Below are 115,343 nucleotides of genomic sequence, written 5' to 3'. Positions count from 1 at the left end.
CACGGCCGATGCGATGCTTGTGAAGCTTGACGCATATTACGAAGCGAATCTGGAAGCTGTGCAAAACGAGTTTTTTGCGGAGAACGTTCAAACGAAGCTTCAGGATGTCAAATATCCGATAACCGCGCAAAGCGTTGCGGACGTGAAGGACGAAGCGGTGCGCAAGCTGCTGGAGAAGGCGCTGGCCGGCAATTATAAGATCGAATCGCAGGAAGGTTCGTTGTATCCGATCGTCGATTATGAAGCGTTGAAAGCTTATGCTCCCTATTTGTCCGATGTGATGAAGGCGTACGTTGACCTGATGGCCATTGAATCGAACGACAAGACGGCAAGCGACGGCGGGCTGACGCTTTCTTGGGACGAAATGGCCGCTCGCGCGCTGGGTGCCGAACATACGCTGCGCGAGTATCCGCAATCGCCTAAAGTCGATGCCGTCAAAGCGAAATACAAGCAATATGTGCAATTCTACTTATTCGGCCTGAACAATACGCCGATCTATGATAGGAATAGCTTTAAGCTTCTGGCAGAGGTTAAAACGAGTTATGCCAAAACCGTGAAGGAACATCCGGACACGATCTTGGGGCATCTGACCAAGCAATTCCTCGACGTGCTCGGCAAAACGAAGGAAAAAGTATTCGTCAAGAAAGACGGCCAGCAAACCGATCTTCCGGAAGTCAAAGCATTCCGCGAAAGCATCGATTCGCAGATCGACTCCTTGTTGAAATAAGATCTAAGCCGCAGCCTGGAATTTTGGAAGTTCCGGACTGCGGCTTTTTCTGTCTCGCGACGGACGGTCGCTTTGTATGCTTAGAACTAAAACGATCTGTAAAGTATGCAATAATTTAACAGTCAGTTGGATTCGCCTTGTCGTAAGCACTCCTTTTGTCGATATCCCCTTCGCTCATGATGACTGAATGAGTGCCAGCATGCATACCTGCTTGCCTAGACTACCGGCCTGCTTACTTCGATCACCTACATGAACTGCCATGCATTGCCAATCGTTCATTCCTGAACGAAGGGGATTCCGGCAAAGGGGCATGTGTTGCACCTGCTAAACCTTACGCCATCCGATAGCCCGCATTGTCAATCGTTCCGTTCCTGAACGAATGGGATTCCGGCAAAGGGGCATGTGTTGCACCTGCTCAACCCAATGCCACCCCGATGCCCTGCATAGCCAGTTCCGTTCCTGAACGAAGGGGATTTCGGTAAAAGGGACGTACTACACCTGCTAATCCAGCGCCATTCGATGCCATGCATTGCCAATCGTTCGCCCCTGAACGAACGGAATTCCGGCAAAGGGGCACGAGTTGCACCTGCTCAACCCAGCGCCATCCCAAAGCCCTCATGCCAAACACTCCGTTCCTGAACGAACGGGATTCCGGCAAAGAGGCACGTGTTGCAACCTGCAAAACCCTGGTGCCATCCGATGTCCCGCATGCCAAACATTCCGATCCTGAGTGAAGGGGATTCCCGCAAGGGGGCACGTGTTGCATCGCTCAACTTAGCGCTACCCTGACGCTCTGTATTACATCGTTACGTTCCTAAACGAAACGGATTCTGGGAGGCGTGCGGAATAACGTATTTTCACGCATCGGCTCATTCAACTCGAGGTCGGCAAGACCAAGTGCACGGCTATAACCTCTTCGAAACGGATATAAATCTTTTTCTTTTTCCAGGAATTCCTTAATATAAAAGGAGTGAATGGAGATGGATCGCGTAAATCAACAGAAGCGATAGAGTGCCATCGGATCAGGTTAGCCAAAAAAAGAGCAGGGGAGTCAGCATGTATATTTCGAATTGGTACACTCATGTGAAATGGTTTTCGGAACACGAGCAGGAAACGATGAAAGGATTAACGGACGTCATTGGCAATACATCGTTTTTGTTCTGGTTTGGCGTTACGATCGTCGGGCTGCTTCTGTCGGCGATGTTCAACGAGAAGCTTCAGCACATTCCGATGATCGAGCGGATCCACCGCATGCTGGATCGCGCTAAGCCGTATTTGACGCATATTTTGCGCACCGGACTAGGACTTGGCATCTTGATGCAGCTCGTTTCCTCCACTTACATCGCTCCCGAATGGCATACGGATCAAATCTGGATTGTCGTTGTGCAATGTATTGTATTAGCCGGATTGATGACGCGGCATACGCTATGGATCAGCGGCGCGGCTTTGGCCATCCTATACGGATCGACAGTCGCCAAGTTCGGGCTGATGCACGCTTTGGATTATTCGTTTTATGTCGGCATCATTTATTTTCTTTTCGTTTCGGGGACCCGGTGGAAAACGACAGCAACGCCCGTGCTTTATTTGTTCACCGGGTTTTCGCTGGCTTGGGTGGCATTGGAAAAGTTTACTTTGCCGGGGCTTGCATACGGAATTATCGAGCTATATCATAAAACCTGCGTGAAACAAGGAGGAAGTTACGATGATTACGGTGTTTGTCTACGGTACCTTATTAACGGGCGAAAGCAATCATGCCATTATTGCGCCGTACGTACTGGCCGCTGCGCCGGGACATGTCCGCGGATGGCTGTATGACGTCGGCGAATACCCGGCGCTGGTGCTGGATGTTGACGGCGAGGAAATCGAGGGTGAATGGATGGAGTTGTCCGACGAAGCGCTTGTCCCGATGGATGAGCTGGAAGGTTATGACGGAGTCGATGCGGACAATGACTACGAGCGAGTGCTCGTCTCGGACAGCCGAAATGCCGGACAGTCGGGATGGATTTACGTATGGCGCGATTCCAGAGGCTGCAGGCGGATTGAAGGGGGTTCGTGGCGAAGACATCACGGACGCAGCCGCTTATAAGCGTGAGCTGTATCGAAAAGATAAGCATGGCAAACCGACGGTATTAGGTTAATCACCGGTTTTTCCTGTTTTTTGTCGAAACGTTTCACGAAAACTAAAAACAATACGAATTTTTTTTCCGATGCAAGGCTTTTCATTTCCACAAACGTGTGCTATTATTTCCTTGTGAAACGTTTCTATAATTTTAAAAGCGGGACTTTAGAACAATCTAACATATTCGTTTATGTATCAAATGTAAGCGTTTAACTTAGGTTGTTTTTGTTTCAAATTCAGTGAAACGATTCACTAAATGCAGCATTGATCCGTAATTCGAAAGTTGGAGATGAACGATGGCTACGATTAAGGATGTCGCAAAATTGGCAGGGGTTGCCGTCTCGACCGTATCTTACGCGCTCAATAACGACGCGAAGATCAGCGAGGAAACGAAGAAGAAAATTTTGAAAGCTGCCGAAGAGCTTAATTATTACCCGAGCGGAGCCGCCCGCAATTTGAAAAAGCAAAAAAGCGAAACGATCGGTTTGTTCCTGAACGACTTGAGCGGTCCGTTCTACAGCCAGGTCGTCGAGGGCATCCAAGAGGTGGTCGCCTCCCATGGCTACAACCTGATCGCCTGCAGTACATACGGCGGCGAGAACAGCTCGGCGCATCGCTTCCTGCGAGAGAAATTCGTGGACGGCGCGATCATCATGGGCTCCTCCATTCCGGACAGCTTAATATTGTCCATTGCCGGCGAGACGTTCCCCATCGTAGTGCTCGATCGTGAGCTAAATGCGGATTACGTGCACAGCGTGTTGATCGACAACCTGCAGGGCGCATACGATGCCGTAACCCATCTGATTCAGCTGGGGCGCCGGAAAATCGGTTATTTGAGCGGTCCGTCCAACAACTATGACAATATCCGAAGGTTCGAAGGATATAAAAAAGCGCTTGAGGACAACGGCGTCGCGTTCCAGCCGAGAATGGTCATGCAGGGCAAATATACCGAAGCCGGCGGCTATCAGGCGATGAAGGTGCTGCTTGCCAGCAACCAACTGCCTGACGCGATATTCGCCGCGAACGACGAAATGGCGATCGGCGCCATACGGGCGATGCAAGAAGAGAATATGAAGGTACCGAATGATATCGCCATCGTGGGATTCGACGATATTATGCTGGCTGCTTACGTGCAGCCGCCGCTGACGACGGTCCGCCACTCCAAATACGAACTTGGGGCGATCGCGACGCAGCGGGTGTTTTATCCGCAGAAGGAAGAAAATATGATCGTGTTGCCGACCGAGCTGGTCATTCGCAAATCATGCGGCTTCCACCCGTGAAACGAAGAGCGGCTCCGTTGACATAACAATCTGGCTAAAGGAGGGCCAAAAAAAGAAAGCGCTTAAATACGAGTTGACGACGTTATTCCATTATATTCATGAGTAGGGGGAAAAACTCCAATGAAAAAATCGTTGAATGTTTTGCTGGTCATGATCGTGGCTTTAACAATCGTATTAACGGGTTGCGGAGCAAAAGAAGAATCCAAAGGCACGGATACGGAACAACCGCCGGCACAAGAGACAAAGACCGATACGACGGATAAAACGCCGGCGACCGAAACGACAACCGACACCGAGAAAAAAGACGATACGGCAACGAACGCCCCGGCCGAAATCGTCAAAATCAAATACGCGACCTGGGGCGACGCGGAGATGGAGAAAAAGCGGATCAAAGCGTTCGAAGCGGCTCATCCGAACATCAAGGTCGAGATCGACCCGGCCGTAACGTGGCCGTGGGACGAGAAGATGGCGGCGGCAGCGGCGGCCGGCAAGCTTCCGGACGTCGTCTGGCTGTTCGGCGTCCCGAACAGCGTGGCCAGCGGCTGGCTGGAAGATTTGACGCCGTACCTGTCGGCGGACCCGGATTACAATCCAAGCAACATCTACGGCAACCTGAGCGACACCGGCAAATATAACGGCAAGCAATTCGCGCTGCCGCACGGCTTGTTCGCGCAAGGCGTTTTCCTCAATCTCGACCTGCTAGCGAAGGAGAACATTCCGGTGCCGACGCGAGACTGGACCGTAACCGATATGGAAGACATCGCGAAGAAGCTGACCAAGTTCAACGACCATCAGTTCGGCTTCGAAGGCGCATTGGGCATGGAAGCCGTCATGGTGCCGCAATTCGATCCGTCGCTCGGCTGGGGAACATGGGACGGCACGAAATATAACTATACGAAGCCTGCCTATGCCGACGCGGTGAACTGGGTGAACAAATTCGCCCTGAAGGACAAAGTCGCGACCGACGCATACCCAAAGGAAGAGAAGGACAAATGGTACGGCAAGGACAAAAGCGGCTGGAATCTCGGCAAAGTCGGCATGAGATTCGGCGCGACATGGGATTTGGCTTGGCAGAAGAAGGAACTGAAATTCAAATGGGACATTTTGCCGCTGCCTAAAGTGAATGGCCAAAGAACGCCGCTTGTTACGGACTACGCCGGCATTTCGAAGAGCTCGCAGCATAAAAAAGAAGCTTTCGAATTCCTGAAATGGATGACGTATTCGAAGGATGGCTGGCTGAACCGGATTAAAGACGAAGCGCCGATCGCCTCGATGCCGCTCGTCAACGACCGCGATGTATGGGACGCTTACTTGTCGAGCGAGCATATATCGCCGGGGATGAAAGAAATCGTCAAAACGATTCCGGACGGCTTCATTGACGGCTATAAATGGCTGCCGGGCTACTCCGACGTACTCGCCAAAGTCGTGGATCCGTATAACGAGAAATTCCGCAAAGGCCAAGCAAGACCGGAGGATGTCGCCGCCGAGTTCGAGCAGAAGGCCAACGAGCTGTACCAGAATACGATCCAAAAAATCAACGACGCAACCAAATAACGAGAGCGAATGCAGTGCTTCCTCCCTGAGGCGAAAACTTCGGGGAGGAGCGCCGTTCCTTGGGAGTGTGAGTCATGAAGCATAAATCGTTATTCGTTGTTCTGACGCTCGTCTCGCTTGTGGCTTCGACGATAGCGGTTCCGCAAAGGAATGCGGCGATTGCGCTAGCGGAAGTCAAGCATGTTGCTGCGGAAGGCAGTGACAACAGCGATATTCTCGACAGCCTGTTCGGCGGCGGGGACAAAGGCTCCAAGTCCGACGACACCGCAAAGACGAACGAGGATGAGAACGGAAGCGAATCGGATTCTCCGATCAAAAAAGTGGTCGAGGCGGGTTACTCCGAAGAGTTGAAGAAATGGCGGGAGCAAGGCATTAAAGATACGCAAAATATCGAGATCGTCATCCCGCCGGCGGCGTTCGCCCAAGGATCGGGACGACCGGGGTCGATGACGGATGCGGAGGGCTATGAGGGGCAAGTTTTCCAATGGGACGAAGACCTGCAGCAGGTTGCCGTAGACGTTCAAGTGCCGCAGGATGGGCTTTATGAAATTGTTTTTGATTACGCTTCCATCTCGGACAAAATATCGCCGATCGAACGCGGCATTCAAATTAACGGGGAATATCCTTTCTATGAAGCGCGCCGCGTCGTGTTTCCGAAACTATGGGCCGATCAGGCAGCGAACTTCGAGCAAGACGAACTGGGCAACGAAATCACGCCTCGCCAGCAACAGCTGAAGCGGTGGCAATCGGCTTCTTTATGGGATGCCAGCTATTTGACGGACGAACCTTTGAGATTTCATTTGAAGCAAGGCAGTAACAAAATCACGCTCGTGCAAATCCGCGAGCCTTTGCTGCTCGGCAAAGCATACATTCGTTCCGCGGAGCCGCTGCCGGATTACAAGCAATATCGGGCAAGCGAAGCGTTGCCGGAGGCGGGAGAGACGCTGCTGGCTGTCGAGGCGGAGCATCCCGTGGCCAAATCGGAGCCTTCGATTCAGTCGACGGCAAGCGCGGAGCCGAACGTACAGCCGGAACGGCATGGCGTCGTGACGCTCAACACGCTCGGCGGCAAATCGTGGACGCTTGGCGGACAAAGCGCAACCTGGAAAGTGAAAGTAGATAAGACGGGCGCATACCGCATGGCATTCAAATACATCCAATCCACCAAAACGAGCATGCCTGTTTTTCAAACTTTAAAAATAGATGGAAAAGTACCGTTCCAGCAAGTAAACCGTTATCCGTTCCCGTATACGTCAGGCTGGAAGAACGAGGTGCTGGCGGATGAAGGCGGCGAACCGTTCCTGTTCAATCTGGAGCAGGGCGAGCATGAAATCACGCTTGTCTCCAATCCCGCGCCGTACGGTCCGGTCGTGGAGGCCGTCCGCGACGTCATGTGGGAAATCAACGCGCTGTCGCTGCAAATCAAGATGGCGACTGGCGACACGAAGGATACGAACCGCGACTGGAACATTACGGAGCAAATTCCCGACATCGCCGAACGGATGAATTCGTTCGCCAAACGGCTTCGGGAGCAGTACGCCTACTTGGAAACGATCGCGGGCGAACGGCCAGACGAAGCCCGGAATATGGTCATGACGGCGGAGAAGCTGGAGACGCTGGCCGCCGAACCGGAGAAAATCCCATACCGGTTCAATCGGCTGTCGGAAGGCTCCGGATCGGTCATGCAAATGCTTGGCGAAATGAACACGAAGCTGCCTACGCAGCAGTTCCAGCTCGACCGCTTCTACGTCTATTCCGACTCGGATTTGCCGGCTGCGCAAGCAAGCTTCTTCAGCAAGCTGCTGACGGGCATTCAATCGTTTTTCCTCTCATTTACGAAGGATTATTCGAAGATCGCGTCCGATGATGAGGACGCGCTGCAAATTTGGGTGAACCGGCCTAGGCAATACGTGATGCTGCTGCAGCAAATGGCCAATCAGGATTTTACGCGCAAGACGGGGATCAAGGTGTCGCTGTCGCTGATGCCGGACGAGCAAAAGCTCATTCTCGCGAATGCCGGGGGCAATTCTCCGGATGCCGCGCTTGGCGTGAGCAACTATATTCCGTTTAACCTGGCACTTCGAGGTGCCCTTGCTCCATTAAGCAAATTCGACGGCTACGACAAAACGGCGAGCAGATTTTCGCCGGGTGCGCTTGTTCCGTACCAGTTCGACGGTGACCTCTACGCGCTGCCGGAGACGCAAAACTTTTGGGTGCTGTTTTACCGCAAAGACATTATGGATGCGCTGAACATTCCGATTCCGGACACGATGGATGACGTCAAGGCGATTTTGCCGGAGCTGCAGCGGTTCGGCATGAATTTCTATATTCCGCTTTCCGCGACCGGCGGCTTCAAGCCTTTTACGTATACGGCTCCGTTCATTTATCAGAGCGGAGGCTACCTGTACAACAAGGACGGCATGACGACGGCGATCGATAAGGAAGAGGCGCTTGCCGGCTTCAAGCAAATGAGCGATTTGTTCACCGTATACAGCATTCCGCTGCAGGTGCCGAGCTTCTATAACCAGTTCCGCGACGGCAGCTTGCCGATCGGCATCGCCGACTACGGAACTTACGTCCAGCTAACCTCGGCGGCACCGGAGCTGGCCGGCTGGTGGAAAATCGCGCCTTATCCCGGCGTCAAGAACAAAAGCGGCGAAGTCGTCCGCTGGGCGCCAGGGACCGGGGCCTCGACGATTATTTTCAGCAATAGCAAGAAGCAGGAGCAAGCATGGAAGTTTATCGAGTGGTGGACGTCGACCGACGTGCAGGTCCGGTACGGCAATGAGCTGGAGACGGTGTACGGGCCGACCTACAAATGGAATTCGTCCAACGCGGAGGCGTTCGTCCAGTTGCCATGGCCGAAGGAGGACATCGAGGTCATCCAGAACCAGTGGAAATGGCTGTGGGACGTGCCGCGATATTTGGGAGACTACATGCTGGAGCGGGAAATGAGCGACGCATGGAACAAAATCGTGTTCGACGGCTTTAACGCCCGCCGGGCGATCGAGGATGCGGTCATCAATTCCAACCGCGAGATTAACAAAAAGCTGGAGGAATTCGGTTACGTCCGAAACGGCAAGCCGGTCAAACAGCTGCGGGTTCCGGAGCAGCCCAATATGACGGAGCGAGGTGAGCGGCATTGAAGCCGGCAACGTTAAAGACCATCAAAAACGAGCTTAGTGCTTATGCGTTCATCAGTCCGTTTCTCATCGTATTTGCGTTGTTCGTCGTCGTGCCCGTCGCAAGCGCCATCGGCTTGTCGTTTACGTACTTCAATACGATTCAGGCGCCGAAATTCATCGGCCTGCAAAATTACGTCAACCTGATCACGCAGGACAACTCGTTTATGATGTACGTCCTGCCGAACACGTTCAAATTTGCCTTGCTGGTCGGGCCGGGCGGCTACATGCTGGCGTTTTGGCTCGCATGGCTGCTGGCGCAAATTCCGCGCCGCTCGCGGACGCTGCTGACGCTGGCGATTTATTCGCCGTCGCTCACGGCTGCGGTGGCGATGGCCGTCGTATGGCTCGTTATTTTCAGCGGCAACGGATCGGGCTACTTGAACAGCTTCCTGATCGGCCTCGGGGTCATCAACGACCCGATCCAATGGACGCAATCGCCGGATTATTTGATGCCGATCATGATTATCGTGACGCTGTGGAACAGCATGGGCGTCGGTTTTCTGGCGATGCTCGCCGGCATCCTGAACATCAACTCCGAGCTGTACGAGGCCGGGTATATCGACGGCATCAAAAACCGGCTGCAGGAGGTATGGTACATTACGATCCCGTCGATGAAGCCGCAAATGCTGTTCGGCGCGGTCATGGCGATCGTCGGCACGTTCCAGGCCGGCGCGATCGGCGTGCAGTTGTCGGGCGCAAACCCAACGCCGCAAAACGCCGGGCAGCTGATGATCAACCATATCGAGGATTACGGATTTTTGCGGTATGACATGGGTTATGCCTCGGCGATCTCCGTTGTGCTGCTGATCGTTGTATACGGATTTTCCAAACTTTGCTGGCGATTATTCGGGGAGAAGGACTAAGAGGATCGCCGCATACGGAGAAGGAGATTTCAGCATGGCTTCTTTTCACGGCAATAAAATCAACCCAAGCCGATTCAGCTTCGGCCAGATCAAGTTTTACGTCTTTTTGACGGTGCTTTCGTTTTTTATGGTTTTGCCGATATTTTTCATCTTTTCGCAGGCGCTCAAGCCGATTGACGAGCTGTTCCTGTACCCGCCGAAGTTTTTCGTGCATCGCCCGACGTTCGATAATTTCGCTGAGCTGTTCCGGGTAACGGATATCACCGTCATTCCGAAGACGAAATACTTGTTCAACAGTTTAGTCGTGACGGTTGCTGTCGTGTTTCTATCGATCGCGATCAGCGCGATGACAGGCTTTGCGTTATCGAAGAAGAAATTCAAGCTGAAGAAGGTTATTTTCGAAATCAACATTATCGCCCTCATGTTCGTTCCGGCCGCCGTCAGCATTCCGCGTTATTTGGTTGTCGAGAAGCTGGGGCTCACCGACAATTTGCTGGGGCATATCCTGCCGATGCTGGCGCTGCCGGTCAGCGTGTTCCTCGTGAAGCAGTTCGTCGACCAAATCCCGGACGCCTTGCTGGAAGCGGGTGCGCTCGACGGGGCGAACGACTTCTATATGTTTCGCCATATCGTCGTTCCGATGATTATGCCCGCGCTGTCGACGGTGGCTATCCTGTCGTTCCAGATGGCGTGGAACAATACGGAAACGTCCGCTTTGTATATGAGCAAGGAGACGCTCAAGACGTTCGCCTTCTACATGAGTACGCTCACGACGGCTTCCACGATGGAGAACAACGTCGCCGGCCAAGGGATGGCGGCTGCTGCTGCGCTGCTCATGTTCATTCCGAACCTGCTGATCTTCATTTTCATGCAGAGCAAGGTGATGGACACGATGGCGCATTCCGGGCTGAAGTAGGAGGGGATGGTGACGATGCTTAAGCTCAAACGAATCATAGGTCTCACATTCGCTTTGCTTCTGCTGGGCGGAACCGCGGCATTCGCCGACGTGCCTTACCGGACGTTTTCGTTCGACGAACGAGGCAAAATATTTATGATGCAGGACGCTTATTTGCCGATCGGGACGATTGACGGCAATACGCTGTTCGGCGATCCGGACGTCGGCGGGAACGAGCGGGAAACGGCGTTCAGCAATCCGGAGGATCTGTTCGTCGGTGGCGATGATACCATCTATGTCGCGGATACGGGGAACGGACGGGTTGTCGTATCCGATTCGTGGGGCAACTACGTACGGACGGTCGGCGAAGGCACGCTGTCGCGCCCATCGGGTTTATTCGTTACGGACAACAAAGACTTGTATGTCGCCGATTACGGCAAGCAAAGCATATTCATCTTCGACCAGGGCGGCAAGCTGAAGACGACGATCGGCAAGCCGAAGTCGCTGCTGTTCGGCAAAAACACGCCGTTCAAGCCGAAGAAGGTCATCGTCGACAAACGCGGCAGCATCTATATGATCGGCGAAGGCTTGGTGCAAGGGCTTGTCCGCTTAAGCCCGGAAGGCGAGTTTCTCGGTTATTTCGGCGGTAACCGCGCGGGCTTCGATCTGACGCGTTCGCTGCAGCGGATATTTTATACCGATGCCCAGATGAGCAAGCTGACCCGCAAGCTGCCGTTATCGCCGACCAATCTGGCGGTTGACGCCGAGGGACTGGTCTATACGACGACGGTCGGCGTCAATGACGAAGCGATCAAGAAGCTGAACGTGGCCGGCAAAAACCTGCTCGACAGCGGCGCCTTCATGAGCAATCAGATCGCGGACGTGACCGTGGACCGAATGGGCAATATTTTTACGATGGACGGAGTGCGGGGCTGGATTTTCGAATACAACAAGGACGGCAATCTGCTGTTTATTTTCGGCGGAACGGATGAAGGCAATCAGCGGTTAGGGCTGCTCCGTACGCCCACAGGCATCGCGACAAGCTCCGACGGCAGATTGTTCGTGCTGGACGGGGAGCGGGGCAACATCCAGGTGTTCAAGCCCACCGAATTCGCGGGGCTTGTCCACAAGGCGATTTCGCTTTACCTGGACGGCAAATACGTGCAAAGCCGCCAGCCTTGGGCCGAGGTGCTGAAGCTGAACAGCCTGTTCTCGCTTGCGCATACCGGCATCGGCCTCGCGTATTACAAGGAAGGCCAATATGACGAGGCGTTCACGGAATTCGAATTTTCGGGCAACAAGAAGGAATATTCGAACGCCTATTGGGAAATTCGGCGCCAATGGATCATGAAGCACGCGCCGGATATCGTCGTCATCGCCGTTGCCGCCATTGTCCTGCTGGTCGCGCTGCGATGGGCGTACCGCCGATTCGGCTTCGGCCGGCAGGCCGTGGAGACGTGGAAGCGGTTCGTCAAGCTGAGGCTTGTCGCTCAGCTGCTGCACGTATTCCGTATGCTGCGCCATCCGATCGACGGTTATTACGAGCTGGAGCAAGGAGGCAAAGCGTCCGTCTTATCGGCGACGATTCTGCTTGTTCTGCTGTTCGGCGTCCGATTGTTCGAGTTGTACGCGACGAGCTTCTTGTTCTCCGGCGTCGATCCGAAGAAGATCAGTATCTGGACCGAGCTGCTGAAAGTGCTTATTCCGATGTTCGCATGGATCGTGTCCAACTACCTGGTGAGCGTCATCAACGACGGCGAAGGGCGATTCAAGGACATTTACAAAGGAACGGTTTACGCGTTGTCGCCATATATTCTGTTTGGCGTTCCGCTGGCGTTGCTGTCCCGGACGTTGACTTTGATGGAGTCGGTCGTTTACGACTATGCGTACAACTTCATCCTGATCTGGTGCGCCTTGCTGCTGTTCCTGATGGTGAAAGAGCTGCACGGCTATGAGATGAAAGAAACGTTCAAAAATATTATGCTCACGATCGTCGGAATGCTGGTCATGGCGCTGATCGCTTTCATATTGTTCGGACTGTCCAACCAAGTTTGGGAGTTCGTGTACTCCTTATTCCAAGAGGTGAAGCTGCGTGCCCGCTAAATCGAAACCGGTCGTTCTGATCGCATTAACCGCCGCGCTTGGCGTCAGCCTGTTCCAATTCGCATACGGGGACAACGAACAGGTACAACCGGCCGAGCCGCCGGAAACCGTCGTCCTGGACGAACGGGAGGGCACGTTCCCTTACCGTTCGAATAACTACACGATGCCTGAGCAGCAAACTGCCGGGTCGCTTCCTTTGCGACCGATCGCGGCAGGAGAGCGTCCGCTCGCCGAATCGGACCGGCTGGCCGTGTATGTCTCGAAATCTACGCTTGCGCTAAAGATCGTCGACAAAAGGTCCGGTTATGTTTGGGCTTCGACGCCAAGCGAGAAGGACGTGGCCGAGGGCGAGCTGAACGAGGAGTGGAAGACGGCGGTTGTCTCGCCGCTGCTGCTTCAATATTACGACGAGAACTCGATGCTCGTGAACGGCAACTATTCCACGCTGGGCGGCAAGGTGGAAGCAGTGGAGCCGATACCGGACGGGGCGCGTTTCAAGCTGGCGTTCGACCAGCTGCAGGCGGGCCTCGCGGTGGAAGTGAAGCTGGACGGCGACTCGCTCGTCGTGACGATTCCGCAGCAGTCGATTTGGGAGAAAGGGGCCGCCAAGCTGGCGACGCTGTCGCCGTTTCCTTTCCTTGGATCGGCGCATAAGGCGGATATCCCGGGTTATTTGTTCATTCCGGACCGAAGCGGCGCGCTCATTCGGTTCAGCAAAACCCATTCCCGGTTCGATGAGCCCTACGTCGGCAAAATATACGGCTTCGACTACGCGACCGACAATATGGAGCGTTACGTCGGCGAAACGATGGTTCCGGTGTTCGGCGTCGTTCACGGCGTCAAACGGAACGGGATGATGGGCATCGTGGAGGACGGCAGGTTCAACGCCGAAATTACCGCGTATCCGAGCGGACTGAACACGAACTTTTATTGGATCGCCTCCAAATTTTATGTGCGATACGGCTACTTCCAGCCGACGAGCAAAAACTTGGGCGGGTTCAACACGTTCCAACAGGAGCGGATCGCCGAAGACCGCCAGGTGCGTTACACGTTCCTGTCCGGAGAAGACGCCGATTATGTCGGCATGGCCAAAGCGTACCGGGGATACGTTGCGCGGAATGCGGGATTTGACCGCAAGGCGAAGCCTTTGCCGGAAATGCCGCTGCAGGTCGAGATGTACGGCGCGGAAACGGAGCCGGGGATGCTTGGCCGCGGCACGGTCGCGATGACGTCGTTCGATCAAGCGAAGGACATCGTCGACCGGTTGGCGAAGCAAGGCGTCAAGCAGCTTGAGGTCGTTTATCGCGGCTGGAACAAAGGCGGTCTGCACGCCACGAAGCCGGCAGACTTCCCGGTGGAATCGAAGCTGGGCGGGCAGAGGAAGCTGGAGCAGCTGAACGAATATTTGGCCGGCCGAGGCGTTCCGCTGTACCTGTATGACGATTTCACCCACGCGTTCGAAAATACGGATCTGATTTCGCTGCGTACCGAAGCGGTTCGCGCCATCAATAACGAGGTCGTCAAATGGGGCTTCTTCGGCTGGGCGGCGGATGAATATTTCTACGATACGCTGACGTATTTCATCAACCCCGGCAAAGCCCGGGATATTGCCGAAGACCACGCGGAGCGTTTTCGCGACATCGGCATCGGCCGGATGGCGCTGGACATGACGGGGCGGACGTTGTTCTCCGACTACAACGACGACCATCCGTACACGCGGGAGCAATCCGCGGCCGAATACGGCAAACTGGCCGAAGGGGTCAAGAAGCAGCTCGGCGGTTTGGCGTTATACTCGCCGAACGATTATATGTGGCGGTACGCCGATACGATTTTCCACATCCCGATGGGTTCGTCGCAGTACATGTACGCCACGGATACGGTACCGTTCCTGCACATCGTACTGCATGGCGCCGTACCGTATTACGCCCCGATGTCGAATGCGAACTCGAGCCCGCGGGAGGATATGCTGCGGATGATCGAATTCGGCGCCTATCCTTCGTTCGCTTTGACCGCGGAGCCCTATTGGAAGCTGAAGGATACGCCGTCGACCGATTTGCTGAACACGCAATACGACGAGCTGGAGCAATCGGTGACGAAGCGTTACGCCTTGATGAACGGAGCGCTGAGGCAAGTGCAGGATGCGACGATCGAAGGGCGAACCGCACTTGACTACGGCGTCGTGAGCGTGAAATATTCGAACGGCGTCGAAATTGTGGTCAACTATACGTCGCGCGGCTACGACTATAACGGCGTACAAGTGAAGGCCAAGGATTTTGCCGTGATCGGGGGTGCCTCTTCATGAAGCTGAAGCTGTCGAAACGGAAAAGAGAGGCGCTGACCGGTTACGTGCTGGTGCTGCCTTGGATACTCGGATTTTTGTTGTTCATGGCGTATCCGATTTATTTCTCCCTATTCATGAGCTTTAATCGGGTGACGATTTCGGCGGAAGGGATCAAGACGCAATATATGGGGACGGACAATTACAAATACGCGTTCCTGTCCGATCCCGAGTTTATCGAAAAGCTGCTTTTGTTCATCAAGTCGGTCGTGCTGATGATCCCGATCATTATCATCTTCTCGCTGATCGTCGCGCTGCTGATCAATCAGCCGATCCGGATGAAAGGGTTGTTCCGGGCGATCTTCTTCCTGCCGGTCGTCATTACGAGCGGAGAAGTCGTAAACGAGCTGTTCAGCCAAGGGGCGGCGAAGATCCCGCTCGTCGAACGGTATGGGGTGATCGACATCATCCGCAATAGCTTAAACCCGGGTTTGGCGGCGCCGCTCATTTCGCTGATCGAGCAGCTGATTCTGATCCTATGGTTTTCCGGGGTACAGATTTTGATCTTCCTCGCCGGTTTGCAGAAGGTGAACAAGCAGGTGTACGAAGCCGCTGCGATCGACGGCGCATCGCCTTGGGTTATTTTCTGGAAAATTACGCTGCCCGCCATAAAACCGTTTATTGCGGTGAACTTGCTGTACACCGTCGTCGATTTGTTCACGAACTCGTTCAGCAGCGTCATCGAGCTGATCAAGGAAAACATGTTCCGGCTCGATACGGGCTTCGGGTATGCGACGGCGCTTGCTTGGATTTATTTTGGCGTCATCTTCGCGCTGCTGCTTATCGTGCTGTTCCTGTTCCGCAAAAACGAGGAGACGATTCCGAGAAGGCGGGAGAAACGGCGAGGCGCAAAACAAGTGCTTGCGAAGTAGGCGGGCGTGGGCTTGCTTACGAAACAGCTTTCCTGCGGAAAGCCTGAGTGAATGCTTACGAAGTGGCTTTTCTTCGAAAAGCCTGGAGGTGAACCTTTTTGATGAAACCAGATCTTGCGCTTCACAAGTTAGCGTCTCATAAGGCGACGGCGCTGCGGCTGTACGGCCGTGGCAGGCGCATCTTGTTCGGGAGGCAGGGCAACGACGGACTCGTGTTCAAGCTGTTCGTATACGCGCTGCTGATCAGCGTCGGATTCGTGTATTTGTACCCGATTCTGTACCTCGTGTCGCAAAGCTTCAAAAGCTTGAAAGACTTGCTTGATCCAACCGTCATGTGGCTGCCGGGCTCATTCTACTTCGACAACTTCGTTCAGGCGTGGAACGTGCTCGATTTCATGAAATCGTTCGGCACTTCGGTCATGAATTCGGTGCTGCCGGCGCTTGCGCAGACGGTATCTTGCGCGATTATCGGTTACGGTTTCGCCAAATTCCGTTTTCCCGGCAAAACGGTCCTGATGGGACTCATGATGATCACATTCATCATTCCAGCACAGGTCGTCATGATCCCGCTGTTCCTGCTGTTCCAGGAATACGGCATGCTCGGCACGCCGCTGCCGTTTATCGTTCCGGCCTTGCTCGGGCAAGGGATTAAGGGCGTATTGTTCGTTCTGATCTACACCCAGTTTTTCCGCACGATCCCGACATCGCTCGAAGAAGCGTCGCAAATGGACGGTGCCGGATTTATCCGCACGTTTTTCCGCGTCATTCTGCCGATTTCGGTGCCGGCGATCGTCGTCGTGTTTCTTTTTTCGCTCGTGTGGCATTGGAACGAAACGTATTTGACCTCGCTTTACCTGGGGGACAGTCTGACAACGCTGCCGCTCAAGCTGAAAACCTTCAACGATTCGTTCACGAAGCTCTATTCATCTGTCACGGGCGCCGGCAAAGAGCACAACATCAACGAATCGATCCGGATGGCCGGCACGCTGCTCATCGTATTGCCGCTGCTCGTACTGTACATGTTCGCGCAGAAGCGCTTCGTCGAAGTCGTCGATAAGACGGGGATCACGGGCGAGTAAAAAATGGGCTCTAGAAACAACGATATTGTATCGCTCGAAATGTAAACCGTTCCAGGCGGGCAGTATGGTGTTACATGTTGTGGTCGAGCTCGGGGCAAGTTCAGTGCCAGTTCGAAAAAGCATGCAATGCTAGTTTGATGCAATCTAGATGCCGGTTGGAAGCATGATGCGATGCGAGTTTGATGCGAGTTCGATGCAAGTTCGGGGCAAGTTCGATGCGAGTTTGATGCGATGTGAGTTTAATGCAAGCTCTTACGATGGAGGATTAATACCATCACGAAGTATTAGGATGGGAGCTTGATGTTAGCTCGAAGCAGTACGAAGTAGTACGAAGCAAGCCAGATGCCAAGCAGGCTGCCTTCTCACCCTAATAACTGTAAAACATGTAGTTAATTTTGCTGATCTCATCCGTTTTTGTCCAATTAAATGGAAAACATGTATCTAATTCGGCTGAAAACTGAACCTTTAGGTAAAAGAGCATTTTTTAAATACATCTTTTCCAGTTATTTTTCCCGCAACCTGCTCCGTCAAAAAATTAGATGCATCTTTTCCCGTTATTTCACCTAAGGTGAAGTCCGAGGAAATACGAGGGAATGGAGTCCGAGGGTGAAGTCCAAGGGTGAAGTCCGAGGAGAAGTCCAAGGGTGAAGTCCGAGGAGAAGTCTAAGGGTGAGTTCCGAAGGTGAAGTCCGAAGCTGAAGTCCAAGGGATGATTGGCAAATCTACAAATACAACATAGAAAAACTCATTTATCCGCCGGACGGAGTTGGAACAAACAAAATGAAAGGAAGATGAACATGAGCAAAAAGTTAAAAGTAGGCGTCGTTGGCGCGGGAGGCATTTTTCAATGGGGGCATTCGAGCACGCTGACCAGCCATCCGGAGCTGGAGCTGTATGCGATATGCGACATCGTGCAATCGAAGGCGGAGGCTGCGGCCAAGCAGCACGGCATTCCTAACGTATATACGGATTACCGCGAGTTGCTGGCCAATGCCGAAATCGACATCGTCGATATTTGCACGCCGAATTTGTACCATTCGGAAATCGCGATCGCGGCGCTAGAGGCCGGCAAGCACGTATTCTGCGAAAAGCCCGACGCGGTGAACCCGGCGGAAGCGCTCAGAATGAAGGAAGCCGCCGAACAAAGCGGCAAAGTGATGATGGTTATGCGGAACAACCGGTTCCGCCCTGCTTCGCAATATATCAAATCATACATCGAAAAAGGCAACATGGGCGAAGTTTACACCGGGCGCACCGGCTGGATTCGGCGCCGCGGCATACCCGGCAAGGGCGGCTGGTTTACGACAAAGGAGCTGTCCGGCGGCGGGCCGCTGATCGACCTCGGCGTACACTTCATCGACTTGTCGATGTGGTTTATGGGCAACCCGCGCCCGGTATCGGTCGTCGGCTGCACCTACACGAAGTTCGCCGACAATGACGTCGCGGATTCGGTGCACAGCATTTTCGGCGAAAAAGCGGCCGACGAAGGCACGTTCGACGTCGAGGACCTCGCGATCGGCTTCATCCGCTTCGACAACGGCGCATCGCTGCAAATCGAGTTCAGCTGGGCGTCCAACATCGAGGAGGAAGCCAACTTCGTGGAGCTGCGCGGCACGAAATCCGGCTTGACGTTCCGTAACGGCGAGCTGAAGCTGTTCGGCGAATCGGACGGCATGCTGACCGATACGAAGCCGCACATCGGCGCAGACACCGGCGGACACGGCGAAAACCTAAAGCATTTCGTCGATGTCGTGCAGGGCCGTACGGAGCCGATTTTTACGATGGAGCAAGGCGTCAACATGATCAACATTTTGTCGGCCATTTACGAATCGGCCCGTACGGGCAAGGAAGTGCGGTTGTAGCGCTTGCGCCGCAACGTTATCGCGGTCGGCACGGCTTTGCTGCTGCTGGCCGTCATCGCGGGAGGGATAGGGTTGAAAACGTACAGTTCGAATAAATCGGTTCACGTAGCGGAAAATCCGCTGCTCGAGCAGGAAAGCCGAAGCAGCTTCGATTTTTTTTGGAAGGAAGCGAACACCGATCCGGCAAGCCCCGGCTACGGCTTGATCGCCGACCGGGCGCCAGGCAATCCCGGTATAAGCAGCGTCGCTTCGGTTGGCTTCGGCCTAACCGCGATCGCGATTGCCGCGGAGCGGGAATGGATCGGCAAGGACGAGGCCGAGACGAGGGTGCTCGGCACGCTGAACACGCTGCTCAACAACGCGGCGCAAGAGCACGGCTTGTTTTATCATTTCTTGCATATGGACAGCGGCGAACGCGCCGGATCGTGCGAAGTATCGGTCATCGATACGGCGATCGCGGTGAACGGCGCCATCGTTGCCGGGGAATATTTTGGCGGCGAAATCAAACGCAAGGCCGAGGAGCTTTACCTGCGGGTCGATTGGAACTGGTACCGCGATCCGGAGCGGAACATGTTCTACATGAGCTATTCGCCGGAAAACGGCTTTCAGGGCCATTGGGATTTTTATGCCGAGCAGCTGATGCTCTACTTCCTGGGAGCGGCGTCGCCGACCCATCCGGTTCCCGCAGATACATTCTATAGCTTCACTAGGCACGTTGCCGTGTATGGAGATGGCGAGCCGTTTATCCACTCGTGGTTCGGCTCGATCTTTACTTACCAGTTCAGCCATGCTTGGTTCGATTTGCGCGGCGTGAAAGATAAGGAAGGCGTGGACTGGTGGCAAAATTCCGTGGCGGCTACCTTGTCGGACCGCCGATATTCGATGGATCAGGCGTCGATCTACCGCACCTTGGGGCCGAACGCATGGGGCCTCACGGCGTCCGACGGGCCGAACGGGTACGAGGGCAGGCACGGCGCGAGCCCTTCGGGCTATGCGAACGACATGCATTTTACGGACGGCACGCTGCCGCCTGCAGGAGCGCTCGGGTCGATGCCATTTACGCCGGAGCTGTCGATAGCCGCATTGCAGCATTACTACAGCGTGCCGGATCTTGTCGGCGATTATGGCCTGAAGGACGCGTACAACTTGGATGTCGATTGGGTCGGCCCGGATGTGATCGGCATCGACAAAGGCATTACGCTGCTCATGATCGAGAATTACCGGACGGGATTCGTCTGGGAATGGTTCATGAAAAACAAATACGTCCGTAAAGGGATGGAGTTGTGCGGACTGTCTTCCGCGAAATAGGGGAGGAGCCACAGAAAAACCACGGAAACCAGGGAAACCGTGGAAACCGTGGAAACCGTGGAAACCGTGGAAACCGTGGAAACCGTGGAAACCGTGGAAACCGTGGAAACCGTGGAAACCGTGGAAACCGTGGAAACCGTGGAAACCACAGAAACCACGGAAACCGTGGAAACCACAGAATACGGGGTGCGGGCAAGGCAGTCGAAAAGCACATGAAGAAGGCCAGAAGATATCGGAGGTGTCATTCATGTTTATTCAGCTTTCCGAGCAAGAGAAAACGGCCCGGCAATTGGACGCCGAGACGTTGGAAGTCGCTTGCGAGCAAGTGCGGGTCAACGGTTATGTCGTATTCGAAAACGCCGTTGACCGGAGCTTGATCGAAGAAATTCGGGGTGCGTTCGACCCGCTGTTCGACGAATACATCGGGCGCAAAGGGTACAATACCGGAACGAACCGGGCGCAAATGTTCCTGCCGTTCGAAAAGCCTTTCAATCACGAAGAAATCATCAATAACCCCTACGCGATCGCCGTCATCGACCGCCTTCTCGGCACCGATTGCCGGTGCGTTTATTTTGCTTCCGATACGCCGATGCCGGGCTCGGATTACCAGAATGTCCATTGCGATATTATGCCGCTCTTCCCGGAGCTTAGCGTACCGCTGCCTGCGTTCAGTCTTGTCGTCAACATTCCGCTCGTCGACGTGACGGAGGAAAACGGCCCGCTGGAAATATGGCCCGGCGGCACGCATCTGAACCCGGATCGCGCCAACCACGATACGCTGGACGGCAGCGTGAATCCCCATCTGCACATCGTGCGCGCCGCGGCTCATATGCATTCCGAGCGCGTCTTGATGCCGGCGGGGTCCGTCGTCGTCCGCGACATCCGCATGTGGCATCGCGGGACGCCGAACCGATCCGATTATCGCCGCACGAACCTGGCGATGATCTATAACCGGAGCTGGTATGGCGCCGGATCGTACATTCAAATTCCCCAGGAGACGTACGACGGCCTGTCGCCGAAGTCGCGCGAGCTGTTCCGGACAGAGAAGATCGGGTATCCGCCACGTTTGCCTTGGGAATAAAAACGGACGGGAGGGTCATCGTACCCATGATTGAAATCAAGAACAAACAAATCATCATCGACGGCAAGCCGGTACTCATCCTATGCGGGGAAATCCATTATTACCGGCTCCGGCGCGAGGATTGGCTCGATCGCATCCAGAAGCTGAAAGCGTCCGGCTGCAACGCCGTCGCATCGTACGTACCGTGGCTTTGCCACGAGCCGGCCGAAGGCCGGGTCGATCTTGACGGTAGAACGAGGCCGGAGCTTGACCTCGGCGCTTTTATCGATCTGTGCCGCGACAACGACCTAATCTTCTTCGTTCGGCCGGGACCTTTTATTATGGCGGAGATGAAAAACGAAGGCATCCCGTATTGGGTGTACGACAAGCATCCCGATATCGTGCCGGTTGGGTGGGACGGCAAGCCGATTACGACGCGGACGATCGATTACCTCGCTCCCGGATTTCTGCAAGAAACGCGCAAATGGTATGAAGCGGTTATGGCGGTAATCGAGCCTCGCCTATACACGAAAGGCGGCAACATCATCGCGGTGCAGCTCGACAACGAAATCGGCATGTTGTCCTGGGTGACGAACAGCCCCGATCTGACCGACGCGCTCATCGCCGATTTCGTAAGCTGGCTGCAAAGGCGTTATGATGCCGGAACGCTCGCGGCGCGTTATCCGTTCGTACCCGACGGCACTTCCGCCGCGACGAGGGAAGCGATCCGCTCGCCGCAGGAAGCATACGCGGGACGGCTGCTGCACGACCTCGGCGTATACATGCGCAGAAGGTTCGCCCGTTACGTGGCCGAACTGCGGTCTTACGCCGAAGCGTGCGGCGTGAAGGACGTGCCGTTTGTCATCAACATCCACGGCACGGGCGGAGGGAGAGGTTTTACGTATCCGATCGGCATCAGCCAGCTGTACGAAGCGTATACGCAGGCGCCGGGGTACATATCCGGATCGGATATTTATTTCGGCAATTTGACGATGGATAACTTTCAAGATCTGTATTTGTGCAATGCGTTCATGGACGCTGTACATTTGCCGGACCAGCCGCTTACGTCGGTCGAATTCGAATGCGGCGACGGCAACTACGGCAGCACGTTCGGCGGCCGCTACGATCCGTCGGCAGCCGATTTCAAGACGCGGATGTGCATTGCGCAAGGCAACCGGCTGCTCAATTATTATTTGTTCGCGGGCGGCGTCAATTACCGGCTCGACCCGGAGCCGGACGACGGCAACGGCCGCGTGGCATTCACCGGCGAACGTCACGGCTTCGCTGCTCCCGTCAGCCCCGAGGGAGAGCTGAATTATACGTTCCCGCGGATGGCCCGCGCGATTCATGCGATGAAGGCATTGGCCGACAAGCTGGCCGTAGCCGAAGAAGAAAGGGACAACGTAGCCTTCGCCTTCATTCCGGACTACTATATGACGGAATATTGCTATAAAGGCAGCGAGGTCATGACCGAGATCGTTCGCAACATCGAGGCGAACCGGTCGTACGGGGCATGGGAAATCGTCGCCCGGGCGATGCTGCTGGGGGGTTATCGCTTCGGCGCGACAGACATTCAGAACAAGCGGCTGGACCCAGCGACAACGCCGGTGCTCGTGCTGCCGTCGGCGCGATATATGGCCGGCGCCGTGCAGCGCAAACTTGCCGATTACTTGGCTGCGGGCGGCGGCATGCTGCTGTACGGAGAAGTGCCGCGATTCGATATGGAAGGCAATCCATGCAGCGTGCTGGCTCAAGCGTTAGGCGTCGAACCGAAAGGATCGAGGCAAGCCTCCGAGAAGTATCATTTATCGTTATGCGCCGAAGGCTGGGCTGCTCCGCGCCCCGAGGTAAGGGCGCACTTCGCCCAAACATTCGATATCGCAGACGGAGTCGAGCCGATTATGCGGATATACGGCACGGGCGAGGTCAGCGGCTTTGAAACGAACGTCGGCCAAGGCAAAGCGATCGTGATCGCTTCGGCGTACGAATGCGACGTCGCTTTGTTCCGCACGGCGCTTGAGCGGCTCGGGAGCCGGGCGAAGCTTACCCACGACAACGCGCAATACGGCATTTTCATGACATCCAGCGCGACGAAGACGGGCGATCGGTTCATTCATTTGCTCAACTTGGACGGCTTCGACAAGAAACTGCATGTATACGAGGAAGGCAAACGCCTCTTCGGAGGGCGTGAATTGGAGCTGCAAGCCAAGGACGGCGTCATGCTTCCGGTGAACGTAACGATCGGCGACGTGCGGATCGTTTATTCGACGGCGGAAGTCGGCGAGATTGCCGACGGCTCGATCACGTTCCGCCTCACGCAGAGCAGGGACATCATCGCCCTGCAATCGGGAAGAACCGTCGCGCCAAGCGATGAATACGATTTTGACACGTTTGGCGGCACAACTTATATTTACTCGCGCAAGCACGCGAAGGTCGACGACAAGTTGACCGTTCGTTTTAATACGCTATAAAGTTCAAAACACCGCAGATCAGCTCCGAACGGAGCGGAGAATTGCGGTGTTTTTTGATATGAGGGACAAGACCTGATAAAACGAGGGGCGCTCAATGCACGTATTCGCCGATAAACTGAGATACTTCGCGGTCATACCCCGACGGATCGGTTTGAATGGCCAATCCGTGCCCTGCCCCGGGTACAACGAACAATTTTTTCGGTGTCGGGCACGTTTCGAAAAGCTTATATACCATATCCGTAGGGACAAACGAATCTTCACTGCCATGAATAAACAAAATCGGTATTTTTGATTTTTTGACCTGTTCGAGCGCCGAAGCTTCACCGAAAAAATACCCCGCACGCAGCTTGGTTACGAGACTGGTCGTCTGAATAAAAGGAAACGAAGGGAGGCGGTACATTCGCTTCAATTGGTAAGTCAACTCATCTTTAACGGAGGTGTAACCGCAATCTTCAACGATCGCTTTGACGTTCGGCGGCAATTGCTCGCCGCTGGTCATGAGTACCGTGGCCCCTCCCATAGAAACGCCATGGAGCACGATTTGTGCGCTGTCGCCGGTCTCCTCGATGATTTTGCCGATCCATCGCAAAATATCTTTACGTTCCGGCCAGCCGAAGCCGATGTAGTTTCCTTCGCTTTTTCCATGGCCGCGCGCATCCGGCAGAAGTACGTTAAAGCCCAGCTCTTCGACATATACTTGGGCGAAAATGCCCATCTGGTCACCGCTTCCGGAGTAACCGTGCGCCAGAATGGCCGTACGTTCCGTCGGTTGCTTGGCAGGCAAATAATAGGCATGAAGCTTTAACCCGTCATGGGACGTAATGGTCCATTCCGATATATTTTGCCGATGCCACCATGTATTCATATTTTCAAACGTGTTTATCGCGGTTTCGTCAATATCCAAATCCGGATTGCCTTTTAGGAAGTTTTTTTCGTCGCGTGCGATCGCAAGGTGGTAAAAATAAAAGCTGGCGGCCGTAATAACGATCAACAGAAGCAGTGCGAGGAATGTGATAAACGACACAGACATGCTGCAGCCCCCTTACTCATAAGATGAAAAAATCCATGGGAAGATCGGTTGTTGCGCATCAATCGTTTTTTTAGCATTTCTCATGAAAGCATCTTTATCCATCTTTCCAAAATGAAACCGTTGGAAGATGAAATAACCTATTTTATGCATAAACGGCGTCATCCATGATTTTTGTGCGATCGATTGATTGGCCGATACAAATAAAAGGCGCCTTCATCGAAGGCGCCCGCTCTAATATTAAAAATCAAAATTGTCCGGATCCGGACCAACGCGAAGGTTTTCGTTCAAGCTGTCGATCCGGGCGACATCGTCCGGAGTTAACGCAAAATCGAAGATGGACGCATTTTCAACGATCCGGTTCTCATGAACGGACTTCGGAATCGTTACGACCCCATGCTGTAAATCCCAACGTAAAATGATTTGGGCGACCGATTTTCCGTATTTAGCCGCAATTTCCGTCAAGACCGGATGATCCAGCAGCTGGCCTTGCATAAGCGGAGACCAAGCTTCCAGCTGAATTCCTTGTTCCTTGCAAAATTGACGCAGTTCTTGCTGCGTTAAGCGTGGATGGAATTCAACCTGGTTCACCATCGGTTTGATGCTGCCGCTGCGGATGATGTCTTGAAGATGATGGATTTGAAAATTGCTGACCCCGATCGCTCTGACCCGTCCCTCGCGATATAACGTTTCGAGCGCTCTCCACGCTTCTTCATACTTGCCCTTCACCGGCCAATGGATCAAATACAAATCAAGATAGTCCAATCCCAGTTTCTTCAAGCTTGTTTCGTAGGCGGCTATCGTCGATTCGTAACCTAAATCGGCATTCCATACTTTCGACGTAATGAACAGATCTTCCCTGGATATATTGTGCAGAGCGATAGCTTCGCGAATACCTTGGCCGACGCTTCGTTCATTTTCGTAAATCGCCGCCGTATCGATACTGCGGTAACCGTGCTTGACGGCCAATTGAACGGCCTGCACCAATTGGTCTCCTTCCTCGACCTTAAAAACGCCGAGCCCAAAACCGGGCATTTTGACTCCATTGTTGAGCGTTACCGTATCTTGTACATGTTGAATCATTGTGATGTACCTCCTGTTATGATGAGTATTTTCTGTTATTTGCAAGCTTTTATCCGTTCTGCAAGCTAGCATTTCTCGGGCATGCTTCATTCATCCGACGCGTAGATGACTTTCGTTCCAAAGCGACTGCCCAGCCTGTTAATAAGACGGCTCCACCGACCATCAAAGCGCCAACCCAGGTCGTATGAATCAAACCAACGGATTCGGTTACCCTTCCGCCCAGATAAGCTCCGATTGCGATGCCTGCGTTGAATGCGGCAATGTTGACGGCGGACGCAACGTCCTTGGCATTCGGGGCGAAACGTTCCGCCAGCATGACGACATACACCTGCAATCCCGGCACGTTCATAAACGCGAACAAGCCCATGAAGAAAACGGTGATTAAGCCTGCAGTTTTATATGGCAATGTGAACATCAGCAATAGGAGCACGACGGCCTGCACCGCGAACATATAGAACAGTGCTGTAATCGGCCGGCGGTTGGAGGCTTTTCCTCCGATCATATTGCCGATGGCGATGGCAATTCCATAAAGAAGCAGGATAACGGCAATCGTATTGTCGCCAAATCCGGTTATATCGTGCAGCAGCGGGGATAAATAGGTAAAGACGACAAACGTTCCGCCATATCCCAAGGCCGTAATCGAAAAAGCAAGCAGCAAGCGTCCGTTCGTGATCAGCTTCACTTGCTCGCGAATCGGGGTTTTCGTTCCTTGACGCAAATTCGAGGAAACGAGTATCCCGTTGGCGATCAACGCTACGATGCCGACGGCGACGATAGCGGCAAAAGCGATCCGCCAGCCGAACTGTTGCCCAAGGAATGTTCCCAAGGGCACTCCGGTTACCGTAGCGATCGTAAGTCCGGAGAACATGATCGATATGGCGCTTGCCCTTCGATGCTCCGGCACGAGATCGGCGGCGATCGTGGAGCCGATCGACATGAAGATGCCGTGCGCCAGCGCGGATATTACGCGTGCGACAAGCAGAATGGCAATGCCGCCTGCCGTCATGGCCATCAAATTGCCGGCGATAAATACCAGCATGATCCATAGCAGCAATGTTTTGCGCGAGACGCTTGATGTAATTGAAGTCAATACAGGGGCTCCGAAGGTTACCCCCAGTGCATATAAAGTAACGGTCAATCCCGAAGTCGTGACCGATATGTTGAAGTCTCGGGCGATCAAAGGAAGCAGCCCGACACTAATGAATTCGGTAGTTCCTATCGCAAAGGCGCTGATCGCCAATGCCAGAAGAGCCAAGTTGCTCTTTCGTGTCTCTGTTGTTCCCATCATTTCACCCCTGCAATGTTGTCATGTCCGGCCGGTAAATGCTATTATCAAGTATTCGACCCGTATTGAAAAGTACGCACTTTGAAGTAATATAGGCACTTAAAAGTGACTAATAGCGAGGGGAGAGCGATCCCGGTGAAGAAGAAATATAACATTTCAGTCGAAGCGACACTCGAGGTAATCGGCGGGAAGTGGAAATGCGTTATTCTCTGCCATTTAACATACGGAAAAAAAAGAACCAGCGATTTTAAACGCCTCATGCCGAACATCACGCAAAAAATGCTCACCCAGCAGCTGAGAGAGCTGGAGCAGGACGGTATCGTAAACCGGATCAGCTACAATCAAGTGCCTCCGAAGGTGGAATACGAGCTGAGCGAATACGGATGGAGCTTGAAGTCGATTTTGGATTCCTTGTGCGCTTGGGGAGAGCGTCACATCATCAAAGAATACGGAGATAAATTCGCCGTTTTGGAGGATAATGTGTTGAATCATAAGGTAGAGGAAGCGGAACCCGCCGGCAAGAACGGTTAAAGGGTAAAAAATTTTAGGTCGAAGAAGCGGAGTTAGTGTATAGCAAATTTTTGCCGAAGGAAGCGTAGGGCGATCCGATTAAAGTGAAGCAGAGAAAGTGGAAGTTAGGGGAGACGGTGACGGCGGTCGCTGCGGCGGGATTGTTCGTGGAATTGCTGCGCGAGGACCGAATCAGTCATCGGAACAGTATGACCGGGGAATTCCGAAGTCGTTTACGATTTTGGCGAGGAAACATTAAGCTCGTCTTGGGTACAATAGAACGCCGCAGCGAACAGCGAATGGACTCTTGCTGTTGCTGCGGCGTTCTTTGCCTGCTAATCGTTATTGCCGGCCCGGCATCCGAGGTCCGGGCCGGGAAGCGCGCTTGCATCGATCGCTTCCTCGGCTTCGGTTTGAGCGTAAGCGATCAGCGTTACGCCATAGCCGAGCTGCTGCGAAAATTTGTCCTCGAGCTGCCGAATTTCTTCAACTAACGATTTGTGTTCGTTCAGTTCGGCGATTTTATACTTTTGCGCTGTCGTCATTGATATGCCACTCCGCTTCCGAAAGACCGGCCGGTTTCGCCGAAGCGGATCCGATGCCGGTTTTCATCCCAATGTTCAGCTTTCCCGAAATGGAAAGACGTTGTCTATTGTGCCCCGAATAAGAAGCGGGCATACGGGCCGGCGCGAAGCGACGACAGTTCGCTGTTATGAAACAGCTCGTGAACGGCAGCTTCCTAAAGCTGCGCTCTCATCTCGTGCGCACAGCATACCATCGCTTTGAGCGAAGCGATCGTTTCGTCGATGCCGCGGGTTTTCAGGCCGCAATCCGGGTTGATCCAGAACCGCTCCGCAGGCAGGACGCGCAGCGCGCGCTTCACCATCGAGGACATCTCGTCCTGATGCGGCACACGCGGGCTATGAATATCGTACACGCCGAGTCCGATGCCTTTGTCGTACGTGTTCGACTCGAACGATTCGATCAGCTCGCCGTGGCTGCGCGAAGTTTCGATCGAGATCACGTCGGCGTCCAAGGCGCTGATGGCGTCGATAATGTCGTGGAATTCGCAATAGCACATATGCGTATGGATTTGTGTTGTGTCTTGTACCGTGGAAGTGCTGATCCGGAATGCCTTCACCGACCAGTCCAGATAAGCGTCCCAATCGCGGCGCTTGAGCGGCAGCCCTTCACGCAGCGCCGGTTCGTCGACCTGAATCATCTCGATGCCTGCACGCTCCAGCGCTTCGACCTCTTCACGCAGCGCAAGGGCGATTTGGTACGCAACCTCCTTGCGAGAGATGTCGTCGCGAACGAACGACCAGTTCAATACGGTAATCGGACCGGTCAGCATCCCTTTAACCGGCTTCTTCGTGAGCGATTGGGCGTATACTGTCTCATCGACCGTCATCGGTTCCAGGAACGAAACGTCGCCGTAAATGACCGGCGGTTTCACGCAGCGGGAGCCGTACGATTGCACCCAGCCGTTCTGGGTGAAGGCAAAGCCGCCGAGCTTCTCGCCGAAAAATTCAACCATGTCCGTCCGCTCGAATTCGCCGTGGACGAGTACGTCCAGTCCGATTTCCTCCTGAATGTCGATCCACTTGCGGATTTGCTCCTTGATGAACGCTTCGTACGTGTGCTTGTCAAGCTCGCCTTTGCGCCACTTCAGCCGCGCCTGGCGCACCTCCGCCGTTTGCGGGAAGCTGCCGATCGTCGTCGTCGGCAGCGCCGGCAGCCGCCACTTCGCCTGCTGCAGCGCTTGCCGCTCCGCAAACGCCGTCTTGCGCACGCTGGCCGCTTCCGCCGCCGCCGCATCGGTGCCGCTGCCGCTGCGCGCCGGCGATGCCGCCAGCTTCGCTACGGCGTCAGCGCTGCGCCGTACCGCCGCCGCGACGACGGCATCCCCGCCATGCAGCGCCTCGCCGAGCACCGCGATCTCGTCCAGCTTCTCTTCGGCGAAGGCGAGCGCGCCCAGCAGCACCGGGTCCAGCTTCGATTCGCCGCGTACGCTGACCGGCGAATGCAGCAGGCTGCAGGACGGCTGCACGACGACGCGGTCGACGCCGACGAGAGCCGTCAGCTCGCGGGCGAGCTTCAGCTTCGCGGACAAGTCGGAGCGCCAAATGTTGCGGCCGTCGACGATGCCCGCGAACAGCAGCTTGCCGGCCGGCAGGCCGTGCGTGCGCAGCGCTTCCAGGTTGCCTTCGAGGCCATGCACGAAGTCCAGACCGATTGCATCAACCGGCAAATTCGATACTTCGCTATAGTATTCGACGGAATCGAAGTACGTCTGCAGCAGGATGCGCAGCTGCGGCGCGGCTTGTTTCAGTCGCGCATAAACGGCGCTAATCAGCTCGATGTCCGATGTTGTCACGGTGGACGTAACGAGCGAAGGCTCGTCGATTTGTACCCACTTCACGCCTTCTTGCTGAAGCTCGGTCAACAGTTGAACGTATGCCGGAACGATGCGATCCAGCAGCGCGGTGAACGAAGCCGGCGAATATCCTTTGGACAGCTTCAGGAACGTATACGGTCCGACGATCACCGGCTTGCCTTCGATGCCAAGCTCGCGCTTCGCTTCGCGGTACGCTTCGAGCGGACGGTTGTGCGTCAGCGCGAATACGGCGTCGTCCGCGATTTCCGGCACGATGTAGTGGTAGTTCGTATTGAACCATTTCGTCATTTCGCAGGCGGTCGCTTCGGCATTGCCGCGCGCCATCGCGAAATATACGCTCAGCGGAACGGCTCCGCCGCTATGCTTGAAACGGCTCGGCACAAGGCCGAACATGGCCGAGTGATCGAGGATGTGGTCGTAATAGCTGAAGTCGCCGACCGGGATAAGTCCGATCCCGTGTTTTTGCTGCACGCGCAAGTTGCTCAAGCGCAGCTGCTGCATTTGCTGCTCGAAAGCGTGAGCCTCGACCTTGCCTGCCCAGAACGCCTCCAGCAGCTTTTTCCATTCCCGGTTTTCGCCGATTCTCGGATATCCCGAATTGCTGTTCAAAATAGTTGCCATCGTAAAATTCCTCCCCATGAATGTTCGTCTTCAGCATCGCAAATTCGCAATAATTCGCAGTTAATTCATACGTCAAACGCAAAAAAGAGCATCTTCAACTGTTCCTTCGTTCCAACACGAAAAATAGGAATAGCTAAAAATGCCCCAGATGTCGTCCACAAAAAACGTTCCGAGCGCTTCCGCCACACCTCCCTATACTCCGTAGGTTCGCAGTGTTAGATATTCAGGCAGGTCTCCTGGCTATGGGATCGACGCCGGGCAGCAACCTTCCCAGCCGCGTTAGCGGCCAGTGGCATGGATAAATGCTGCCGACTACTCCAATACAGTGGCGGGACCGCGCCGGATTCTCACCGGGCTTCCCTTTTAAGCCTAAAGAGCGGGCGATAAAGCTCGCTTCGGTAGGCACCTGAATTCCGCAATATGCAATTGAACTTGATTTGATAATCATACACAAGGGTGAATAGTTATGCAAGACATTTTTAAGAGGGAAGAATAGTCGGAATTGATTGCCAAAAAAATCGTGCCGTTCGTTCAAATTGTAGTTGAAAAATATAACCGTTTTAAATAATATAAAGTTAAAGCCCTTTAACTTTTATGATAATTATCAGGACATCAGGGCGATTCGCACACAATTTTGTGTGTAGTTTGTGTAGGTAGTAGTTTGTGTGTAGTTTGTGTAGAATGATGGTGGATGACGTTTTAATGATTATGAAAAGGAGGTGGTCGTCCACTAAAGTTAAAGCGATTAAACTTTTGTTTTGGGTTATTAAGTGATCCGGAAGAGGGGAATGGTGGAATGAAGAAACGGAAAGGCCGGCGGGAAGGGTTAATCTTTTATGCCTTCATTATGCCTTGGCTGATCGGATTTATCGTATTTGCGCTGTACCCGGTCATGGCTTCATTGTTCTACAGCTTTACCGATTACGATATCATTCACGCGCCTAAATTTATCGGGTTGGACAATTACACCGAGCTGTTCCGCGACGAATTGTTCTGGAAATCCGTTTCCGCGACGCTCAAGTATACGCTGATCGGCGTGCCTGTCCAATTGATCCTGTCGCTCCTGTTCGCTTTGCTGCTCAATCAGAAGGTGCCGCTGCGCGGATTTTTCCGGACGGCGATGTATTTTCCGAGCATGGTGTCGGGCGTGGCGATGTCGCTCTTATGGTTCTGGGTGTTCAATCCGCAGATCGGCTTGTTTAATTACATCATCTCGCTGTTCGGCGGCAAAGGGCCGTTATGGCTGCTTGATGAAAATTACGCCATCTGGGCCTTGATCATGATGTCGTTATGGACGGTTGGCGGCGGCATGATCATTTTCCTGGCGGGTCTGCAGGGCGTGCCGGCAAGTTTGGTAGAAGCGGCAAAACTGGACGGCGCGGGAAGATGGAAGACCTTCTTAAACGTCACGATCCCGATGATCTCGCCGGTGCTGCTGTTTCAGCTCATCATGGGCGTCATCGATTCGTTTCAAGTGTTCACCCAGGCCTATGTCATGACGCAAGGCGGGCCGAACTATTCGACTTGGTTTTACGTATACAACCTATATGTCAGCGCGTTCCGCGACTACCGGATGGGTTATTCGTCGGCGATGGCCTGGATTTTGCTTGTCGTCGTCATGCTGATCACTTATTTCATCATGAAATTGTCGAATCGCTACGTGCACTACGAAGGAGGGCGTACGGGATGAGTTCAGCCGCAGTTCAAGCCGTCCCGAAGCGAAGGGCGAAGCCCGACGCCATGGGGATTGTCAGCACCGTCTCGCTAGTCGTCTTAACCGTTCTGATGCTGCTGCCCGTATTTTTTATGGTCACGACGGCTCTGAAATCGCAGAGGGAGATGCTGCAATTTCCGCCTACGCTCCTTCCTGAATCTTGGCAATGGCATAACTTCGCCGAAATTTTCGATGCGATTTCGTTCGGAACGCTGTATAAGAACAGTTTGATCATCGCCGTATTGTCCGTCCTCGGCACGGTGCTGTCTTCCTCCATTGCGGCGTTCGGGTTCGCGCGTTACCGGGCCAAAGGGAAAGACTTCCTCTTCCTGCTCATGCTGAGCACGATGATGCTTCCTTATCCGGCGATCATGATTCCGCAGTTTATCATCTTCTCCGAGATCGGCTGGATGGATTCGTATTTGCCGATTGTCGTGCCGGCCTTTTTCGGCTCGGCGTACAACATTTTTTTGCTGAAGCAATTTTTCGCGACACTGCCCGACGAACTGTTCGACGCAGGCCGAATCGACGGCTGCAACGAATTCCGGATGTACTGGAACATCGCGCTGCCGTTGTCCGGCGCGGCGCTTGCGACGGTGGCGATCTTCGCCTTCATCTACAGCTGGAACGACCTGCTTACGCCGGTGCTGTATTTAAGCTCGGACGACATGTTTACGCTGCCGGTCGGCATGGCAACGCTTACGTCCTCCAAGTTCCGGATTACGCCTTGGAATTGGCTGATGGCGGCTTCTTGTCTGGCGGTGCTGCCGATCGTCGCGCTGTTCGCGGTGGCCCAGAAGCGTTTTGTCGAAGGCATTGTTCTGACAGGGATCAAATAAGATCATTACCTTTTTGGGAGGGTTTTTGTTCATGAAACAGGGGAAAACGTTATTCGGTATGTTGTTATCGGTTTTACTCGTATTCACCTTGGTGCTGTCAGCTTGCGGAAAAAGCGGAGAAAGCGGAAGCGACGAAAAGGTGACGATCACGCACTATACGATCGATTCGCCGGACAGAACTTACGTCGAGAAGCTGATTCCCGATTTTGAAAAAGCGCATCCGAACATTAAAGTCAAAGTGGAAAAAGTCCCTTACGAGCAGTTCGACTCCAAGCTGCAAACGCTGATCGCCGGCAACAAATCGCCTGACGTAACGAGCCACTGGGGCTATGGCGGATTTATGGAATACTACAACAAAGGCATGCTGAGCGATTTGACCGAAATCATGAATGCGGACGGCTTCAAAGCGTCGGATTACAATATTCCGGACAACGTGATGGACATCTATAAGGTGGACGGCAAGACGTACGGCATTCCGATGAACAGCTACGTCACGCTGATGTTGTTCAACAAGGACATGTTCGACAAAGCAGGTGTCGCATACCCGCCGACCGATTATGAAGATACGAGCTGGACGTTCGACAAGATGGTGGAGGATGCCAAGAAGCTGACGGTTCATTCCGACAATTTGGCGGAAGCGCAATACGGGCTTGATTGGGGCTGGTCCGAGCGCGACATGAGGCCGATTTATTTCGGCGCCAAAGTGTATTCCGACGACACTTGGACGAACGGCGGCGTTCCTTCCGAAACGTACTTCAATACGCCGGAAGTAATCGCGGCCTACAAGACGCTTAACGATCTCGTGTGGGATTCCAAGGTTTCCCCGCCGCCGGCTTTTTCCAAGAGCATCTCCGGCCAATCGGGCGATCCGTTCGTCGCGGGCAAAATCGGGATGTCTGTCGGTGGCTCCTGGATTCTTGCCGGGGCGAACAACTTTAATTTCAAAATCGGCATCGCCGCCGTACCGCAAGGCGCAAACCCGAAAGTCCGCAGCACGCTGTACGTCGACCCGCTGTTCGTTCTGAAAGATTCGAAGCATCCGAAGGAAGCGCTGCAGTGGATCAAATATTTGCTGACGACGGAAGTGCAGGAGAAGTCGATCGAGCTAAGCGGAGGAACGCCGCCGGTCAACCAGAAGGCCGCCGAGAAATATTACAGCTTCTTCGAAGGCATCGATCCGAAAGACGTCAAAGCGGTGTACGAAGGCGCGATCAAATACGGAACGGAGTCGTACAACCATTTGATCGTCAACTATTCGCAAATCAACGACATGTTCATCAATGAATTCCAAGGCATGGAGAACGGAGACAAGAAGCCGGAACAGGTGGCAGCCGTCGTTCAGGAGAAAATCCAAAAAATTATCCAGCGGGCCAAAAAATAACCGGCGTCGTCTTGGAAGGAGGGCCTGAAAAACTCGGCTCTACCGAAGCTTTTGTGTATAATGGGTGCAGAGGATAAGCAGATATGCAGATCAGATGATGTGGGTGAATCGGATGAAGGTCAGTATTTTTGATGTAGCCAATAAATGCGGGTTATCCGTCGTAACGGTTTCGCGCGTGCTTAACAATTCCACGACGGTTCGTGAGAAAAATCGGCAGAAGGTGCTGGATGCGATCAAGGAGTTGGACTATCGCCCGAATTCGGCGGCGCGCAGTCTTGCCCGCGGCAAAACCGGCGTCATCGGTCTTTTGATCATGACGCTTCACGACTCCTTTCTCGACGCCATCGTCCAAGAGATCAACGAAGCGCTGGCCTTGCACGGATATTATTTGGCGCTTTCCGTATCCGATCAATACAATTCGGAAAACGGTCATTATTTATTCCAGGAGGATCGGGTCGACGGGCTCATTCTGTTGTCTCCGGTACACGAAAACGAATACGTTCTTGAATTGAAGAAACAAAAAATTCCGTTTGTGCTGATCGACAATCAGCTGCAGCAGCCTTCCGTATCATCGATTGTCGTAGACAATTTCAAGGGCGGCTACGAGGCGGCAAGGCATCTGCTCGGTCTCGGGCACAAGCGAATCGCCCACTTATGCGGCAACGAATACTTCCTGAGCACAAGAGAACGGCGCCGGGGATTCATGCAGGCGATGGACGAAGCGAAACTTACGCCGATGCATGTCATTCAAGGGGAGTATGATATGTCGTTCGGCTACCGGACGGCAAAACGGTGGATTCAAGAAGGCGCGCTGCCGACGGCCGTTTTCGCGGGCGATGATTATATCGCCATCGGCGTGCTCAATGCCTTGCTGGAGGAAGGCATTCGCGTGCCGCAAGACGTTTCGGTCATCGGCTACGACGATCAGGTGATCGCTTCCCAGTTCCATCCGCACTTAACGACGATTCGTCAGCCTGCCGTCAAAATCGGGCAAACGGCGGTCGACGTCCTGCTGAAGCAAATCGACGGCAAGTCGAAGCGAAGCGCCACCGTTCAGCTGGAGCCGGAGCTGATCGTGCGGGAGTCCACCGCGGCACCTATATCTACAATCGAATAAGAGCGGTTTGACACAAGGAGTGGTAGCAGTGAAGTATTATTTGGGCGTTGACGGCGGCGGCAGCAAAACGTTTGCGCTTGTCGTAAGCGAGCAGGGCGTTATCCTTGGCAAAGGAAGCTCCGGCAACGGCAACCATCAAGTCCATTACGACGAAGCAAAAGCGAGCATTCGCGACGCGGCGGAAGAAGCGCTAACCGCAGCCGGAATTACGAAGGAACAGCTGGAATTTGCGAATTTCGGGCTTGCCGGGGCGGATCGGGAGGCGGACTTTCAAATCCTAAGGCCGATGATCGCCTCGCTAGGTTATGACAAATTCGAAGTCGTTTGCGATACGATGATCGGCTTGCGGGCGGGAACGACGAAACCGTACGGCGTATCCGTCATTTGCGGCACCGGCACGAATTGCGCAGGGCGGAACAAGCACGGACAATTTTACCAATGCGGCGGCTTTAGCTATATGTATGGCGACTTCGGCGGCGGCGGTTCGCTGTGCGTTGAAGTATTCCGCTCCGTCATCCGGGCTTGGGACGGACGAGAGGAGCATACGCTGCTCACGGGCTTGCTGCTCCGGGAATTGGGTTATTCGTCCGTCGAGGCGATGTTTGGCGACTATCTCGATCAGGAGAAGGAAGTGCCGCTGCACGTGACGAAGCTGCTGTTCACGGCAGCTGCGCAAGGCGATGCGGTTGCGCACCGCATCTTGCGGAAGCAAGGCGAGGAGCTCGGCAAATCGGCCGTTGCCGTGATTCGCCGCCTTGGCATGGAACAGGACCGTTTCGACGTTGTCCTTGCCGGGAGCATCGTGACGCGAGGCGAAGGGGAAATCGTCAACAAATATATCGAAGAAGCGGTGCTGCAGGTTGCTCCGCATGCAACGGTATCGAAACTTGCGATGGAGCCGGTTATCGGCTCGGTATGGCTTGCCATGGAAGCAAACGGACTTACGGTCAGCACCGCCATCACGGCGGCGATGAGCGGAATGGCGGATTTCAGCGCCATTAAAGTTAAAGCGATTTAATTTTGATCAAGAGAACGCAGAAGGATGGGATGGGCATGAGCAAAGGATTAAAAATTGCCGTTATCGGCGGAGGCTCCTCGTATACGCCGGAAATTGTCGAAGGTTTTATTGTCCATTATGCCGAGCTGCCGATTCGCGAGTTATGGCTTGTCGATATCGACGCAGGGCTGCATAAGCTGAATATCGTCGGCGAACTGGCGAAACGGATGGTAGAGAAATCGGGACTGCCGATTCGCGTCGAGCTGACGACGGATCGCCGCCGCGCCATCGAAGGCGCCGATTTCGTGACGACGCAAATGCGCGTCGGGCTGCTGGATGCGCGGATTTGGGATGAGCGGATCCCGCCGAAGCACAATGTGATCGGGCAGGAAACGACCGGTCCGGGCGGCATGATGAAGGCGCTGCGCACCATTCCGGTGCTGCTCGACATTTGCCGGGATATCGAGGAGCTTGCGCCGAACGCTTGGCTGCTGAACTTCACGAATCCGGCCGGCATGGTGACGGAGGCGATTCTCAAGTATTCCAAGGTGCGAAGCATCGGGTTGTGCAATGCGCCGATCGGTTTGCACAAGTGGCTTATGGCCAAGTATAACGTGCCTATGGAACGCATTTACGCGGAGTTCGTCGGACTTAACCATTTGCATTGGATTACGCGCATCGATATTCACGGCGAGGACGTCCTAACCGATCTGCTGACGAATCAAGAGGAGTATTCGGCCAAAAATGTCCCGCAGCAAGGCTGGGACCCGGATTTCCTTCGTTCGCTGCAAGCCCTGCCATCCTATTATCTCAAATATTACTATATGACCGAAGAGATGCTGCAGGGGCAGCTCGAATCGCTCGCCAAGGGCGAAACGCGGGCCGAGGTGGTGAAGAAGGTCGAGGATGAACTGTTTCAGTTGTACCGCGACCCGAATCTGAAGGAAAAGCCGAAGCAGCTTGAGAAACGCGGCGGAGCCTATTATTCGGAAGCGGCGGTCAATCTGATGAAGTCGCTGCATAACGATACGCGCGATATTCAGACGCTGAACGTCGCCAATCGCGGGATCATCGACTTCCTGCCGGATGACGCCAGCATCGAAGTGAATTGCGTCGTGACGAAGACGGGCCCGATTCCGCTGCCTCTGACGAAGGTACCGCAGCATGTCAAAGGATTGATCCATGCGGTCAAAACGTACGAGTCGCTGGCGATCGAGGCTGCCGTGCACGGGGATCGGGACTTGGCGCTGCAAGCGATCGTCCATCACCCGCTTGTACCATCCGTCACGGTGGGCAAAGCGCTGCTAAGCGAGCTGCTGGAGCAGAACAAGCCGTATTTGCCGCGATTTTTCAAATCGTAGTTTCATGGCGAAAGATTCGAGAAGAAAGGAAATCCAAATTCCGTCACGTTACGCTGCGTGACGGGATCTTTTTTTTTCGAATCGCCGCAATGAACAGCAGCAAGAGAGGCAGAAGCAATCCGTGCGCGATCGTGTAGGGGATCCAGGTTTTAGTATCCCATGTTTGCTCGTAGATCGTATTTGGGTAGACTCGATTGGCAAAGACGTACATAATCATGCCAAGAGGCAGGACAAGGAAACGATTATCGCTAACATGGAATGCGCGAGCGATGCCGGCTACGGCTGAATAATAGTAGATGCAGGTTTTATAATACATGCCGGTCAGCCAAATCCCGGCCACAACGACTTCGATATGCTGCAGAAAACCGCCCAAATTGATTTTTTGCGCCAACAAATAACTGACATATGTATACTTTGCCGCCTGATCCGAACCTAGCGCCAAAATATTCAACAGCATGACCAGCACCATAATCGTTCCGCCGATGAATATGGCGATTCGCAGCGACCTTGCCATGGAGAGCGGCCTGGATAAGCCGGCCGGGACGAACATCAGAAAAACGACCAAAGGAAGAAAAGAAATGCCGTTGTACGACAGCGCTCCGCGAAGATGCGGTTTGATCCCCGTTTCGAAGATCGGCATCATATTGTCCATACGCACCAATGGGAGGCCGAATAAAAAGAAAAGAGCCAATAACCCGACAAACACAGGGAACGCGAGTTCAGCTGAGCGGGCCAACGTTTCGATGCCGGTACGCGATCCCATATATACGATGATCACAAACATCAGATTCACGATTTTGAGCGGCGTGTCCGGCATAACCTCCGTAACGAGAAAATTGCCGACAACCCAAACGACCGTCGCCGCGGAGATGACCCCGAAGCTGGCGAACCACAAGGTAGCCGCTTTGCCTACCCATTTGCCGAGCAGCGCTTCGCACATTTCGGCAATGGTCAGCGCTGGGAATCGTTTCGCAAGCGAGGCGTATAACCCCCCGAGCAAGAGCCCTTCCACCGTGCCGATGATTACCGTAATCCAGGCATCCTGTTTTGCTTCTGCCGTCAGACCCGACGGAGTAATCAGAATCGTTGTGCCGACGGTGAATAGAATGACCAAGATAACAAACTGACGGGAACTTATTTTTTCTTTTCCGGACATCGGTCCTCCACCCTCCCGGAACGTTTCCGAATCGTATCGACCACAAGGAGCAGCACGGGGAAAAACAATCCGTACGTCAGCATATACGGCGTCCAGTAGAGCGAAACGAATTTGTCGAAATACGGGCGGTTCGGCACAAAAACGAGCGCCACCACCAATACGATCATGCTGAACGGCAAGGCAAGGGAACGATGGGACTCCAGCGCGAACACATGGGATAGCCCCTTCGTGACGGCATAATAAAGAACGGCGACTTTGACATACAACGTAATAAACCACATGATCGCCATAATCGCTTCGATCCGCTCAAAAAAATTCCCTACGCTAATTTTTTGCGCTAACGTATAACTCGGATACGCATAGATGACCAACTGTTCGCCGTTCAGCACCATCAATGAGACAGCCGTGAAAATCGCGATAATGACCGTGCCGGCGAGCATGCCGAGCTTGAACGTTTTGGCCGCTTGACGGACCCGGTTGACATGCGGAAATACCATCAGAAGGGCGACCGTTTCCAGCAAGTTGCCCAAATATTTGATATTCCCGGACAAAATCCGCTTCATTCCCGTGCCGAGGATGGGCTGCAGGTTCATCGCATTCATCTGCGGAGACGAGAACAAGATCAAGATCACAAAAAGCAACATAAACCAAGGCATAGCCAGCTCGAACGTTCGGGCTAACGATTCAATGCCCGATCGCACGCCCAAGACGACAATTGCCGCGAATAAAAGCATAATCACTTCGATAGGTGTTTCTACCATAATTTGGGTTGTCACAAAATCGCCTAATTCCATCAACATGATCGCGGCATCCGTCAGGAAGAAAGAAATGAACAGCAAAGCGACCGCCTTGCCGAGCCAAGCGCCTAATATTCGCTCGCTGATCTGCGTGATCGCGAATGAGGGATATCTTTTGCCAAGCGCCACGAAAAGAGAAGCCATCAGCAAGCCTTGGCCGATGCTGAGAATGGCCGCGATCCATGCGTCTTGCTTCGCTTCCTCCGTAATCCAGGAGGGAACGTACAGGACGGCATCCCCAACGACAAATAACATGACGACGATCGTAAATTGCCGAGCGCTTATTTTGCCGATCTCCATCCGCAGCTCACCTTCTTTATGCCAATCGAATCTTACTTCAATATTCCGTATAACAAATCGCTAAGGGGCTTATACATGACGGCGATCCAATCGAGCGGGTTGGGCATATTCCAATTGAGCGCTTCCGCGATATTAAGGCCTATTCCGCAAAGGAGCAGTACGCTAAACATCCAAAGCTCTTTTTTGCGCTTCTGTTTCAATAGCGCGGGCACGTCAATAAAGATGATGATCACTGCCGCCACGATAACGATAAGGATCGCTCCCACTCGGAATTACTCCTTTTCTTCCGATTTTTCGGTTTCGCGATGAACCGAATCGACTACTTTTCCGGTTCGGCGAATTTTGACGTCAACTTTAGTTGTTACCGTCAAGGCCGGGAATTCTCGATCCCAATCCGGCTTTAGTTTTTTCCATAAAGTCGGATCTCCGCGGTGGATTGCCTGACCGAATCCGAAAATATCGGATTTGTATTTTTTTTGGGCTTGCGACACCGCTTCCTTTACTTCTTGTTGAATCGTCCGCTCCGTTTGCCGCTCCAGTTCATAAATGTTCTTCGTATCGGTAATATCGATATTGCATTCGACTTCCCCAACGTTGCCTTCTGCAGTAATATCAATCGTTACATGCGGATGACCGTTTTTAGCGCTGCCCTTCATTTTCGTTTTGCTTCGCAATAATTCAATGATGGCCTTTCCGCCTTCCTTGCAGGGGACTTGGCTGATTGTTCCGGAAACGTTGTCCGTGATGTAATTGAACCCGCGGCTTGCTTTTTCGTCCAGCCAACCGATTAATTTATCGTTCTTGAACACGCCGATCGAAGCAAGCTTCAGAAACGTGAACGGATGAATGGATTTAAAGCTTTGTTCCGATTGGCCCTTTTTCGAATCAGTCGTAAATTCAATGCCGCTTAGCACCGGCTCTTTGCCGGGCTTGGTCAAGTCCGCGATAAACTGATCCAAATGGACGGCGATGCTGGACCCGAAGTTTTTTTCGGTATTCTGCAAGCTTTTGTACATTTCGTTGCTTGGTATTTTTTCCAGCATGACGAAGGAGCTCAATATATCCATTGCTTTGACGTTGCGGGAAATTAGCACATAAAAATCCGGCCGCATCTCGTGATCCCGAAAAAAAAGATCGAGCACGTCTTTGACGCCTTCCTTCGCTACTTGTTCACTCAAGATGAGTACCCGAATGTGCGAAAAATACATTTTCCGCGGCGATAGCATCGTCATTTTGCGTACGCCCTCGAATACGGTGTTCGAGGTCACGCTCGCCGTCGTTACCGGTGCGCGAGGCAGTCCCGTAGGGGCTTTTTGCGCAATTTCGCTCGGGTTGATCACTTGTGTCGATAGCAAGTATTTGCCTTTTTCCTTATCGATGCCGAACCCCGTTACGATCCCCAAATCGTTCAATTCCCTGCGGCTCCAGCACCCGGAGACGACTGCGGCCGCAAGCAAGAGCAGGATCGCGATGGCAACATTCCGTCTCATTTCCGAATCATCCTTTCATGCTGCATTATTCCGAATCCGGCTTGGGGGACGATGTGTGCTCGCGAACGATTTTTTTTTGACTGACGAGCCGAGGACGGGTATGCATCGCCCAGAGCGGAAAGCGGAATATCGTATCTTTCTGGTCGTCGGCATTAAATGGAGCGAGCGGAGCCATATAGGGAATGCCAAACGACCGCAAGCTGGACAAATGAAGCGATAGGGTGATGAGCCCGATAAATATGCCGTACAGCCCGAAGCTCGCCGCGAGTGCCATTAACCCGAAGCGCAGCATCCGCACCGGGATGGCCATCGAGAACGAGGGGAAAACAAAGCTCGCAATCGCGGTGATGGACACGACGATGATCATGGCGGACGACACGAGGCCGGCCTGCACGGCTGCTTCTCCAAGCACGAGCGCGCCCACGATGGATATGGCGGGTCCGATTGCCCTAGGCATGCGAATTCCGGCTTCACGCAATATTTCGAACGTGAATTCCATCAAATACGCTTCGACCGCTGCCGGGAAAGGCACGCCTTCGCGTTGTGCGGCGATGCTGATCATCAGCGTTGTCGGGAGCATTTCCTGATGAAACGTTGTAATCGCGATGTACAACGAAGGAGCGAGCAGCGTAATAAAGAATGAAATGACTCTAAGCATACGGATAAGGCCAAAGTCGCTTCGATGGTAATAATCTTCGGGCGATTGGAAAAATTGCACGAACAGAACCGGTACGAGCAATACGACAGGCGTACCGTCTACGAGAATGGCAACTCGGCCTTCGAGCAGGTTGGCGGCGACGGAATCGGGACGTTCCGTATTATAAATGGTCGGAAACAGCGTGAACGTTTCATCCTGAATCAATTCCTCGATATTGCCGCTTTCCAGGATATAATCGATACGGATTCGATCCAATCGACGGCGTACTTCTTCCACGACTTGATCGCTTACGATTCCTTTCACGTACATGATCGCGACATCCGTCTGGGTAATTTCGCCGATCCGCTTTGTTTCCAGCCATAACCTCGGATCCTTGATGCGGCGGCGAACTAACGCGGTATTCGTGCGCAAGTTTTCCGAGAACGCTTCCCTCGAGCCGCGTACGACGGTTTGAACGGAGGCTTCTTGAACGCCGCGATCCTCCCAATCCCGGGTACATGCAATAATGCCATGAGGGGAGCCGTCGACCAGCAGAATCGTATCTCCCGACAAGAGATTTAGAAACAAGGTTGAAAAATCGCTTACGTCTCGAATGGCGCCAAGCGTCAAAGCGGATTCCCTCAGAAATTCAATCGTTTTCTCCGCAGTGCCGGCGCCGATGTTGGAATTGTGTTTCACATCGGCGTTTCCGCTTTCTTCGCTTTGCCGGAGCATAATCGTTTCGAGGAAACTGTTAATCGTAGCGTTGTTCGCCAACCCGTCGGTATACAGCGTCGCCGCCCTATGGCCGCCGGACGCACCGATGCGAAATTCGCGAATCACGAGATCGGTGCTGTTGCCGAGCGTTGCTTTCACGTGATCGATGTTCTGATCCAGCCCGGCATGCAACGGATCTGGAAGATTCGGAGCCGGTTCGCTATGAATTTTGTTCCTGTTTCTCGTTGTTTGTTTGAGCAAATACCGGAACGTGTCGTTGAAACTGGATTTGTTCATAAGTCACCCCGTTCGGTTGGAATGGAAGGTGACCATATTTTTGGCATGTGCAGGAAAAAATATGTATGTAGAAGAGGAGGGGATGGAGGGGCTGGTTCAATAACAGCCCAAAAGTTTCAGTAGTCGGCAGTATCTGCGGAGACGATCCCTTCGCAAAGAGTGACGATTCGGTCATATTGGCCGGCCATTTCTTCGGTGACGTGGCTCGATACGAGCACGACGGCTCGCTCCGCTTCATATTGAAGAAGCTCGAGCAGCTTATTGCGCTGCTCGATATCGAGGCTGACGAACGGTTCGTCCAGCAGCAGAAACGAGGGGGAGCCGAGGAACGCCTGCGCAATCATGGCGAGCCTTTGATGTCCGACGGAGCAATTCTGAAGCTTGTCATGCCAAATGTGCGTCAACCCGAACATTCGGCTTATTTTGTGAAGCTCCGAATCCACCGTGTTTTGCTCCAGACATTTAAGCCCTGCGATATAACCGAGATAATCCCGAATCGACATCTCGGGGTAAATGGCTATTTCTTGAGGCGAGTAGCCCGTATGCCTGCGTGCCTCAAACGGCAGGAGGGGGATGCAGTCGAGTTCGTATGCGACCTTTCCTTTTTTCGGAGTATATATTTGCGCCAATGTTTTGATGAGCGTGCTTTTTCCGGAGCCGTTAGGACCGATCAACCCGTTCAGCCCTCTATGGAATACGAGATCGATCGGCCCGAGCATGCTGCGGCCGGCCCGATCGGCGACGTTGATTCGATGCATCGTCAAGTTCATGATGTGCGTCCTTCCCCGAATGCCGGCACCCCAAGCTTGCGGATTTTGTTCCATAATACGGCGAATAGCAGCACGATGATCAGACAACCTGCGATTTTGCTTTGCAGCCACAGCGCGTTCGTATTTTTGCTGAACAAATACAATATGCCGAGGTGCTTATTCATGACCAGCTGCACCATCCATAAAGCGAGCGAGCTGATCAGACCGGCATATAAGCCCGAATAAAGCATAACCGCAAGCGCCGTAAAGCTAGTTACGCCTAGCGGGACGAGCCAGCTGAATATAAAAGCGGCAAACCCTTGATTGCCGGCGATGGGGATAGAGAACAATAGCGCAATCGCAATGTCGTATACGACCACAAGCGTTAACCGGCCGAAAATAAGCTGTACGGGCGACAACGGCATCGACATTTCCAGTTGAAACATCGGCGTCCCGTATGAGCGGAAAGCAAAGCATACACTTAGCGCCGCGAGCAGCGGTGCCGTGAACAGAAACGGTTGAACGGCGGATTCGTCAGCCGCAAAACGGTCGAGCAGTAAGCCTAACGCCGCGATACATAACGAAGCGAGCCAAAAAGCGCCTTTAAACAAGTTCAGATGAGGTTGGATGATAAGCAGTACGCGTGCGGACTTTCGCATCGTTTCGACGAATGTCGGCTTACGCTCCGACTCCCATCGTTTGCCGAGCAGGGATGCTAAATCCGCCGTTTCCTTCGTTGCAGGTGTCGGAACCGTATACCGTTCCAGCTTGTCGATCGCATTGGCAATTTCGCGGCGCGACTGCTCGTTTCGATCCTGATCCTCGAGATCATTCCAAATCGTCTCTTTATCGATCATGTCCGCTCCTCCTTGCGCTTGAATAGTTTGCTGCATTTCGCTCCTCAGCCGGGTGTTCGCTTCCGATCAACTGATTGAGCTGTTTGATGGCCTGATACAATCTGGTTTTGGCCGTCCCGAGCGGTACGTTTAATATTTCGGCGATCTCCGCCAATTTCAACTCCTGATAAAACCGCAATACGATGAGCTGGCGCCGTTCCTCGTCCAATCTTTGCAGCGCCCGGACGACCATTTCCCGTTCCGTCTGTTTTTCGTAGATGAGCGCGACGTTGTCGCTAGCCGGGAATAGCTCCAGCTCGGCAACTCCAGCCATTTCAATGCGGTTGGATGCTTTGCGCCAATGATCCCGGCATAGATTGGTCGCGATTTTATAAATCCAAGGTCGGAACGACAAGGGCAGCCTTTTTTTGCGGACAGCTTCCATCACTCTTACGAAGCATTCCTGAGCAAGATCCTCCGCCGTCGTTCCCGAGCCTACCATTCGGTGCAAATAGGTTTGTATGGCGGCATGATAACGAAATACGAGCGTTTCCAACGCGGTTCCGCTTCCTTTGCTCATTTCCAGGAGCAGTTCCTCGTCCGTCATGTGGTTCCTCCTTCTCTGTATCGGTTAGCAGGTTATTTCTTTTGTTTTGTAAAATACGATCTTCGCGTAAATAGCCATACGCTGATGAGCAGCGCAAGGAAAGACATCGCAAGCAGCGCGAATCTGTTCGAATATAAAGACGATCTGTCCGTGAAGGTTGCGGCGAACAGATAATAACGTTGCGTGATGCCGCCGCGCGATAAAAGTTCCAGAAGCCAATACAATAACGGTGCGCTTAATCCACCGACATAACTTCTGAAGGCGAGCGTCGCGAGCATGGCGAGATTGCCGAGCCAAAGCGCCGGCGGCAGCATTTCTAGCGTAAAAGAACCGAGTGGGATCGGTAAAACGCCGATATGGACAATTAGGGCGGAAACTGCGTATAGAACGAGCAGCAGTACCGTTCCGATCCCCCACCGCTGCAGCACGAGCATGCCGTTGCGGGTAGGGAGGGACATGAGCCATTGGGGGATTCCCGGTTCCATTTCTTCCGCGAATAGCTGCGACATGATCAAAATGGCGGCAAGCGGCAGCATCAGCTCGAAAAAGGCTGTCATATGAACGAGCTGTACCGACTCGACGAAACGCAATCGATCCAGCAGAAAAGCGGCGGCAACCAGGAACGCGGCGATTCCGGCGGATGCCCAGACGAGAGCGGACGAAATGATTTTACAATGCAGCAGCCATCGGTTCATCGGTTCACCGCCTTGTTCGACAAAATGCCGGCCACATCCAGCTTCGACTGGGGATCGGATTGCAATGCGTCGACCAACGCTCGAATAAGCATCTCGCTATGTTCGGGGGTTTCCTTGGCAATCGAGTCCAGCAACGGCTGCACGGCGGATGTATCGAACTCTTGCGCATCATCCCATGGCATAGCATAGGGTTTATCGTTCGTTTGTTTGATTAAATAAGCGGCGATGGCCGTTTTCAGTATGAATTCATTGGTCCGGCTCAGCGGTTTCGCAAACAACGCGCTCGACCGGATCAGCTGCGGAATCGAGCGGCTTACTGCTTCTTCGTCGGTATTCAATCCGCTGAAGACATAAGAACTGATGCCGACAACCCCGCCCGCTGCGCCGTAGTCATTCAAATATCCGGCATGTATCCAGTCACTGGCCACCATCGTTACGCTAGACTCAGTCGCGGGAACGGCAGACAATCGGTTAAACAATAACCTTGCCTCGTGATAATAAGCGACGATTCTCGCGGTATATTTTTTATCGTTTAATTCATTCACGATGGCTCTCGTCCGAATGCCGTTTGATTCCTTGATCACTTCGATTAATGGGCCGCCCCACAAATTCAGGCTGTCCGATAAGCCTTCGTAACGGATAGATTGCTTGTTATTGCCGTTCTCGGAACGGCTCACCGTATCCAGATTGCTGAACAGCCGTGTCGTGCCCGGGTAGGTGACGGATAACGTAAACAGGCTGGGCTGGGCGTTATCCAAGCGCGGGTACCAGTTGGAAGCAGCCGGCAGATTCACCTGGTACCGGTTGGCGAAGTGAACCGGAAACAACATGCCATCGTGTGTCAGAATAAACTCGGAAACTTTTCCTTCGTATTTCATGCCGATCGTTCGCTCTCGATCACCTTGATTGTCAGCGGATGTTTCCGGCAATTCAAGACGAACCTTGTTGCCCGATTGTTCGAATGAGGCCTCTTTTCCTTCGATTGCGATCTCCGAAACGCGGAGCTGCCCGTTTAATCGGAAATCTAACCGACGATCAGAGCCATCGGCTATTCCGGCATCAGTCTGAACCTTCATTTCTGCATGCATGACGAGTTTTTCGCCAGACTCATAACTCATCGAGATCTTATAGGCGCTGACATACGGCGAATTGCCGGGTATCGACGATTGCATCTCGGATTGCTGCGACTGGTCGGGCAGATCAGGCTTAGCGGACATAGCGGGCTTTGCAGGCAACGATTGTAAGGCTTGTTCGTTTTTCGTTTGAATGTGAGCGTACATGGCCAAGAAGGCGGCAATGGTACATAGGATCGGCACGGTAGCGTTCCGACGGACGAACCATTCTTTCCGTATCCGTGCTGCGGAAACGACGGTCAGACCGATCAAACCGATTCCGATCAGCGCGTAGAACGCGCGGTGATACCAGAAGGAAGCATCGTGCGAAAAACCGAACAGATCGTCGAAATAACCCATGCTTTTAAAATCGAATAAAAGAAAGTTCGGAATTAATCTGGCGGATACCGGCAGGTTTGGGGCAATAACCAGCATGCCGACATAAATATGCACGAAATAAATGAAAAATCCGAAAATATAACCGATTCGGCTCTTGATCCAAGTGCCGATCGCCCAGCCTAGCGCGAGCGCATATACCATTGGAAAAGCGGTTGCCGCCAAATATAGCGCCGGATACCATTCCGCCTCCGGAAAACGGGTGACCTTGAACCAGACGAATAAGGCGACGGGCACGAGAGAGAGGCCGATAAAAGGAACCGAATATACGGCAAAACGCGCCGATTGCTGCTGTCCGGAGCTGTAAGGCTGGCTGCCGATCAATTTATCGATCCCAACCGACTTATCTCTGCGGGCAGCGTAGATGCCGACGATAACGGCAAGCACGCCAAGCACACCCACGTACATAAACTCGAATTGGTGCAAGTAATAAGCGATATTTTGCGACCAGCTTGCGGAATTGTGGACAAGCAGGGCGTGCCCTGCACCGAGCATAAGGAAAAGCCAAACCAACGGACCACGCACGAAAATACGCCATTCTGTGGAGGCAAGCACGAACCAGCTACGCATGCGCATCACTTCCCGCGAGAAAGATGTAGGCATCTTCAAGTCCGGCAGTCGCACGCTCGGCACCTGGAAACGGCATCGTTTCCGATACAAGCCTCAGCTCGTAGCCACCGGATGTTTTGCGGCGGCTCACGACCTTTCCGTTCAGTTTATATAGATAAACTTCGTCTTCACGTACCGTTCCGCTCCATACTTTACTCTCAACTCTGGCTATCATTTCATCGGGCGTGCCTTGAAAGGTGACTTTGCCTTTATTCAGGACGGCCAACCGGCTGCAGCTCGTTTCGATATCGGCAACAATATGCGTGGATAACAATACGATTCGTTCAAGACTCAGCTCTTCGAGCAGATTCCGGAAACGAATGCGCTCTTCGGGGTCGAGACCGGCTGTCGGCTCGTCGACGATGATCACTTGCGGATCGCCGATAAGTGCTTGCGCGATTCCGATCCGCTGCTTCATGCCGCCGGAGTATGACTTTATTTTCTGCTTGGCTTTGTCAGCGAGATTGACTTTGTCCAGCAATTGCTTCACGATCAAACGTCTGGCGCCGACGTCGTGAACGCCTTTTAATACCGCGATATAATTCAGAAACTCTTCGCCGGTCAGTTTGGCGTATAATCCGAACGTTTGGGGCAAATAACCGAGCAGACGCCGAATATGCTGATCGTCCTTGCCGATTCGATAGTCGCCGATCCGCACTTCGCCGCTCGTCGGGGGCAATACGGTCGCTAATATTTGCATTAATGTGCTTTTCCCGGCACCATTGGGTCCGAGCAGCCCGAACATGCCGTTATGTATCGACAAATGAACTTCTTGTAGCGCTTTATGACCTTTGCCGTATTGCTTGCATAACGATTCGATTTCGATTCGCAAATGGATTTCCTCCGTTCGTCGATATTTGGAAGCACCCATTACGACGGACATGCCGGAAAAAAGTTTGTGCCGTACAATAAAAAAATGAGGCCAAACGGCAAAAAGAAAAGCGCATGCTCGTTGCATGCGCTGCGGGATAACCTTAAGTCCGGCTTACAGGTCGCCCCAGTTCAGGTTGGATGATTTGCTGTAGTTCGTCACTTTTTGCTCGAAGAAGTCGGTCTTCATGCCGTTCATGTTGCTGAAGCTTTCGACCCATTTCATCGGATGCTCGACGATTTCCGGATACAGAATATCGAGGCCGAGCTTTCTCAGTCTTTCATTGGACAAGAACTTGATATACGAGTCGATGATCTCGTCCGTCAGGCCAGGAATCTGGTTGTTGCAGATGTATTGGCCCCAAGTAATCTCGTTCTCGACGGCGGTTTTCATCATTTGACGCAGTTCTTCAACCAGAACCGGCGTGAACAGCTCCGGATTTTCCTTGCGGACTTCGCGGAAGATGCCTTGGAACAGGGCCAGGTGCGTCAGCTCGTCGCGTTGGATGTATTTGATCTCGGAGACGGTGCCGAGCATTTTGCCTTGGCGTCCGAGGGCGTAGAAGAAGCTGAAGCCGCTGTAGAAATAGATGCCTTCGAGAATATAGTTGGCCATGATCGTTTTGATCAGGTTTTGCGCCGACGGATCGGCGATGAAGTTTTCGTACAGGTCGGTGATGAACCGGTTCCGTTTCAGCAGATGCTTGTCTTCGCGCCACAGGTTGTAAATTTGGTCGCGCACCTCCGCCGAGCAGACGCTATCGAGAATGTACGAATAGCTTTGGCTGTGCACCGCTTCCTGGAACGTATGCACCGTCAGGCAAAGGTTTACCTCCGGTGCCGTAATGTACTCGTTGACGTTTGGCAGGTTCGCCGTTTGCAGCGAGTCGAGGAAGATCAGGAAGCTGATGATTTTATCGTAGCTGTTACGTTCGGAGAGCGACAGATTTTTATAGTCTTTGGCGTCTTGCGCAAGCGGGATTTCTTCCGGAATCCAGAAGTTGTTCATCATCGTCCGATACATTTTGGTCGCCCACTCGTATTTTACGTTGTTCAATTCGATCAGGTTCGTCGTATTGCCGCCGATCATCCGGCGTTTGCCCCAATCGCGGTCGCCTTCTTCGTTGAACAGTTTTTTCTTTTGCAATTCCATGGTTCAATTCCTCCTGCGGATATAGATCAGACAAGATGCCATCATCACGGTACGACTGTGACGATGGCATTGTTGTTGTTGATCGAATGTATTTTAGTGTTCCCGAATTACCTGGAATGCTCACGATTAGGCGGAGCAGCTGACGCAGTCTTCCACCTCTAAGCTCTTATTGCGGCAGTAGTAGACCGTTTTTAAGCCTTTCTCCCATGCGAGCATGTAGAGATCGAGGAATTCTTTGGCCGTAATTTCCGGCGTAATGTATAAGTTGAACGATTGCGCTTGATCGATGTGGCGCTGGCGTTTGCCTGCGGCGAGGATGCTCCACTTCTGATCGATGTGGTGCGCTTCCTTGTAGAACCAGAACGTTTCCGGCGACAGGCTTGGCGCCGTTTGCGGGATAACCGCGTTTTTCTTCTCTTCGACGAAAAACTTGCTGAAGATCGGATCGATTCCGGCCGTCGAACCGGAGATGAGCGATGTCGAAGCGGTTGGCGCAATCGCGAACATCCATGCGTTACGTACGCCGTGCTGAGCGACTTCGGCTTTCAGCGCGAGCCATTCCGGACTGTCGTAGCCGCGGGAAGCGAAATATTCGCCGGTTTGCCATTCGCTGCCTTCGAATACCGGATAAGCGCCTTTTTCCTTGGCGATTTCCATCGAAGCTTTGATCGCGCAATAGTTGATCCACTCGTACAATTCGTCGGCCGCCGTCAGGTGCTCCTCGGATTCCCAAGTGATCTTGTTCAAGGCGAGCCATTGGTGGTAACCGCTCGTGCCAAGACCGACGGCGCGGTATTTCTTATTCGTAATTTCCGCCTGCGGCACAGGGTAATGGTTCAGGTCGATAACGTTATCCATCATCCGCATTTGGCACGATACGACGCGTTCGATTTCTTCCTTCGACGTCGTGCGTCCCAGGTTGAGCGACGACAGGTTGCAGACGACGAAATCGCCGCTTTTGGAACGGGACGTAATGATGCCGTCTTCGTGCGTTGTCGTTTCGAATTCCGTTGCGCTCATGTTCTGGCAAATTTCCGTACACAGGTTGGAGCAATAAATAACGCCTTTATGCTTGTTCGGATTCGCCTTGTTGACCGTATCACGGAAGAACAGGAACGGCGTTCCGGTTTCGAACGAGCTGGCGAGAATTTTTTTCATGATGTCGATCGCCGGCACCTCGTCCTTCGACAAGCGGTCGTTCGCGACGCACTCTTCGTAGCGTCTTTCGAATTCATCGCCGTACGAGTCCTCGATGGAATATCCCATGATCGAGCGGACCTCGTGCGGATCGAACAAATACCATGATTCGCGTTCTTCCACCTTGCGCATGAACAGGTCGGGGATGCAGATGCCCGGGAAGATGTCGTGCGCCTTCATCCGGTCGTCGCCGTTGTTCGTTTTCAAGTTCAGGAAGTCGAAAATATCTTTATGCCATACGTCCAGATAAATCGCGACCGCGCCGGAACGAACGCCGAGCTGGTCGACGGCGATGGCCGTGTTGTTGTAGTTTTTCACCCAAGGGATGACGCCGCCCGCAACGCCTTTGTATCCGCGAATATTGGAGCCGCGGCTGCGCACTTTGCCGATGTAGATGCCCATGCCGCCGCCGAACTTCGACACTTGCGCGAAGCTTTGGTCGACGTTGTAAATGCCCCACAAGTTGTCCGGCACCGTGTCGATAAAGCAGGAGGACAGCTGGTGGAACGGCTTGCGCGCATTGGCGAGCGTCGGCGTGGCGACGGTCATTTGCAGGCTGCTGAGCACGTCGTAGAACTGCTTCGCCCATTTGACGCGATCCTGCTCCTTCATGGCCAGGTGCATCGCAACGCCCATGAACAGTTCCTGCGGCAGCTCGAGAATTTCGCCGTCCAAGCCTTTGATAATATAGCGATCGGACAATGTCTTCAGCCCGATATAGTTGAACAGATAGTCGCGCTCCGGCACGATGTACGAGCCGAGCTCGCGAATTTCCTCGCGGGAATAATGTTTCAGTATATAATCGCCGTAGCGGCCCTTCTCCGTTAAATATGTAATCAGGGAGTAGAAGTCGCCATAGCCGAAATATCCGTATTTGCGATTGATAGCCGCTTCCTTGTACAAATCGTAAACAAGCAGCTTGGCAGCGACATATTGCCAGTTCGGCTGCTCGATGCTCGTTCTTTCGACGGCGACCTGAATGAGCGTCCGTTGAATTTCTTTGGTCGATATATTGTTGCGGAAATGCGGGAGAAGCGCGGTTTCGAGCTCCAGCGCGTCGACGCCTTCAAATCCGTCGCATGCAAAATCGATAACTTTTTTCAGTTTGGAAAATATGAGTTCTTCCTTTTGGCCGTTACGTTTAATAATATCCATTACCCGACTCCTCTTTTCCCGGTATAAAAATAATAGCGAATTATAGTATAACACGGCTGCAGAATCGCTGCGAATCGAAGTTTCAGACTGTGAGATACACAATATGTAGATGCAGCATTAATAAAATACACCAATATATTGTGTAAGTCAAGGATTGACAAGGAAGATGGTAAATTCGAATCATTTTTAGTACACTGTTAAAAAAAGCTTGACTTCAAGAAGAGAAATTGGGAATTGCGCGATGACAAGGAGGCGGGCATTTTGAAAAAATATTACACGCTGCGGGAGGCCAATGAACTGCTCCCGGCGTTAAGGCAATCGCTTGAGGAAATTCAGCGGATTAAAGGGCAATTCAACGACAAATACGAGCATCTGCGCAAGCTGAAAGTAGAAGGCGCAGAGTATGCCGCCGGCGGGCATGCGAGCGCCAGGGAGGACGAGCGTTTCATGCTGGAGTGCGAGCTCGAGTTTCTGCAAATCGAAGCGAAGGCGCACATACAAAGCTTCGAGATGAATGGCGTGGAATTAAAGGATATCGACTTTGGACTGATCGATTTTCCGGCGCTGGTCGACGGCGAAGAGGTGCTGTTATGCTGGAAGCAAGGGGAGGAGCGGATCTCGCATTACCACGGCTTGCATGACGGTTTTGCCGGCCGCAAAAAAATCGCGGACGAATCGTAGTTCGCGAGGGAAAGGAAATGAATCTGTCATTATGAATCTATTCGTTGATCATAAGCTGCTGTCAAACCGAAAATTTTCCGCGGTCGCCATGGTTCTGTTCATGCTGCTGCTTCTCGTGGCGTTCCCGATGCGCGCCAGCGCGCACGCTTCGCTCACGAATGCGGTCCCCGAAGCCAATTCGCGGCTCTCGCAAGGACCGGGGCAAATTGTGCTGGAATTTAACGAACGGCTGGAGAAGGAGCTGTACTCGATTACCGTGCTGGATTCGAGCGGGAGATCCGTTACGGGACAGGCTGCGGCAATGAACGAAAATCAACACGGCATCTCGCTGCAGGTGCCGAACTTGGGCGAAGGCGTATACGCCGTATCGTATCACGTAATCTCGGCCGACGGCCACCCGGTAGACGGCTCCTACGTGTTTACGGTCGGCAATCCGCCGCCGGGCAAGGATGCATCCTTGTTCGACGTTCACAAGCAGCTCGGCCATGAAGGGCATGAGGCGCATGAGCTCGGCAGCCAGCTGACCGTCGAGCAGTTTCTCGTGTTCGCTTCGCGCGTGCTGTATTACGCGGCACTGCTGTTTTTGCTTGGCTTTGTTATTTGGAACGCGTTTTTCGGGCCGCAGACGGAGGAGCTGCGCCGCACGTTCCGCGCTTGGGGCTTGCAGCTGCAGCGCGTCCAATTGCTTGCGCTGCTGGCGCTTGTGTTCTTGCAAAGCCGGGAATTGCTTGCCGGCCAGCCGACGAGCGAGTGGCTGAAGCTGTATACGGGAACCGGCGTCGGCATCTCGTGGCTGATCTCCGCCGTGCTGACGCTGCTCGGCTTCGTGCTGCTCATGCGCAGCCGCTGGCTGGACGCCGCGTGGGTCGTGGCGATGGCCGCCGCGAAGAGCATGAGCGGCCACGCCTCCTCGTACGAGCCGAAGGCGCTCGTCGCCGCGCTCGACGCGGTGCATCTGCTGGCCGCGTCGCTGTGGGCGGGCGGCGTGCTGCTCATCGCCGTCCTATGGCGCAGCCACCGCGAGGCGCTGGAGCGGTTCGCGCCGCGTTTCTCCGGCGCCGCGCTCGTATCGATCGCCGTACTCGCCGTATCGGGCGCCGTCATGACGCTGCTGTTCCTGCCGAGCCTCAGCTATTTGCTCTTTACGCAATGGGGGACGCTGCTCATCGCCAAGGTGACGGCCACGCTGCTGGTCGTTGCCGTCGGAGCGGGACTGCGCTGGCGTCTGAAGCGCCGCAGCCTCCGCTCGTCCGGGGGGCTGTTCAAAACCGACTTCGCGCTGCTATGCGTCATCGTTCTGATTGTCGGCCTGCTGACGTATTTAAGCCCGCTGCCGAGCAACAAGCCTCTCTACTGGCATGAAATGGGCAATACGCGCCATTTGAGCGTGGAGATTACGCCGAACGTTCCGGGTATTAACGAAATAACGGTGAAGGTGTGGCTGCCGCCGGACAAAGGCGAGCCGAAGAGAGTAACGCTATTGCTGACGCCGCTGGAAGGCAAGGAGGTCGCCCCGATCGAAGTGCCGATCGAGCCATACAAAGACGAGAAGGACGCAACGGATTTTACGGGCTTCAACAAATTCGACTACAAGGCGAAAGGGCCGTACATTCCGTTCCCGGGAAAATGGCTTGTCGAGCTGCATGTCACGGATCGCGATGACAATGAAGTGGTGAACGACAAGACGGAGATGCGCAACTACTAAAGGGACTCGGGCGGTTCGGTTCATACTTCCGCGTTGTCATGACACTCATGAGTAGCAGGCGGGTTGGGGGGAGGACAATTTGACTTATAAACAAATCAAATGGACGATTCTCATATTGCCGACGATGACGATCGGCGTTTGGGAATATGCGCGCCATACGTTCCTCGAGCCGTATATCTCCATGGAACTCGGCAACTGGCTGGCGACGATATTCGTCTTTGTCATTACGATCACGCTGATACGCAAGCTGTTCGCCATGCTGGAGAGCGGTCAGGAGGCGCTGCGGCAGGAACGGGGAATAAAGGCCGCGCTGGAGGAACGTGAGAAGATGGCCAGGGAGCTGCACGACGGCATTTCTCAATCGCTGTTTCTGTTATCGGTTAAACTCGACAGGCTGGAGGAAGCGCAGCTTACGCCCGACGGCAGGGAGCATGTGCACAACATCCGCAAGACGATCCGGCGCGTCTACGACGACGTCCGCCAGGCGATCGCGGGACTTCGGACGCCGCCCGCCCCGACCGAGCTGCAATGGTCGTTCTCGCTCCAATCGATGATCGAGGTGTTCGGGCGCGACACGGGGATCTCGGTCAAGCTGGAGTGGCTGTTGCCGGAGGAGGCGTTGACCTCCAAGGACAAGGTGGACCTGTTCGCGATTTTGCGCGAGGCGCTGCTGAATGTCCAGAAGCATGCGAAGGCGCGGCGAGTTTGGATCCGCTGCGAGCCTTATGGCGGGGGATGGGTATGCTCCATCGAGGACGATGGCGAGGGTTATACGCCGGATTCGCAGCAGCAGCCGTCCAAATTCGGCGTCAGCATGATGAAGGAAAGGGCCGAGCAGGCCGGATGGCGGTTCGAGCTGGCACGGATTCACGATCGAACCGTCGTCAAAATCAGGAAGGAGGAATCGCGATGAACGAAACGCCGGCGCAGCCGTTCCGTGTATTGCTCGTCGACGATCACGCCCATGCCCGCGAAGGAATGCGGGATATATTATCGTCGGATCCGGCTTTTGAAATCGTTGCCGAAGGGAAGAACGGAGAGGAAGCGATTGCGCTGACGGAGCGATATATGCCGGATCTCATTCTGATGGACATTTCGATGCCGGGCATGGACGGCCTGGAAGCGACCAAAGCGATCAAAGCGAGATATCCGTATGTCAAAATCGTCATGGTGACCGTTTCCGACGACATCACCCACTTGTTCGAGGCGCTCAAAAAAGGAGCGCAGGGGTACCTGCTCAAAAATTTGCAGCCGTCCGCCTGGAAGCAATATTTGCGCGAGATAGCTATTGACGAAGCGCCGATGTCGAAGGAGCTCGCCTTCCGGATTTTGCAGGAGTTCTCGCTTAAGGAACAGAAGCCGCCGAAGCCGTCGCCGCTCACGGGACGCGAACGGGAAATTCTGGAATTTGTCGCCAGAGGCGATTCCAACCGGGACATCGGGGAACGGCTTGCCATATCGGAGCATACGGTCAAAAATCATTTGAAAAACATTTTGCAAAAGCTGCATTTGGAAAACCGCGTCCAGCTTACGCGTTATGCCTTGGAGCGAGGCTGGGTCGACAAATAACGGGCACGGTTTCGTCACAGTTCAGTAACATCCATAGCCCTTTCGAGTCATAGCGGACGAATTTCGGACGCGATACACTAAGTCTGTGAAACATACTTAAACAAGAAAAGGTTGGGGTTCGTGATGAAACAAAAAATAACGATTTTGCTTGCCTGCTGTTTGTCGATGCTGCTGTTTGCGGGCATCGCAAGCGCGCACGTCGTCGTATATCCGCGGGAAGCGAAACAAGGCAGCTACGAAAAATTCATCGTCCGCGTACCGACGGAAGAGAAGGTCGCAACGACGAAGCTTCAAGTGAAAATTCCGGATACCGTTGAAATTTCGCGCGTCGAGCCGAAGCCGGATTGGAAATATGAATTTGAAAAAGACAGCACGGACAAAGTCGTGTCGATTACTTGGACGGCCACCGGCGCCGGCATCGGAGAAAATGAATTCGGCGAATTCGGCATGCAAGGCAAAGTCGGCAAGGATGCGAAGGAAATTGTTTGGAAAGCCTATCAAACATATGCCGACGGCAAAGTGGTGGAATGGACGGAGTCCGGCGAAAGCGCCAAATATCCGGCCTCCGTCACGAAGGTTGTCGCCGGGGACGGCTCGGAGCACGGACACGGCGCCTCGGACGATCAATCTGGCGCAGAAGGCTCTAAAAGCTCGGATAACGGAAATGACCCGACGGCGTTGTATGTTGCGGTTGCGGCATTGGTTGTTGCTCTGATTTCCCTCATCGTTAGCGTCGTGAAAAAGAAATAATCCTTTCGGAAAGAAGGAGACCGAATGATCTATGCGGCTATCGGCGTTATGATTGTTGCGTTAGTTGCTACTTTAGCTGTCGGACTATCCAAAGAGAATAAAAGCGAAAATGCGAGATACGTGAAAAACGTAAGGAAGAATATTACTCGTCTGACGGTCATTTATGTGATAACGATTGTTCTCTTAGTTGTGCTGTTGTTGTATTATGTACAATAGATCAGCTTATAGAGAAGGAAGATGAACATGATTTATATCGGTCTTGCAGGTTGGGGGGATCAAGACAGCTTGTACGCCGGGACGCCGGGCAAGGACAAGCTCGCCGCATATGCCGGTCATTTTCCGACCGTCGAAGTGGACAGTTCCTTCTACGCGATTCTGCCGGACAAAAATTACGGAAAATGGGCTGCGGAAACGCCAGCCTCTTTTTCGTTTGTCGTGAAAGCTTATCAGGGGATGACCGGCCATTTGCGCGGCGGTCATCCGTTCGCGGATGACGGCGATATGTTCCGGGCATTCCGCAGTTCGGTTCAGCCGATGCTGGATGCGGACAAAATGGCGGCGGTGCTGTTCCAATACCCGCCGTGGTTTGATTGCACGCGCGAGAACGTAGACAAACTGCGTTACGCCAAAGAAGCGATGGGCGATATTCCGGTTGCGCTGGAATTTCGTCACCAAAGCTGGTTTGCGCCGGATATGCGAGAGAAGACGCTCGCTTTTATGGAGCGGGAGGGCTGGATTCACTCCATCTGCGACGAACCGCAGTCGGGGGTCGGCTCCGTGCCGACAGTGCTGCATCCGACGGACCGGCGGATGACGATCGTCCGTTTTCACGGCCGCAACACGGCCGGCTGGAACAGTGAAGGCCGTGACCGGCAAAGCTGGCGTGAGGTACGGTATTTGTACCAATATAGCGAAGCCGAGCTGTTGGAGTGGAAAATATGGCTCCAGCAGCTTCAGGAGCAGTGCGAGCATGTGTATGTGGTGTTTAACAACAATTCCGGCGGCCATGCGGCCGGAAATGCGAAAGCGATGATGCGGCTGCTGGGCATCGAATACGGCGATCTTGCGCCGCGTCAGCTGGACTTGTTCGGGGAGGGTTTATTTTGAAGCTGCTATTGTCGTCACTTCAATGGGTTGCTTTCATCTTGGCAGCGAGTATCGTAACGCCAATCGCGATCGGGGGCGCGTTTCACCTGCCTCCGGACGAAATCGCAAGTTTATTGCAGCGGACCGTTCTGATCATCGGATTGTCCGGATTGCTGCAGGTGCTGTTCGGCCATAAGCTGCCGATATACGAAGGACCGGCAGGGTTATGGTGGGGCGTATTTCTAGTGTTCGCCGCACTCGCAACCTCGGGTGCGCTTCCGCTGCATACCGCGCTGGGGCAGCTGGAGTCGGGGATGCTGATTAGCGGCGCATTGTTCGTGCTGCTAGGCGTGTTCGGATGGATGGAGCGGGTGAAGAAGCTGTTTACCCCGCTTGTAACGGGCACATACTTGATTTTGCTTGTCGCCCAAATCGGCGGTTCGATCGTCAAGGGCATCGCCGGGGTCGGCTATCGGACGGCGGGCGTAGATTTGTTCGTTGCAGGCCCCGCGCTGCTCGTGCTTTTGCTGACGATCGTGCTGGCCAAAAGCCGGAACGCCTTTTTGCGAAGCTATTCGGTGCTCATCAGCTTGGCGGCGGGCTGGCTGCTGTTCATAGCGCTTGGGCTTGGCAAGGAGCTGCCGGCCGCCGGAGCATGGTTCAGCTTGCCGGTCATGTTCGAGTGGGGCTTGCCGCAATTTTCGCCGGGCATTACGGTGACGTCGCTGTTCATCGGCCTGCTGCTGCTGGCCAATATGATCGCATCGATCCAGGTTGTGGAGCAGGTGATGCCGAAGGAAGGCGATACCGGCACCGAATCGGGGGCCGCTCAGCCGGAAGGAGCGCATCCGGGGCCTAATCGATTGGACGCTGAACAATCCGAAGCAGCTCGGGCCGTCTCCTCCAAGCCGCCGGTAAACTACAACCGGACCAGCATCTGGATGGGAATCAACACGTGGCTGGCCGGAGTGTTTTCGGCGGTCGGCTGCGTACCGGTGTCCGGCACGGCGGGATTTATGGCGACGACGCGGCTGTTCGCCAAGCTGCCGTTTATCATCGCGTCGGTCTTTCTCATGGGGATCAGCTTTTTCCCGCCGCTGACCTCGTTTTTTGCGACGCTGCCGATGCCGATCGGCTACGCCACGCTGTTCATGCCGTTCGCCGGCATGATCGGCATTGGCCTCAAGTCGTACCGGTCGCTCGAGCTGAACGACCGGCAGCTGTTCGTTATCGGCATGGCGCTCATGGTCGGTATCGGCAGCATGTTTATTCCGGCTGATGCGATCGGATCGCTGCCTGACATGCTGAAGCCGATCGTCAACAACGGCCTCGTGCTGGGTACGGTGCTGTGCATCGCGATGGAGCAGGGCGGCCGCCTGGCGGAGCGCAGACGCAATCGCGAAGGCTCCGCATCCTAGAGGCGGGGCGTAAGAGGCTGGACGAGGTCTGACTGCAGCAGGGCGGTAATTTCAGCTAACATAGAAATTTTTGGCTGAAATTAAGAAACTTTTTTCTTAATTTTGAACTCGAAAACTCGAAAATGATCAAATTCAGAAATGAATTTCTGAAATTAGAAAAAAATTTCTGAATTTCGGAAAAAATTTTCTGAATTATTGATGATAAGCTTAAAACGACATCAAATTCAGAAAGTAGTTGCTTAATTTCAGAAACTTTTTTCTATGTGCATGCGAAAGTGGACCGAAGCATGGATTAAATTGTTGGTCGTTCAACTCCAAGGAGCTTTATTCTACTTTGTGTGCAAAATAAAAAAACCGGCAATCTTGTTAATGAACTGCACCCCACTTGTTAGACACAGTCCAACAAACGGAGGTGCAGATCAGATTGGCCGGTTTTTTATTTGTTGTTAGTGTTGCAGTGGGCTTAAATCGAACTTGCGAACTTGCCCCTAAGCCACTCGGCTTAGCCGATCCAAGCTTGCGGATGATCGTCGCTGACAAGGTCCGCAGCGTCCGCGTTGGCGTTCACTTGGGCGGCGTCTTTGCAGCCTGGGATGACGCATGTTACCGCCGGATGCTTCAAGCACCAAGCGAGCGCCCATTGCGCCAAGTTGACGCCTTCCGGCAGCTCGTTAAGGCGGATTTGCTCAACTTCCTGCAGCAAACGGTCGGTATGCTCGCGCCCATGGCTCTGCCGGACGTCGTTAGCCGCAAATTCCGCGCCGGGCTTATATTTGCCGCTTAGATAACCGCTGGCCAGCGGAACGCGCGCAAGAACGCCGAGGTTTTGCCGCTCGCACGACTCGAATACGCGCTCCTCGGGCTTGCGGTTCAACCGGTTGTACACGACTTGAATCGCCTCGGCGTTCAAACGCGATGCCGCATCGGTCTGGTGAATGTTGTCGTTGCTGCCGAGCGATATGCCGAGGTGGCGGATTTTGCCCGCTTGCACTTGTTTATCCAGCATCGTCCAGAGTGCATCGTTATCGAACGCTTCGTCCGGTCCGGAGTGGAACTGGTACAGGTCGATATAATCGGTACGAAGCGCTTTTAGTGACGATTCCAACTGCTGAAGCACCTCATCTGCCGACCAATGCGTCGTCCGGTCAAGATGATTATGGAACTTATGCCCGAATTTCGTCGCGATGACCCAATCCTCGCGTTTGTCGTTTTGTATGTACCCGCCGATTAAGGATTCGGACAGATGATCGCCGTAACACTCCGCCGTATCCAGCAGGTTAATGCCGCGCTCCTTGGCTTGGGACAGCACGGCGTCCGCTTCCTTCTGCGTATACGTCAGTCCCCACTCGCCGCCGAATTGCCATGTACCGACGCCGATGACGGATACCTTCAGCTCGGTGCTGCCCAGTTTGCGATATTTCATTTGTTCGACGCTCCCTTCAATCTATTCGTAATCTCTATTCCATTATACGCAATCGTAAAAAGTAGAGGCAAATTATTCAACCGAAGTGCTGATGATTCCCGTGCCTCCTGGTTTTGATCGATCAATGCATCGTCACATTCCCGATTCGTGCATCCCCAAAGTTCTGGCTTTCACTCGATCCCATCATCTCCGTGATCATTTCGCATTCACGCATTTCTGCAGTTATCCGCCGCCCGCTATTTCCCGTTAACTTTCCGTTGCTTCCCGCCGGGGTATGCTTTATATTGGTCTCTAATGGGATACCGATGCAATCAAGCCAACATGACGGATAGGTGAAGGAGAATACATAACGATGTCAACTTTATACGGAATACGTTTTGATCAACCTGCGACCTATAACGGCGCCGATGCCGAGCAAAGCTGGTACCGGGCCCTGCCACTCGGCAACGGGCGGATCGGCGCGATGGTATACGGCGATTGGCCGTCCGAGCGGATTCAGCTCAACGAGGAGTCGATTTGGGCGGGCCCGCCGATCCCGCACAATCTACCCACTGCATGGAACGCGATCGAGAAGGCGCGCGAGCTGCTGTTTGCGGGCCGCTATGCGGAAGCGGCGAAGCTGGTGCAGTCGGAGGTGCTGCATCACCATACGGGTCCGCGCAGCTACCAACCGCTCGGCGAGCTGATTGTGGAGCATAGGCTGCCCGAAGACGCGCCGGCTCCGCAAAGCTATGCCCGCGAGCTTGATCTGGACACCGCGATCGCGACGGTGGCCTATCGCTCCGGCGAAGCCAATCATACGCGGGAGCAATGGATCAGCGTCGTGGATCAAGTGTTCGTCCTGCGTTGGACGGCGGACCGTTCCGGGGGAATCGATGCGAGACTCAGCTTGACGCGTGAAGCGGACGCTTCGGCACAAGCCGTCGATGATCGCACGATTGTTTTCACCGGCCAAGCCGGGCATGAGGGCACTCATCTAGGCACCAAGTTTACAGCCATGGTGAAAGTGCAAACCGCAGGCGGGACGACGAGCAGGGATGGAGACGGCTTGCTTGTGCAAGGCGCGGATGAACTGACGGTCTATTTGGCCGCACGCACCGATTTTAACTTCAGCAACCCGCATGAGCCATGGAGCCATGATCTTGCGGCAGCTTGCGAGCGAGATATTCGGTCGGCTATGGACAAAACGTACGACCAGCTGCGGCGGGATCACGTCGCCGAACACCAATCCTGGTTCCGTCGGGTCGATTTGCGCCTAGGCGAAAATTTGGACCTGCAGCAGCGGATGGAGCTGCGCGGGCTGCCGACCGAGTGGCGGCTCGATGCGTTTAAGAACGGAGCGGACGACCCGGAACTGATTGCGTTATATTTTCAATATGGACGATATTTGCTTATTTCCTCCAGCCGGCCCGGTTGTTTGCCTGCGAATCTGCAAGGCATCTGGAATCCGTGGCTGAAAGCGCCTTGGGACAGCGATTATCATATCAATATTAATTTGCAAATGAATTATTGGCCGACGGAAGCGACGAACTTGGCGGAATGCCACACGCCGTTCTTCGATTTGATCGAAGGTATGGTCGAGAACGGCCGCATTACGGCACAAGAGGTATATCACTGCCGCGGCTTCGTGGCGCATTATACGACGGACGTATGGAAATTTACGGCGCCGCTCGGCGGGCTCTCTTATGGGATGTGGCCGATGGGAGCGGGCTGGTGCTCGCGTCACTTCATGGAGCATTACCGTTTCACGGGCGATATGCAATTTTTACGGACCCGGGCTTATCCGCTGCTGAAGGAAGCGGCTTTATTCTATATCGATTGGCTCGTGCGTCATCCGGAAACGGGACAATGGGTATCGGGGCCCTCCATTTCGCCGGAGAACGCTTTTGTGGCACCGGACGGTTCTGCGCAAACGTTATGCATGGGCGCCTCGATGGACCAGCAGATTATTTGGGATACGCTGAGGAATGCGCTGGACGCGGCATCGATCCTCGGCATCTCCGACGAATTTACGGAGGAGGCCGCACGCAAGCTGGAAGAGCTTGCGCTGCCGGGAATCGCCGAGGACGGCAGGCTGCTGGAGTGGAACGAAGCTTTCCAGGAAGTCGAGCCCGGGCACCGGCATATATCGCATCTGTACGGGATTCATCCGGGCGATCAATATTCATATGCGGAGACGCCCGATATGATGGAGGCAGCCAAGAAGTCGCTGCAATATCGTTTGCGGCACGGCGGAGGCCATACAGGCTGGAGCCGCGCCTGGATCGTCAACTTCTACGCAAGGCTGCGCGACGAGCGCAAAGCTCACGAGAACGTCCTTGATCTATTGAAGCATTCGACACTGCCGAACTTGTTCGACACGCATCCGCCATTCCAAATCGACGGCAACTTCGGCGGTACGGCCGGCATCGCCGAAATGCTGCTGCAAAGCCATGCCGGGGCGATCGAGCTGCTTCCTTCGCTGCCGCGGGCGGCGTGGTCCAAAGGCAGCGTCAAAGGATTAAAGGCGCGCGGCGGATACGAGGTCAGCATGGAATGGGACGAAGGGGCGCTTGCGCAATGCGAGATTCGGGCGGCTTATTCGGGAGTCGCCGTCATTGCCTACGAGGGACAACGGCTTGAAATTGCGACGGAAGCGGGAGAAGTTTTTACGATCCGAATGGAGAACGGCAAGCTGATAACCCAATAGTCTAATCTATGGAAGGTTGCTAACGCTGTAAAATAAGCCCAGGTCCGATCAAGGACGCTGGGCTTTGCGCATTTTAGGTCGATTACGACACGCCGGGCTCGCTAACTAAGCTATCTTACTCGTGAATCGATGATCCGTGGCCGTGCCCCCGGAAAACCGTCGGCGAAACGCCGTAATACGACGTAAATTGTTTAGAAAAATAATGGATCGAATCGTAGCCGAGCCCTTCGGCGATCGACGTAATCGATTGGCGGCTGTCCTGGAGCAGGATGGCCGCTTTTTTCATTTTGATTTTGAGCAAGTAGGCGGTAGGCGTCATGCCGGTCTCCCGCTTGAACAGCTTATAAAAATGCGACTTTTCCAGCCCGCACTGCCTGCACCATTCCGTGTAGCCGATTGGCTTCTCGGGCGAGCGCTCCATGTCGTCCATCAGTTTGACGATGCGGTAGTCCGTCGGCATCAAGCCGTTTAAAGCATTGTACCAGCGCAAGACGAAGGCTTGCATCAAGCTGTTCGCAACCGATTCGGCGAAAAAAGCGGAGTCGGCGCCTTTCGTCACTTGGGCAAGCAGCTCGGTCAAGAACGGGTAAGGGGACACGACGCTCCGGACCGGAAGCGAATCCAGCTCGCGGCAAGGTTCCGTCACGGTCATATAAGCGGGATCGGGCTGAAACGGCGGATAAATCAGCCGCGGGTTGTCGGCCGCCGATTTTTCCCATAAGTCGCAATATACGTTGTTCGACTCCAGCGGCGTCCCCGGAGCATGATGGAACGAGTGCGTCGAGCCCGGCCTTATGAAGATCAGACTGCCTTTTTCCACCGCATATCGGGTCCCGTCGACCTCGACCTCGCCTTTTCCGCCGGTAAACAGATGAAAAGCATACAAATAGCCCATCCGCGTACTTTCATGCGGGCTGCCGTTATACGTCCAAAAACTAGCCAATCGGACAAACGGCTTGATATGATCCAACGTTTTCATCTCATCTGAATGCTTCAACGTATCCATAGATTCTCCTGATCTGAATGCTTCGCCGTATCTACAATCCATTGTTTTCTCCTGATCTGGATGCTTCACCGTATCCATAGTCCGAAGTTTCTCCTGACCCCAAGTTTTCTTTTCATCCATACTTAGCGTGATGCGGTTCTGTTTTTACATTTCGGTGCTTTCCGGTCAATTGATTTTATCATCGATCGAAACTAGCGGAATTTTGTACAAATCGGAAGAAACGCGTTCAAATACACCCTATCCCAACCATGATACTATAATTCCATGTTAATAATAAACCTATGGAGGTTGAAACGATGATGAAACAGCGGAATACGGGAGGAAGCCTGACCGATGCCGAGTGGGAACAATATGAACGGGAAGGGTATGTCGTGCTGCCCGATTTGTTGAACGAAGCCGATATGGAGCTGCCGAAACTAGCGATGATGGAAAAAGTCTCGATGATCGCCGATTCGTTATATGCGGACGGATTGATTCAGGACAAGCTGGAGCACCGGCCTTTTGAATACCGTCTGGCGGAATTGTTCAAAGGGTTGTCGGAAAAGGAGTTTCTGAAATATGGCCGCAGCTGGCGCGACCGGCTGTCGGGATATTACCACCTGATGGCGAATCCGAAAATATTGGATGCCGTCGAATCGCTGATCGGTCCGGAATTGTTCAGCAATCCGGTCTACAACGTTCGGCCAAAGGTTCCGGGCGTTGCGGCCGGCGCGGTGCCGTGGCACCAGGACAAATCGTATTGGCCGGACGCCAATTCGAATCCGGTCATTACGGTTTGGCTGTCGTTCGTCGATGCAACGCTTGAAAACGGCTGCCTGCACATCAAGCCGGGTACGCAGCGGACGAAGCTGCTGGAATGGCACCACGAATCGACGACGGGAACGGGTTATACGGCGCTTCATGAGCATCAGTTGGGCAAACGGGAAACGGTAGCGCTGCCGGTCAAGGCGGGTACGGCCATTCTGTTCAACGACAGGGTGCTCCATATGTCGACGCCGAACAACTCCGACAGCGTCCGCTGGAGCGTCGACCTTCGCTACCAGCCGACCGATCAGGATCCGATGCCGCAGCACGGAGCGGGCTTTCTGGCACGCAGCCACATCCATCCGGAGCGTGTCGCCACGCTTGAGGATTGGCTTGCCGGGAGATCGCAGCGCGAAGGTTAGGCCGAGCACGGAACGGGCTCCCCGGCACGCGGCAGCAGTCCATGCGGAGCGCGTCGCTACGCATGTGGAGCGCGAGGGTTAGCCGGAACACGGAACGGGATTCCTGGCACGCGGCAGCAGTCCATGCGGAAAGTGTCGCCACGCGCGAGGATTGGCATGCCGGAAGGCTGGAGCGAAGGCTGGGCTCCAGCACGCAGTCGCTCCACCCGGTGCACGTCGCCACGATCGAGGATCACCATGCTCTGAGCGCATCCCGTAAAAATATTGCCGCCCTCGTAAAAATATTGCATTCCAACGAATCGGCCATCTGTCTATAATGACGGTACAGTGGTATCAGTCTATAGAAACCAGGTGATTGAAATGCGATTTAGACAAGTACATCTTGATTTTCATACATCCGAGCTGATTCCGGGCATCGGACGGCAATTTTCCAAGCAGCAATTCCAGGGCATGTTGAAACGCGGCCATGTCGATTCCATTACGATCTTCGCAAAATGCCATCACGGCTGGGCGTATTATCCTTCCGAGCTGAACGAAATGCACCCGCACCTCGATTTCGATTTGCTCGCTGCGCAAATCGAAGCGGCTCGCGAAATCGACGTCAAAACGCCGATTTACGTTTCCGTCGGCTTCGACGAAAAGCTGGCGCGCCGCCATCCGGAATGGCTGATGCGCGACGAGGACGACCAGACGAACTGGGTGCAAGGCTTCATGAAGGCGGGTTGGCATCAATTTTGCCTGAACAGCCCTTATCTCGAAGAGATCGTCATCCCGCAAGTGGAAGAGGTTGTCCGCAAATATGACGGAGACGGCATCTTCCTCGATATCGTCGGCGTCAGAACTTGTTACTGCCATACTTGCGTGAACCAACTGCTCGCCGAGGGAAAGGACCCGCGCAACAAGCAGCATGTCATCGAGCAAGGCGAGCGCATTTATGCGCATTATACGAAGCGGATTAAGGAGACGGCCCACGGCATTCGTCCGGGCTTGCCGATCTTCCACAATGCCGGCCACATCTCCCAGGGGCGTCGCGATTTGGCGGCGATGAATACGCATTTGGAGCTGGAATCGCTGCCGACGGGCGGCTGGGGCTACGACCATTTTCCGTTGTCGGCGCGTTACGTGCAGCAGCTCGGCATGGATTTCCTCGGCATGACCGGCAAGTTCCATACGTTCTGGGGCGAGTTCGGCGGATATAAGCATCCGAACGCCCTCCGTTACGAAACGGCGCTTAGCCTGGCGAACGGCGCGCGCTGCTCGATCGGCGACCAGCTGCACCCGGAAGGCTTCATGGACGAAGCGACGTACGAGCTGATCGGCGCGGCATACGCGGAGGTCGAGCAGAAGGAAGCTTGGTGCGTGAACGCGGTCAACGTTGCGGACATCGGCGTGCTGTCGGTCGAATCCGTTGGCGTCGACAAAACCGGTGACGCCATGTTTACGAGCAACGCGGACGCGGGAGCCGCGCGCATGATGCTGGAAGGCAAGTTCCTGTTCGACGTGCTCGACCTGGACTCGGACTTCAAGCCATATCGCGTGATCGTTCTGCCGGACAACGTGCTTATTACGGAACGGGTGCAGGCGAAGCTGGACGAGTTTTTCCGCCACGGCGGCAAAGTGCTCGCGACCGGCAGCTCCGGCCTGAAGCCGGATAAAACCGGATTCGCCATCGATCTTGGCGTCCGCCATATCGGTGAGAATCCGTTTAAACCGGACTATTTCCGCCCGTTATTCCCTCTGCCAAATCTTAAGCAGGCGTCGTTCATCATGTATGCGCAAGGGCAAAAAGTCGAGCTTGCCGGCGGAACGGAACTCGGCAAACGCGAGGATTCTTATTTTAACCGCGACGTATATTCCTTCTGCTCCCACCAGCATACGCCAAGCTCGTTAAATGACGGCGGCCCGGGCATGGTGCAAAGCGCTAACGGCATTTATATCGCTTGGAGCGTGTTCGAGGATTACGCGACGAAGGGCAGTCTCGTGCTGAAGGATACGGTCGTATATGCCTTGAACCAACTGCTGAAGAAGAAGACGCTGACGACGAACCTGCCGGCGCAAGGCATCGTTACGTTGCAAGAGCAGCAGGGCGAATCCCGATATATCAACCATCTGCTGTATGCTTCGCCGGTGAAGCGCGGAGACGGCGTCGAGATCATCGAGGACATTTTGCCGGTGTACGACATCGATGTGACGCTGCGTTTGCCTGGAGTTCAAGTCAGCCAAGTGTATTTGGCGCCGCAGATGACGCTGCTCGCTTTTGAGAAGCAGGAGGACTCGATCGTTTACAAGGTTCCTCGGCTGGAAAATCACCAAATGGTCGTCATCGACTATAAAAGGGTATAATACCGTTGACATGGAAACGGAAGGTGTGAATTTGGCACCTTCTGTTTTGTCGTATCATCGGGATGTATTCATTCAAAGCACATCAAAGAACATCGAAGGTTGGTGAGTGCGGCCTTGAAGGGCAATTTGCGCGATAAACTGTTGGAAACTTATTATTCGTTATCGATCAACAAAAAGATTATTTTTTCGTTCATTTTGGCTTTTAGCGTGCTGCTTGTCCTGCTGGCCTTGCTCACCTACAAAATCTCGTCTTCGATCCTGATCCAAAAAGCGGTCGAAAATACCGAGCAAAATTTGCGGCTCGTCTCCGAGAAGCTGGATCTCATTCTGGACAATGCGGAAAATTATTCGAAAATCGTGATCACGGACACAACGGTGCAGCAAACGTTAAGCATGCCGTTGTCGAGCGACCCGCTGATCAATTACGAGCGTTACGTCGCCGTACAGGATTCGCTGCGCGGCATCGCCGATACGAAAACGTTCGTGAACGCGGTCATTATTTATGACCGGTTGGGCCGCATTTACGATTCCGGCAGTCTGGAGCAGGTGGAGGACGTTAGCCGATCTTATTTTGACAAATTCGCGGGCTCGGCTTTTGGTTTGGAATGGGTGGATACGTCGAAGAGCAACTATTGGAAGGAAACGTCGATCCATAACGTGATCAAGCTATTCCAGAAGTTTAATTCCGACCGTGTCGGTCAAACGCTTGGTCTTGTTGAATTGACGATCAAGGAAGCGTACATTGCCGATCAATACCGGAATATCGACATCGGAAGGAACGGGTCTATTTTTATCGTCAACAAGCAAGGCCTAATCTCCTCGCACACCGATAAGAGCATGCTGTACAAGTCCGTCGCCGATCAGCCCTACTTCTCCTGGGTTACGGCTCACGAAGGGGGCGAACAGTTCCGCGACGCTTCCGGCAGGAATGTGCTGGTCGTCTCGCGGTATTTCCCGAGACTCGACTGGACGATCGTCGGTACGGTGCCGATTCAGGAAATTACGAAGGTCAACGAACTATTGACGCAGCGTTTTTTTGCCTTGGGCATCGTTTTTGTTTTATCGGGCGTCATTCTTTCTTTTATCATCGCAACTTCGATTACGAAGCCGCTGAACAAGATCAAGGAAACGGTGAAAAACGTGCAGGAAGGCAATCTGGACGTATGGCTCGACTTGAAATCCCGGGATGAAATCGGCGCGCTTGCCCGCGAATTCAACAAAATGGTCGACCGGACGAAAACGCTCATGAACAGCATGATGGAGGAACAGAAGCAGAAGCGGGAGTTCGAGCTTGCCGCGCTTCAGGCGCAGATTAATCCGCATTTCCTGTACAACACGCTGGAAAGCATATGCGCATTGGCCGATTTGAAGCGGAACGCCGACATCGTATCGGTCGTGAACCGTCTCGCGTCTTTTTACCGGGGCGTGCTGAGCAAGGGAAATGCGATCATCCCGATGGAGGATGAGATTCATATTACGAAGACGTACTTGGAAATATTAAAGGTACGTTACGGAGACCAGCTCGACTATAGTTTTGACATCGAAATGAACGTTTACCGCTGCCAGACGGTTAAGCTGCTGCTGCAGCCGATCGTGGAGAACAGCGTATATCATGGGCTGAAGAATAAGCGTGGCAAAGGGCTTATCGCGGTTCGCGGGGCGGTGACCGGCGACGTGCTCACCATCACGGTGGAGGACAATGGCGTCGGCATGAAACCCGAAACGCTTGCTGCGATATTCAAGCCGGCCGTAGAGCAGGACATGCAGAAAAGCTTCGGGCTAAAAAGCACGGATGAGCGGATCAAGCTTTATTTTGGCATGGAATACGGCCTTTCCGTTTCCAGCGAATACGGCGTGGGAACAACCGTTACCGTTACGCTGCCGACTATCGGGATGCAGGAGGAAATCGAATGATTCAAGTGATGATCGTAGACGACGAATATTTGGTTCGCGAGCGGCTTAAGGTGGTCGTCGACTGGAACGAGCTCGGCTTCGAGCTGGCCGGCGAAGCTTCCAATGGGGAAGATGCGCTGCTGCTGCTCCAGCATGCGCCGATTCAACTGGCGATCGTCGATATCAACATGCCGATCGTGGACGGATTGACGTTCGCGAAGCTGGCGCAGCGCGATTATCCGAAGCTGAAGATCGTCATCCTGACGGGCTACGGCAGCTTCGAATATGCGAAATCGGCCATGCAGGCCGGCGTCAACGATTATTTGCTCAAGCCGCTTAACGTCGATGAGTTGACCGAGGTGCTCCATAAGATGCGGGAGCGGATCGAGGAGGAAGCGGAGCAGAAGCGTTGGAACGACCAAATCGTCATGACGCTGCGCGAAAGCGACGATATTTTGCGGCGCAAATTTATCCAAGGGTTGCTTGACGGTACAGGAGCGGAAGCGGCGGGAGACAAGGACAAGCTGATGGTATTTTGCCCGCGGCTCATTCAAGCGCCGTTTGTTGCCGTTGCAGTGGCTATCGACAAGCATGGAGCGGACGACGGCAAACCGCTGCCGAATTGGAAACGGTTTGCGGTATTAAATATTGTCCAAGAAATACTGGAGCAGCATGCAATGAAACATATGGAGCTCAGCTATGACGATAGTAACCGAGTGATCGCCATCGTTAACCAAAGGCCGGAGCAGCTAGTTTCACAGAAGGAAAACCACGAGAGCTTATATGCAAAAGCGGAGCTGCGCAGACTCGAGGATGCTTGCACGGCGGCCGTTCGCGCGGTTCGCGCCCATCTGCGGTTTTCCGTAACAGCCGGTATCGGCAACGTATACGGCGATTTGAAGGAAACGCAACAATCGTACCGCGAAGCGGTTATGGCGTTAAAGCACCGGACATTGTTCGGAGGCGACCGTACGATCCGGTACGACGAATTGCCGAAAGCGACGACGCTGCCCCAGCTCTCGACGATCCGCCAAGACGTGCTTATCCTGCTTCGTCTTGGCAACATGCCTGCGATCGAACAATATATACGATCCTTGTTCGAGCTGCTGCGCGAGCAGGACCGGCAAATCGATCACTTGTACATGGCGTTATACGAGTTCGTGGCGACTTTAAACCTGTTCGCCGCCGAAACAAAAATCGAGATCGCGCCTTATGTGGAGGAGCCGTTCTATCCGGAACGGCTGACGGAGCGGCTGGAACGGCTCGAAGATATCGAATTGTGGCTTCTGGAAGCTTACCGGAACACGATCCATCGGACGAGCAGCCAGAAGCAATCATCGCCGGCCAAGATAGTGGAGAAAGCGAAGCAATACATCGACGGGCATTTTGCCGAGAGCGAGCTCGATCTGAACGAAATCGCCGGCAGCGTGTTCGTCAATCCCAGCTACTTGAGCCGCATTTTCAAGAGCGAAACAGGTTACAGCGTCGTGGAATACATTACGGCGTGCCGTATGATTAAGGCGAAGGAAATGATCGAGAGCGGCTGCAAGAACATGTACTTCGTCGCGGAAAGTATCGGCTACAAGGACGCAAATTATTTCAGCAAATGTTTCAAAAAATATTACCAGGTTTCCCCGTCAAAATTTTTCACGAATTCGTAAACGTTTTGTAAAAATATTACCCCTGCCGTAAAAATAGTTCATTCAATCGGGACGAAGCCGAATTTATAATGACAATATGTCAGGCCGACATACAATGAACGTTAACAACGGGAGGTCAAGACAGTGAAGACAGCGAAGAAAAAATCGATCATGACAGTGCTTGCGCTGACGGTTGCATTTTCCACCATGCTGGCTGCTTGCGGCAGCAAGGACGAAAGCAAGAGTGGCGATTCCGGAACGGGCAAACAAACGGAAATTCATATTTTAACGCGTTTCGCCGGCAGTGATCCGAAATCGAAAGCGTTTCAAGATTTGCTCAAAAAATTCATGGAGAAAAATCCGGACATTAAAGTCGTCGACGAATCGCTCAATGACGAAAACGCGTTCAACAACAAATTCAAAACCGGCGTTGCAACCGGCAACATGCCAGAAATTTGGATGAACTACGGCGGCGAGGCGTTCAAGGATTACGCCAAAAATATCGCGCTTGATCTTGAGCCTTACCTGAAAGAAGACAAAGCATGGTCGGACGCGTTCCTTCCATTGTTCGATACTTGGAAATACAGCGATTTGCCGGGCATTTACGGCGTACCGAACGAGTTCTACAGCGTAGCGATCTACTACAACAAAGAATTGTTCGAAAAAGCCGGCGCGAAACCGCCGACTACGATCGAAGAAGTTCCGGCACTTGTCGATAAATTCAAGCCGCTGGGCGCCGTACCGATGGCGATGGGCGAGAAGGAAAACTTCCGCGGCGGCCACTTAATGAACTACTTGTCGATGAAAAAATTCGGCTTCCAAAAGACGCAAGATCTTGTTAACCGCAAGGCGAAGTGGAACGATCCCGACATGGTCGGATTGCTGCAAGTCATGAAGGACTGGCAAGACAAAGGCGTATTCGGCCAAAATATCGTCACGCTGGACAATAATGCGACATCGGCGATGTTCTTCAGCGGCAAAAGCGCGATGCTGTTCGAAGGCGTATGGGCGATCTCGTCCATGGCATCGTCTCCGATCGCGGACAAAATCGGCGTCATTCCGTTCCCGTATTTTGCGGACAAGCCGGAGTTCAAGGACACTTGGTTCGGCGGCGCGGGCGGTTATTCCATCGCCAAGGAAGCCGAAGGCGCAAAACGCGACGCGGCGGTTAAACTGGTCAAATATTTGACTTCGGTCGAAGCGTTCCAATATTACTTCGAAGCGACCAAAGGCGGCGTATATCCGGTCAAAATGGAAATGGATCCAGCAAAAGTCGATCCGGTTACGACGGAGTACGTCAAAGCGCAAAATTCGGCTAAAGAGTTCAAGGCCGAAATCGAATCCTACGATCCGCTTACGCAGCTGACGGACAAAACGCGAAACGAAATTCAAGGCATGTTTGCCGGCAACAGCCCGCAAAAAACGGCTGACGCGATTCAAAGCTTCGTGGAGTCCAACAAGTAATCTCAGGTAGCCTACTTTCATCGTACCGTCCGGTCGGGCGGTACGATGAATTGTATAGGGGTCATTTTCCGCGAAGGAGGGAAACCGAATGACATCGAAAAAATCGTTGTGGATCATATTGGCCTTCTTGGTGCCTACGTTTCTGCTTTATACGATCGCATACGTCATTCCGATGTTCCAGACGGCGTATTTATCGTTTTTCTCTTGGAACGGCATCAAGAACGTGCCGCTTGAATTCGTCGGCTGGAACAACTATGTCAAAATGTTCAACAATCCGGATTTTTACCGTTCTTTGAAAAACGTCGGCGTGTTCATTTTATCGTCGTTCGTTCTCATATTGCCGATTGCATTTGCGCTTGCCTTGATTACGACGAGCAAAATGCGCGGGACACGGTTTTTCAAAGTTGCTTTTTTCATGCCTTCCATTCTGCCGCTTACGGCAGTCGGTTTGATGTGGCAGTTTCTGCTTCGAGGGCAAGGAGGCTTGGTGAACGGCATCCTGACGGCTATCGGACTGGAATCTTGGACGCGCGACTGGCTCGGTGATCCGACGATCGCGATCTATGTCGTCGTTATCGTCAACGCGTGGATTTATTGCGGGATGAACATGATTATTTTCGGCAGCGGGCTTGTCGCCATTCCTGAGGAGCTATACGAGGCTGCGGCGCTTGATGGGGCTACAGGCTGGAAGAAGATTTGGTATATTACGCTGCCGCTGATGAAAGAAACGATCAAAATTTTCTCGGTTCTTGCGGTCACGCAATCGATTCGCGTATTCGGACAAATTTTCGTCATGACGGGCGGCGGGCCGAACGGCGCTACCGATGTGCCAACGACGATGCTGTACAACGAGTCGTTCAAGTACAACAATTTTGGTGTCGGGAACAGTATCGGGACATTCATTATTGTTGCGGCGCTTTTGGCTACGGTCATCCTGAATAAGGCGATGAGCTCCAAATCTCCACGATAATAAAGCGATCGGCAGGTGAAACTACACGATGAACTCGAACATGAGCATGAAAAAAACGCCCGTTTACATTTTTGCGGCAATATGTGCCATAGTCTTCATTTATCCCTTGATCTTCACATTGCTGTCGTCGTTCAAGGACAACAATGAGATTTATATGAATTCCATCTTTTCATTGCCGGTGGAATGGCGCTGGTCCAACTTCTCGCTCGCTTTTGTCGATGCGAAGATCGGCTTGTCCATTTTGAACTCGTTTATTTATGCAATCGCGGGTACGCTATTGACATTGCTTCTTGCTATCATGGCATCGTATGTGCTTGCGCGGCACCCGTTCAAAGGAAGCAGCTTTGTCTACATCTATTTCATTATCGGTTTGATGATTCCGATCTTCTCCTTGATGATCCCGATTTCGCGAATGATCGGTTCGTTCGGCGGGTTCAACAATTATTTGGTGATGATCGTTTTATACGGAACGTTCGAATTGCCGCTGGCGATTTTCCTGATCACCGGTTTTATGAAGGGCATTAGCAAGGAAATCGACGAATCCGCGGTCATGGACGGATGCGGACCGGCGCGTTTGCTGTTTCAAATATTGACTCCGCTCGCGATGCCTGCGATTTCGACGGCCGGCATTTTGGCCTTCTTCAGCATCTATAACGACCTGATCTGGAACGTTATCCTCGTTACGGATAAAGACATGTTCAACATTTCGATGGCGCTGATGGCGTTCGTCGGGGAACGCGGCGCGTCCCAGATGGGGCCGACATTCGCCGGCATCATGATTACGATTATTCCGACGGTCATTGTGTATTTGCTGTTCCAGGAACGCGTAGAATCCGGACTTGCGGCAGGCGCGGTCAAAGAATAAAACGATGCAGCGGGTCGGGTAAATTTTTTTCTCCGACCCCTTGCAATATCGGAGTGACCGTGGTATATTATTTCTTGTCGCTAATAATAATTGATTCTGTCGGGACGTAGCTCAGCTTGGTAGAGCACCTGGTTTGGGACCAGGGGGTCGCATGTTCAAATCGTGTCGTCCCGACCACTATTACTCACAATTGATTGAGCCCCGCGAAGTAAGTAGAATTCGATGCGGAGCTTATTGTTTTTTAGGGATTCAAAATGCGGGTGTAGTTCAATGGTAGAACTCCAGCCTTCCAAGCTGGTAGCGTGGGTTCGATTCCCATCACCCGCTCCATACGATAATGAGATGAAAGCCTTCCTTCGGGAAGGCTTTTTTTGATTTGGATTTGGAATTGGAATTGGACTTGGATTAGATTTGAATTTGGATTTGGATTAGATTTGCATTTCGGTTTAGCTAGATTTGGATATAGATTTAGATATAGATATAGATTTAGATTTAGAAATTTGATTTCTTTTTCGATATCGATTTCGATTTATAAAAATGCAAGATTCGGAGGAGGGTCAGGGCCAGGGAAAGATACCTAGTTACCTTGTAAACGGGCTGTTGAATTCGCATTCAGAAAAAATTTTCTGAAATTCAGATACTTTTTTCTGAATATCTTTCACAAAAATGGGGTCTAATGCGAAATTAAGAAAAAACTTTCTGATTTTAGCCAAAAATTTCTGAATTTCAGAAATTATTTACTGAATCATTTATGAAAGGCGAGTATTCTAAACATTTTCAGAAAATTATTGCTGAATTTCAGCCAAAAATTTCTGAATGTGTGAACGTGGGAATATGAACGAGGGAATGTATGAACGTGTGAATGTGTGAATTTGTGAACGTGGAATGTATGAACGAGGGAATGTGTGAACACGGGAATGTCTGACCGCAGGAGTGTCTGTTGATTGCAGAAGCTCCGAAATATCTTGACAACTTCCCGGACTGCGCATATTTTATGTATATATGAATAAAAAATTAATATATTCATAAAAATGATTGGCGGTGGAGTGTGCTATGAACGATATCATTGTTACGGATCAGCTTTCGAAGCGATATGGAAGCTTTCAAGCGGTCGCCGACGTTTCTCTCGGAGTGAAGAAAGGGGAGATTTATGGCTTCCTTGGCTTGAACGGCGCAGGGAAAACAACGACGATCGGCATGCTGCTCGGCATGATAAAACCAACGTCGGGAGCGGCATTTCTGAAAGGGAAGCGGGTTGGCCCCGATCAGGCGTCCTTGTGGAATAATGTAGGATGCATGGTGGAAACCCCATATTCTTATCCCGATCTGACGGTGAGCGAAAATTTGGAGATGATGCGGAAGCTTCGCGGGCTTTCGGATCGGCATGCGGTCAGCCGTATCATTGAGAAGCTGCAGTTGAACGCGTACCGGGACAAGAAGGCGAAACACCTGTCGCTTGGCAATGCGCAGCGCCTCGGCATCGCTAAAGCGATGATTCACAAGCCGGATATTCTTATTCTGGACGAACCGTCGAACGGTCTTGACCCCGCCGGGATATTCGAAATCCGGCACCTGCTGCAAGAGCTTGCCTTAAACGATGGGGTGACGATATTTATATCCAGTCACATTCTCGGGGAAATCGCAAAGCTCGCGACCCGGATCGGCATCATTCATGGGGGCCGCCTCGTGCAGGAGGTCGACGCCCATCAATTGGAACGGCTTCGGCGCAGGCGTCTGCTCGTCGATTCGAACAAACGCCAGGCGACGCAGGCGGTGCTCGAGAAGGCGGCTATTCCATACCGAGTAACGAATGACGGAATGCTGGAGTCGTCGGATCGATCGGCCACCGATCATCCCGACCGGATTGCAACCTTACTCGTTCAGGCGGGATGCCCGCCAACTCTAGTAAAGGTGGAGGAAGAGGATTTGGAATCGTATTTCTTCAGAACGATCGGATTAAAAGGGGAGGAAGCGAAATGACGATGTTCGGAGCAGCATTCGCAGCGGAATGGCTTAAAATACGCAAATCCAAAATGATCTGGACGACGCTTCTCGGATTTGCGGTTGCAACGCTCATGTGCGGATTTCTCATGTTTATCCTGATGGATCCTCAGTTTGCGCGCAGCAGCGGCTTGATGTCGGCCAAAGCCCAGCTTCAAGGCTCGGCCGATTGGCCGACGTTTTTCGGCATGCTGGCTCAGGTCGTATCCATCGGCGGCATCGTGTTGTTCGGGTTTGTGGCGAGCTGGGTTTTCGGCAGGGAGTTTTCCGACCGGACGGCCAAAGATTTGCTGGCGCTGCCCGTAGGAAGAACAACGATCGTGCTGTCGAAGTTTATCGCCATCCTGATCTGGTGCGGCATGCTCAGCTTGCTCGTCGTCGTGCTCGGCCTTCTAGTCGGCTGGCTCATCGGGCTTCCCGAATGGTCGGCCGGACATGCGGCCGACGGCGTTTATCGGGTGCTGCGAGCCGCTTTATTAACCGGCCTGCTCAGCACGCCCGTAGCGCTTGCCGCAAGCTATGGCCGAGGTTATTTGCCGCCGATGGGGATTGTCGTGCTCGTTATTTTCGCATCCCAGATGATATCGATTGTCGGCTACGGAGCCTATTTCCCGTGGTCCGTACCTGCCATCGTTAGCGGGGCGGCAGGTCCAGACCATGCCGACGTCGGACCGGTCAGTTATGTGATTGTCGCAGCGGCCAGCTTGTTCGGCTTCATCGGTACGCTAGGTTGGTGGCGTTATGCGGATCACAATTGAGAGAGTGGCATCGCTTGCAAAAAACGAACATAAATGCAAACGATTCGATATCGCGCCGTCTCGAACGGCTGTGCTACAGTAGTGTCGATACGCTTCCATCATAAATTCGTTGTTGTCTAATCCGTCCGGGATGCGGTATGTTTGATCTTAATTGAACTTCGAAGCGGAAAACCCGCGGGGGAGGCACTGCGGATGGGCAGGCGACGGCCTTTTGTTCGAATTCTGACGGTTAAAGAAAAGCTAGTGCTGTTTACGCTTTCGATGCTGGTGCCGGTATTGTTGTTTTCCTATTTATACTTGTTGCAATCGCAGCGGATTTTGGAGGAAAAGGCGGGCAACCTCAACAACGAATCGCTCGAGCTTTCGACCTCGTGGATGGATGAGGTGCTGCGCGGAGCTGTTCGCGTATCGTCGTTCGTCGAATCGGATACGAAGCTGCGGAATTTCCTGCTCGAGCATCAGGAGAAATCTCTGTTAGAGGAGAGCATCCTGAACATTCGTGACATGCAGCAGCGGCTGGAGGAAATTCTTGCGACGGAATCGAGGGCGACCTCGATATGGGTCTATTTTCCGCAGTGCAATGAAGTTTTATCCACTCAGTTCGGGGTCTACAAGGTACGCGATTATGTGGCGTTGGACTGGCTCAAGGGGCAAAGCGAAAGCGAACATCTCCGCTCATGGATTTATCCCGACGATACGGTGCTGCCTCACGCGGGATCATTGCTTGATTTTACGATGCTGAAAGGCAACGGCAGCCTGCAAATTTCGTTTACGCGCTCCGTTCCCGGATTCGGCACGAAAGAGCTGCCGGTCATCGTTGGCGTCGGCTACTTGGAATATACGTTGCAGGATTTAGTTATCGAGGCGGCTAAAAAAACAAAAACATCGCTTATATTGCTGAATCAGAACGGACACAGCGTGTTAAAAACGGGGAGCTACGTCGATGATTACCTTAGCGACTACTCGACGGATGCGATCGCGAAGCCTGCGGGCAAGCCATATCGCATCCAAGGACGCTGGCTCGTGACCACATCGGAATCGAAGCTGACGGGCTGGCAGGTCGTGTCGATCGCCCCGCTCGATAAGTACATGGGCGAGCTGAAGCTGCTTAACGGGTTAACGACAGCGTTAACGCTCACCGCCGTCGTGCTGGCGATCTGGGCGGCCGGCGTGTTGACCCGGGGCGTGCACCAGCCGCTGCTTCAGCTGCTTGGCGCGATGAAGCTGTTCGAGACAGGCGATATGTCGGCACGGGTATCGTATGACCGCCGGGACGAATTCGGCAAGGTGGCCGAAGGGTTCAACCGGATGGCGGAGACGCAGGAGCATTTGATCCGCACCGTCTACCAGGAGCGGATCGCGAAGCAAGAAGCGGAGATGAACTATTTGACCGCGCAGATCAATCCGCATTTTCTATACAATACGCTCGGCGCGCTCTATTCAATGGCCAAACGCGTGAATGAACCGCTCGCACAATCGCTGCTTGCCATGTCCAGATTGTTCAGGCTCAGCCTGAACGAAGGAAAAGATACGATGACCGTGCGGGACACGATGGAGCATATTACGAATTACATATACTTGCTGAACATTCGCAATCCCGGCAAATATCGGCTCGACATGTATGTCGAGCCCGGGGCGGAGAGCTTCCACATCCCGACGCTGATCGTCCAGCCTCTCGTCGAGAATGCCGTCAAACACGGCTTGGAGCTCGTTTCCGGTCAAGGCATCGTGCGGGTGGCGGTCACGCTGCTCAAGCGCGATGTGATGATCATGGTGACCGACAACGGCTCGGGCATGGGCCCGGAGCAGCTCGAACGGCTCCGGGAGACGATGACGGGCAATCGGCACGAAACGTATGCGGAGCAAGGCCGCAGCAGTGCGGACAGCGACGAAATCCGGGGTTCGGGTTATGCGCTGCGCAATATTTACCGCAGGCTTCAATTGAAGTATCACTCCCGTTTCTTGTTCCAAATCGATAGCGTACCCGGACGAGGGACCGTTGCGACGATCCGGATTCCGAGAAAGGATTACGAAGATGATGAGACTGCTGGTCGCGGATGATGAACAATATGTGCGTACGACGTTTACGGAGGAAATCCCGTGGGGGCAGTACGGCATCATGCTGGAAGGGGTTGCCGCGGACGGCAAGGAAGCCTACGACATGTCGCTTCGGCTGAAGCCCGACGTGCTGCTGACCGATATTCGGATGCCTTACATGAACGGGTTGGAACTGACGAAAGCATTGAGAAAAGAGCTGCCGCAGCTGAAAGTGATTTTGCTTTCGGGCTGGAGCGATTTCGAGTATGCCCGGGAAGCGCTTAAAGCGGGCGCTTCCAACTACCTGGTGAAGCCTTGCCCGGACGAGGAGATCATCGACGCTTTGCTCGTCGTCATGGAGGAGCTCGGTTTCGAGCGCAAGGCGGGCAGGACAAGCAGCCAAGGCCAGTCGGCCGAAGATGGAGGCACCGTACAGGCGAAGCGCCATGCGATCCGGCTTGCCTGCGATCTGATCCATCAGGATTTGAGCAAGGCGGTTACGTTAACCGAGGTTGCGGCCAAAATCAGCATGAACGCCTCCTCGTTCAGCAGGCTGTTCCGTCAGGAAATGAACTGCTCGTTCTCCGAATTCGTCACGTCGGCCCGGATGAATATGGCCAAAAAAATGCTCGTGGAGAGCAATATGAAAATTCAGGACATTGCCCAGCAGGTGGGCTACGTCAGCGTCAGCCATTTCGTGCAGGTGTTCGGCGACTATACCGGCATGACCCCGGGCACGTTCCGCGAGATTAACGGTTAATTGCATAGAGGAAGCGGTCAAAATTGCGATGGCGATATCGCAATTTTTGCATTTCTATCGCTTTTGCGGCCGCCCTAACATTTACGATATAAATGCAAAATGTTCGTTATGTAAGCGCTATACGGAAGGTGGTATATTGGGCTCGACAGGAACATCAGAGGTGAGCCACTTGAATGCAGAAACGATGAAACCAGAAGCGGCCGTATCGAAGCCGCAAGCCAAAGGCCAGGGAAGGAAGGCCAATCCGCTGTACAAGTACCGGTGGCAATACGCCATGATTTTGCCGGGCGTAATTCTCGTGTTGTTGTTCAACTACATGCCGATGGTCGGCATCCAAATCGCGTTCCGCGATTACAACATTTTTACCGGTGTATGGAAAAGCCCTTGGGTCGGCTTCGAGCATTTTTCCTTTTTGTCCGATCCGGAATTTTGGCGGTTGTTCCAAAATACGATTTGGATCACCGTGCTGAAGTTCGCGTTCGGCTTTCCGGCGCCCATTATACTGGCGATCATGCTGAACGAAGTCAAGCGTCCGCTGTTCAAGCGATTCGTTCAATCGCTCACGTACATGCCGCACTTTGTCTCATGGATCATCGTCGCTTATATCGTGGAAGCTTTGCTCTCCCAATCGACGGGCCTCGTCAACGACGTCATCGCAGCGCTTGGCTTCGAGAAGGTATACTTTATGGGCGACGAAGCATGGTTTAGGCCGATCATCGTATTCACTTCCGTATGGAAGGAAGTCGGCTGGGGCTCGATCATCTATTTGGCGGCGATCGCCGGGCTAGACCCGCAGCTGTACGAGGCGGCCAAAGTCGATGGGGCGAACCGATGGCGGCAGACGTGGAACATTACGATTCCCGGCATGATGCCGACGATATCGATTATGCTCATTCTTTCGATCCCGAATTTGCTCAATGCGGGCTTCGACCAAATTTTTCCGCTGCAAAATCCGGTGAACCTGCCCGTATCCGAAGTCATCGATACCTATGTCGTCAAGACCGGGCTTAATCTCGGCTACTACGGACCCGCGACCGCGATCGGCCTCGCAACGGCGATCATCCAGTTTGCGCTCGTTATCATGACGAACAGCCTGTCGCGCCGCATGGGCGGCTCGCGATTATTCTAGAGAGGAGTGCGGACATGCACGCGACAAGGGGCGAACGCTTCTACCATTACATCAACAACACGTTTCTGCTGCTGCTTGCGGCTTCGGCGTTGTATCCCTTTATCTACATGACGGCGCTGGCGTTAAACGAAGGCTTGGATGCGCTCAAAGGGGGCATTTACTTCTTGCCCCGCTCGTTCACTTGGGTCAACATCATGACGGTTGTCTCGAACCCGCTCGTTCAGGACGCCTTTACGATTTCGCTGCTGCGCACCGTGATCGGAACGGCGACAGGCGTATTCGTCACCGGGATTTGCGCCTACGGCTTGGCGTTCCGACAGCTTCCCGGGCGCAAGGCGCTGATGCTCTATTTTCTCATTCCGATGCTGTTCTCCGGCGGGTTAATTCCTTATTTCATTCAGCTTCGCGATTTAGGGTTGATCAACACGTTCTGGGTATACATCATTCCTTCCGCATTAAGCATTTGGAATCTGATTGTGATGAGGTCGTTTTTCGAAAATATTCCGGAAGCGATCATCGAGGCCGCCGAAATCGACGGCGCCAATGCTTTCCGCATTTTCTGGCGGATCGTCATTCCGACCTCGCTGCCGATGATCGCCGCGATTTCGCTTTTTACGGCCGTGGCGCATTGGAACAATTGGTTCGACGGCGCTTATTTCGTCAACGCGCTTGAGCTCAAGCCGCTGCAGACGTTTTTGCAGAACATGCTCGCCAATGCCGAAGCCGCGCAAAACTTACGCCAGGGCGTCAACAGCGAGGCGATCAGCGACGCCGCTTCTCGCGCGGTTACGCCGACTTCGCTGCGCATGGCCGTTGTCGTACTCGGGACGATTCCGGTGCTGCTCATTTATCCGTTCCTGCAGAAATATTTCGTGCAGGGCGTCATGATCGGCGGCGTCAAAGAATAAAGGGATGCTCCGCTGCTTGTTTCAAGGGCCCGAAACCGGCACGGTTCACCATATAGGCAATTTTTGAACATTTTGATTCCAGCATGAACGACGCCAACTCCAACTTTACGAAAAGGGGATCGAAAACATTGAGAAAGCTGAAATATTTTCAGTTGTTTATTATCGCGGCCTTGATTTTGTTAGCGGCTTGCTCGGGCAAAGACAGCTCCACGGATTCCGGCAAATCGCAAACCGGCGAAACCTCCGCCGAATCATCGGGAGATAAGAAGAGCGCTCCGGCTGACGACAAGAAGGAACCCGAGAACATTACGGTGCATGTCGGCATCAACTGGATCGCTCCGGTGAAAAACGACGGCATTTTCGACCAGCTCCGCGCCGAAGCATCCGGCGTTTATACGAAATGGACGTACGAAACGAGCGATAACGAAGACACCGGCCGGCGGCTCAAGCTGACGAGCGGCGACATGCCGGACATCTGGGCGTTTTACGGCCCGAACGGACAGGCGCAAACCGATTTTCTGAACGCGGACGTCGCCCTTCCGATCGAGCAATATTTGAACATGCCGGACAAATATCCGAACCTGAACAAAATTTCGAAAGCGATTAAAGATTACGTCAAAGCGCCGGACGGTCATACGTATTTCATTCCTTTGTTCATCGACATCGAAGGCGGACCGTCGAAGAAGGTGGAAGACGGATTTTGGGCATGGGCGCAAAACGGGATTTTCGTCCGCACCGATATTTTGGAGCAAACCGGCATGAAAAAAGAAGATCTCGCGACGATGGAAGGCTTCGAGGCATTCCTCACGGCTGCCGCCAAGCTGAAGGATTCCGGGGGCAATGCGCTGATCCCGCTGACGATGGGAGACGGCTTTAAAGGCTGGCGTTCGATCGGAGCATCGTTCGGCGTCGAATCGGTCAGCGAAGCAAGCGGCATGATTCCCGACGGTAGCGGCGGATTCACGGCGACCCGCGATCTGGAAAACTACAAGAAGACGTGGCAGTGGCTGAACAAGATGTACAACGCCGGGTTGCTGGATAAAGAAGCGCCAACGCACAAAAAAGAGCTGTACCTGCAAAAGCTGACGACCGGCCGGGCGGCCGCCTACATCGGTTCGATGTCCGATATCGCCGAAAGCGGATGGATGCCGGCTAAAGATCGAAACGAGGTTTCCACGAAATTCCAAGCGATTCCGTTCCCGAAAGTGCAAGGCGTCGACAAGCTGGGCGCAATCGAAGCGAAAAATCCGCTTCCTTGGACGGGCGCCTACATCATGAAGGGCAAAAACTTGGAAGCTTCGCTGAAATATTTGGACTGGACGCTCGGCAACAACGTCATGACGGTTGATTACGGCCCTCCGGGCGATGCGCCGAAATACGTATGGAACTATGTGGACGATACAAAAACGATCTGGAATTTCAACAAAGAATTCGCCGACGATCTGTCGAGCGGCGATCAGAATAAGCTGCAAAAGTATGGCCAACAGCCTTGGTACTTGGCCAATACGAACGTGCCTGACGTCGACACGAACGAAAACAACGTCAAAAAGCTAAAATATGAGCTGCAAAAAGCAAGCGGCATGCTGCTCGCCGGCCAAGGCGTGAAACGGGACGGCCATAACTACGATTCGGTGCCGGTGCTGCAAGGCGGCATTATCGAGAAATATAAGCCGGCGGTCGACGCGGTCGAAACCGAATACCGCGCGAAGCTGATGATCGCCAAAACGCCGGACGAATTCGAGGATTTCTGGAGCAAATACCGCGACGATTTGGAGAAAAAAGGCAAGTGGACGGATTATAAAGCCGAATGGCTGAAGCAATACGAGGAATTCAATAAACGGGTGCAATATTAGGCGAACACAACACGGGGAACAGTCGAGAAACCGCTAGGAATGAAGAGCCTGGCGGTTTCTCTTTTGGAGGCGGAAAACATTGAAGTCGGATTTATGCAACAAAGGCATTATCGTTTCATGCCAGGCGCTGCCCGGAGAACCGTTGTACGGGATGAACGCGATGGTCGGCATGGCAAAGGCTGCTTTGGAGGGAGGAGCAGTCGGTATCCGGACGAACGGCATCGACGATATCCGGGCGATCAAAAGCGAGGTTCCGATCCCCGTCATCGGCTTGATCAAACGCGTTATTCGCGGCTCGGATATTTACATTACGCCGACGATGCGCGAGGTGAGATCGATTATCGAAGCGGGAGCCGATATCGTGGCTCTTGACGCCACCGATCGCGAAGACCGGATGGAGCGGTTCGGCGTGCTGGTCGAAGAGATCCATCAAGCCGGCAAGCTGGCGATGGCCGACGTCTCGACCTTGCAGGAGGGGATCATAGCGGAGCGGCTTGGCGCCGATCTGATCTCGACGACTTTGTCAGGGTACACGCCGTACAGCCGCAAGCTGAAAGGACCGGATCTGCAGCTCGTCGCCGAGCTTTGCGCGCAAGTGAATAAGCCGGTCGTAGCCGAAGGGCGCATCTGGTCGCCGGAAGAAGCGATCGCCGCTTTCGCTGCCGGCGCGGAGTGGGTCGTCATCGGGAGCGCGATCACGCGGCCACAGCTGATTACGGCGCGGTACGTGGATCGGGCGCGGGAATGGGTCGGGAAGCAGGTATTACCGAGTTATTGACGAAGAATGTTTTGAACGAGCTAGTCAAAGCGGTTCGCAGGCTGGAGAGATCGCCGCTTGCAACGCCGCTTTATTTTGCATATAATATAGTTCATTAGTGTCTTGTTTTAATATCCATCATAAATGCGATGACGGAGAAAAGTACGCAGTGCCTCTTTACAGGGAGGAGCCGCCGGAGATTGAGAGCGGCTCTACGGAATCAGGCTGCCGAAGTTCCCTCCCGAGCAGTCCTTTGAACCGCCCTGGCCACTCGGCTTAGGCTCAAGTAGAAGGTACCGGTCACGATCCGTTAATCGAAGAGTGAATGCGTTCGGACATCGCTGCAGCGGCGAGTTGGAAGCATTCGAACAAGGGTGGTACCACGGCCATTTCGTCCCTTCACGGGAGGAATGGTCTTTTTTGTTGTCACAACAAGGAAGTTTCGATGCAAAAACTTTTAGGAGGGCATTAGCGATGAAAGAGCGGTTAACGGCATTAAAAACAGAAGCGCTGGGCGAGCTCGAGCAAGTGGCGAACCAGCAGCAATTAAACGATTTGCGGATCAAATACCTCGGCAAAAAAGGAGCGCTCACCGAAATTTTGCGCGGGATGGGTTCCTTAAGCGCAGAGGAGCGTCCGGTCATCGGGCAAGTCGGCAACGAGGTTCGTGCGGCGATCGAGGAAGTGATCGCGGCGAAGCAGGAGCGGTTCCAACAAGAAGAAACGGAAAACCGGCTGCGCGCGGAAACGATCGACGTTACGCTTCCGGGCCGTCCGAGCCAGCCTGGCGCGGTTCATCCGCTGAACAAGGTCATTCAAGAGATCGAAGATATTTTTATCGGCATGGGTTACACGGTTGCGGAAGGCCCTGAAGTGGAAAGCGATTACTACAACTTCGAGGCGTTGAACCTGCCGAAGGACCACCCGGCCCGCGACATGCAGGATTCGTTCTACATCACGGAAGATATCCTGATGCGCACGCAAACGTCTCCGGTTCAGGTTCGCACGATGGAAGCGGCCAAAGGCAAAGCGCCGCTCAAAATCATTTGCCCGGGCAAAGTATACCGCCGCGACGACGACGACGCGACGCATTCGTTCCAGTTCCATCAAATCGAAGGCCTCGTCATCGGCGAAAATATTCGTATGAGCGACCTGAAAGGGACGCTGCTGATGTTCGTGCGCGAAATGTTCGGTCAGCATACGCAAATCCGTTTGCGTCCGAGCTTCTTCCCGTTCACCGAGCCAAGCGCCGAAGTGGACGTCACTTGCGTTCACTGCCGCGGCAACGGCTGCCGCATTTGCAAGCAAACCGGCTGGCTCGAAATTCTCGGCTGCGGCATGGTGCATCCGAAGGTGCTGGAAGCCGGCGGCTACGATTCGGCGAAATATACCGGATTTGCGTTCGGCATGGGCGTCGAGCGGATTGCGATGTTGAAATACGGCATTGACGACATTCGTCATTTCTATACGAACGACCTGCGGTTTTTGAAGCAGTTTGCCCGGATATAGACCACCCCGGATATTCAGTTAGAACGGGAAGAAGAGGAGCGAAAAAACATGAAGGTATCCTATCAATGGCTAAAAGATTACGTAGATATTAACGGATATACGGGAGAGCAGCTGGCGGAGCTGTTCACGCGCGGCGGCATCGAGGTCGACATCGTCGAAAACCGCAACAAAGGCGTAAGCGGCGTTGTCGTCGGTTATGTCAAATCGCGCGAAAAGCATCCCGACGCGGACAAGCTGAGCGTGTGCGTCATCGACGCCGGCCAAGGTGAAGACCTGCAAATCGTGTGCGGAGCGAAAAATGTCGCCGCCGGACAAAAGGTGCCTGTCGCGCTGATCGGCGCGAAGCTGCCGGGCGATTTCCAAATCAAACGCGCGAAGCTGCGCGGCGTCGAATCGCAAGGCATGATCTGCTCGGCGAAGGAGCTTGGCTTGAACGACAAGCTGCTGCCGAAGGAAATTCAAGAAGGCATTCTGGTGCTGCCGGAGGATACGGAAATCGGCCGCAGCATTCTCGACGTGCTGGCGATCGACGACGAGGTGCTGGAGCTTGACCTGACGCCGAACCGTTCCGATTGTTTGAGCATGATCGGAGCGGCTTACGAAGTCGCCGCGTTGCTCGGCCGCGAAGTCAAGCTGCCGAATGCGGACGGCGAAGTCGCCGCAATCGAAAGCGGCGTGAAAGCATCGGAACATATCAGCGTCGGCATTACGGCCAAAGACCAGTGCAGCCATTACGCTGCGCGTTACATTCAGAACGTGCGCATCGGCGTTTCGCCGCTCTGGATGCAGAACAGGCTCATGGCGGCGGGTATCCGTCCGATCAACAACATCGTTGACATTACGAACTACGTTATGCTTGAATACGGCCAACCGCTGCATGCGTTTGACGCCGACCGTTTGACGAACGGCCGCATCGACGTCCGCCTCGCAAACGAAGGCGAAACGCTGACGACGCTGGACGACCAGGAGCGCAAGTTGGAGCCGCACATGCTGCTCATTACCGACGGCGTGAAGCCGGTTGCGCTCGCGGGCGTCATGGGCGGAGCCAATTCGGAAGTGACCGGCGAAACGGTCAACATCCTGCTGGAGTCGGCGAAGTTCGCAGGCAGCTCCGTGCGCAAGACGTCCCGCCAGCTTGGGCTGCGTTCCGAAGCGAGCTTGCGCTTCGAGAAGGAATCGAACCCGCAGGCGGTCATTCCGGCGCTGAACCGGGCTGCCGCGCTGATGGCGCAATATGCCGGGGGTTCCGTTGCCGCAGGCATCGTTGAGGAAATCGCTGCCGCGCCGCAAACGACAACGGTGGAGCTGTCCATCACCAAGGCAAACCGCTATATTGGCACCGCGCTGTCGGCTGCCGAGATTCAAGCGATTTTTGCCCGGCTGCAGTTCGAGACGGAGTTGTCCGGCGATACGCTTCGCGTGTCGGTACCGAACCGTCGCGGCGACATTACGCGCGACGTCGATTTGATCGAGGAAATCGCGCGGCTGTACGGCTATGACAACATTCCGACAACGGCGATCGAAGGCGAAACAACGCCGGGCTCCTTGACGAAGCCGCAGGCAATCCGCCGTTCGCTGCGCCAGTTACTGACGGCAAGCGGCCTGCAGGAGGTCATCAGCTATTCGTTTACGGGACCGGGCCAGCTCACGCATTTTGCGGGAGTGTCCGGCTTGACGGCCCAACCGATTCGCCTGTCGATGCCGATGAGCGAGGAGCGCAGCACACTGCGCACGAGCTTGCTGCCGCATCTGCTGGAAGTGGCCGCCTATAACCGTAACCGCAAGACGAACGATGTCGCCGTATTCGAAATCGGCAGCGTCTACGTTACGGAGGAAGCCAATCTGACGACACTGCCGAAGCAGCAGCATCTGCTTTCCGCATTGCTTACGGGCAGCCGCCTGTCACCGCAATGGAACGTAAAGGCCGAGCCGGTAGATTTCTTCGACATGAAAGGTTTGCTCGAAGGCGCGCTCGATTACCTCGGGATCAAAGACAAAGTCCGTTTCGTCGCGGATCAACCGACGGGCTTCCATCCGGGCCGTTCGGCATCGCTGTTTTTCGTTGACGGGCAAAAGGAAACCCGCATCGGCTACATCGGTCAGGTGCATCCGCTGCTTCAGCAGCAATACGATCTCGACGATACGTACGTGCTGGAAATCGAGCTGGATACGGTTTATGCCGGCGCCGATTTCACCATCGACTACAAAACTCTGCCGCGTTATCCGGCAAGCGAGCGCGACATGGCGCTTGTGCTCGACCTTGCCGTCGAAGTCGGCAGCTTGATCGACAAAGTGAAGGAAACGGCGGGCACGCTGCTGGAGTCGGTTCGCGTATTCGACATCTACACCGGCGAGAAGCTGGGCGAAGGCAAAAAGAGCGTTGCGCTGTCGCTCGTTTACCGTCATCCGGAGCGAACGCTCACGGACGAGGAAGTCGCGGAGCTGCACGGAACTGTCGTTGACGTTTTGACACAATCTTTTGGCGCGGAACTAAGAAAGTAGCAGGAAACAGGCAAAGCCGCATCGAATATTATTCGATGTGGCTTTTTTGCGCGCATCGAAGCATAATTTTGGTGCAACCGCCACCGAAGGCGGATTTGTTCCGTCGCGATTAAGAGGGAGATTTCCTTCGGGCATCGTTTTGGGGTAAAATAGTAGTTTCATGAGGAAACTTCGCTTATGCTTAAGGTGACCGTTTCCAAACGGGAACTTAGCCTAAGCTTACATAATTGCTTCTTAACGGAAGCTTAGCTTATGCTTATGAAGATAGCTTCCTAAAGGAAGCTTAGCCTATGCTTACGAAGATAGTTTCCTATCGGAAACTTTTAGGAGGGTACCGCTGTGAACGCAGAAAATAAAGTACGCGTAACGGTTGAAATATACGGAAATACATACAAGCTGATGGGCGATGCCAGCGGCACTTATATGAGGACGATCGCATCCCACGTCGATGATCATATGAAAAAGCTGGCCCAAGGTTTTCCGAGACTGGACATGCCTCGGATCGCCGTACTCGCCGCTGTGCATATGGCGGATGAGAATTATAAGGCGAGGAATGAATTCGAGCAGCGCGAGAAGCAAATCATCGAAAGATTAAAGCAGCTGGAAGCCGAACATGCCAAGCTGTCCGATGCTTACAAGCAGGAGCTGGAGCAAGCGGCCGCTTTAAAAACCCGCGATGCCGAGCTCACCGCACAGCTGGACAAGCTGCGGGAAGATCAGCTTAAGCTGGAGGACGAACGCAGCCGGCTAATCGCGGAGCGGGATAAAGGCGAGGCCGACCGGCTCGAGCTGGCGGACGACAACCGCAAGCTGACCGAAGAGCGCGGCAAGCTGTTAGCCGAGCGGGACAAAGCAGCGACCGATCGTCAGAAGCTGGAGGAAGACAACCGTAAGCTGACTGAAGAGCGCGGCAGATTGATGTCCGAGCGCAGCAAGCTCGCTGCAGAAGTCGACAAACATACGGCGGAACGGCGGCGTCTGGAGGAGGAGCACCGGAAGCTGACCGACGAGCGCGGCAAGTTAGCCGCCAGACATGAAGGACTCGTTCAAGAATTCAATAAGCTGAAAGCAAACCATGCCAATCTCGAAGGCTTGTACAATAAAGAAACGGCCGATAGCCAGAAGCTTAAAGAAGAAAACCAGCTGCTCATGGACGAACGCGAACAGCATATCATCCAATTCGAGGAGCTCAATAACGAGCGGGGCAAGCTCATCGACGAACATGACCGATTAATGCAGGATCATGAGAAGCTGGCCAATGAGCGCAACATCCTTTCGGCGGACAAAACGAAGCTTGCAGCCGATCTGGAAGCACAGCTCGAAGAAGCGCTCAAGCTGGAGGAAACGAACCGCAAGCTGACGGAAGAACGCGAAGTCCTGGCAGCGGACCGTGTGAAGCTTCTTGCGGAACGCGACAGCCTCACGGCAGAGCGGAGCAAGCTCGCGGCGGATTTGGAGGCGCAAGCGGCCGATCAGGAGGCTCAGCTCGAAGAAGCGCTTAAGCTGGAGGAAACGAACCGCAAGCTGACGGAAGAACGCGAAGCATTGACAGCGGAGCGTACGAAGCTTCTGGCGGAACGCGACAGCCTCACGGCAGAGCGGAGCAAGCTCGCGGCGGATTTGGAAGCGCAAGCGGCCGATCTGGAAGCGCAGCTCGAAGAAGCGCTTAAGCTGGAGGAAACGAACCGCAAGCTGACGGAAGAACGTGAAGTGCTGGCAGCGGAGCGAGTGAAGCTTCTGGCGGAACGCGACAGCCTTACGGCAGAGCGGAGCAAGCTCGCAGCGGATTTGGAAGCGCAAGCGGCCGATCTGGAGGCGCAGCTCGAAGAAGCGCTCAAGCTGGAGGAAACGAACCGCAAACTGGCGGAGGAACGCGGCCAGCTGGCTGCCGACCGCGCCAAGGTTATCGCGGAGCGCGATCATTTGGTCGCAGACCGGATGAAGCAGTCTGCTGAGCTGGAAGCGCAGCTTGAGGAAGTGGACAAGCTGGAACAAATCAACCGCCAACTTGCGGAGGAACGCAACAGGCTCATCGCCGAGCGGGACAAATGGATTGCGGACCGCGCGAAGCTTTCGGCCGAGCTGGACGGGCAGGTCGAGGAAACGATCAAGCTGGAGGAGTCAAACCGCAAGCTTGCCGACAAGCACGCGGAACTGGAAGCGGGGCATGCGAAGCTTGTGTCGGAACGCGACCGGCTGTCCGCCGAATTGGACGGGCAAATCGAAGAATCGCTTAAGCTTGAAGAAGAGAACCGCAAGCTGGCCGAAGAACGCGGCAAGCTGATGTCGGAGCGAAGCAGCTTGGCGGCCGAATGCGAAAAGCTGGCGACGGAGCTCGATCAGCAGGCGAAGGCTCGAGGGCAGCTGGAAGAGCTGCAAACGTTGCTTGAGAACGACATTCGCAAGCTGCAGCAGGATCAATCGGCGCAAGCAGGAAGCTTCAAGAAGCTGAGTGCGGATTACGAACAGTTGAGAGAAGAAAACGGCAAACTTGGCGAAGAGCTTATTCGTTCCCGACAGGCCGCCGAACAGCTGGAACTTCAGCAGAAGCAGCTGCTTGCCGAACGGGACCGTCTGGCTGAAGAGAAAAGCACGTTGTCGGCCTCGCAGCAATCGTTGACCGAACGCTGCGCCAAGCTGGAGAGCGAACAAAACGAACTGATCGAGGAACAAGACCGCCTGGAGCAAGCTTTGCGGCAGCTGCAAGACGCTCACGATCAAGCGGCATCCGGACAGAGCGACCTGCTTGAGCGCGAGCTGAAGCTGACCGATCAGCTTCGGAAGAGCGAAGAGGATAGTTTGCGGATATTGGAATCGCAGCAAATGCTGGAAGAAACCATTGAAGGGCTGAAGGAGCGACTCGAACGATTGTCCCGAGCCGAGCAAGCGCTGGCTGCGGAGCGGGACAAGCTGGCCGCGGAACACCGCAACCTGGAAGAGGAGCACCTGCAGCTTCACGACGAACATCTTCGCGAAGCCGCAGAACGTAAAAAGCTCGAGAACGATCATAAACGGCTGCTTGAGGAATACGAAAAAATCGCCGAAGCGCACCGGAAGCTGGGTGATGCGTATGAGCAGCTGGAAGACGAGCGGCGGAAGCTCGTGAAAGAGCGGCATACGATGATCGAGGAACTGGAAGGCGAAAAGCGCAAGGACGATTCCGTACATGAGGAATATCGCAAGCTAAAAGAAGAATATGCGAAGCTGCAGGTCGAATTTAACGAATGGATCGAGCTCGTCGTCGAGCAGGATCCGCCGCGCAATGCGTAAGAGGCGACCGTGAGCGCGCTAGATATCGTCTTTTCCGTTGCGTTGATCGGGGGAATGATGCTGGGTTATAGCCGTGGATTTATTAACCAGCTCATTTCCATTGCGGGTTTGCTCATTGCTTATTTGGTCGCGGTGACGTTTTACGACGACATCGCGCCGGTTTTGCGCACGATGCTTCCTTTTTCGACAAACGAAACTTATCGGCAGTATGATGCGATCGTTCAGGGGTTGCAGCTCGACAAATATATTTATAATGCCTTAGCTTTCGCGTTGTTGTTTTTTATCGTAAAATTCGGCTTGACGATCGTTGGTTACGTGCTGAATTTTATCGCCAAGGCGCCAGGCTTGAATACGCTCAACAAATGGTGCGGGGCGCTGCTCGCTTTGGCCGAGGTTGCGATTCTTATCATGATCGCCGTTCATGTCTTGAATGCATGGCCGTCTGCCAATGTGCAGGGCTGGGTGAAAAATTCTCGAATCGCCCCATACGTGCTGGAGCAAGCGCCGCTCTCGAAATTGCTCAATCTTAAAGATCTTCTCCCGATCGATAAGGAGCCTGAACCGGAACGGTCCAAGCCCGTATGATGTGCAAGATATTGTTATTTTCCGCTATATTCGAACAAAGAACCGCTCGCGCCGTTTTTCGGCAGCGATGCCAAACGAAGAAGATCCGGTGCCGAGGTGGCCGGGTCTTTTCCTGTTGCGTGCATTTCGCTTCGGACCGTACCGGGATTGTACAGATTGGCGAGAATGCCATAATTGCTTTCCTCTTCGGCAACCGTCCGGGTAAGAGATTCAAGACCGGCCTTGCTTGCGCCGTAGGCGGCATATCCGCCAGCCCCGTTCACGGCGAGTCCAGATGTAATATTGATAATTCGTCCATAATGCTGCTTCCGCATAATCGGCAGGCATGCCTTCGTGAGCAGAAAAGGTCCGGTCAGGTTGACGGCAAGCTGCTCATTCCATTCTGAAAGCGAGGTTTCGATCGTTTGGCCGATTTCGACGATCGCAGCGTTATTGACAAGGATATCGATCCGGCCGAGCGAGGCAACCGTCTCCTTGACGATGTTCGCTACATCGGCTTCCCTCGAAACGTCGCCGTTTACGACGACAGATTTCCCTCCGGCTTCGTCGATGAGCTTCGCCGTTTCGGCAATCTTATCTTTGCGGCGACCGACCAGCACAACCGCCGCTCCCTCCGCGGCAAAAGCCATAGCGGTTGCTCTGCCCAGCCCGCTGCCCGCACCTGTAACGACAGCTACGCGATCCGATAAAACACCCATAATTCCTACCTCCAAACTAGTATTTAACGACATCATAACAGAACCGGCCTTTGTGGGAAAGAGGCTGAGCTATCACGGTTTCTTATGCAGGATTGCGTTTTCGCTTATGCGTTTTTTGGAGCAATAAAAAACCCCCGCAAACCGTTAAGTTCGCAGGGGTTATGATGCTATATATGTTATTCTTCCACGATCAGTTTAGCCACCATGTCATTATGTCCGTTTCCGCACATGATGTTGCATTTGAATTCGTAAGTTCCTGCCGTATCCGGCGTGATCACTTTCGATTTTTTGTTGCTGTTGAGCTCGACCCCGAGTTCTTTAATAATAAGGCCGTGGTTGCCGCCGTCGTTTTTGAACGTAAGCTTGACGGCTTCGCCTTTCTTCACTTTATATTCCGGTTGGTCGAATTTGAAGTTGCTCGCTGTAATGACCACTTCCTTCGATGCGGTTTGCTCCGCGGACGTGTCTTCCGTTTTGCTTCCGCATGCGGCAAGTCCGAATACGAATAAAGCGGCTGCCATAAGTACCCATAATTTTTTCATTTGAAGTCCCCTCCGAAAAAAGTTTTTGCTATAAATTACAAATAGATCATACCGCTTTTCGGCTCCGAATGCAGTGACAAAGTTATGAATTGTTCATGAAGGATCATTGAATTTCCGGCCGTATCCCATGCGGCACGAAATAAAAAACGCAAAATAGCCCAATCCGTTAAGGATTTGGGCTATTTGCCGAATGTGCACCGAATTCAAGTTATTTATGGCGATCCTTTGCCGCATCGAACGGAGTGCTGACCGGAATGAACAAATCGATAATCCCGATCACAAGGGCGGCGAGTATGGCGCCAAGAACCGTGACGCTCACGCCTCCGACAATAAATTGAGCAACCCAGATGACCAAGGCACTAACTAAAAATCCGACGATGCCTCGGCCGAAAGGAGTGACTCTTTTGCCGAATATGCCCTCAATTACCCATCCGATGGCGGCGATGACCAGAGCCAGGAACAAGGCGCTCCAGAAGCCGCCTACGCTAAATTGCGGGACAATCCAACCGACAAACATCAATACTAAAGCCGCTACGATAAATCGTACGACGTGTCCCAAAAAGCTCATGCGTAAAACCTCCTCCAAATGTTGAAGCTGCTCAAAAACCGGTTTGCGACCGCGAAAAGCAGTAACAAGCTGAATCCGGGGATCGTTGCATCTTTCGGTGCACTATATATCTTATCCAACGTGACAAGCGATATGAACGGCATAATCCTCCAAGGCATTTGCATCATTATAGGAGAAAATCGGTATTAATCGTTTGTTCATGGCGTTTTAAAACCGCTTTGGATATAATATGTGAAGAGGGAGGGGTCAACCTTTGAACGAAAAAGTATTAAAAACGATGGAATATGCTAAAATTTTACATAAATTAGCTTTTCATGCGGCAACTGGTTTAGGCAAGGAACGCTCCGAAATGTTAACGCCGAGCAGCGACGTAGATGAAGTCAAACGCCGGCTGCAAGCAACGGACGAAGCGTACCGAATCGATCGGCTGAAAGGAAACGCGCCGTTCGGCGGCGTAACCGATATCCGTCCCGGACTGCATCGGGCCAGAATCGGCGGTATGCTGGGTCCGGCGGAGTTGATCGCCATTGCGAACTCGATTTTCGGCGGACGCAGGCTGAAGCGGTTTGTCGAAAGCGTACACGAAGAAGAACCCGTTCAGTTGATTTATGGAATATGCGGTTTATTATCCGAGAATAAACCGCTGGAGGACGAGATCAAAAGCTGCATCGACGAGCAGGGAGAAGTGTTGGATTCCGCGAGTCCGGCGCTCATGACCATTCGCAAGGAGCTGCGCAACGGCGAATCGCGCATCCGCGAGAAGCTGGAGCAAATGCTGAGAACTTCGTCGGTGCAGAAGATGCTGCAGGAATTGATCATTACGATCCGCAACGACCGGTTCGTTATTCCCGTGAAGCAGGAGTACCGTTCGAATTTCGGCGGCATCGTACACGATCAATCCGGTTCCGGAGCGACGTTGTTTATCGAGCCGGAATCGATTGTTCAGATGAACAACCGGCTGCGCGAGCTGCGGATGAAGGAAGAGCAGGAAATCGAAAAAATATTGCGGCGATTGACTGCACTCGTCGAAGTGGAGGTCGATCCGCTGCTTGTCCATGTCGATGCGTTGGCCGAGCTTGATTTTATATTCGCCAAGGCGCGTCTTGCTCATGAAATGAAAGCATCGCTGCCGCTCATGAACGACCGCGGCTTTCTAAAGCTGCGCAAAGGAAGGCATCCGCTCATTCCGGCCGATAAAGTCGTTCCGATTGATGTGGAGCTTGGCAATCAATATACGGCGATACTCGTGACCGGTCCGAATACGGGCGGCAAAACGGTAACGCTGAAAACGATCGGCTTATTGAATTTGATGGCGATGTCGGGTTTGTTCATTCCTGCCGAAGACGGCAGCCAAATGTGCGTGTTCGACGCAATCTATGCCGATATCGGCGACGAGCAAAGCATTGAACAAAACTTGAGTACGTTCTCCAGCCATATGACGAACATAATCGGCATCTTGCGGGATATGACGCCGAAAAGCATGGTCATGCTCGACGAGCTTGGAGCGGGAACCGACCCGGCGGAAGGGTCGGCGCTTGCGATCGCACTGCTGGAGCATATGCACCGGCTTGGATGCCGGATTGTGGCGACGACGCACTACAGCGAGTTGAAAGCTTATGCGTATGACCGCAAAGGCATGATCAATGCGAGCATGGAATTCGATATCAATACGCTAAGCCCGACTTACCGGCTGCTCGTCGGCGTTCCCGGCCGAAGCAATGCGTTTGCCATCGCGGAAAGGCTCGGCTTATCGAAGGGGATTATCGATGATGCTCGCGGCCATGTGAAAGACGACGACCAGCGCGTCGAATCGATGATCGCCTCGCTCGAGGAAGACCGGTTATCCGCGGAAGCGGATCGCCATACGGCCGAACAGCTGCGCCGCGAGGTAGAGCAGCTGCGCAGCCAACTGGAAGCGGAGCGGGAGCGGTTCGAGGGGCAGCGCGAGAAGCTGATGGAGAAAGCGGAGCAGGACGCACGCACCGCCGTAGCCAAGGCGCGCAAGGAAGCGGACGAAATCATTGCAGAGCTGCGCCGCATGGCGATGGAAGAGCGCGGCTCGGTGAAGGAGCACAGGCTGATCGAAGCGCGGAAGCGTCTTGACGATGCGGTGCCTGAGCTTGCCAAGAAGCAGGCGGCAACACGCACGAAAGCGAAGCCGCAAAAAATCGGCGCAGGCGATGAGGTCGTCGTCTACAGCCTGAACCAGAAAGGCCATGTCGTCGAGCTTGTCGGCACGACGGAAGCGCTCGTGCAGCTGGGCATCATGAAGATGAAGGTGCGGCTTGACGACCTGGAGCTTGTGAAGCAAGCTTCCTCTCAGCCTGCCGGACAGAAGCAGCATGCGGCCAGCGTCAAGCGATCCCGCGACGAAAATGTCCGTACCGAGCTCGATTTGCGCGGCGCGAATCTGGAGGAAGCGCTCGTCGAGGTCGATCGGTTCCTCGATGAAGCGATCATGTCGAATCTCGGCCAGGTGTATATCATCCACGGCAAAGGCACCGGCGTGCTGCGAACGGGGATCCAGGAATTTTTGCGCAAGCATAAACATGTGAAAGGACACCGGCTCGGCGAATACGGAGAAGGAGGAGCCGGCGTAACGGTCGCTGCCTTGAAATAGGCGGCGATCTTTTCTTTTCCTGAAACTTTCGGCACACCCGCGCGTAATGATTAGAATTATGCTATAATTCCGTCAAAGGCGGTGTGTCACCTTGAATCGTGAAATCGATCAATTGCTGGCGAATCCGTATATTGAGATGCTGGCTTTTTTTTCTGTCGCTTGCTTGGCGCTCATCATTTTTTTGGCGCTATTTGAATTTGTGACCAAATATAAATGCTGGGATGAAATCAAAAACGGCAATTTGTCCGTTGCGATGGCGACCGGCGGTAAAATTTTCGGAATATGCAACATCTTTCGGTTCTGCCAGCAGTCCAACGATACGATTTACGAAGCGCTTCTGTGGGCGTCCTTCGGATTCGTGCTGCTGCTCGCGGCTTATTTTATGTTTGAGTTTTTGACGCCGGTATTCAAAATCGATGAAGAGATTCGGAAAGATAACCGCGCGGTTGGTTTCATCGCGATGGTTATTTCTGTTTCGTTGTCTTATGTCATCGGTTCCGGCATTGAATAACGGAACGGCGAAGCATGAACATTCGGAGGCAAATGGAAATGAAATATTTGTGGGGAACGCTGTTTGCACTTGCCGTTATTTTTTTTGCGGTGGGCGTTTATTATTTGCTTAACGGAGGAATGGGGTTATGAGTCAAATTTGTCCATGGTGCGAAACGCCGATTACTTGGGATGAAGAGATCGGTCCTGAGGAAACATGTCCGCATTGCTTCAACGAGCTGGACGGATATCGTTCGATTCAATTCAAGGTCGATACCGGGCGGAACGATGCCGGCGGCGATTCGAAACGAACAGCCGGCTACGAACCGGATGACGAGGATTGGGATGATGCCGAGGATAACGACGATGCTTTTCCGGCGGATGAGCTTGACGACGATTTTGCCGCGGAGGACGAGGAGCTGCGCAACTACGAGGAAGCGGTGGAAAGTTACCTCGACGTGCAGGAAGAGATTCACGAATGCATTAGCTGCCGCGAGGACATGGTGCTGACCGGACAGAACAAGCTGGATGCTTCGACGTTTGTGCCGAACGTACCGGCGGGCAAAGCCTCGTTTCTGGAAGCGCCTTTTGCCGTGAACGTATACGTATGCCCCGGCTGTTTCCGCGTGGAATATAGCTTGTCGGATGAAGATCGGGTTCGAACCATTCAAAGGCACGGCAGCGGAAAATAAAGGATAATCGTTTGATTGGCGTTTCATCCCGTCATTTGTAGGGCACCTTATAAAAGTTGGCAGGTAGGTGCATAACTTGACGGTAGGTGATCGTAATGGAACGAGTGAAGCGCCGGTTATCGGATCGATTGAAGGACGATGCTTCGCGTAAGGGCCTTACCGGCACAGACGCCGGCAGTAAGGCCGGAACCCCCGATTCGGATCGCGAAACAACCCGGGACGCCGGTTCCCGATTGAACGGACAGGCCGCCCTGCTCCTTGCGGTTAACAGTTTGTTTGCCATCGCGAATGCGCTCTCGGGCACATACGTAAACGTCTATTTGTGGAAAGCGAAAAACGATTTTGTCATGATCGGCTGGTTTGCGCTGGTGCAGCAGCTGACGATGGGCTTCACCTTTTGGCTTGCGGGCAAATGGGTCAAGGAGCATAACAAGATGAACAGCCTGCGGCTTGGCGTGGCCGTATCGGCTTTATTTTATTTGCTCGTTTTGTCGCTGGGCAAGCTTGCGGTTTATTACGTGCTGCCTCTCGGCATCGTGCAAGGGATGGCGTCCGGCTTTTTTTGGCTCGCATTTAACGTCGTTTATTTTGAAGTGACGGGACCGGAAAACCGCGACAAGTTCAACGGCTGGGCCGGATTGCTCGGTTCCTTTTCCGGCATATTGGCACCCTGGGTATCGGGCTGGCTTATTACGCGGCTTGGTGACGGAACGGGTTACCGGGTTATTTTTACCGTATCGCTTGTTATATTCGTCATTGGCGTTGTCGCCAGTTTTTTTCTGAAAAAACGGAAGGTTCGCGGAGAATATATGTGGCTCCATGCGATCGCTCAGCTAAAGGAACCCGGCAACCCGTGGCGTTTAGTCGTACCCGCATTGGCCATGCAAGGAGTGCGCGAGGGCGTTTTCGGCTTTATGATCGGCCTGATGGTATACATCGCCACGAAAAACGAGATGAAGCTCGGCAATTTTTCATTAATTACGTCAGCGGTTGCGTTGCTCAGTTATTGGGCGATCGGCAAGCTGCTCAAGCTGCGTTACCGAAAATTCGCGATGCTGGTCGGAACCGTTGCGATGACGGTTGTCATTCTGCCATTTTTTTGGCGGGTCGATTATACGACGCTGCTTATCTTCGGCATCGGCACGTCGCTGTTCATTCCTTTGTTTACGATCCCGATGACTTCTTCCGTCTTCGATTTAATCGGGCAAAACGAACAAAGCGCCAAAGAACGGGTCGAATATGTCGTATTGCGGGAACTCGGCTTAACGATCGGCCGGGTGGCGGGTACATTGGCTTTTATTATCGTCATCGCGCAAAGCAAGGCGCCGCTTGTCGTCAACGTGCTTATGCTATGTATCGGAAGCGCGCCGATTTTCGGTTGGTTCATGATTCGGGGCTACTTGAACGGAAAAGCGGCCAAGGTGAAATAAAGGTATTGAAATAAAGGTGGAATGGATATGGGGAAAAGACTGGTTGCCGCGAATGTGACGGAGCTGATCGGCGATACGCCGGCCGTGCGTCTCAATCGGCTTGTCGGCGGCGAAGATGCCGAAGTGTACGTGAAACTGGAGATGTTCAACCCAAGCGGCAGCGTGAAGGACCGTGCGGCGTTTAATCTGATTGCGACCGCGGAGCGGCAGGGCTTGCTTAAGCCGGGGGCAACGATCATCGAGCCGACAAGCGGCAATACCGGTATCGGGCTTGCGATGAATGCCGCGGCCAAAGGATATCGGGCGATTCTCATCATGCCCGACAATATGACGAAGGAGCGGATCAATCTGCTCAAGGCGTACGGAGCCGAAGTCGTGTTGACGCCTGCGGCGGAACGGATGCCGGGCGCCATTCGCAAGGCGCTGGAGCTTGCGGCGGATATTCCGGGCAGCTTCATTCCGCAGCAATTCGAAAATCCGGCGAACCCGGATATTCATCGCATCACGACGGCGCGGGAAATACTCGAGCAGATGGATCGACGGCTCGATGCGTTCGTTGCAACTTCGGGAACCGGCGGCACGATTACGGGAACGGGCGAAGTGCTCAAAGAAACGCTGCCCGGCATCCGGATTTATGTTGTCGAGCCGCAAGGCTCGCCCGTCCTGTCAGGGGGCTCCCCGGGACCGCACAAGCTCGTCGGTACGAGCCCCGGATTCGTTCCTGCGATTTTGAATACTTCCATATACGATGAGATCGTGCAGGTATCCGACGAGGATGCGCTCTCGACAATGAGAGATTTGGCGCGCAAGGAAGGAATTTTGGTCGGTCCGTCGTCCGGGGCGTCGGTGTGGACCGCGCTTCAAGTTGCGCGCCGTCTCGGAAGCGGCAAGCGGGTGTTGTGCATCGCTCCTGATACGGGCGAGCGTTATTTGAGCATGGACGTGTTCTGAGTCGGTGTTTTGTACAGTTTAGTATCGGTACACATCGAAACGGTTTCCGTCGCGATCGTAGAAATGGAACCATGAAAACCCGTCGACCGGCGGGTACCCTAATATATCGGAAACGATAACCCCTTCTTTTCTTAGGAAAGCATGATATTCGGCGAACTGCTGCTTGTCATGCATGACGCAATTTGGTCTTGCGGCGCCGTCCAACCGGCTAGGGGCGGCGCTTTTTTGTTCTCGCGAGACCTCCAATACCCACATCGAATATTCATCGGGATGATGCTCCAAATCGAGTCCCATGAGCAAATATCCTTCTTTTGTCCGATCGTCCAGCAATCGCATGCCGACATATTGTTCGTACCAAGCTCTGGCGAGGCTCAAGTCGGAGACGCCGATTCGATTCCAGGACGGGACAAATCGCGGCTCGCCCTCGGGTATTTGAGGATCGCTTTGTGCCGTCAGCATAATTTGTTCGCTAGTTGCCCAAAAGTCAAAGCAGGTGCTGCCCCCGGGACCGGTGTAAAATGGTCCGACACGAACGCCTTGCTCCCGCAAATAAGCGTGCGTTTCGTCAATGTCTCTTGTGCGCCAGCACCAGCGGACGCGCGTTTCGGCAGTAAGAGCGGTCAGCAAAGGATCGGCATCTCCGCGAAGCTCGAGAGATTGGATGCAGGAGCCGAAGCCCAGCAGCGTTTTCCGTTCTCGAATAATCGGGTTCAGCGGGTGGGAAGGCCGGTTGTCGAATTGATGCTGCAGCTTCCATCCCATGTGGGTCGTACAGAAGTTGACAACTTCGTCGTGAACCGCCATAGGGACGTGGATATTTCCTCCGTCATATGCTAAAGCGGGGATAGCTCGTCTATGCTGGGAGGTGCTGGATTCTCCGGCTTCAACAGCCGACTTGTGCAATCGGCCGTGGATGATCCGAAGGGAAGGCGGGACTAGCTGAGGCTGGTAATTTTCCGGTTGTTCGACGGGAAGCTTCTTGGCGTTTTCGCTCATCGTTTATTCCTCTTTTCCATTTCAAAATGTAATCGGCTGAATCGGGCGCTCGCGGCGCCTTACCGGTACGTAACAGGTTACTTGCAATCGCTCGATGGCTTGGTCGCCTCGTACGACATACTCCGCAAACCATTGCCGGGTATCGTCCCGCTCATAGACCGGCTGGCGTTCCAACCAAGCGGAAATCTGCTCCACAACTCCGCTCATCGTTCCATACACTTCCGTCGTGAGGCAAGCGTATTCTCCGCCGCCTAGCGATTTTGCACATAATTGGGGTGGAATGGCTTCGGAAATAGCTCTGGAAATCGCTCCGGCATTACCTTCAGCGTTGCCTTCAGTAATGTGTGCTTCCCCACCCTCTATCAAATCTCTGCTAACACATCCGCCAAAATCTTTTGCCATTTCGGCAGCAAATCCGTCGATATCTACTGCCAACTGGATCCCGGCTTCCCACCAGCGATGGAAGGGCGATTCAGGTACGGGCCATGCATAAGCCATATAATAACGGCATTCCCGCTGGCTTGGCAGCCAATCGGCCCGGCATATCCATTCCGTTAGCGATGCTTCGGCCCGTTGTTGCGCGTCGTTTCCATATGCTCGGGCGAATGCTACCCGTCGGATGCCGACATGGACAATGCGAATAAAAGGTTGTGCAAGCCTGCGGCGAACCGGCATATAAAGATGCAAACGTGCAGCCTTGCCCCGGTAGGATATGAACTCCTCAAGGAAAGGACCTTCCGCAAGCGAAAACTTGCTGGACGGAAGCCAATCGGAGAGCAGCCGGTTCCAAGTACGGACGATCGCTTCAGGATTGCCGAACGCGGTGCTCGTCACCGCATACAGCCCGCCGGGAAAAGTATCCCACTCCCACGTGCTATCGGCTATCGAATCGTTCGACTCGCCACCACCCCCATGTCCCGCCGATTTCCCGATCGTTGCCTCACCTTGCGGCGGTGCTAGCATCATTCGATAGGCGTGTCGAAGATCGGGTTGATCTTCGGTAAACGGCGGATCGCAATTGTACCCGAAAAACCGGGTTTGCGTGCCGTTCCATCCAAGCCTCATAATTTCACGGTAAGCCGATTGGAAAGCTCCCGGCTCGAGCTGTTCCGGTTCCGCTGCGAGATAGCGGCAGGCAAGCACACGCATCGTCGGCAAGGTTATGATTTTGACGGTGGCTTGCTCGTCTTCCGAAGTCAGACGGATCGGCTCGAAGCTGTAATAGATGCCGACAGCGGCCCGATATTGCGACGGGGTGAAGCCGGTGCATTTTTTGAACAGCTTGGCAAAGGATTGAAAGGAGTCGAATCCGCCGGCCTGCGCAATATGAGTTAATGAATGGCCGGTTTCCGTGATCAATCGCGCGGCTTCGCTTATTTTTCGTTTTCGTATGTACTCTTTGACCGGGTGTCCGGTATTGGCCTGGAACAGCCTGTACAGCTGAGGCTGGGAGACGCAGGCACAAGCTGCGATTTCGTCCAGCGTGATGGTTTCATGCAGCCGTTCTTCGATATAATCGAGCATCGATTGTACCGTTCGGATGTCGTTGATTGAATCACCTCATCTTCAGAGGATGGAAAACTTAACCACGTCTGAGTTCATTATACCAAGTTGCGATTTGGAGGACAGTGTCAATTTTTATCCGAAATTAGGCGCCGTTAAAAATAATCGGATGAATATTTGTAAGGTCTATTGAATAAATATACACTAAGATGTATAATTATATTATCAATAACGTATTGGGAAAGCGGGAGATCCATGATGAAAATCGCTTTTGATACGGCGCTGCCGCCGCAAGATCGGCTTGCCGAATTAATTCATACAACGGGCTGGAACGAAAAACTGCAATTAACGCAAATGGAGCTGCATGCAGCGGCAGGGGGAAGCTGGTACGCGGTATCCGCTTATGACGGCGATCACCTGGTTGGCTTCGGCCGGATTGTAACCGATGGCGTGTTCCATGCGCCGATCGTCGATATGATGATCGCGCCGGAATACCAGCAGCGCGGCATCGGCAATACGCTGCTGAAGCTGCTGCTGACGCAATGCAAATCAAGCGGCATTAAGGATGCCCAGCTGTTCAGCGCCAAGGGCAAAAAAGGCTTTTACGAAAAAAGCGGCTTTGCCGAGCCGCCGAGCGAAGCCCCCGGCATGGTCTGGGCAGACCGCGATATCGAGCTGCCTGGTGAGCTGCATACGACGTTGGTTAAATCGGTGTTGTAAAGGAACCCGTTCCGGAAGGAACGGGTTTTCTCTATTTCATAAAGCGAATGTGTTGTGTTGTGCTGTGCTGAGATTCAGAAAAAAATTTCTGAAAAGAAGAACTTATTTTCTTAATTTTTGGGCAAAAGAGGGGAAATGAGCGCAACTCAGAAATTAATTTCTGTTATTAGCCAAAAATTTCTGTTTTTCGGAAAATAATTTCTGAATTGATGGTTGAACGTGAGCAGATATAAAATATTCAGAAATCTTGTGCTGAATTTCAGCCAATAATTTCTGAATGAATGTCACCTACAGGACCGAAGCTTTCTGAAGGCCCGATGAAGCCATGGCGAAGCTTCGGTGAAGCTCCGAAGGAGCCGCGAAGAAGCACCGATTAGCTCTGACCCTTATGTGGCCCCGATGAAGCTTCGGTAAAGCCCCGATGGAACTCCGATGGAACTCCGATGGAACTCCGATGGAACTCCGATGGAACTGCGAAATAGCCCATGTGAATCCCCATCTGCCTCCAGCCCAATTTACGCTAGTCTGCTCGATCCACGTTCCACGCCGCAATCCGTTCATCAACTCGATCCACGTTCCAAGCCGCAGCCATCCGTTCATCAACTCGATGCAACGTTCCAAGCCGCAGCCACCGTTTATCAACTCGAGCCAACATTCCACGACGCAGCCAGTTCCCATCAATTCGATGCAACGTTCCACGCCGCAGCCAACCGCTCGACACCGAGTGAAATGTCCGCGTCGGACAACCCGCCGAACCCGAGCAGTACTGTGGAACGTTCGGCATGTCCGGGAACGAGGGCATAGGTTGAAGTCGGATAAACGCCGACACCCGCGTGCCGGGCCGAACGGACAAGCTCGGCTTCGCACATTCCGTTGCCGACGCGCAGCAGAATATGCAGGCCAGACCCGGCGCCGACGATGTCCACTCCTGCAGGAAACAAGCTGCGAACGGCTAGCAGCAGTGCATCATGCTTCCTGTTGTACAAGCTGCGCATTTTGCGCATATGCCTTTCGAAGTCGCCCGATTCCATGAACAGCTGCAGCGTTTTTTGGAAAATGGGCGATGCCAGTTGATCGTAGCTGTGCGACCGGCGCCGAAACCGTTCCAGCAGCGCCGGCGGCAGCACAAGGTAGCTGAGTCGGAACGATGGCGTCAGCGCTCTGGAGAACGTGCCGACGTAGACGACGCTGCCGTCGTCGTCCATGCTTTGCAGCGACGGAATCGGCCGGCCGCCGTAGCGGAACTCGCCGTCGTAGTCGTTCTCGATAATGTAAGCATGCCGTTCCTTGGCCCAGTTCAGCAGCCGAATTCGCTTGCCCGCGGACAAAGTCATGCCGAACGGGAACTGATGGGACGGCGTGACGTACACGGCCTGCGCGCCGCTATGTTGAACGTCCTCCAGGCGGATGCCGTCCGGATCCAGTCGGGCGGGGTGAACCTGGAAGCGGTATTGCTCCAGCAGTGCCTTGACCCCGTCGTTCACCGATTCTTCGGCTGCGATGCAGCTCAGATCCTCCTTCAGCAGCTGGAACAGCAGGTCGAGCGAATGGTACGTGCCTGCACCAACGACAATTTGCTCCGGCTTGCAGCGGACGCCGCGGATTTGATACAAATACGCCGCGATTTCCGAGCGCAGCTCCGCTTCGCCTTGCAAATCGCCGTACAGCAGCAGGCGACTGTTCTCCGGCAGCAAGCAGCGGTTCATCAGCCTGCGCCATTTGGCGAGAGGGAAGCTGGCTAAGTCGATGCTGCCGTACCCGAAGTCGTAGCGAATCGCACCCGAGTCCTGCGGCGAGGCGTGATACGCGCGCGGCGGAGATTGCGGCACTTCGGCGGTTGGACTTTCGTCTTGGGCAGCCGACATGCTCTTGGAGACGGCTGGCGTCTCAAGTTCGGCGGCGAATAATCCGCTTCGCGGCGAGCTCCGCACGTAGCCCTCGGCGATCAGCTGATCATAAGCGAGCGCGACAGGTGTCCGGCTTACGCCGAGGTGGGCGGACAGCTTGCGGATGGACGGCAAGCGCACGTGTGCGGGGATGCGCCCGGCGCGAATCTCTTCCCGGATAAACCGGTACAGCTGTAAGTAAACCGGTTCGCCGGAAGACTCGTCCAGCTTCGGCGTAAGTTCAAACATGGTCGATTCCCCTCTCACGAAAAATGGAACTAGTAGAAGTAGCTCGATAGCTTAATTGTACGATAGCTCGAGAGCTCGATAACTCAAAAGCTCGATAACTCAAAACTCAAAGCTCAAAAACTCAAAGTTCAATAAAAGTAACTTCTCCTTTACCGGCCGAACCGCTAGAAGCCGCTAAATAACTGGAAAAAGCGTAGTTAATATGAAGAAGAAAGGAGCATTGAAAGAAATAACTGGAAAAGCTGCATCTATTTCACCGTATATTCACGAAAAACGGGTAAGGGGGCCAAATTAACAGCATGTTTTCCATGTAATGGACCAAAAACGAGCATGTCCGGCAAAAATAACAGCAGGTTTTACAGTTATTGTTGAACATCAACTGAATGTCAAATCGAGGAACGACGTGAATTATGTTTTTACTTTGGAACCGTCTAATAGGAACTTATCTTTCTTTGGAATCGCTAGTCAGAAGGGGCTCATTCCAATGAAAACTGACACATACAACTTAACGATTCTGTACATTTAGCAAATGACAAATCTGATTTAAACTCATCGTAACATCCCTGCTGACGAAACGGAAGCTGGGAAAAACAAAATCGACCGCGTTCTTGGACCAGAGATGTCGTGGATCAGAAATGTCATGGATCAGAATTGTCCGTGGATTAGAATGTCATGGTTACAGAAACAACAGCATGAAACCTGATCTACTAAAAACAATCGACCTTGTGACACACCTGCCCTTACCGGTCGCCAAGGAGGACTATCCGATGAGCTTAGTATTGCAGCATATCGAAACATTAAAGCCCTACGCTTTGGGCGCGTTGCCGCCGGACGGAACGGAGGCGATCAAGCTGAACCAGAACGAAAGCCCGTATCCGCCTTCGCCGCTTGTTCTCGAAGCGCTGCGCTCGATGGCGGAAGAAGGGCTGCGGCGGTATCCCGATCCGACGTGCAGCGAGCTGAGAGACGAGCTTGCGGCCGCCTACGGCGTGAAGAAGGAAATGATCTTCTGCGGCAACGGCTCGAGCGAGATCATTTCGCTGATCGTTAAAGTGTTCGTCGGCCCGGGCGGACGCATCGCGCTGCCCGATCCATCCTTCGGCCTGTACCATACGGTTGCCGCATCGCAGCAAGCGGGGAGTATAGCGGTGCCGATCAAGGACGATTACGCGACCGATATCGACGGGCTGCTCGCCCAGGACGTCCAAGCGATCGTGCTCGTCAACCCGAACGCGCCGACAGGGCTGCTGACGCCGCTATCCGAGATCGAGCGGCTCGTGAGCGCCTTCCCCGGTCTTGTCGTCATTGACGAAGCTTATATCGACTTCGCTGAATCGGGCGCGTCCGCGCTCACTTTGCTCGACCGTTACGCCAATCTTATCGTCGTCCGCACCTTTTCCAAAGCCTATGCCTTGTGCGGCGCGCGGGTCGGCTATTGCTTCGGGGCAATCCCGCTGATTGAAGCATTGGACAAAGGCAAAGACATTTATAACGTCAATTCGATCAGCCGCAGCTTAGCTTTGGCAGCCTTGCGGGATAAGCCGTATACGGAGGAGACGATTAAGAGGGTCAAGCGGACTCGGGATACTTTTTGCGAGGAGCTGCGCCGGATGGGCTTTTCAGTTCTACCGTCCCAGTCGAATTTCGTGTTATGCACGCTTCCTGACAACAAAAAAGCCGTCGGCGTCCGGAAAGTGCACGACGACTTGGTCGGCCGGAACATCTATATCCGCTATTTCGAGCATCCGAGACTCGCAGACAAGCTGCGCATTTCGATAGGAACCAATGCGGAAATGAACTGCCTGCTGGAGGCGCTAGTGAACCTGCTACGATCCTATGGCGATGCTTGACGCAGGCTCCCGTACCGCACTTATTTTGCTTTGCAGTACATGCAAATTCGTTGTAATATAGAGATTATATTCGCGGGGCTGATAATCCGGCGCGGGGAGGTTTTGTAATCGATGGATGGATTCAAGATGAAAATATTGGACCTGCTGAAGGAAGACGCGCGTCTTAGCACCGAAACGATAGCGACCATGCTGGACGCGTCCGAGTCTGCCGTCAAAACGGCCATTAACGAAATGGAAGCCGATCATGTCATTGTGAAATACGCGACGGTTGTCAACTGGAGCAAGGTTGACGACGAGAAGGTGACGGCGCTGATCGAGGTGCAAATTACGCCGGAGCGCGGCCGCGGCTTCGAAGGCATTGCGGAGCGCATTTACGTATATCCGGAAGTGAAGTCGGTATATCTGATGTCCGGCGCATACGATTTGCTCGTTGAAGTGGAAGGGAAAAACTTGAAGGAGGTCGCCTCCTTCGTATCCAACAAGCTGTCGCCGATCGAGTCGGTATTGTCGACTAAAACCCACTTCATTCTGAAAAAATATAAGCAGGACGGCATTATCTTCGAAGAATACGAGGATGACCATCGCCTGTTGATTTCACCGTAGAGGGAGAATCGTGATGATTAAAGAGCAGAGATCGATGAAAGATTTTTTGTCTCCTTTGGTAAGGACGATTCCGCCGTCTGGTATCCGCAAGTTTTTTGATTTGGTCAGCGCAAGCAAAGACAAGGATATCATTTCCCTTGGCGTAGGAGAGCCGGATTTTTCGACGCCATGGCATATGCGCGAAGCGGCGGTGCAATCGCTCGAGCGGGGGAGAACGAAGTATACGTCGAACGCCGGGCTCATCGAGCTGCGGGAAGCGATCGGAGAATATTTGCATAGCAATTTCCAAATCAAGTATGAGCCGGAAGACGAGATCATCGTGACGGTAGGAGGCAGCGAGGCGCTGGATTTGGCGCTTCGCGCTTTGATCGTTCCGGGGGATGAAATCTTGATTCCCGAGCCGAGCTTCGTCGCTTATTCGCCGATCACCGCGATTGGCGGCGGCATTCCGGTCGGCATCGAAACGTTCGCCAAGGACAAATTCAAGCTGACGCCGGAGTCGCTGCAAGCCGCCATCACGCCGAAGTCGAAGGTGCTTATTTTGTCCTATCCAAGCAATCCGACGGGCGGCATCATGACCTACGAGGATATGCTGCCGATCGCCAAGATCGTCGAAGAGAACGATTTGATCGTCATTTCCGACGAAATTTACGCCGAGCTGACATACGGGCAGAAGCACGTAAGCTTCGCTTCGATGCCGGGCATGCGCGACCGGACCATTCTGGTCAGCGGCTTCTCCAAGGCGTTCGCGATGACCGGCTGGCGGATGGGTTACGCTTGCGGTCACCCCGACATCATTTCGGCGATGCTGAAAATCCATCAGTATACGATCATGTGCGCTCCGGTCATGGGCCAGGTCGCCGCGCTGGATGCATTGAAATACGGGATGGACGAGAAGGACCGAATGGTCGAATCGTACAATCAGCGCCGGCGTCTCGTCGTGAAAGGCTTCCGCGACATCGGGCTCGATTGCCACGAGCCGGAAGGCGCTTTTTACGCGTTCCCGTCGGTCGCCTCGACGGGACTGTCTTCCGAAGATTTTGCTTTAAAACTGCTTCAGGAATCGAAGGTTGCAGCCGTTCCGGGCAGCGTGTTCGGCTTAGGCGGGGAAGGGTTCCTTCGCTGTTCGTACGCAACGTCGCTTGTGCAACTGACAGAATCGCTCGAGCGTATCGGCAACTTCCTGAATAAGTTGAAAAAAGGGGATATCTGTTAGCTTCCTGTCGGAATTTCTGATATAATCGTAGTATCACGGTCTGATGCCCGGGAACCCGGGCGATGCCGGAAGGAGGGATGATCTTGGCTTTTGTAGAATACGGTCTGCCGTCGTTTAGTGACTGTTTGTTGTCTGAACAAAGAAATGATGCTGCAAAATGGCCTTACAAAGCAAGAAAATTGTCCCCATCTCCGCTTAAATCGTTAGAAGACGAAATTTACAGCTTGCGCAAAAAGATGGAACTCATGTTTGTGCAGGAAAAGTCGTTGTCATCGGATCCCGTCATGGAAATCAGCCGTTTGCTCGATTTGAAAATCAATGAATATATGAAAAAGAAACAAAACGAAAACAAGTAGCCGAGGTGCCGGAGCTGCTTGACTTAAGAGACTTCCGCTTGCGGGAGTCTCTTTTCCGTTTCGTTGCGATAGGATGTAAAGTTTCGGTTAAACCTCCGGATATGGTATGATGGACGTTGGAGACGAGATATGGAGGGTGTTGGACCTATGAAGTGGAGACGCGGAACAATTGCAGTTCTATTATTGACGATTCTGTTCGTAATCGCCGGGTGCGGCGGGCCGAAGGAAGACGTCAGTATTTTTATTATGGGCGACGGCGGTTTTCCGACCGATTTGTCCGCCGATTTGAAGCCGAAGCTTCAGGCTAAGCTAGGGGAAAAGCCGACGGTGAGCGTAAACGTAAGCCCGATGTTCTCGCCGGAGAAAATGATCGTGGAGCTTGCGGCAGGTGAAAACGGCATTATTGTATTGTCGGGAACGCAAGTCAAGGCGCTTGCAAACCAAGGAGCCTTTCAAAGCCTGGAAGACACGTTCGACAAGACGAAGTATCCGAACGGCGTCATGGAAATCACGATCACGGAAAAAGAAAAAGAAACGAAAAAAACCGGTTTGTACGCCATCCCGATGGAGCAGGCCAAGATGTTTACCGATATAGGTTATACGGGGAAAGATTTGTTCGCCTTCATTCCGGTGAATGCGCCGAATGTCGAATATGCGAAGCAAGCGCTTAAGGCGCTTGTCGAAGGATAAGAAAATTTAAGTTCGTTCAAGCATTGCAACGAAGGCGACGGCATACGGTATGACGGGGAGGGGACGAAAATGGTCATTACGGTTATGGGCACTGCGGCCAGCGGGAAAACCGATTTTGCGATCGGCTATGCTGCGGCATGGGGCAAAGAAGGCATTTACCTGGTAACCGAGCCTGCCGGACAAGCAATAATCCCCGATCGGACCAAAGAGCGCCCGCCCGGTGAAGAGGATTCGCCATTCGCGTGGACGACGATTGAGGCGGCTTACGATCTGTCCCACCTGATCGAGCAAATAAACCGCGATTCGAATTTTTTTCGCGCTTATCGCCGAGTGCTCGTTATCGATAACCTGGCATCCTGGCTCCATTATTGGATGGAAAACGGGGCGGCTGGAGACTCGGAAGCATTGCGGGCGAAAACGGAGCAGCTGCTTGTCGAAATCGGCTCTTTCCAAGGAAAGATGATCATCGTGACCCATGAGACGACCGGCTTGCCGTTCGTTCGGATGACGGAGCCGGAGCGGGTTTATTATAAGTTTCTTGGCGATATGAATCGCCGATTGGCGGCGATAAGCCGCGAAATGTTCGTATTGACGGCGGGGATTCCCGTTGAAGTGAAGGCGAAGCGATTTCAATGGGAGAGTGAGCCGAGATGAAAATATATACGCGTACGGGCGACGGAGGAGAGACGGGCGTCATCGGAGGGAGATTGCCGAAGGACGATGCCCGTTTGGAAGCAATCGGAACGGTGGATGAGCTGAACAGCTTCATCGGCGTTGCCGTGGCGCTGATGGCCGGGGATCGGTACCGCGATCTTCGTGCGGATATGTCGCGAATCCAGCATGAGCTGTTCGACTGCGGAGCCGATTTGGCGAGAGTGCATGGCGAGGAAGCGGAATATGCCGTGAAGAGCGTCACGGTCGATCGGCTGGAGCAATGGATTGACCGTTACGATGCCGAAGCGCAGCCGTTAACGCGGTTTATCCTGCCCGGCGGGTCGTCCCTGTCGGCAGCTCTTCATGTATGCAGAACCGTTTGCCGGCGCGCGGAACGGCAGGTCGTTGCTTTGACGCGCGTGCAATCGACGAACGCCGTCATCGTTCGTTATTTGAACCGGCTGTCGGATCTGATGTTTACGGTCGCTCGCGCGGCGAATGTGCGAGAAGGCGTAGCGGACGTGGAATATGTAAGCGGCAGGGAGTTATCTGATCACACATGAAATCTTATTATGAACCGATTGTGCATGTCGTTGCTCCGCAAGAGGACGGCCAAATGCTCAAAACGATATTGCACCGGGAAATGAACGTTTCTCGCAGGCTGCTGTCCCGATTGAAAATGACGGAGCAAGGCATTACGGTGAACGGAGAACGCCGGTATGTGAGTACGCGGGTTCAAGCGGGGGACCGTATCGAGGTGCGCATGGAGCAGGAAGTTTCGGACGATATTTTGCCTCAGCCGATACCGATTGAAATCGTCTACGAGGATGAGCACTTGCTTGTCGTAAACAAGGAGGCGGGCATGATCGTCCATCCGACGAACGGGCATTATGTCAACACCTTGGCGAATGCGGTTGTCTACTACTGGCAGCAAAACAACGAGATTTGCCGCTTCCGGCCCATCCATCGGCTGGACCAGGAAACGACGGGACTTGTCGCGATCGCCAAAAATCCGTACGCGCACCAGTTTATATCGGAGCAAATGATCGCGGGCACGGTCGAGAAGGAATACGTCGCCATCGTATACGGCACTCCTCCCGCAACGTCAGGGACCGTCGACGCGCCGATCGACCGTGATTCGGACAATCCGTACATTCGGGTCGTGCGCGAAGACGGCTACCCATCGGTTACCCACTATGAAACGATCGAGCAATTCGCCAAGGGAGCTTTCATGAAGCTGCGGCTCGAGACCGGGCGAACGCACCAAATCCGCGTTCACATGAAGCATATCGGCTGTCCGCTGATCGGCGACAAAATGTATATGGACGAAAGGTTCGCGGGCGAAGCGGAGGTTATGGCGGCGCTCATCGACCGCCATGCGCTGCATGCGCACAAGCTTGCGTTCGTGCACCCTGCAACCCGGCAGCGGCTTGAGCTAACGGCCGGCCTTCCTGACGATATGAAAGTGCTCGCTGCTGCGTTGCGAGAATAGGATACCGGGCAATCGGCCTCGCGAGTCGATCGGCGGCCCGCCGGTCGGCTTTTTTTCTGAACCTAGGTTTAACCTTTGAAAAGAATGATAGAATAATATAGAGTAAGGATGAAAAACAATGTCCAACGATTTGACCGTATACTGGTATCCGAAATGCGGAACTTGCCGCAGTGCCGCCAAATGGCTGGAAGCCAAAGGGTATACGCTTAAGACGTCCGATCTGTTCCAGCAGGCGCCTTCCGCAGTCGAGCTTACGGAATTGATCCGCATCAGCGGCTTGCCGTTAAAAAAGTTTTTTAACGTATCCGGCGAGGTGTACAAGGAAATGGGGCTTAAAGATAAACTGGGCGGCATGTCGGACGAAGAGCAGATCGCGCTGCTGGCATCGAACGGAAGGCTCGTCAAGCGGCCCATCGTAACGGACGGCGCGAAGGTAACGGTCGGCTTCAAGGAAGACGAATACGCGCAAGTGTGGGGAGCAGGCCGATGAACGTAAATAAAGACTTTATGCAGCGGCTCGGCTCCGCACGGCTCGGCAAACTCGGCTCGGCGATCTTCGCCGAAGTGGCCGCCTGGAAAGAAGAAGCGAAGCAGCGAGGCCATGAGATCATCGATCTCGGCATCGGCAGCCCCGATCGCCCGCCTTCCCCGCGCGTCATGCATGCCCTAGAGCAGGCGGTACGCAATCCCGCGAACTACGGTTATCCGACCTCGGAGGGGAGCGCTGCGTTCCGGCAGGCGGTAACCCGCTGGTACCGTCACCGCTTCGGCGTGGAGCTGGACCCGAGTCGCGAGGTGCTTGCCCTGATGGGCTCGCAGGACGGCCTTGCTCATTTGGCTCTTGCGGTCACCGACCCGGGAGATGTCGTAATCGTGCCCGATCCCGGCTATCCGATCTATTCGGCCAGTCTTGCCGTCGCAGGCGTCCAGCCTTATGCCGTGCCGCTTCGGGAACAACACCGCTTTTTGCCGCAGCTCGATCAAATTCCGGAACCTATCGCCCGCAAAGCGAAGTTTATTTTGCTCAATTATCCAAGCAATCCGATTTCCGCTGTCGCAGACCGCGAATTTTTTGAAAAATTGGTGAACTTCGCGCATACATATGAATTACTCGTCGTTCATGACCTTGCTTATTCGGAAATGGCGTTCGACGGCGTAAGGCCGATCAGCATTCTCGAGATCGAAGGGGCGAAGGACGTTGCGGTCGAATTTCATTCGATGTCCAAAAGCTTCAACATGGCGGGCTGCCGAATCGGTTTTCTCGTAGGAAATGCGACTGCGGTCGGACTTCTGAGGGAGCTGAAGGCGAATATCGACTATGGCACCTTCCTTGCCGTTCAGGAAGCGGCGGTGACTGCTTTGGAGGAAGACATGGAGGGTCGGGAAACCGTCGCGTCTCTCTACGAGCGCCGCAGGGATATTTTCGTCGAAGGTTTGCGGGAAGCAGGGTGGATGATACCGAAGCCGCAAGCAACCATGTTTATTTGGGCGCCGATTCCGAAAGGCTGGACGTCGCGGTCGATTTCCCGGGAAATGCTGTTAAATACCGGCGTCGTCGTCATACCGGGTGACGCGTTCG

At 53.6% G+C, this 115,343-nt stretch carries 94 protein-coding genes, 2 tRNA genes, 1 riboswitch and 1 other annotated feature (2 of these 98 cut by a window edge); of the genes, 70 read left to right on the top strand and 26 right to left on the bottom strand.

All coding sequences use genetic code 11. The features are described 5' to 3' along the window. The 17 genes from AC0LWM_RS09505 to AC0LWM_RS09425 form a co-directional block, all read left to right on the top strand. A protein-coding gene (locus AC0LWM_RS09505; RefSeq protein WP_474674682.1) for a hypothetical protein crosses the window boundary here: on the top strand, positions 1-727 show its 3' portion. Its footprint begins 323 nt before the window's first position; 727 of the gene's 1,050 nt are visible here — the last part of the coding sequence; its start codon lies beyond the left edge, outside the window; its stop codon occupies positions 725-727. A 1,056-nt stretch (positions 728-1,783) separates the two neighbouring features. Further along, positions 1,784-2,542, top strand: coding sequence for a hypothetical protein (locus tag AC0LWM_RS09500; RefSeq protein WP_474674681.1), 759 nt, complete (start codon positions 1,784-1,786; stop codon positions 2,540-2,542). Beyond that, a complete protein-coding gene (locus AC0LWM_RS09495; RefSeq protein WP_474674680.1) occupies positions 2,430-2,813 on the top strand; it encodes a gamma-glutamylcyclotransferase family protein in 384 nt (127 codons plus the stop codon). Before AC0LWM_RS09500 ends, AC0LWM_RS09495 begins: the two co-directional genes overlap by 113 nt. 329 nt (positions 2,814-3,142) lie before the next feature. Then, on the top strand, positions 3,143-4,126 hold the full coding sequence (locus AC0LWM_RS09490; RefSeq protein ID WP_474674679.1) for a LacI family DNA-binding transcriptional regulator: 984 nt from the start codon (positions 3,143-3,145) through the stop codon (positions 4,124-4,126). Between the two features lie 120 nt (positions 4,127-4,246). Next, positions 4,247-5,680, top strand: a complete 1,434-nt coding sequence (locus AC0LWM_RS09485) for an ABC transporter substrate-binding protein (RefSeq protein ID WP_474674678.1) — start codon at positions 4,247-4,249, stop codon at positions 5,678-5,680. 74 nt (positions 5,681-5,754) lie between these two features. After that, positions 5,755-8,826 (top strand): extracellular solute-binding protein, encoded by a 3,072-nt coding sequence (locus AC0LWM_RS09480; RefSeq protein WP_474674677.1) that lies wholly within the window; start codon positions 5,755-5,757, stop codon positions 8,824-8,826. Next, positions 8,823-9,728, top strand: coding sequence for a carbohydrate ABC transporter permease (locus AC0LWM_RS09475; RefSeq protein WP_474674676.1), 906 nt, complete (start codon positions 8,823-8,825; stop codon positions 9,726-9,728). The genes AC0LWM_RS09480 and AC0LWM_RS09475 overlap by 4 nt, the downstream gene beginning before the upstream one ends. A gap of 34 nt (positions 9,729-9,762) precedes the next feature. Continuing rightward, positions 9,763-10,644, top strand: a complete 882-nt coding sequence (locus AC0LWM_RS09470) for a carbohydrate ABC transporter permease (protein ID WP_474674675.1) — start codon at positions 9,763-9,765, stop codon at positions 10,642-10,644. Positions 10,645-10,659: 15 nt separating this feature from the next. Next, positions 10,660-12,726 (top strand): YIP1 family protein, encoded by a 2,067-nt coding sequence (locus tag AC0LWM_RS09465; RefSeq protein WP_474674674.1) that lies wholly within the window; start codon positions 10,660-10,662, stop codon positions 12,724-12,726. Next, on the top strand, positions 12,716-15,028 hold the full coding sequence (locus AC0LWM_RS09460; protein ID WP_474674673.1) for a DUF5696 domain-containing protein: 2,313 nt from the start codon (positions 12,716-12,718) through the stop codon (positions 15,026-15,028). The genes AC0LWM_RS09465 and AC0LWM_RS09460 overlap by 11 nt, the downstream gene beginning before the upstream one ends. After that, positions 15,025-15,936 (top strand): carbohydrate ABC transporter permease, encoded by a 912-nt coding sequence (locus tag AC0LWM_RS09455; RefSeq protein WP_474674672.1) that lies wholly within the window; start codon positions 15,025-15,027, stop codon positions 15,934-15,936. The genes AC0LWM_RS09460 and AC0LWM_RS09455 overlap by 4 nt, the downstream gene beginning before the upstream one ends. Positions 15,937-16,037: 101 nt before the next feature. Further along, the gene (locus tag AC0LWM_RS09450; RefSeq protein WP_474674841.1) at positions 16,038-17,015 is read left to right on the top strand and encodes a carbohydrate ABC transporter permease; all 978 of its coding nucleotides are present in this window, start codon (positions 16,038-16,040) and stop codon (positions 17,013-17,015) included. 797 nt (positions 17,016-17,812) lie between these two features. After that, a complete protein-coding gene (locus tag AC0LWM_RS09445) occupies positions 17,813-18,877 on the top strand; it encodes a Gfo/Idh/MocA family protein (protein WP_474674671.1) in 1,065 nt (354 codons plus the stop codon). Between the two features lie 3 nt (positions 18,878-18,880). Continuing rightward, positions 18,881-20,185, top strand: coding sequence for a glucoamylase family protein (locus AC0LWM_RS09440; protein WP_474674670.1), 1,305 nt, complete (start codon positions 18,881-18,883; stop codon positions 20,183-20,185). A gap of 39 nt (positions 20,186-20,224) precedes the next feature. Continuing rightward, entirely contained in the window at positions 20,225-20,401 is a 177-nt protein-coding gene (locus tag AC0LWM_RS09435) for a hypothetical protein (RefSeq protein WP_474674669.1), read from the top strand. Between the two features lie 31 nt (positions 20,402-20,432). Next, on the top strand, positions 20,433-21,266 hold the full coding sequence (locus AC0LWM_RS09430) for a phytanoyl-CoA dioxygenase family protein (protein WP_474674668.1): 834 nt from the start codon (positions 20,433-20,435) through the stop codon (positions 21,264-21,266). Between the two features lie 26 nt (positions 21,267-21,292). Further along, the gene (locus AC0LWM_RS09425) at positions 21,293-23,716 is read left to right on the top strand and encodes a beta-galactosidase (protein ID WP_474674667.1); all 2,424 of its coding nucleotides are present in this window, start codon (positions 21,293-21,295) and stop codon (positions 23,714-23,716) included. Positions 23,717-23,807: 91 nt separating this feature from the next. Here AC0LWM_RS09425 and AC0LWM_RS09420 read toward each other — a convergent pair whose 3' ends face one another. From AC0LWM_RS09420 to AC0LWM_RS09410, 3 genes are all read right to left on the bottom strand, one after another. Then, positions 23,808-24,746: an alpha/beta hydrolase gene (locus tag AC0LWM_RS09420; RefSeq protein ID WP_474674666.1), complete on the bottom strand. Its 939-nt coding sequence runs from the start codon at positions 24,744-24,746 to the stop codon at positions 23,808-23,810. A 237-nt stretch (positions 24,747-24,983) separates the two neighbouring features. Further along, positions 24,984-25,826: an aldo/keto reductase gene (locus AC0LWM_RS09415; protein WP_474674665.1), complete on the bottom strand. Its 843-nt coding sequence runs from the start codon at positions 25,824-25,826 to the stop codon at positions 24,984-24,986. A 49-nt stretch (positions 25,827-25,875) separates the two neighbouring features. Further along, on the bottom strand, positions 25,876-27,111 hold the full coding sequence (locus tag AC0LWM_RS09410; protein WP_474674664.1) for an MFS transporter: 1,236 nt from the start codon (positions 27,109-27,111) through the stop codon (positions 25,876-25,878). A gap of 135 nt (positions 27,112-27,246) precedes the next feature. Between AC0LWM_RS09410 and AC0LWM_RS09405 the strand changes: the two genes are divergently transcribed. Further along, the gene (locus AC0LWM_RS09405; RefSeq protein WP_474674663.1) at positions 27,247-27,642 is read left to right on the top strand and encodes a winged helix-turn-helix transcriptional regulator; all 396 of its coding nucleotides are present in this window, start codon (positions 27,247-27,249) and stop codon (positions 27,640-27,642) included. Between the two features lie 314 nt (positions 27,643-27,956). On the opposite strand, the gene AC0LWM_RS09400 is transcribed toward AC0LWM_RS09405, so the two are convergent. Both AC0LWM_RS09400 and metE read right to left on the bottom strand, forming a co-directional pair. Continuing rightward, a complete protein-coding gene (locus AC0LWM_RS09400; RefSeq protein ID WP_474674662.1) occupies positions 27,957-28,166 on the bottom strand; it encodes a hypothetical protein in 210 nt (69 codons plus the stop codon). A gap of 194 nt (positions 28,167-28,360) precedes the next feature. Continuing rightward, positions 28,361-30,640: a 5-methyltetrahydropteroyltriglutamate--homocysteine S-methyltransferase gene (metE, locus tag AC0LWM_RS09395; RefSeq protein ID WP_474674661.1), complete on the bottom strand. Its 2,280-nt coding sequence runs from the start codon at positions 30,638-30,640 to the stop codon at positions 28,361-28,363. 209 nt (positions 30,641-30,849) lie between these two features. Further along, positions 30,850-31,065, bottom strand: a riboswitch (cobalamin riboswitch). Between the two features lie 371 nt (positions 31,066-31,436). Here metE and AC0LWM_RS09390 point away from each other — a divergent pair. The 6 genes from AC0LWM_RS09390 to AC0LWM_RS09365 all read left to right on the top strand — a co-directional run bounded on the left by AC0LWM_RS09390 (position 31,437) and on the right by AC0LWM_RS09365 (position 38,049). Then, positions 31,437-32,330, top strand: coding sequence for a carbohydrate ABC transporter permease (locus AC0LWM_RS09390; protein ID WP_474674660.1), 894 nt, complete (start codon positions 31,437-31,439; stop codon positions 32,328-32,330). Further along, the gene (locus tag AC0LWM_RS09385) at positions 32,327-33,193 is read left to right on the top strand and encodes a carbohydrate ABC transporter permease (RefSeq protein ID WP_474674659.1); all 867 of its coding nucleotides are present in this window, start codon (positions 32,327-32,329) and stop codon (positions 33,191-33,193) included. Before AC0LWM_RS09390 ends, AC0LWM_RS09385 begins: the two co-directional genes overlap by 4 nt. A gap of 31 nt (positions 33,194-33,224) precedes the next feature. Continuing rightward, entirely contained in the window at positions 33,225-34,574 is a 1,350-nt protein-coding gene (locus tag AC0LWM_RS09380) for an ABC transporter substrate-binding protein (protein WP_474674658.1), read from the top strand. Between the two features lie 112 nt (positions 34,575-34,686). Beyond that, on the top strand, positions 34,687-35,691 hold the full coding sequence (locus tag AC0LWM_RS09375) for a LacI family DNA-binding transcriptional regulator (protein ID WP_474674840.1): 1,005 nt from the start codon (positions 34,687-34,689) through the stop codon (positions 35,689-35,691). 28 nt (positions 35,692-35,719) lie between these two features. Continuing rightward, positions 35,720-36,709: an N-acetylglucosamine kinase gene (locus AC0LWM_RS09370; RefSeq protein ID WP_474674657.1), complete on the top strand. Its 990-nt coding sequence runs from the start codon at positions 35,720-35,722 to the stop codon at positions 36,707-36,709. Between the two features lie 35 nt (positions 36,710-36,744). After that, entirely contained in the window at positions 36,745-38,049 is a 1,305-nt protein-coding gene (locus AC0LWM_RS09365; protein WP_474674656.1) for a 6-phospho-beta-glucosidase, read from the top strand. 43 nt (positions 38,050-38,092) lie between these two features. On the opposite strand, the gene AC0LWM_RS09360 is transcribed toward AC0LWM_RS09365, so the two are convergent. From AC0LWM_RS09360 to AC0LWM_RS09300, 13 genes are all read right to left on the bottom strand, one after another. Beyond that, entirely contained in the window at positions 38,093-39,205 is a 1,113-nt protein-coding gene (locus AC0LWM_RS09360) for a GerAB/ArcD/ProY family transporter (RefSeq protein ID WP_474674655.1), read from the bottom strand. Next, entirely contained in the window at positions 39,184-40,302 is a 1,119-nt protein-coding gene (locus AC0LWM_RS09355; protein ID WP_474674654.1) for a GerAB/ArcD/ProY family transporter, read from the bottom strand. Before AC0LWM_RS09355 ends, AC0LWM_RS09360 begins: the two co-directional genes overlap by 22 nt. A 32-nt stretch (positions 40,303-40,334) precedes the next feature. After that, complete coding sequence (locus AC0LWM_RS09350) at positions 40,335-40,568, bottom strand: hypothetical protein (protein ID WP_474674653.1); 234 nt, start codon at positions 40,566-40,568, stop codon at positions 40,335-40,337. A 6-nt stretch (positions 40,569-40,574) separates the two neighbouring features. Further along, positions 40,575-41,792: a Ger(x)C family spore germination protein gene (locus AC0LWM_RS09345; protein ID WP_474674652.1), complete on the bottom strand. Its 1,218-nt coding sequence runs from the start codon at positions 41,790-41,792 to the stop codon at positions 40,575-40,577. A 25-nt stretch (positions 41,793-41,817) separates the two neighbouring features. Beyond that, complete coding sequence (locus AC0LWM_RS09340; RefSeq protein WP_474674651.1) at positions 41,818-43,443, bottom strand: spore germination protein; 1,626 nt, start codon at positions 43,441-43,443, stop codon at positions 41,818-41,820. Positions 43,444-43,559: 116 nt separating this feature from the next. Beyond that, complete coding sequence (locus tag AC0LWM_RS09335) at positions 43,560-44,213, bottom strand: ATP-binding cassette domain-containing protein (RefSeq protein WP_474674650.1); 654 nt, start codon at positions 44,211-44,213, stop codon at positions 43,560-43,562. After that, positions 44,210-45,049: a hypothetical protein gene (locus AC0LWM_RS09330; RefSeq protein ID WP_474674649.1), complete on the bottom strand. Its 840-nt coding sequence runs from the start codon at positions 45,047-45,049 to the stop codon at positions 44,210-44,212. Before AC0LWM_RS09330 ends, AC0LWM_RS09335 begins: the two co-directional genes overlap by 4 nt. Further along, positions 45,039-45,635 carry an RNA polymerase sigma factor gene (locus AC0LWM_RS09325; RefSeq protein WP_474674648.1) on the bottom strand — a complete coding sequence of 199 codons (597 nt, stop codon included), beginning with the start codon at positions 45,633-45,635 and terminating at the stop codon, positions 45,039-45,041. The genes AC0LWM_RS09330 and AC0LWM_RS09325 overlap by 11 nt, the downstream gene beginning before the upstream one ends. A gap of 32 nt (positions 45,636-45,667) precedes the next feature. Continuing rightward, positions 45,668-46,330: a hypothetical protein gene (locus AC0LWM_RS09320; RefSeq protein ID WP_474674647.1), complete on the bottom strand. Its 663-nt coding sequence runs from the start codon at positions 46,328-46,330 to the stop codon at positions 45,668-45,670. Continuing rightward, complete coding sequence (locus AC0LWM_RS09315; RefSeq protein ID WP_474674646.1) at positions 46,327-48,408, bottom strand: ABC transporter permease; 2,082 nt, start codon at positions 48,406-48,408, stop codon at positions 46,327-46,329. Before AC0LWM_RS09315 ends, AC0LWM_RS09320 begins: the two co-directional genes overlap by 4 nt. After that, a complete protein-coding gene (locus AC0LWM_RS09310; RefSeq protein ID WP_474674645.1) occupies positions 48,401-49,279 on the bottom strand; it encodes an ABC transporter ATP-binding protein in 879 nt (292 codons plus the stop codon). Before AC0LWM_RS09310 ends, AC0LWM_RS09315 begins: the two co-directional genes overlap by 8 nt. A 153-nt stretch (positions 49,280-49,432) precedes the next feature. Then, positions 49,433-50,470, bottom strand: a complete 1,038-nt coding sequence (locus tag AC0LWM_RS09305; RefSeq protein WP_474674644.1) for a ribonucleotide-diphosphate reductase subunit beta — start codon at positions 50,468-50,470, stop codon at positions 49,433-49,435. Positions 50,471-50,596: 126 nt separating this feature from the next. Next, the gene (locus AC0LWM_RS09300; protein WP_474674643.1) at positions 50,597-52,822 is read right to left on the bottom strand and encodes a ribonucleoside-diphosphate reductase subunit alpha; all 2,226 of its coding nucleotides are present in this window, start codon (positions 52,820-52,822) and stop codon (positions 50,597-50,599) included. 261 nt (positions 52,823-53,083) lie between these two features. Here AC0LWM_RS09300 and AC0LWM_RS09295 point away from each other — a divergent pair, with 261 nt between their 5' ends. From AC0LWM_RS09295 to AC0LWM_RS09265, 7 genes are all read left to right on the top strand, one after another. Next, positions 53,084-53,503, top strand: a complete 420-nt coding sequence (locus AC0LWM_RS09295; protein ID WP_474674642.1) for a DUF2203 domain-containing protein — start codon at positions 53,084-53,086, stop codon at positions 53,501-53,503. 31 nt (positions 53,504-53,534) lie between these two features. After that, complete coding sequence (locus tag AC0LWM_RS09290) at positions 53,535-55,208, top strand: copper resistance CopC/CopD family protein (protein WP_474674641.1); 1,674 nt, start codon at positions 53,535-53,537, stop codon at positions 55,206-55,208. A gap of 79 nt (positions 55,209-55,287) precedes the next feature. Further along, complete coding sequence (locus AC0LWM_RS09285) at positions 55,288-56,121, top strand: sensor histidine kinase (RefSeq protein ID WP_474674640.1); 834 nt, start codon at positions 55,288-55,290, stop codon at positions 56,119-56,121. After that, positions 56,118-56,777 (top strand): response regulator, encoded by a 660-nt coding sequence (locus tag AC0LWM_RS09280; RefSeq protein WP_474674639.1) that lies wholly within the window; start codon positions 56,118-56,120, stop codon positions 56,775-56,777. Before AC0LWM_RS09285 ends, AC0LWM_RS09280 begins: the two co-directional genes overlap by 4 nt. A 123-nt stretch (positions 56,778-56,900) precedes the next feature. Next, entirely contained in the window at positions 56,901-57,527 is a 627-nt protein-coding gene (locus AC0LWM_RS09275) for a YcnI family copper-binding membrane protein (protein WP_474674638.1), read from the top strand. A 243-nt stretch (positions 57,528-57,770) separates the two neighbouring features. After that, on the top strand, positions 57,771-58,634 hold the full coding sequence (locus AC0LWM_RS09270; protein WP_474674637.1) for a DUF72 domain-containing protein: 864 nt from the start codon (positions 57,771-57,773) through the stop codon (positions 58,632-58,634). After that, the gene (locus tag AC0LWM_RS09265) at positions 58,631-60,031 is read left to right on the top strand and encodes a purine/pyrimidine permease (protein WP_474674636.1); all 1,401 of its coding nucleotides are present in this window, start codon (positions 58,631-58,633) and stop codon (positions 60,029-60,031) included. Before AC0LWM_RS09270 ends, AC0LWM_RS09265 begins: the two co-directional genes overlap by 4 nt. A gap of 502 nt (positions 60,032-60,533) precedes the next feature. Here the strand turns inward: AC0LWM_RS09265 and AC0LWM_RS09260 are convergent. Continuing rightward, positions 60,534-61,454, bottom strand: coding sequence for an aldo/keto reductase (locus tag AC0LWM_RS09260; RefSeq protein ID WP_474674635.1), 921 nt, complete (start codon positions 61,452-61,454; stop codon positions 60,534-60,536). A gap of 352 nt (positions 61,455-61,806) precedes the next feature. Here AC0LWM_RS09260 and AC0LWM_RS09255 point away from each other — a divergent pair, with 352 nt between their 5' ends. Continuing rightward, positions 61,807-64,143, top strand: coding sequence for a glycoside hydrolase family 95 protein (locus AC0LWM_RS09255; RefSeq protein WP_474674634.1), 2,337 nt, complete (start codon positions 61,807-61,809; stop codon positions 64,141-64,143). Between the two features lie 115 nt (positions 64,144-64,258). Here AC0LWM_RS09255 and AC0LWM_RS09250 read toward each other — a convergent pair whose 3' ends face one another. Further along, the gene (locus AC0LWM_RS09250; RefSeq protein WP_474674633.1) at positions 64,259-65,149 is read right to left on the bottom strand and encodes a helix-turn-helix transcriptional regulator; all 891 of its coding nucleotides are present in this window, start codon (positions 65,147-65,149) and stop codon (positions 64,259-64,261) included. Between the two features lie 296 nt (positions 65,150-65,445). Between AC0LWM_RS09250 and AC0LWM_RS09245 the strand changes: the two genes are divergently transcribed. The 22 genes from AC0LWM_RS09245 (at position 65,446) to AC0LWM_RS09140 (ending at position 93,559) form a co-directional block, all read left to right on the top strand. Further along, complete coding sequence (locus AC0LWM_RS09245; RefSeq protein ID WP_474674632.1) at positions 65,446-66,315, top strand: phytanoyl-CoA dioxygenase family protein; 870 nt, start codon at positions 65,446-65,448, stop codon at positions 66,313-66,315. A gap of 62 nt (positions 66,316-66,377) precedes the next feature. After that, positions 66,378-66,632, top strand: coding sequence for a hypothetical protein (locus AC0LWM_RS09240; RefSeq protein WP_474674631.1), 255 nt, complete (start codon positions 66,378-66,380; stop codon positions 66,630-66,632). A gap of 43 nt (positions 66,633-66,675) precedes the next feature. Further along, positions 66,676-68,658, top strand: a complete 1,983-nt coding sequence (locus tag AC0LWM_RS09235; protein WP_474674630.1) for an alpha-amylase family protein — start codon at positions 66,676-66,678, stop codon at positions 68,656-68,658. 114 nt (positions 68,659-68,772) lie between these two features. Continuing rightward, entirely contained in the window at positions 68,773-70,572 is a 1,800-nt protein-coding gene (locus AC0LWM_RS09230) for a cache domain-containing sensor histidine kinase (protein ID WP_474674629.1), read from the top strand. Then, positions 70,569-72,212, top strand: coding sequence for a response regulator (locus AC0LWM_RS09225; RefSeq protein ID WP_474674628.1), 1,644 nt, complete (start codon positions 70,569-70,571; stop codon positions 72,210-72,212). The genes AC0LWM_RS09230 and AC0LWM_RS09225 overlap by 4 nt, the downstream gene beginning before the upstream one ends. 123 nt (positions 72,213-72,335) lie before the next feature. Beyond that, a complete protein-coding gene (locus tag AC0LWM_RS09220) occupies positions 72,336-73,655 on the top strand; it encodes an extracellular solute-binding protein (protein ID WP_474674627.1) in 1,320 nt (439 codons plus the stop codon). An 88-nt stretch (positions 73,656-73,743) separates the two neighbouring features. After that, positions 73,744-74,625 carry a carbohydrate ABC transporter permease gene (locus tag AC0LWM_RS09215; protein WP_474674626.1) on the top strand — a complete coding sequence of 294 codons (882 nt, stop codon included), beginning with the start codon at positions 73,744-73,746 and terminating at the stop codon, positions 74,623-74,625. A gap of 28 nt (positions 74,626-74,653) precedes the next feature. Further along, positions 74,654-75,490, top strand: a complete 837-nt coding sequence (locus AC0LWM_RS09210) for a carbohydrate ABC transporter permease (RefSeq protein ID WP_474674625.1) — start codon at positions 74,654-74,656, stop codon at positions 75,488-75,490. A 100-nt stretch (positions 75,491-75,590) separates the two neighbouring features. Continuing rightward, positions 75,591-75,667, top strand: a tRNA-Pro gene (locus AC0LWM_RS09205). Positions 75,668-75,746: 79 nt separating this feature from the next. Then, positions 75,747-75,820 (top strand) — tRNA-Gly (locus tag AC0LWM_RS09200). Between the two features lie 723 nt (positions 75,821-76,543). Further along, the gene (locus AC0LWM_RS09195) at positions 76,544-77,470 is read left to right on the top strand and encodes an ABC transporter ATP-binding protein (RefSeq protein ID WP_474674624.1); all 927 of its coding nucleotides are present in this window, start codon (positions 76,544-76,546) and stop codon (positions 77,468-77,470) included. Further along, positions 77,467-78,249: an ABC transporter permease gene (locus tag AC0LWM_RS09190; protein ID WP_474674623.1), complete on the top strand. Its 783-nt coding sequence runs from the start codon at positions 77,467-77,469 to the stop codon at positions 78,247-78,249. The genes AC0LWM_RS09195 and AC0LWM_RS09190 overlap by 4 nt, the downstream gene beginning before the upstream one ends. Before the next feature lie 192 nt (positions 78,250-78,441). After that, positions 78,442-80,310, top strand: coding sequence for a sensor histidine kinase (locus tag AC0LWM_RS09185; RefSeq protein WP_474674622.1), 1,869 nt, complete (start codon positions 78,442-78,444; stop codon positions 80,308-80,310). Continuing rightward, the gene (locus tag AC0LWM_RS09180; protein ID WP_474674621.1) at positions 80,285-81,046 is read left to right on the top strand and encodes a response regulator transcription factor; all 762 of its coding nucleotides are present in this window, start codon (positions 80,285-80,287) and stop codon (positions 81,044-81,046) included. Before AC0LWM_RS09185 ends, AC0LWM_RS09180 begins: the two co-directional genes overlap by 26 nt. Before the next feature lie 169 nt (positions 81,047-81,215). Continuing rightward, positions 81,216-82,175 (top strand): ABC transporter permease, encoded by a 960-nt coding sequence (locus AC0LWM_RS09175; RefSeq protein WP_474674620.1) that lies wholly within the window; start codon positions 81,216-81,218, stop codon positions 82,173-82,175. 14 nt (positions 82,176-82,189) lie between these two features. Beyond that, on the top strand, positions 82,190-83,083 hold the full coding sequence (locus tag AC0LWM_RS09170; RefSeq protein ID WP_474674619.1) for a carbohydrate ABC transporter permease: 894 nt from the start codon (positions 82,190-82,192) through the stop codon (positions 83,081-83,083). Positions 83,084-83,211: 128 nt separating this feature from the next. Beyond that, positions 83,212-84,936 carry a type 2 periplasmic-binding domain-containing protein gene (locus AC0LWM_RS09165; protein ID WP_474674618.1) on the top strand — a complete coding sequence of 575 codons (1,725 nt, stop codon included), beginning with the start codon at positions 83,212-83,214 and terminating at the stop codon, positions 84,934-84,936. A 79-nt stretch (positions 84,937-85,015) separates the two neighbouring features. Beyond that, positions 85,016-85,714, top strand: a complete 699-nt coding sequence (locus tag AC0LWM_RS09160; protein WP_474674617.1) for an N-acetylmannosamine-6-phosphate 2-epimerase — start codon at positions 85,016-85,018, stop codon at positions 85,712-85,714. A 119-nt stretch (positions 85,715-85,833) separates the two neighbouring features. Next, positions 85,834-86,095, top strand: a binding site (T-box leader). 72 nt (positions 86,096-86,167) lie between these two features. Continuing rightward, positions 86,168-87,202, top strand: coding sequence for a phenylalanine--tRNA ligase subunit alpha (gene pheS / locus AC0LWM_RS09155; RefSeq protein ID WP_474674616.1), 1,035 nt, complete (start codon positions 86,168-86,170; stop codon positions 87,200-87,202). Between the two features lie 48 nt (positions 87,203-87,250). Continuing rightward, complete coding sequence (gene pheT, locus AC0LWM_RS09150; protein WP_474674615.1) at positions 87,251-89,704, top strand: phenylalanine--tRNA ligase subunit beta; 2,454 nt, start codon at positions 87,251-87,253, stop codon at positions 89,702-89,704. Positions 89,705-90,043: 339 nt separating this feature from the next. Further along, positions 90,044-92,974 carry a cell division protein ZapA gene (gene zapA, locus AC0LWM_RS09145; protein ID WP_474674614.1) on the top strand — a complete coding sequence of 977 codons (2,931 nt, stop codon included), beginning with the start codon at positions 90,044-90,046 and terminating at the stop codon, positions 92,972-92,974. 9 nt (positions 92,975-92,983) lie between these two features. Further along, the gene (locus AC0LWM_RS09140) at positions 92,984-93,559 is read left to right on the top strand and encodes a CvpA family protein (RefSeq protein ID WP_474674613.1); all 576 of its coding nucleotides are present in this window, start codon (positions 92,984-92,986) and stop codon (positions 93,557-93,559) included. A 14-nt stretch (positions 93,560-93,573) separates the two neighbouring features. On the opposite strand, the gene AC0LWM_RS09135 is transcribed toward AC0LWM_RS09140, so the two are convergent. From AC0LWM_RS09135 to AC0LWM_RS09125, 3 genes are all read right to left on the bottom strand, one after another. Beyond that, the gene (locus AC0LWM_RS09135) at positions 93,574-94,257 is read right to left on the bottom strand and encodes an SDR family NAD(P)-dependent oxidoreductase (RefSeq protein WP_474674612.1); all 684 of its coding nucleotides are present in this window, start codon (positions 94,255-94,257) and stop codon (positions 93,574-93,576) included. 176 nt (positions 94,258-94,433) lie between these two features. Beyond that, positions 94,434-94,799, bottom strand: a complete 366-nt coding sequence (locus AC0LWM_RS09130) for a cupredoxin domain-containing protein (RefSeq protein ID WP_474674611.1) — start codon at positions 94,797-94,799, stop codon at positions 94,434-94,436. Between the two features lie 208 nt (positions 94,800-95,007). Beyond that, positions 95,008-95,367: a phage holin family protein gene (locus AC0LWM_RS09125; RefSeq protein WP_474674610.1), complete on the bottom strand. Its 360-nt coding sequence runs from the start codon at positions 95,365-95,367 to the stop codon at positions 95,008-95,010. Positions 95,368-95,620: 253 nt separating this feature from the next. Here AC0LWM_RS09125 and AC0LWM_RS09120 point away from each other — a divergent pair, with 253 nt between their 5' ends. The 5 genes from AC0LWM_RS09120 (at position 95,621) to cysK (ending at position 101,549) form a co-directional block, all read left to right on the top strand. Continuing rightward, positions 95,621-97,987 (top strand): endonuclease MutS2, encoded by a 2,367-nt coding sequence (locus AC0LWM_RS09120; protein ID WP_474674609.1) that lies wholly within the window; start codon positions 95,621-95,623, stop codon positions 97,985-97,987. A 91-nt stretch (positions 97,988-98,078) separates the two neighbouring features. Then, positions 98,079-98,498, top strand: a complete 420-nt coding sequence (locus AC0LWM_RS09115; RefSeq protein WP_474674608.1) for a DUF350 domain-containing protein — start codon at positions 98,079-98,081, stop codon at positions 98,496-98,498. A 127-nt stretch (positions 98,499-98,625) separates the two neighbouring features. Continuing rightward, positions 98,626-99,168, top strand: coding sequence for a hypothetical protein (locus tag AC0LWM_RS09110; protein WP_474674607.1), 543 nt, complete (start codon positions 98,626-98,628; stop codon positions 99,166-99,168). A gap of 95 nt (positions 99,169-99,263) precedes the next feature. Further along, positions 99,264-100,598, top strand: coding sequence for an MFS transporter (locus tag AC0LWM_RS09105; protein WP_474674606.1), 1,335 nt, complete (start codon positions 99,264-99,266; stop codon positions 100,596-100,598). Positions 100,599-100,625: 27 nt separating this feature from the next. After that, positions 100,626-101,549 (top strand): cysteine synthase A, encoded by a 924-nt coding sequence (cysK, locus tag AC0LWM_RS09100; RefSeq protein ID WP_474674605.1) that lies wholly within the window; start codon positions 100,626-100,628, stop codon positions 101,547-101,549. An 18-nt stretch (positions 101,550-101,567) separates the two neighbouring features. Here cysK and AC0LWM_RS09095 read toward each other — a convergent pair whose 3' ends face one another. After that, positions 101,568-102,545: a VOC family protein gene (locus AC0LWM_RS09095; RefSeq protein ID WP_474674604.1), complete on the bottom strand. Its 978-nt coding sequence runs from the start codon at positions 102,543-102,545 to the stop codon at positions 101,568-101,570. A 21-nt stretch (positions 102,546-102,566) separates the two neighbouring features. Continuing rightward, positions 102,567-104,069: a helix-turn-helix domain-containing protein gene (locus AC0LWM_RS09090; protein WP_474674603.1), complete on the bottom strand. Its 1,503-nt coding sequence runs from the start codon at positions 104,067-104,069 to the stop codon at positions 102,567-102,569. Between the two features lie 237 nt (positions 104,070-104,306). Here AC0LWM_RS09090 and AC0LWM_RS09085 point away from each other — a divergent pair, with 237 nt between their 5' ends. After that, positions 104,307-104,768 (top strand): GNAT family N-acetyltransferase, encoded by a 462-nt coding sequence (locus AC0LWM_RS09085; RefSeq protein ID WP_474674602.1) that lies wholly within the window; start codon positions 104,307-104,309, stop codon positions 104,766-104,768. Between the two features lie 677 nt (positions 104,769-105,445). Here AC0LWM_RS09085 and pdxR read toward each other — a convergent pair. Continuing rightward, positions 105,446-106,903, bottom strand: coding sequence for a MocR-like pyridoxine biosynthesis transcription factor PdxR (pdxR, locus tag AC0LWM_RS09080; RefSeq protein WP_474674601.1), 1,458 nt, complete (start codon positions 106,901-106,903; stop codon positions 105,446-105,448). A 767-nt stretch (positions 106,904-107,670) separates the two neighbouring features. On the opposite strand from pdxR, the gene hisC reads away from it, so the two are divergent. The 10 genes from hisC to AC0LWM_RS09030 all read left to right on the top strand — a co-directional run. After that, positions 107,671-108,753, top strand: a complete 1,083-nt coding sequence (gene hisC, locus AC0LWM_RS09075; RefSeq protein WP_474674600.1) for a histidinol-phosphate transaminase — start codon at positions 107,671-107,673, stop codon at positions 108,751-108,753. A gap of 111 nt (positions 108,754-108,864) precedes the next feature. Next, a complete protein-coding gene (locus tag AC0LWM_RS09070) occupies positions 108,865-109,356 on the top strand; it encodes an Lrp/AsnC family transcriptional regulator (protein ID WP_474674599.1) in 492 nt (163 codons plus the stop codon). A 13-nt stretch (positions 109,357-109,369) separates the two neighbouring features. Continuing rightward, on the top strand, positions 109,370-110,572 hold the full coding sequence (locus tag AC0LWM_RS09065) for an aminotransferase class I/II-fold pyridoxal phosphate-dependent enzyme (RefSeq protein ID WP_474674598.1): 1,203 nt from the start codon (positions 109,370-109,372) through the stop codon (positions 110,570-110,572). 83 nt (positions 110,573-110,655) lie between these two features. Beyond that, entirely contained in the window at positions 110,656-110,928 is a 273-nt protein-coding gene (locus tag AC0LWM_RS09060) for a Spo0E family sporulation regulatory protein-aspartic acid phosphatase (RefSeq protein WP_474674597.1), read from the top strand. Positions 110,929-111,075: 147 nt separating this feature from the next. After that, positions 111,076-111,618: a hypothetical protein gene (locus tag AC0LWM_RS09055; protein ID WP_474674596.1), complete on the top strand. Its 543-nt coding sequence runs from the start codon at positions 111,076-111,078 to the stop codon at positions 111,616-111,618. Positions 111,619-111,687: 69 nt separating this feature from the next. Beyond that, positions 111,688-112,272: a bifunctional adenosylcobinamide kinase/adenosylcobinamide-phosphate guanylyltransferase gene (locus tag AC0LWM_RS09050; RefSeq protein WP_474674595.1), complete on the top strand. Its 585-nt coding sequence runs from the start codon at positions 111,688-111,690 to the stop codon at positions 112,270-112,272. Beyond that, complete coding sequence (locus tag AC0LWM_RS09045; RefSeq protein WP_474674594.1) at positions 112,269-112,835, top strand: cob(I)yrinic acid a,c-diamide adenosyltransferase; 567 nt, start codon at positions 112,269-112,271, stop codon at positions 112,833-112,835. The genes AC0LWM_RS09050 and AC0LWM_RS09045 overlap by 4 nt, the downstream gene beginning before the upstream one ends. Then, a complete protein-coding gene (locus tag AC0LWM_RS09040) occupies positions 112,832-113,764 on the top strand; it encodes an RluA family pseudouridine synthase (protein WP_474674593.1) in 933 nt (310 codons plus the stop codon). Before AC0LWM_RS09045 ends, AC0LWM_RS09040 begins: the two co-directional genes overlap by 4 nt. Before the next feature lie 118 nt (positions 113,765-113,882). Further along, positions 113,883-114,254 carry an arsenate reductase family protein gene (locus AC0LWM_RS09035; protein ID WP_474674592.1) on the top strand — a complete coding sequence of 124 codons (372 nt, stop codon included), beginning with the start codon at positions 113,883-113,885 and terminating at the stop codon, positions 114,252-114,254. Positions 114,255-114,271: 17 nt separating this feature from the next. Then, positions 114,272-115,343, top strand: the 5' portion of a protein-coding gene (locus tag AC0LWM_RS09030) for an aminotransferase class I/II-fold pyridoxal phosphate-dependent enzyme (protein WP_474674839.1). 125 nt of this gene lie beyond the right edge of the window; only the first 1,072 of its 1,197 coding nucleotides appear in the window; it begins with the start codon at positions 114,272-114,274; the stop codon falls past the right edge of the window.

This window comes from Paenibacillus sp. sgz302148, assembly GCF_056120465.1.
This window is presented reverse-complemented; position numbering and strand designations above follow the sequence as displayed.

Bases quoted from the DNA above. Each gene is read 5' to 3' on its own strand.
- AC0LWM_RS09500 (WP_474674681.1), top strand. From the start codon at position 1,784: ATGTATATTTCGAATTGGTACACTCATGTGAAATGGTTTTCGGAACAC.
- AC0LWM_RS09495 (WP_474674680.1), top strand. From the start codon at position 2,430: ATGATTACGGTGTTTGTCTACGGTACCTTATTAACGGGCGAAAGCAAT.
- AC0LWM_RS09490 (WP_474674679.1), top strand. From the start codon at position 3,143: ATGGCTACGATTAAGGATGTCGCAAAATTGGCAGGGGTTGCCGTCTCG.
- AC0LWM_RS09485 (WP_474674678.1), top strand. From the start codon at position 4,247: ATGAAAAAATCGTTGAATGTTTTGCTGGTCATGATCGTGGCTTTAACA.
- AC0LWM_RS09480 (WP_474674677.1), top strand. From the start codon at position 5,755: ATGAAGCATAAATCGTTATTCGTTGTTCTGACGCTCGTCTCGCTTGTG.
- AC0LWM_RS09470 (WP_474674675.1), top strand. From the start codon at position 9,763: ATGGCTTCTTTTCACGGCAATAAAATCAACCCAAGCCGATTCAGCTTC.
- AC0LWM_RS09465 (WP_474674674.1), top strand. From the start codon at position 10,660: ATGCTTAAGCTCAAACGAATCATAGGTCTCACATTCGCTTTGCTTCTG.
- AC0LWM_RS09455 (WP_474674672.1), top strand. From the start codon at position 15,025: ATGAAGCTGAAGCTGTCGAAACGGAAAAGAGAGGCGCTGACCGGTTAC.
- AC0LWM_RS09450 (WP_474674841.1), top strand. From the start codon at position 16,038: ATGAAACCAGATCTTGCGCTTCACAAGTTAGCGTCTCATAAGGCGACG.
- AC0LWM_RS09445 (WP_474674671.1), top strand. From the start codon at position 17,813: ATGAGCAAAAAGTTAAAAGTAGGCGTCGTTGGCGCGGGAGGCATTTTT.
- AC0LWM_RS09430 (WP_474674668.1), top strand. From the start codon at position 20,433: ATGTTTATTCAGCTTTCCGAGCAAGAGAAAACGGCCCGGCAATTGGAC.
- AC0LWM_RS09425 (WP_474674667.1), top strand. From the start codon at position 21,293: ATGATTGAAATCAAGAACAAACAAATCATCATCGACGGCAAGCCGGTA.
- AC0LWM_RS09420 (WP_474674666.1), bottom strand. From the start codon at position 24,746: ATGTCTGTGTCGTTTATCACATTCCTCGCACTGCTTCTGTTGATCGTT.
- AC0LWM_RS09415 (WP_474674665.1), bottom strand. From the start codon at position 25,826: ATGATTCAACATGTACAAGATACGGTAACGCTCAACAATGGAGTCAAA.
- AC0LWM_RS09410 (WP_474674664.1), bottom strand. From the start codon at position 27,111: ATGGGAACAACAGAGACACGAAAGAGCAACTTGGCTCTTCTGGCATTG.
- AC0LWM_RS09400 (WP_474674662.1), bottom strand. From the start codon at position 28,166: ATGACGACAGCGCAAAAGTATAAAATCGCCGAACTGAACGAACACAAA.
- metE (WP_474674661.1), bottom strand. From the start codon at position 30,640: ATGGCAACTATTTTGAACAGCAATTCGGGATATCCGAGAATCGGCGAA.
- AC0LWM_RS09390 (WP_474674660.1), top strand. From the start codon at position 31,437: ATGAAGAAACGGAAAGGCCGGCGGGAAGGGTTAATCTTTTATGCCTTC.
- AC0LWM_RS09385 (WP_474674659.1), top strand. From the start codon at position 32,327: ATGAGTTCAGCCGCAGTTCAAGCCGTCCCGAAGCGAAGGGCGAAGCCC.
- AC0LWM_RS09380 (WP_474674658.1), top strand. From the start codon at position 33,225: ATGAAACAGGGGAAAACGTTATTCGGTATGTTGTTATCGGTTTTACTC.
- AC0LWM_RS09375 (WP_474674840.1), top strand. From the start codon at position 34,687: ATGAAGGTCAGTATTTTTGATGTAGCCAATAAATGCGGGTTATCCGTC.
- AC0LWM_RS09365 (WP_474674656.1), top strand. From the start codon at position 36,745: ATGAGCAAAGGATTAAAAATTGCCGTTATCGGCGGAGGCTCCTCGTAT.
- AC0LWM_RS09360 (WP_474674655.1), bottom strand. From the start codon at position 39,205: ATGTCCGGAAAAGAAAAAATAAGTTCCCGTCAGTTTGTTATCTTGGTC.
- AC0LWM_RS09355 (WP_474674654.1), bottom strand. From the start codon at position 40,302: ATGGAGATCGGCAAAATAAGCGCTCGGCAATTTACGATCGTCGTCATG.
- AC0LWM_RS09345 (WP_474674652.1), bottom strand. From the start codon at position 41,792: ATGAGACGGAATGTTGCCATCGCGATCCTGCTCTTGCTTGCGGCCGCA.
- AC0LWM_RS09340 (WP_474674651.1), bottom strand. From the start codon at position 43,443: ATGAACAAATCCAGTTTCAACGACACGTTCCGGTATTTGCTCAAACAA.
- AC0LWM_RS09335 (WP_474674650.1), bottom strand. From the start codon at position 44,213: ATGAACTTGACGATGCATCGAATCAACGTCGCCGATCGGGCCGGCCGC.
- AC0LWM_RS09330 (WP_474674649.1), bottom strand. From the start codon at position 45,049: ATGATCGATAAAGAGACGATTTGGAATGATCTCGAGGATCAGGATCGA.
- AC0LWM_RS09325 (WP_474674648.1), bottom strand. From the start codon at position 45,635: ATGACGGACGAGGAACTGCTCCTGGAAATGAGCAAAGGAAGCGGAACC.
- AC0LWM_RS09320 (WP_474674647.1), bottom strand. From the start codon at position 46,330: ATGAACCGATGGCTGCTGCATTGTAAAATCATTTCGTCCGCTCTCGTC.
- AC0LWM_RS09315 (WP_474674646.1), bottom strand. From the start codon at position 48,408: ATGCGTAGCTGGTTCGTGCTTGCCTCCACAGAATGGCGTATTTTCGTG.
- AC0LWM_RS09305 (WP_474674644.1), bottom strand. From the start codon at position 50,470: ATGGAATTGCAAAAGAAAAAACTGTTCAACGAAGAAGGCGACCGCGAT.
- AC0LWM_RS09300 (WP_474674643.1), bottom strand. From the start codon at position 52,822: ATGGATATTATTAAACGTAACGGCCAAAAGGAAGAACTCATATTTTCC.
- AC0LWM_RS09290 (WP_474674641.1), top strand. From the start codon at position 53,535: ATGAATCTATTCGTTGATCATAAGCTGCTGTCAAACCGAAAATTTTCC.
- AC0LWM_RS09280 (WP_474674639.1), top strand. From the start codon at position 56,118: ATGAACGAAACGCCGGCGCAGCCGTTCCGTGTATTGCTCGTCGACGAT.
- AC0LWM_RS09275 (WP_474674638.1), top strand. From the start codon at position 56,901: ATGAAACAAAAAATAACGATTTTGCTTGCCTGCTGTTTGTCGATGCTG.
- AC0LWM_RS09270 (WP_474674637.1), top strand. From the start codon at position 57,771: ATGATTTATATCGGTCTTGCAGGTTGGGGGGATCAAGACAGCTTGTAC.
- AC0LWM_RS09260 (WP_474674635.1), bottom strand. From the start codon at position 61,454: ATGAAATATCGCAAACTGGGCAGCACCGAGCTGAAGGTATCCGTCATC.
- AC0LWM_RS09255 (WP_474674634.1), top strand. From the start codon at position 61,807: ATGTCAACTTTATACGGAATACGTTTTGATCAACCTGCGACCTATAAC.
- AC0LWM_RS09250 (WP_474674633.1), bottom strand. From the start codon at position 65,149: ATGGATACGTTGAAGCATTCAGATGAGATGAAAACGTTGGATCATATC.
- AC0LWM_RS09245 (WP_474674632.1), top strand. From the start codon at position 65,446: ATGATGAAACAGCGGAATACGGGAGGAAGCCTGACCGATGCCGAGTGG.
- AC0LWM_RS09240 (WP_474674631.1), top strand. From the start codon at position 66,378: ATGTGGAGCGCGAGGGTTAGCCGGAACACGGAACGGGATTCCTGGCAC.
- AC0LWM_RS09235 (WP_474674630.1), top strand. From the start codon at position 66,676: ATGCGATTTAGACAAGTACATCTTGATTTTCATACATCCGAGCTGATT.
- AC0LWM_RS09225 (WP_474674628.1), top strand. From the start codon at position 70,569: ATGATTCAAGTGATGATCGTAGACGACGAATATTTGGTTCGCGAGCGG.
- AC0LWM_RS09215 (WP_474674626.1), top strand. From the start codon at position 73,744: ATGACATCGAAAAAATCGTTGTGGATCATATTGGCCTTCTTGGTGCCT.
- AC0LWM_RS09210 (WP_474674625.1), top strand. From the start codon at position 74,654: ATGAACTCGAACATGAGCATGAAAAAAACGCCCGTTTACATTTTTGCG.
- AC0LWM_RS09195 (WP_474674624.1), top strand. From the start codon at position 76,544: ATGAACGATATCATTGTTACGGATCAGCTTTCGAAGCGATATGGAAGC.
- AC0LWM_RS09190 (WP_474674623.1), top strand. From the start codon at position 77,467: ATGACGATGTTCGGAGCAGCATTCGCAGCGGAATGGCTTAAAATACGC.
- AC0LWM_RS09185 (WP_474674622.1), top strand. From the start codon at position 78,442: ATGGGCAGGCGACGGCCTTTTGTTCGAATTCTGACGGTTAAAGAAAAG.
- AC0LWM_RS09180 (WP_474674621.1), top strand. From the start codon at position 80,285: ATGATGAGACTGCTGGTCGCGGATGATGAACAATATGTGCGTACGACG.
- AC0LWM_RS09170 (WP_474674619.1), top strand. From the start codon at position 82,190: ATGCACGCGACAAGGGGCGAACGCTTCTACCATTACATCAACAACACG.
- pheS (WP_474674616.1), top strand. From the start codon at position 86,168: ATGAAAGAGCGGTTAACGGCATTAAAAACAGAAGCGCTGGGCGAGCTC.
- pheT (WP_474674615.1), top strand. From the start codon at position 87,251: ATGAAGGTATCCTATCAATGGCTAAAAGATTACGTAGATATTAACGGA.
- AC0LWM_RS09135 (WP_474674612.1), bottom strand. From the start codon at position 94,257: ATGGGTGTTTTATCGGATCGCGTAGCTGTCGTTACAGGTGCGGGCAGC.
- AC0LWM_RS09130 (WP_474674611.1), bottom strand. From the start codon at position 94,799: ATGAAAAAATTATGGGTACTTATGGCAGCCGCTTTATTCGTATTCGGA.
- AC0LWM_RS09125 (WP_474674610.1), bottom strand. From the start codon at position 95,367: ATGAGCTTTTTGGGACACGTCGTACGATTTATCGTAGCGGCTTTAGTA.
- AC0LWM_RS09110 (WP_474674607.1), top strand. From the start codon at position 98,626: ATGAGTCAAATTTGTCCATGGTGCGAAACGCCGATTACTTGGGATGAA.
- AC0LWM_RS09105 (WP_474674606.1), top strand. From the start codon at position 99,264: ATGGAACGAGTGAAGCGCCGGTTATCGGATCGATTGAAGGACGATGCT.
- cysK (WP_474674605.1), top strand. From the start codon at position 100,626: ATGGGGAAAAGACTGGTTGCCGCGAATGTGACGGAGCTGATCGGCGAT.
- AC0LWM_RS09095 (WP_474674604.1), bottom strand. From the start codon at position 102,545: ATGAGCGAAAACGCCAAGAAGCTTCCCGTCGAACAACCGGAAAATTAC.
- AC0LWM_RS09090 (WP_474674603.1), bottom strand. From the start codon at position 104,069: ATGCTCGATTATATCGAAGAACGGCTGCATGAAACCATCACGCTGGAC.
- AC0LWM_RS09085 (WP_474674602.1), top strand. From the start codon at position 104,307: ATGAAAATCGCTTTTGATACGGCGCTGCCGCCGCAAGATCGGCTTGCC.
- pdxR (WP_474674601.1), bottom strand. From the start codon at position 106,903: ATGTTTGAACTTACGCCGAAGCTGGACGAGTCTTCCGGCGAACCGGTT.
- hisC (WP_474674600.1), top strand. From the start codon at position 107,671: ATGAGCTTAGTATTGCAGCATATCGAAACATTAAAGCCCTACGCTTTG.
- AC0LWM_RS09070 (WP_474674599.1), top strand. From the start codon at position 108,865: ATGGATGGATTCAAGATGAAAATATTGGACCTGCTGAAGGAAGACGCG.
- AC0LWM_RS09065 (WP_474674598.1), top strand. From the start codon at position 109,370: ATGATTAAAGAGCAGAGATCGATGAAAGATTTTTTGTCTCCTTTGGTA.
- AC0LWM_RS09055 (WP_474674596.1), top strand. From the start codon at position 111,076: ATGAAGTGGAGACGCGGAACAATTGCAGTTCTATTATTGACGATTCTG.
- AC0LWM_RS09050 (WP_474674595.1), top strand. From the start codon at position 111,688: ATGGTCATTACGGTTATGGGCACTGCGGCCAGCGGGAAAACCGATTTT.
- AC0LWM_RS09045 (WP_474674594.1), top strand. From the start codon at position 112,269: ATGAAAATATATACGCGTACGGGCGACGGAGGAGAGACGGGCGTCATC.
- AC0LWM_RS09040 (WP_474674593.1), top strand. From the start codon at position 112,832: ATGAAATCTTATTATGAACCGATTGTGCATGTCGTTGCTCCGCAAGAG.
- AC0LWM_RS09035 (WP_474674592.1), top strand. From the start codon at position 113,883: ATGTCCAACGATTTGACCGTATACTGGTATCCGAAATGCGGAACTTGC.